This window comes from Tannerella forsythia (assembly GCF_001006485.1).
Classification (GTDB): Bacteria; Bacteroidota; Bacteroidia; order Bacteroidales; family Tannerellaceae; genus Tannerella; species Tannerella forsythia.
Genome location: NZ_JUET01000058.1, coordinates 1 through 115,343, shown reverse-complemented (window position 1 = coordinate 115,343; position 115,343 = coordinate 1). Strand labels below are relative to the sequence as shown.

At 48.5% G+C, this 115,343-nt stretch carries 94 protein-coding genes, 1 tRNA gene and 2 pseudogenes (1 of these 97 running past the window's edge); 30 read left to right on the top strand and 67 right to left on the bottom strand.

Going from position 1 to position 115,343, the window contains the following annotated elements; genetic code table 11:
- The 3 genes in view from Tanf_RS03540 to Tanf_RS03530 are tightly spaced (at most 21 nt apart) and all read left to right on the top strand, a layout consistent with a single transcriptional unit that may run on beyond the window.
- A protein-coding gene (locus Tanf_RS03540) for a gamma-glutamyl-gamma-aminobutyrate hydrolase family protein (protein WP_046824935.1) crosses the window boundary here: on the top strand, positions 1-761 show its end. Its footprint begins 1,021 nt before the window's first position; 761 of the gene's 1,782 nt are visible here — the last part of the coding sequence; its start codon lies off the left edge, out of view; its stop codon occupies positions 759-761.
- Positions 762-782: 21 nt separating this feature from the next.
- Entirely contained in the window at positions 783-1,775 is a 993-nt protein-coding gene (locus tag Tanf_RS03535) for a M20 family metallopeptidase (RefSeq protein ID WP_046824934.1), read from the top strand.
- A gap of 12 nt (positions 1,776-1,787) precedes the next feature.
- Positions 1,788-2,216, top strand: coding sequence for a SufE family protein (locus Tanf_RS03530; RefSeq protein WP_046824933.1), 429 nt, complete (start codon positions 1,788-1,790; stop codon positions 2,214-2,216).
- A gap of 2 nt (positions 2,217-2,218) precedes the next feature.
- On the opposite strand, the gene rnhB is transcribed toward Tanf_RS03530, so the two are convergent.
- The 4 genes from rnhB to Tanf_RS03515 all read right to left on the bottom strand — a co-directional run bounded on the left by rnhB (position 2,219) and on the right by Tanf_RS03515 (position 6,208).
- Entirely contained in the window at positions 2,219-2,821 is a 603-nt protein-coding gene (gene rnhB, locus Tanf_RS03525) for a ribonuclease HII (protein ID WP_014225035.1), read from the bottom strand.
- A gap of 1 nt (position 2,822) precedes the next feature.
- Entirely contained in the window at positions 2,823-2,996 is a 174-nt protein-coding gene (locus Tanf_RS14130) for a heavy metal-binding domain-containing protein (protein WP_014225034.1), read from the bottom strand.
- 195 nt (positions 2,997-3,191) lie between these two features.
- On the bottom strand, positions 3,192-4,889 hold the full coding sequence (locus tag Tanf_RS03520; RefSeq protein ID WP_014225032.1) for an alpha/beta hydrolase-fold protein: 1,698 nt from the start codon (positions 4,887-4,889) through the stop codon (positions 3,192-3,194).
- Positions 4,890-5,005: 116 nt separating this feature from the next.
- Complete coding sequence (locus Tanf_RS03515) at positions 5,006-6,208, bottom strand: aminotransferase class V-fold PLP-dependent enzyme (RefSeq protein ID WP_046824932.1); 1,203 nt, start codon at positions 6,206-6,208, stop codon at positions 5,006-5,008.
- A 161-nt stretch (positions 6,209-6,369) separates the two neighbouring features.
- Between Tanf_RS03515 and Tanf_RS03510 the strand changes: the two genes are divergently transcribed.
- The 8 genes from Tanf_RS03510 to Tanf_RS03475 all read left to right on the top strand — a co-directional run bounded on the left by Tanf_RS03510 (position 6,370) and on the right by Tanf_RS03475 (position 13,600).
- Entirely contained in the window at positions 6,370-6,576 is a 207-nt protein-coding gene (locus Tanf_RS03510) for a hypothetical protein (RefSeq protein ID WP_014225030.1), read from the top strand.
- Between the two features lie 376 nt (positions 6,577-6,952).
- Complete coding sequence (locus tag Tanf_RS03505) at positions 6,953-7,387, top strand: Hsp20/alpha crystallin family protein (protein WP_014225029.1); 435 nt, start codon at positions 6,953-6,955, stop codon at positions 7,385-7,387.
- A 170-nt stretch (positions 7,388-7,557) separates the two neighbouring features.
- Positions 7,558-8,313 (top strand): SDR family NAD(P)-dependent oxidoreductase, encoded by a 756-nt coding sequence (locus Tanf_RS03500; protein WP_046825091.1) that lies wholly within the window; start codon positions 7,558-7,560, stop codon positions 8,311-8,313.
- A 291-nt stretch (positions 8,314-8,604) separates the two neighbouring features.
- Positions 8,605-9,447: a prephenate dehydratase gene (locus tag Tanf_RS03495; RefSeq protein ID WP_046824931.1), complete on the top strand. Its 843-nt coding sequence runs from the start codon at positions 8,605-8,607 to the stop codon at positions 9,445-9,447.
- Complete coding sequence (locus Tanf_RS03490; protein ID WP_046824930.1) at positions 9,422-10,630, top strand: pyridoxal phosphate-dependent aminotransferase; 1,209 nt, start codon at positions 9,422-9,424, stop codon at positions 10,628-10,630. Before Tanf_RS03495 ends, Tanf_RS03490 begins: the two co-directional genes overlap by 26 nt.
- 34 nt (positions 10,631-10,664) lie before the next feature.
- Positions 10,665-11,735, top strand: a complete 1,071-nt coding sequence (locus Tanf_RS03485) for a bifunctional 3-deoxy-7-phosphoheptulonate synthase/chorismate mutase type II (RefSeq protein WP_014225024.1) — start codon at positions 10,665-10,667, stop codon at positions 11,733-11,735.
- A 12-nt stretch (positions 11,736-11,747) separates the two neighbouring features.
- A complete protein-coding gene (locus Tanf_RS03480; protein WP_046824929.1) occupies positions 11,748-12,521 on the top strand; it encodes a prephenate dehydrogenase in 774 nt (257 codons plus the stop codon).
- A gap of 59 nt (positions 12,522-12,580) precedes the next feature.
- Entirely contained in the window at positions 12,581-13,600 is a 1,020-nt protein-coding gene (locus tag Tanf_RS03475) for an AI-2E family transporter (RefSeq protein ID WP_041590768.1), read from the top strand.
- Between the two features lie 6 nt (positions 13,601-13,606).
- Here the strand turns inward: Tanf_RS03475 and Tanf_RS03470 are convergent, their stop codons facing one another.
- The 8 genes from Tanf_RS03470 to rimP form a co-directional block, all read right to left on the bottom strand.
- Complete coding sequence (locus Tanf_RS03470; RefSeq protein WP_014225021.1) at positions 13,607-14,080, bottom strand: hypothetical protein; 474 nt, start codon at positions 14,078-14,080, stop codon at positions 13,607-13,609.
- Positions 14,081-14,176: 96 nt separating this feature from the next.
- A complete protein-coding gene (sufD, locus tag Tanf_RS03465; protein WP_041590766.1) occupies positions 14,177-15,520 on the bottom strand; it encodes a Fe-S cluster assembly protein SufD in 1,344 nt (447 codons plus the stop codon).
- Positions 15,521-15,562: 42 nt separating this feature from the next.
- The gene (gene sufC, locus Tanf_RS03460) at positions 15,563-16,309 is read right to left on the bottom strand and encodes a Fe-S cluster assembly ATPase SufC (protein WP_041591198.1); all 747 of its coding nucleotides are present in this window, start codon (positions 16,307-16,309) and stop codon (positions 15,563-15,565) included.
- Between the two features lie 104 nt (positions 16,310-16,413).
- Entirely contained in the window at positions 16,414-17,871 is a 1,458-nt protein-coding gene (sufB, locus tag Tanf_RS03455) for a Fe-S cluster assembly protein SufB (RefSeq protein ID WP_046824928.1), read from the bottom strand.
- 1 nt (position 17,872) lies between these two features.
- Entirely contained in the window at positions 17,873-18,373 is a 501-nt protein-coding gene (locus Tanf_RS03450) for a CvpA family protein (protein ID WP_046824927.1), read from the bottom strand.
- Between the two features lie 12 nt (positions 18,374-18,385).
- Positions 18,386-21,343 (bottom strand): translation initiation factor IF-2, encoded by a 2,958-nt coding sequence (gene infB / locus Tanf_RS03445; protein WP_014225016.1) that lies wholly within the window; start codon positions 21,341-21,343, stop codon positions 18,386-18,388.
- 28 nt (positions 21,344-21,371) lie between these two features.
- A complete protein-coding gene (nusA, locus tag Tanf_RS03440; RefSeq protein WP_041590765.1) occupies positions 21,372-22,757 on the bottom strand; it encodes a transcription termination factor NusA in 1,386 nt (461 codons plus the stop codon).
- A gap of 8 nt (positions 22,758-22,765) precedes the next feature.
- Positions 22,766-23,233, bottom strand: a complete 468-nt coding sequence (gene rimP, locus Tanf_RS03435) for a ribosome assembly cofactor RimP (protein WP_041590764.1) — start codon at positions 23,231-23,233, stop codon at positions 22,766-22,768.
- 255 nt (positions 23,234-23,488) lie between these two features.
- On the opposite strand from rimP, the gene Tanf_RS03430 reads away from it, so the two are divergent.
- The 8 genes from Tanf_RS03430 to Tanf_RS03400 all read left to right on the top strand — a co-directional run bounded on the left by Tanf_RS03430 (position 23,489) and on the right by Tanf_RS03400 (position 30,893).
- Positions 23,489-23,872 (top strand): START-like domain-containing protein, encoded by a 384-nt coding sequence (locus tag Tanf_RS03430; RefSeq protein ID WP_014225013.1) that lies wholly within the window; start codon positions 23,489-23,491, stop codon positions 23,870-23,872.
- A gap of 72 nt (positions 23,873-23,944) precedes the next feature.
- Complete coding sequence (locus tag Tanf_RS03425; protein ID WP_201774579.1) at positions 23,945-25,843, top strand: LptF/LptG family permease; 1,899 nt, start codon at positions 23,945-23,947, stop codon at positions 25,841-25,843.
- Positions 25,821-27,032 carry a bifunctional 3,4-dihydroxy-2-butanone-4-phosphate synthase/GTP cyclohydrolase II gene (locus Tanf_RS03420; protein WP_014225010.1) on the top strand — a complete coding sequence of 404 codons (1,212 nt, stop codon included), beginning with the start codon at positions 25,821-25,823 and terminating at the stop codon, positions 27,030-27,032. The genes Tanf_RS03425 and Tanf_RS03420 overlap by 23 nt, the downstream gene beginning before the upstream one ends.
- A gap of 33 nt (positions 27,033-27,065) precedes the next feature.
- Complete coding sequence (locus Tanf_RS03415) at positions 27,066-28,259, top strand: pyridoxal phosphate-dependent aminotransferase (protein WP_046824926.1); 1,194 nt, start codon at positions 27,066-27,068, stop codon at positions 28,257-28,259.
- Between the two features lie 81 nt (positions 28,260-28,340).
- Positions 28,341-29,423, top strand: a complete 1,083-nt coding sequence (locus Tanf_RS03410; protein WP_046824925.1) for a PCMD domain-containing protein — start codon at positions 28,341-28,343, stop codon at positions 29,421-29,423.
- A 37-nt stretch (positions 29,424-29,460) separates the two neighbouring features.
- Entirely contained in the window at positions 29,461-30,099 is a 639-nt protein-coding gene (locus Tanf_RS15360; protein WP_046824924.1) for a DUF3825 domain-containing protein, read from the top strand.
- Positions 30,059-30,205 (top strand): DUF3825 domain-containing protein, encoded by a 147-nt coding sequence (locus Tanf_RS16660; protein ID WP_172794526.1) that lies wholly within the window; start codon positions 30,059-30,061, stop codon positions 30,203-30,205. Before Tanf_RS15360 ends, Tanf_RS16660 begins: the two co-directional genes overlap by 41 nt.
- Before the next feature lie 193 nt (positions 30,206-30,398).
- On the top strand, positions 30,399-30,893 hold the full coding sequence (locus tag Tanf_RS03400; RefSeq protein ID WP_046824923.1) for a metallophosphoesterase family protein: 495 nt from the start codon (positions 30,399-30,401) through the stop codon (positions 30,891-30,893).
- Here Tanf_RS03400 and Tanf_RS03395 read toward each other — a convergent pair.
- The 5 genes from Tanf_RS03395 to mnmL all read right to left on the bottom strand — a co-directional run bounded on the left by Tanf_RS03395 (position 30,871) and on the right by mnmL (position 38,539).
- The gene (locus Tanf_RS03395; protein ID WP_052448989.1) at positions 30,871-32,079 is read right to left on the bottom strand and encodes a hypothetical protein; all 1,209 of its coding nucleotides are present in this window, start codon (positions 32,077-32,079) and stop codon (positions 30,871-30,873) included. The two genes, Tanf_RS03400 and Tanf_RS03395, sit on opposite strands and share 23 nt — an antisense overlap.
- A 49-nt stretch (positions 32,080-32,128) precedes the next feature.
- Positions 32,129-32,980, bottom strand: a complete 852-nt coding sequence (gene lipA, locus Tanf_RS03390) for a lipoyl synthase (protein WP_046824922.1) — start codon at positions 32,978-32,980, stop codon at positions 32,129-32,131.
- Complete coding sequence (locus Tanf_RS03385; protein WP_046824921.1) at positions 32,980-35,148, bottom strand: S9 family peptidase; 2,169 nt, start codon at positions 35,146-35,148, stop codon at positions 32,980-32,982. Before Tanf_RS03385 ends, lipA begins: the two co-directional genes overlap by 1 nt.
- Positions 35,149-35,987: 839 nt before the next feature.
- Positions 35,988-37,526 carry a Fic family protein gene (locus Tanf_RS03380; RefSeq protein WP_046824920.1) on the bottom strand — a complete coding sequence of 513 codons (1,539 nt, stop codon included), beginning with the start codon at positions 37,524-37,526 and terminating at the stop codon, positions 35,988-35,990.
- Positions 37,527-37,675: 149 nt separating this feature from the next.
- Complete coding sequence (gene mnmL, locus Tanf_RS03375; protein WP_046825088.1) at positions 37,676-38,539, bottom strand: tRNA modification radical SAM protein MnmL/YtqA; 864 nt, start codon at positions 38,537-38,539, stop codon at positions 37,676-37,678.
- A gap of 1,197 nt (positions 38,540-39,736) precedes the next feature.
- Between mnmL and Tanf_RS15760 the strand changes: the two genes are divergently transcribed.
- Positions 39,737-39,871 (top strand): hypothetical protein, encoded by a 135-nt coding sequence (locus tag Tanf_RS15760; RefSeq protein ID WP_262509270.1) that lies wholly within the window; start codon positions 39,737-39,739, stop codon positions 39,869-39,871.
- 186 nt (positions 39,872-40,057) lie between these two features.
- On the opposite strand, the gene tfsB is transcribed toward Tanf_RS15760, so the two are convergent.
- From tfsB to Tanf_RS03340, 6 genes are all read right to left on the bottom strand, one after another.
- Positions 40,058-44,140 carry an S-layer glycoprotein subunit TfsB gene (gene tfsB / locus Tanf_RS03365; RefSeq protein ID WP_140230688.1) on the bottom strand — a complete coding sequence of 1,361 codons (4,083 nt, stop codon included), beginning with the start codon at positions 44,138-44,140 and terminating at the stop codon, positions 40,058-40,060.
- A 109-nt stretch (positions 44,141-44,249) separates the two neighbouring features.
- Positions 44,250-47,750: an S-layer glycoprotein subunit TfsA gene (gene tfsA / locus Tanf_RS03360; protein ID WP_046824918.1), complete on the bottom strand. Its 3,501-nt coding sequence runs from the start codon at positions 47,748-47,750 to the stop codon at positions 44,250-44,252.
- A 428-nt stretch (positions 47,751-48,178) separates the two neighbouring features.
- A tRNA-Thr gene (locus tag Tanf_RS03355) sits at positions 48,179-48,251 on the bottom strand.
- Positions 48,252-48,326: 75 nt separating this feature from the next.
- Positions 48,327-48,779: a hypothetical protein gene (locus Tanf_RS03350; RefSeq protein ID WP_041590755.1), complete on the bottom strand. Its 453-nt coding sequence runs from the start codon at positions 48,777-48,779 to the stop codon at positions 48,327-48,329.
- A gap of 403 nt (positions 48,780-49,182) precedes the next feature.
- Positions 49,183-50,244, bottom strand: a complete 1,062-nt coding sequence (locus tag Tanf_RS03345) for a DUF6340 family protein (RefSeq protein ID WP_046824917.1) — start codon at positions 50,242-50,244, stop codon at positions 49,183-49,185.
- The gene (locus tag Tanf_RS03340; RefSeq protein WP_046824916.1) at positions 50,234-52,903 is read right to left on the bottom strand and encodes a valine--tRNA ligase; all 2,670 of its coding nucleotides are present in this window, start codon (positions 52,901-52,903) and stop codon (positions 50,234-50,236) included. Before Tanf_RS03340 ends, Tanf_RS03345 begins: the two co-directional genes overlap by 11 nt.
- A 192-nt stretch (positions 52,904-53,095) precedes the next feature.
- On the opposite strand from Tanf_RS03340, the gene topA reads away from it, so the two are divergent.
- Positions 53,096-55,438: a type I DNA topoisomerase gene (topA, locus tag Tanf_RS03335; protein WP_046825087.1), complete on the top strand. Its 2,343-nt coding sequence runs from the start codon at positions 53,096-53,098 to the stop codon at positions 55,436-55,438.
- A 57-nt stretch (positions 55,439-55,495) separates the two neighbouring features.
- On the opposite strand, the gene argS is transcribed toward topA, so the two are convergent.
- The 4 genes from argS to Tanf_RS03315 form a co-directional block, all read right to left on the bottom strand.
- The gene (gene argS / locus Tanf_RS03330; protein ID WP_046824915.1) at positions 55,496-57,286 is read right to left on the bottom strand and encodes an arginine--tRNA ligase; all 1,791 of its coding nucleotides are present in this window, start codon (positions 57,284-57,286) and stop codon (positions 55,496-55,498) included.
- Between the two features lie 1,391 nt (positions 57,287-58,677).
- Positions 58,678-59,433 (bottom strand): succinate dehydrogenase/fumarate reductase iron-sulfur subunit, encoded by a 756-nt coding sequence (locus Tanf_RS03325; RefSeq protein ID WP_014224986.1) that lies wholly within the window; start codon positions 59,431-59,433, stop codon positions 58,678-58,680.
- Between the two features lie 31 nt (positions 59,434-59,464).
- Positions 59,465-61,405, bottom strand: coding sequence for a fumarate reductase/succinate dehydrogenase flavoprotein subunit (locus tag Tanf_RS03320; RefSeq protein WP_046824914.1), 1,941 nt, complete (start codon positions 61,403-61,405; stop codon positions 59,465-59,467).
- Positions 61,406-61,446: 41 nt separating this feature from the next.
- A complete protein-coding gene (locus tag Tanf_RS03315; RefSeq protein WP_046824913.1) occupies positions 61,447-62,136 on the bottom strand; it encodes a succinate dehydrogenase cytochrome b subunit in 690 nt (229 codons plus the stop codon).
- 242 nt (positions 62,137-62,378) lie between these two features.
- Between Tanf_RS03315 and Tanf_RS03310 the strand changes: the two genes are divergently transcribed.
- Positions 62,379-63,614, top strand: a complete 1,236-nt coding sequence (locus Tanf_RS03310; RefSeq protein ID WP_046824912.1) for an anaerobic sulfatase-maturation protein — start codon at positions 62,379-62,381, stop codon at positions 63,612-63,614.
- A 172-nt stretch (positions 63,615-63,786) separates the two neighbouring features.
- Here Tanf_RS03310 and Tanf_RS13760 read toward each other — a convergent pair whose 3' ends face one another.
- The gene (locus tag Tanf_RS13760) at positions 63,787-65,409 is read right to left on the bottom strand and encodes an Ig-like domain-containing protein (protein WP_014224982.1); all 1,623 of its coding nucleotides are present in this window, start codon (positions 65,407-65,409) and stop codon (positions 63,787-63,789) included.
- A 68-nt stretch (positions 65,410-65,477) separates the two neighbouring features.
- Complete coding sequence (locus Tanf_RS03300; RefSeq protein ID WP_140230687.1) at positions 65,478-66,590, bottom strand: Ig-like domain-containing protein; 1,113 nt, start codon at positions 66,588-66,590, stop codon at positions 65,478-65,480.
- Positions 66,591-66,707: 117 nt separating this feature from the next.
- Here Tanf_RS03300 and Tanf_RS03295 point away from each other — a divergent pair, with 117 nt between their 5' ends.
- A complete protein-coding gene (locus Tanf_RS03295) occupies positions 66,708-67,352 on the top strand; it encodes a thiamine diphosphokinase (RefSeq protein WP_046472584.1) in 645 nt (214 codons plus the stop codon).
- Between the two features lie 60 nt (positions 67,353-67,412).
- Here Tanf_RS03295 and Tanf_RS03290 read toward each other — a convergent pair whose 3' ends face one another.
- The 7 genes from Tanf_RS03290 to Tanf_RS03260 form a co-directional block, all read right to left on the bottom strand.
- The gene (locus tag Tanf_RS03290; protein WP_046824910.1) at positions 67,413-68,663 is read right to left on the bottom strand and encodes a lipopolysaccharide biosynthesis protein; all 1,251 of its coding nucleotides are present in this window, start codon (positions 68,661-68,663) and stop codon (positions 67,413-67,415) included.
- Positions 68,657-69,730: a M20 family metallo-hydrolase gene (locus tag Tanf_RS03285; protein WP_046824909.1), complete on the bottom strand. Its 1,074-nt coding sequence runs from the start codon at positions 69,728-69,730 to the stop codon at positions 68,657-68,659. Before Tanf_RS03285 ends, Tanf_RS03290 begins: the two co-directional genes overlap by 7 nt.
- Before the next feature lie 21 nt (positions 69,731-69,751).
- Positions 69,752-70,687 (bottom strand): riboflavin biosynthesis protein RibF, encoded by a 936-nt coding sequence (gene ribF, locus Tanf_RS03280; protein ID WP_046824908.1) that lies wholly within the window; start codon positions 70,685-70,687, stop codon positions 69,752-69,754.
- A 298-nt stretch (positions 70,688-70,985) separates the two neighbouring features.
- Complete coding sequence (locus Tanf_RS03275) at positions 70,986-71,966, bottom strand: cation diffusion facilitator family transporter (protein ID WP_197556426.1); 981 nt, start codon at positions 71,964-71,966, stop codon at positions 70,986-70,988.
- A gap of 115 nt (positions 71,967-72,081) precedes the next feature.
- Complete coding sequence (locus tag Tanf_RS13755) at positions 72,082-72,816, bottom strand: hypothetical protein (protein WP_052448988.1); 735 nt, start codon at positions 72,814-72,816, stop codon at positions 72,082-72,084.
- Positions 72,817-72,937: 121 nt separating this feature from the next.
- The gene (locus tag Tanf_RS03265) at positions 72,938-73,852 is read right to left on the bottom strand and encodes a glutaminase (protein WP_046825085.1); all 915 of its coding nucleotides are present in this window, start codon (positions 73,850-73,852) and stop codon (positions 72,938-72,940) included.
- A gap of 83 nt (positions 73,853-73,935) precedes the next feature.
- Entirely contained in the window at positions 73,936-75,666 is a 1,731-nt protein-coding gene (locus Tanf_RS03260; RefSeq protein WP_046824907.1) for an ABC transporter ATP-binding protein, read from the bottom strand.
- 87 nt (positions 75,667-75,753) lie between these two features.
- Here Tanf_RS03260 and Tanf_RS03255 point away from each other — a divergent pair, with 87 nt between their 5' ends.
- On the top strand, positions 75,754-76,119 hold the full coding sequence (locus tag Tanf_RS03255) for a four helix bundle protein (protein ID WP_014224971.1): 366 nt from the start codon (positions 75,754-75,756) through the stop codon (positions 76,117-76,119).
- 76 nt (positions 76,120-76,195) lie between these two features.
- Here Tanf_RS03255 and Tanf_RS03250 read toward each other — a convergent pair whose 3' ends face one another.
- From Tanf_RS03250 to Tanf_RS03125, 26 genes and pseudogenes are all read right to left on the bottom strand, one after another.
- Positions 76,196-77,947, bottom strand: a complete 1,752-nt coding sequence (locus Tanf_RS03250) for an ABC transporter ATP-binding protein (protein WP_046824906.1) — start codon at positions 77,945-77,947, stop codon at positions 76,196-76,198.
- 5 nt (positions 77,948-77,952) lie between these two features.
- Positions 77,953-78,081, bottom strand: coding sequence for a hypothetical protein (locus tag Tanf_RS15755; RefSeq protein WP_262509269.1), 129 nt, complete (start codon positions 78,079-78,081; stop codon positions 77,953-77,955).
- Between the two features lie 187 nt (positions 78,082-78,268).
- Positions 78,269-78,664, bottom strand: a complete 396-nt coding sequence (locus tag Tanf_RS03240; RefSeq protein WP_046824904.1) for a VOC family protein — start codon at positions 78,662-78,664, stop codon at positions 78,269-78,271.
- Positions 78,661-79,236, bottom strand: coding sequence for a hypothetical protein (locus Tanf_RS03235; RefSeq protein WP_201774578.1), 576 nt, complete (start codon positions 79,234-79,236; stop codon positions 78,661-78,663). The genes Tanf_RS03240 and Tanf_RS03235 overlap by 4 nt, the downstream gene beginning before the upstream one ends.
- A 46-nt stretch (positions 79,237-79,282) precedes the next feature.
- Positions 79,283-80,050: a class I SAM-dependent methyltransferase gene (locus Tanf_RS03230; RefSeq protein ID WP_197556425.1), complete on the bottom strand. Its 768-nt coding sequence runs from the start codon at positions 80,048-80,050 to the stop codon at positions 79,283-79,285.
- Between the two features lie 96 nt (positions 80,051-80,146).
- Positions 80,147-80,962, bottom strand: a pseudogene (locus Tanf_RS03225) (KilA-N domain-containing protein).
- A 78-nt stretch (positions 80,963-81,040) separates the two neighbouring features.
- Positions 81,041-81,694, bottom strand: a complete 654-nt coding sequence (locus tag Tanf_RS03220; RefSeq protein WP_046824903.1) for a class I SAM-dependent methyltransferase — start codon at positions 81,692-81,694, stop codon at positions 81,041-81,043.
- Between the two features lie 78 nt (positions 81,695-81,772).
- The gene (locus Tanf_RS03215; protein ID WP_046824902.1) at positions 81,773-82,393 is read right to left on the bottom strand and encodes a class I SAM-dependent methyltransferase; all 621 of its coding nucleotides are present in this window, start codon (positions 82,391-82,393) and stop codon (positions 81,773-81,775) included.
- Positions 82,394-82,408: 15 nt separating this feature from the next.
- Positions 82,409-83,200 (bottom strand): class I SAM-dependent methyltransferase, encoded by a 792-nt coding sequence (locus Tanf_RS03210; RefSeq protein ID WP_046824901.1) that lies wholly within the window; start codon positions 83,198-83,200, stop codon positions 82,409-82,411.
- 29 nt (positions 83,201-83,229) lie between these two features.
- The gene (locus tag Tanf_RS03205) at positions 83,230-83,742 is read right to left on the bottom strand and encodes an SRPBCC family protein (protein ID WP_236684376.1); all 513 of its coding nucleotides are present in this window, start codon (positions 83,740-83,742) and stop codon (positions 83,230-83,232) included.
- A 44-nt stretch (positions 83,743-83,786) separates the two neighbouring features.
- Positions 83,787-84,077 (bottom strand): annotated as a pseudogene (locus tag Tanf_RS03200) (ubiquinone biosynthesis methyltransferase UbiE); the annotation flags it as partial.
- A gap of 34 nt (positions 84,078-84,111) precedes the next feature.
- Positions 84,112-84,945, bottom strand: a complete 834-nt coding sequence (locus tag Tanf_RS03195; RefSeq protein WP_046825083.1) for a class I SAM-dependent methyltransferase — start codon at positions 84,943-84,945, stop codon at positions 84,112-84,114.
- A 43-nt stretch (positions 84,946-84,988) separates the two neighbouring features.
- On the bottom strand, positions 84,989-85,810 hold the full coding sequence (zupT, locus tag Tanf_RS03190; RefSeq protein WP_046824898.1) for a zinc transporter ZupT: 822 nt from the start codon (positions 85,808-85,810) through the stop codon (positions 84,989-84,991).
- Positions 85,811-86,131: 321 nt separating this feature from the next.
- Positions 86,132-86,527, bottom strand: coding sequence for an HU family DNA-binding protein (locus tag Tanf_RS03185; RefSeq protein ID WP_046824897.1), 396 nt, complete (start codon positions 86,525-86,527; stop codon positions 86,132-86,134).
- 141 nt (positions 86,528-86,668) lie between these two features.
- Complete coding sequence (locus Tanf_RS15240; RefSeq protein WP_140230686.1) at positions 86,669-86,851, bottom strand: hypothetical protein; 183 nt, start codon at positions 86,849-86,851, stop codon at positions 86,669-86,671.
- Between the two features lie 250 nt (positions 86,852-87,101).
- Entirely contained in the window at positions 87,102-87,665 is a 564-nt protein-coding gene (locus tag Tanf_RS03175) for a methyltransferase family protein (protein ID WP_046824895.1), read from the bottom strand.
- Positions 87,666-87,864: 199 nt separating this feature from the next.
- Complete coding sequence (locus Tanf_RS03170) at positions 87,865-89,130, bottom strand: DUF1302 family protein (protein WP_046824894.1); 1,266 nt, start codon at positions 89,128-89,130, stop codon at positions 87,865-87,867.
- The gene (locus Tanf_RS16315; RefSeq protein ID WP_172794525.1) at positions 89,099-89,263 is read right to left on the bottom strand and encodes a hypothetical protein; all 165 of its coding nucleotides are present in this window, start codon (positions 89,261-89,263) and stop codon (positions 89,099-89,101) included. The genes Tanf_RS03170 and Tanf_RS16315 overlap by 32 nt, the downstream gene beginning before the upstream one ends.
- 516 nt (positions 89,264-89,779) lie before the next feature.
- Complete coding sequence (locus Tanf_RS03160; protein ID WP_046824892.1) at positions 89,780-90,568, bottom strand: outer membrane lipoprotein-sorting protein; 789 nt, start codon at positions 90,566-90,568, stop codon at positions 89,780-89,782.
- 39 nt (positions 90,569-90,607) lie between these two features.
- Positions 90,608-91,336, bottom strand: coding sequence for a nitroreductase family protein (locus tag Tanf_RS03155; protein ID WP_046824891.1), 729 nt, complete (start codon positions 91,334-91,336; stop codon positions 90,608-90,610).
- 248 nt (positions 91,337-91,584) lie between these two features.
- Positions 91,585-93,030, bottom strand: coding sequence for a C69 family dipeptidase (locus Tanf_RS03150; protein ID WP_046824890.1), 1,446 nt, complete (start codon positions 93,028-93,030; stop codon positions 91,585-91,587).
- A gap of 174 nt (positions 93,031-93,204) precedes the next feature.
- On the bottom strand, positions 93,205-93,936 hold the full coding sequence (locus tag Tanf_RS03145) for an L-2-amino-thiazoline-4-carboxylic acid hydrolase (protein WP_046824889.1): 732 nt from the start codon (positions 93,934-93,936) through the stop codon (positions 93,205-93,207).
- Between the two features lie 361 nt (positions 93,937-94,297).
- Positions 94,298-95,500 (bottom strand): DUF4374 domain-containing protein, encoded by a 1,203-nt coding sequence (locus Tanf_RS03140; RefSeq protein ID WP_236684375.1) that lies wholly within the window; start codon positions 95,498-95,500, stop codon positions 94,298-94,300.
- Between the two features lie 75 nt (positions 95,501-95,575).
- A complete protein-coding gene (locus Tanf_RS03135) occupies positions 95,576-97,918 on the bottom strand; it encodes a TonB-dependent receptor (protein ID WP_046824887.1) in 2,343 nt (780 codons plus the stop codon).
- A 99-nt stretch (positions 97,919-98,017) separates the two neighbouring features.
- Positions 98,018-100,366: an efflux RND transporter permease subunit gene (locus Tanf_RS03130; protein ID WP_046824886.1), complete on the bottom strand. Its 2,349-nt coding sequence runs from the start codon at positions 100,364-100,366 to the stop codon at positions 98,018-98,020.
- A 211-nt stretch (positions 100,367-100,577) separates the two neighbouring features.
- Positions 100,578-101,195, bottom strand: coding sequence for a TetR/AcrR family transcriptional regulator (locus Tanf_RS03125; protein WP_014224945.1), 618 nt, complete (start codon positions 101,193-101,195; stop codon positions 100,578-100,580).
- Positions 101,196-101,625: 430 nt separating this feature from the next.
- Here Tanf_RS03125 and mnmA point away from each other — a divergent pair, with 430 nt between their 5' ends.
- On the top strand, positions 101,626-102,690 hold the full coding sequence (mnmA, locus tag Tanf_RS03120; protein ID WP_041591187.1) for a tRNA 2-thiouridine(34) synthase MnmA: 1,065 nt from the start codon (positions 101,626-101,628) through the stop codon (positions 102,688-102,690).
- Positions 102,691-102,710: 20 nt separating this feature from the next.
- Here mnmA and Tanf_RS03115 read toward each other — a convergent pair whose 3' ends face one another.
- The 4 genes from Tanf_RS03115 to Tanf_RS03100 all read right to left on the bottom strand — a co-directional run bounded on the left by Tanf_RS03115 (position 102,711) and on the right by Tanf_RS03100 (position 106,735).
- Complete coding sequence (locus tag Tanf_RS03115) at positions 102,711-103,052, bottom strand: cupin domain-containing protein (protein ID WP_014224943.1); 342 nt, start codon at positions 103,050-103,052, stop codon at positions 102,711-102,713.
- Positions 103,053-103,140: 88 nt separating this feature from the next.
- Positions 103,141-104,085, bottom strand: a complete 945-nt coding sequence (locus Tanf_RS03110) for a ribose-phosphate pyrophosphokinase (protein WP_014224942.1) — start codon at positions 104,083-104,085, stop codon at positions 103,141-103,143.
- A 101-nt stretch (positions 104,086-104,186) separates the two neighbouring features.
- Positions 104,187-105,890, bottom strand: coding sequence for an alpha-amylase family glycosyl hydrolase (locus Tanf_RS03105; RefSeq protein WP_046824885.1), 1,704 nt, complete (start codon positions 105,888-105,890; stop codon positions 104,187-104,189).
- 8 nt (positions 105,891-105,898) lie between these two features.
- Entirely contained in the window at positions 105,899-106,735 is an 837-nt protein-coding gene (locus Tanf_RS03100) for a patatin-like phospholipase family protein (protein ID WP_046825082.1), read from the bottom strand.
- Positions 106,736-107,005: 270 nt separating this feature from the next.
- On the opposite strand from Tanf_RS03100, the gene Tanf_RS03095 reads away from it, so the two are divergent.
- Genes Tanf_RS03095 through Tanf_RS03075 form a run of 5 tightly spaced genes read left to right on the top strand, consistent with a single transcriptional unit; the run spans position 107,006 to position 114,897 of the window.
- Positions 107,006-109,864 (top strand): TonB-dependent receptor, encoded by a 2,859-nt coding sequence (locus tag Tanf_RS03095; RefSeq protein WP_046824884.1) that lies wholly within the window; start codon positions 107,006-107,008, stop codon positions 109,862-109,864.
- Positions 109,865-109,877: 13 nt separating this feature from the next.
- Positions 109,878-111,113: a DUF4876 domain-containing protein gene (locus Tanf_RS03090; protein WP_046824883.1), complete on the top strand. Its 1,236-nt coding sequence runs from the start codon at positions 109,878-109,880 to the stop codon at positions 111,111-111,113.
- 25 nt (positions 111,114-111,138) lie between these two features.
- Positions 111,139-112,695, top strand: a complete 1,557-nt coding sequence (locus Tanf_RS03085) for a DUF6850 family outer membrane beta-barrel protein (protein WP_046824882.1) — start codon at positions 111,139-111,141, stop codon at positions 112,693-112,695.
- A gap of 35 nt (positions 112,696-112,730) precedes the next feature.
- Positions 112,731-113,603 (top strand): hypothetical protein, encoded by an 873-nt coding sequence (locus Tanf_RS03080; RefSeq protein ID WP_236684373.1) that lies wholly within the window; start codon positions 112,731-112,733, stop codon positions 113,601-113,603.
- A gap of 10 nt (positions 113,604-113,613) precedes the next feature.
- Positions 113,614-114,897, top strand: a complete 1,284-nt coding sequence (locus Tanf_RS03075) for an APC family permease (RefSeq protein WP_046824881.1) — start codon at positions 113,614-113,616, stop codon at positions 114,895-114,897.
- A 148-nt stretch (positions 114,898-115,045) separates the two neighbouring features.
- Here Tanf_RS03075 and Tanf_RS03070 read toward each other — a convergent pair.
- A partial coding sequence (locus Tanf_RS03070; RefSeq protein WP_046824880.1) for a T9SS type A sorting domain-containing protein occupies positions 115,046-115,343 on the bottom strand: 298 nt, incomplete at its 5' end.

Here is a 115,343-nt window from a genome sequence, read left to right as displayed (position 1 = left end):
GGCTTACACAAGTTATCGAACAGGCCAAACGTTACCCGCATCAGATGGGCATTGCACAGAGTCCGGATGAGCTGCGACGGCTAAAAGACGAAGGCAAGAAAGCCATTCTTTTAGGGATTGAAAACGGCTATGCGCTCGGCAAAGACCTGACGAACCTGCATCGTTTCCGACAGATGGGCGTATCGTATATTACACTCTGTCATAACGGCGACAACGACCTCTGCGACTCCGCCGCAGGACAAGCGGAATGGGGTGGTCTCAGTCCGTTCGGGAAGGAGGTCGTGGCCGAGATGAATCGCCTCGGCATGATGATCGATGTGTCGCATGCTGCCGATCGTACTTTTTACGATGTTCTGGAGTACAGCACCCGCCCGATCATCGCCTCACATTCGTCATGCCGCGCTTTATGCAATCATCGCCGTAACCTCGACGATGATCAGATCAAAGCTTTAGCACAACAAGGAGGCGTGATGCAAATCTGCCTCTATAAAGGATTTATCAACGAATCACCGGATAAAGCCTCGTTGAGCGATGCTATCAGGCATATCCTGCATGTGATTGATCTGGTCGGGATCGATTACGCAGGCATCGGGTCCGACTTCGATGGCGACGGCGAGCTGACAGGCTGTCGTGCCGCCAACGAACTGATGCAAATCACAATGCGTCTGATTGCCGAGGGATTGGACGACGAAAGCATTGCCAAAATATGGGGAGGTAACCTGATGAGAGTTATGAGTGAAGTACAAAACGGGATAAAATAATCGACCATCATCATGGATAGAATGATCAATAAATATGCAGGAGTATTATTTGGCAGTCTGATGCTGTCATGTTGCGGTCAGAAAAATACGACGAAAGAGGAAACTACGGATCCAGCCGACACGGATAAGCGTATAGAAGCGCCGACGTTCAATGCAGACAGTGCCTATGCCTATATCGAACGACAAGTAGCATTCGGTCCGCGTGTGCCGAACACGGAAGCACACCAACGATGCGCCGATTATCTGGCGGGAGAGCTGGATCGTCACGGAGCGAAAGTTTATGTGCAGGAAGCCGTACTAACGGCATACAACGGCGAGAAACTAAAGGCCCAAAACATCGTCGGAGCATTCCAGCCCGAAAAGTCACGTCGCGTACTCCTTTTCGCCCATTGGGATTCCCGTCCTTATGCCGATCACGACACCGACGAAGCTAATCACCGTAAACCGATAGACGGCGCTGACGATGGGGGTAGCGGCGTTGGCGTTCTGCTCGAAATCGCTCGTCAGATTCAGGCAAAGGCGCCTGCTATCGGAATCGATATCGTGTTTTTTGATGCGGAAGACTACGGTACACCGGAATTTGTTGACGAATACAAGCCCGACACGTGGTGTCTCGGATCACAGTTTTGGGCTAAGAACCCGCATGTACCGAACTACAAGGCCGAATTCGGCATTCTGCTCGACATGGTCGGCTCGCGCGGCGCTACCTTTTATAAGGAAAGCACTTCCGTACAATATGCCGCAAGATATGTGGAAAAAGTCTGGACTGCCGCACGCGAGCTGGGCTACGGAAAATATTTCATCAACGCGCAGGGCGGAGCGATCGTCGACGACCATCAATATGTAATACAAGGACTTCGCACTCCCTGTCTGGACATCATCAATTACGATCCGGATACCCAATCGGGCTTCGGTCCTTACTGGCATACGCAGAATGATACGATGGAGAACATCGACCGTGAAACATTAAAGGCCGTCGGCGAGACGATCTTGAATGTGATTTATAATCATTAAGAATTGACTGAGATGACGATCAATGAGATACAGGACGAAGTGATCGAAGAATTTTCCGTGTTCGACGACTGGATGGATAAGTACGCCTTACTGATCGACATGGGCAATGCGCTGCCAACGCTTGACGGTCGATACAAAACAAGTAGCAACCTGATTGAAGGATGCCAAAGTCGCGTATGGTTGCAGGCCGATTACACCGATGGCCAAGTGATCTTTCAGGGTGAGAGCGACGCGGTGATTGTGAAGGGTATTGTCTCGTTACTCATACGGGTACTGTCTCATCACACGCCGCAGGAAATCCTCGATGCCGATCTGTACTTTATCGAGCGCATCGGACTGAAGGAACATCTCTCCCCTACCCGCTCCAACGGCCTCGTCGCGATGCTGAAACAAATGAAAATGTACGCTTTGGCATTCAGTGCTCAAGCGAATCAGGCCTGATTTTACAATTCCAGACGGAGCTGTGCAGGCGGCAGGAGCATAAAGCTCTTGCGATGGTAAGGTGTCGTTCCTGCGCAACGGATGGCTTCACGATGCGCTTCGGTGGGATAGCCTTTGTTCTTCTCCCAATGATATGCCGGATATTTCCCGGCGAGTGCGTTCATATAGTCGTCGCGATACGTTTTAGCCAAGATCGAAGCCGCGGCGATGCTCATCATCTTTCCATCGCCTTTGACAACCGTTTCATACGGAATGCCGGGGTACGGATGAAAACGATTTCCGTCGATCAGCAGGTATTCCGGCTTTACTTTCAGCCCGTCGATGGCGCGATGCATCGCTAAAATCGAAGCACGCAGAATATTCATCCGGTCGATCTCCTCGGGTGTTACGATACCGATCGCCCAAGCCGTCGCCGCTTCCTCAATGATCGGTCGCAAGGCATAACGCTTCTTTTCCGTCAGTTGCTTGCTGTCGTTCAACAGCTCATTGCGGAAATCAGGCGGCAGGATCACGGCAGCCGCATAGACAGCCCCGGCCAGACACCCTCGGCCAGCCTCGTCGCATCCGGCCTCAAGGCGTCCTTCTTTGAGGTATGGTTGAAGCATCTTACGCTTTTCTTAAAACCTTTTCGTACGCATTCGACCGCCCTCCGACAAGGTCGGTAATGCAGGCAGAGAAATCGCGGAAAATATGGGCACCGATAATCGCTTCATCGCTCACAATGCCCCGATACGGGGTAATTGTTTGTCCTCCGACAGAAGGGGTTGTTGTCAGTATCATAACATCCTTATATAAATAGATTTAACAGCAAATCATGTTTTAAACGGTTTCGATTGAATATCCGTATATCCATCCAAAAACAATCTTGTTCTATTGGCAAGAGATAATAATATGACCAATCCAACAACATATTATCAACTTGTTTTAATTCAGCAATTTTCATCACTTCTATTCTTACAAATTCATTCAGATAAACTAATGACGGTTTATGAACACATCTATCTGATTCACCCAGACTTGACTTCTGTCCCGGTTGGCTTTAAAACTACATAACATAAAATCCCGATCATATCCAACCTGTTTGCTGAAACGCAATTTTCCATTTACATAAATCTGTACCTTCTTTTTCATATCCACCATTTCAGGGGAGATATTTACCGAGAAAGAAGTTATACAAGAAGTTTCTATTCGAAAGACGTTATTACCGTACTCAGCCTTGATCTTACCTGATTTACGAGGAAAGTCAAAGGCTTTTCTATCTACATTATAAACAATTATGCTATCGTTTTTGTCATACTTCAACCATTTATCAATCTTGAAATTCAACTCCTTATGCCAGCTCTTCCGTTCCACCAATGTATCTAATTTTATATTGGAAAGCCAGTCGATCGTTCCATAACAATCATCATCAAACTCCCAAGAAATCTCCTTTGGAAAAGGATTTCTTTCCCGTTTTACCAAGTCTGAGAATAAAATTCGATACGCAGGTTCCGAGTCATCAAATTGGGGGAACCAATGGGGAAAACCGTCATATCGATATTCCTTATAATCAAGATTCATGCTCTTCATCAGTTGTGTGAATTGATCATTCGCATAGGGAGGGTAGTAATAGTCCTTGTCTGTCGAGAAATTTATAAACGAGCGATTTTTTATATTCTCTATAAAAGTCCCCCCAGTAAAGACTTTCGGATAGGTGTTGAATCCATAACATCCGGCAAATGAAGAGGGGTGCTTCATCAAGTACGAGAATGAACCCGTTGCCCCATTGGAGTGTCCCGAGATAAATACTTTATTGTCATCTACATTAATTGCCTTTTTAATCTGATGCAAGATCGCCGGAACCATAAAAAAACCATCATCGGGTACCATCCAGTTAAACTCCTTACTACCTCGAGGAAAAACCAAAATAACATCGTTCAAGGCCGCGTATTTTGTGTAATACCTGTTCCAATCAAATAATACCCATGATGCAAGTTGAAAATCTGCCAAACGATTTCCCCGTACGGCACCATGAAGAAAAAATAAAAGAGGGTATTTTTTCTCTGGATTATAATTCTGCGGCAAATGGATAAAAAAAGAGGTTCTTGCAGAATCATTTATTTGAAATGTAAGCGAATAATCTTGCTTCTGTTTTAATTTATACGGATGATAATTCCGTATATTATCATATAAAACCATCGGGTCTGTTATTCGCTCCAAATCAATCTTACACATTTCGTAGAATTCTTCCTCTTCCCCTCTCAATTTGTCATAAAACAAGGCCTTATCTTTGAGTGCTATATTTTTCACCGTGATCCATCGGGGATCATCAAGTAAATTCTTATAATCAACTTCAGAATCATTCCCTACTACATACTTCCAACTGGGATATCCATTTTTAGCTGTCTTCATGGTAACGAAAGCATTCAGGTATTTGAAAGCCTTATCATGATCATTCAACCATGCAGCCAGAATTGATGCATCGTTCAATTCAGATGTATCGATGCTATCAGGAAACAGTTCAAAAGCATCTTCATACATCCTAAGGGCTTTTTTATGACCATCCATGTCCTTTTCTTTCCACATCACATTATATGCTTTATGTATCAGAACAGAATAACTCTCTTGCCCATACAACGGGATACTGAACAAACCTAAAATCACAACAACAGACTTTGCCACTTGAAGTTTCATATCATATAAGATTTATTTAAGTTTATCGTCTTTTTCCTCTCTGTTTTTTATATCATTTTCCCTATATGCATTTCCTGAATCCTCTTATAAAACAGAACGTTTACTATTGCTGGGGCTCAAAACATTTTTCGGATGCGTTGGATTCCTTCGACGAGTACATCCACTTCCTCTTTTGTATTATAGAGTGCGAACGACGCCCTGACGGTCCCTTCGATGCCGAGTGCGTGCATAAGCGGTTGTGCACAGTGGTGCCCCGTACGAACGGCAATACCAAGACGGTCGAGCAGCATACCCATATCGTAATGATGTATGTTGCCTACCAGAAAAGAAACAACACTGTTCTTATGTTCGGTACGTCCGAAGATACGCATGCCTTCTATTTCATCGAGCCGCTCCGTCGCATAGCGAAGCAGTTCATATTCATGCGCCGCGATCTCGGTAAGTCCGATGGTCTGTATATACCTCAACGCCTCGGCCAGCGCCGTGCTGCCGATGTAATCCGGAGTGCCGGCCTCAAACTTATACGGAAGTTCATTGAACGTCGTGTGCTCGAACGTCACATTTTGAATCATCTCCCCACCTCCCTGATAAGGCGGCAGGCGGTCTAACCATTCCGCCTTTCCGTAGAGTATGCCGATGCCTGTAGGCCCATAGACTTTATGCCCGGAAAAAGCATAAAAATCCGCATCGAGCGCTTGCACGTCGATCGGTTGATGGGCAACCGCCTGCGCGCCGTCTATAAGGACAGGTATCCCGTGCTGATGGGCTATCCGCACAACCTCCTCCACCGGGTTGATCACCCCGAGTACGTTCGACATCTGGGTGACAGCTACGAGCTTCGTCCTGTCGGAAAACAACCGGGAAAATGCTTCCAGATCGAGTTCACCGCACTCATTAAACGGTATCACTTTTATTTTCAATCCGTTTAATTGCCAGGGAACAATATTGGCATGATGCTCCATGACGGAGACGATCACCTCGTCACCGGGCTTTACAAAAGCACGTGAAAAGCTTGATGCAACAAGGTTAATTGCTTCGGTTGTACCTCGCGTAAAAAGAATTTCGGCCGAAGAACGGGCATTCAAGAATGCCCGTACGGTTTCGCGAGCCGCCTCATGCGCTTCGGTAGCCTGCTGACTGAGAAAATGAACACCGCGATGGATATTCGCATTCACGGAATAATATTCTTCCGTAATTCTATCAACGACACAACGAGGCTTTTGGGTCGTGGCCGCATTGTCGAGATAGACGAGCGGCTTGCCGTATACTTCGCGCTGCAGAATCGGAAAATCGTTTCGGATGGATGCTGTCTCTAACATGACGCAAAGATAGCATTCCCTGCTGAAAGCAGTATCTCTCCAACCTTGAAAAATGTGTGTATATGAAATAAAGATATTTAATTTTTAAGCGCTTGAGGTAGGACGAAGCATAAAATCTTTTTTCTTTGCACCCGGTATTAATCTTTTAAAATAACAGAACGATGAAGAAAATGATTTTGAGCGCAGCCATTGTTGCTGCCATGGCATTGGGTGTTTCTGTCAATGCACAGGACACGAAAGAAAAGAAAGAGTGCACAAAGACAGAGCAGAAGTGCTGCAAGAAGGAAGGCAAGGAAGCCTGCAAGAAAGATAAAGCTTGCGACAAGAAGAAAGATGAATGCTGCTCCAAGAAAAAAGAAGCAAAGTGATGATCTTCTCATAGATCAAAAGAGTTGTCTCATACTGAGACAACTCTTTTTTTTATTTCTTCGTGTCTGGCCCCCTTGATATTCTTTCCCTTGAAAGAATGGCAAGAGGTCGCTCTGCGATGCGGATGCAAGTATGTTGACACGCGTTACGGGCAGCCAATCAAAGCGCCATTTTGTCATATATCTATTACTTATTTAGCGCAGAATACGCCATTTTGACACAAAGCATACGATGGTATGCGTTTTGTGTCTTATCTGATGAAGTCGATTCAGCAGATACGGTGACAACGATCTCCAAAAAGGTCGGGAATCATAAGTAAGAATGATGAGCCGGACTTCAAAAAAAAAGAACATTAAATTATAGGAGGATTGAATAATGACAACTTTGATTAGACGAAATCAGAACGATTGGTTACCGTCCATTTTCAATGACTTTTTTGAACATGAGTGGATGGGACGTACGAACGCAACGGCACCTGCCATCAACGTAAAGGAAATGAAAGACCGTTATACGGTCGAAGTAGCAGCCCCGGGCATGACGAAGGAAGACTTTCACATCAATATTGATGCAGACAACCATTTGGTGATCTCGATGGAGAAAAAGAGCGAAAAGAGTGAAGAGAATAAGGACGCACGCTATCTGCGTCGCGAATTTTCGTACTCGAAGTTCCAGCAGGCGATGATTCTGCCGGACGATGTGGACAAAGACAAAATCTGTGCAAAAGTAGAAAATGGTGTGCTGAATATCGATCTGCCCAAACTCTCGCACGAAGAGACTCACAAGGTAGAGCGGACAATCGAAATCGGTTGATTGCAACCCCGTCGAATAACGGAGCATGATATTAGTTAATAAAAGTCAATGTGCGCAAAATCGCACATTGGCTTTTTTATGTTATGCTGAAGGTTCACTAACTTAGCCGCATGAAATGAATCGCAGCCCGACAGGGCGGATTCATGGAAATGATTTATTATTTATCAAAAGTGAAACGAGCGGTTGTGATAGGCGCCACTTCCGGCATGGGACTGGAGGTGGCAAAACTCTTGCTCGCTCGCGGTTGGTCACTTGGCGTGGCCGGCCGTCGCGAGGCCGAGCTGGCGCATTTGCAAGCGCTGAATCCGGAACGGGTGACAATACAGATACTCGATATCACACGCGACGACGCACCGGAGCGTTTACATCGGCTGATCGAAGCAATGAGCGGAATGGATTTGTTCTTTCTCTCGTCGGGCGTCGGGCGACAGAACATGACCCTGCAAGAAGATATCGAGTTATGGACGGCGGTGACGAACGTCTCCGGATTTATCCGTATGGTTACAGCGGCCTATCGTTATTTTCGCAACAACGGCGGTGGGCATATCGCTGTCATCAGCTCGATTGCGGGAACGAAAGGATTGGGGAGCGCACCGGCTTATTCGGCCTCCAAACGTTTTCAAAACACCTATATTGACGCTTTGGCACAGTTAACGCATTTACAAAAGGATAACATTATCTTCACGGATATAAGACCCGGATTTGTAGATACGGCCATACTCGACGACCCAAAGAAATACCCGATGCTCATGCGACCGGAAGCTGTGGCCCGACATATCGTCCATACGCTGGAAAAGCGTAAACGCGTCGCCGTCATCGACTGGCGCTACCGTCTTTTGGTCTTCTTCTGGCGACTTGTTCCGCAACGCATCTGGGAACGGTTAAGAATCAGCAACCGTTCGTCAACCGATCAAAGACATACGTAGGCCTCTTCTCTATTTTGATATCCGAGCAAAAAAAAAGCATTTTTTTCTTGCATGTTAAAAAAGACGCCGTATCTTTGCACATGATATGATTATGTGAACAAAAAAATGAAACGATTTTACACTCACAAGTATTATTACTTTTATCTTGGTAGAGATAAAGGCAGGACTTGATGTGTGTAAGAAACGAAAAAAGTACCTTAGGGTATTGCCATTTAGAAAAAGGTCCTGCCATGTGAGTGGCGGGATTTTTTTTTGATGTTGCGAACATGAAGAAAAAAATAAACATAAAGAATGAGAAAAATTGCCATACAGGGAATAGCCGGTTCGTATCATGATGTAGCGGCACATCGATATTTCGAAGACGAGCCGATCGAGTTAGTACCGTGCGAGACCTTTAAGAAGCTTGTGCGAAAAGTCACGTCCGATGAACGGACGGTCGGAATCATGGCGATCGAGAACACGATTGCCGGAAGTCTGTTGCAGAATCACGATCTGATTCGACAGAGCGGGTGCGTGGTGACGGGAGAGTATAAATTACGTATTATGCACTCACTGGCCGCACTTCCGGGGACGAACATGTCCGACCTTACCGAAATCAATTCGCATCCGATCGCCCTGATGCAATGCGATGATTTTCTGGCGACGCTTCCGCATGTCAAGCTCGTCGAGACGGATGATACGGCGGGCAGTGCACGACGGATCGCCGCGGAGCAGATGCACGGTCATGCCGCTATCTGTGCGCGTCGGGCAGCCGATATGTACGGTCTGGAGGTGCTGGCCGAAGGCATCGAGACGAACAAACGCAACTATACGCGCTTTCTGGCCGTGGCCACCCCGCCGATGGCTTCCGAACTCCTTGAAGGAGTGACGAAGAACAAGGCTTCGCTCGTTTTCTCTTTGCCACATACGGCCGGCAGCCTCTCGAAAGTCCTGACGATTCTCTCGTTCTATGATATGAATCTGTCGAAAATACAGTCGTTGCCGATTATCGGGCGCGAATGGGAATATTTGTTTTACGTCAATCTGACGTTCTCGGATTATCCACGCTACAAACAGGCGCTGGATGCGATTATGCCGCTGACGAAGGATTTGAAAATTTTAGGAGAATATGCAGAAGGAAAACAAGGTATATGATGTTATGCCTGCCACGCGTGTGGACAGCGTGCAGGAATATTATTTCTCAAAGAAACTGAAAGAGGTCGCCGCGATGAATGCCGCAGGTATGCGTGTGATCAGCCTCGGCGTGGGAAGCCCCGACCTGCCACCGTCGGACGGGGCGATCGCCACGCTCTGTCGCGAAGCATGCCGCCCGGACGTACACGGTTACCAGCCCTATACAGGCATTCCCGAACTGCGGCACAGCTATGCCGGATGGTATCGGCGATGGTTCGACGTGGAGGCAGATCCGGAAACGGAAATCCTGCCGCTTATCGGCTCGAAGGAAGGGATTCTGCATATCTCTATGGCTTTCCTCAATCCGGGCGACGGTGTGCTCGTGCCTGACCCCGGCTATCCGACATACCGTTCGGTGAGCCGGCTTGTCGGAGCTGATCTGATCCCTTACGAATTACAAGTGTCGAACGGCTGGCAGCCCGACTTCGACACGCTGGAGCAGATCGTGGCCGAGCGGCAAGCCAGCGGCCTCACCCGCATTAAATTGATGTGGACAAACTACCCGAATATGCCGACCGGTGCCGACGGAGACGAGGCTCTGTTCAAACAGCTGATCGCTTTTGGCCGTCGCCACGGAATCGTTATCTGCCATGATAATCCATATAGCTTCATCCTCAACGATCATCCGCGCAGCATCCTGCGCGTAAAAGGAGCCAAAGAAATCGCTATCGAGCTCAACTCGATGAGTAAAGCGCACAACATGCCCGGATGGCGTATGGCCATGCTGGTGTCGAATGCGCAGTTTGTACAATGGATTCTGAAAGTGAAGAGCAACGTCGATTCAGGCCAGTTCCGCCCGATGCAATCGGCCGTAGTCGAAGCGTTGAACGCACCGCCGGCATGGTACGCTGAGATGAACCGCATCTATCGTGGTCGTCGCAAACTGGCCGGACAGATCATGCAGGCGCTGGATTGCACATACGACGAGCAACAGGTTGGTATGTTCCTCTGGGGACGGATAGCCGATAGGGAAATGAGCGGCGAAGCATTGGCGGATCGTGTGCTCCGTGAAGCCAACGTATTTATCACGCCCGGATTTATTTTCGGCAATGCAGGCAAACGCTATGTCCGGCTCTCGCTCTGCTGTAAAGAGGAACAACTGACTGAGGCGCTGGAACGAATCAACAACAGATGGAAACAATAACATAACACACAGATAAACAAAAAAAATAAACTATATGGAAGAATTAAATTTACAATCTATTTTATTACCGGGGATCGAAGACAAGCGTCCGCTCGTGATTTCCGGGCCGTGCAGCGCCGAGACCGAAGAACAGGTCTTGACTACGGCTAAAGGATTAGCTGCGATCGGTATTCGCATCTTTCGCGCAGGCATCTGGAAACCCCGCACCAAACCGGGAGGCTTTGAAGGAGTGGGTACCATTGGACTGCCATGGTTGAAGAGAGTAAAGGAGGAGACAGGCATGTATGTGGCTACCGAGGTGGCCACGAGAGACCATGTTTTTGAAGCCTTAAAGGCTGGAGTCGATGTTTTATGGGTCGGCGCACGGACGGCAGTCAATCCGTTTGCCATGCAGGATGTGGCCGATGCGCTGCGAGGCGTTGACATCCCCGTGCTGGTTAAAAACCCGGTCAATCCCGATCTGGAGCTCTGGATCGGCGCCATCGAACGCCTTTACGGAGCAGGTATCCACCGTATCGGAGCGGTACATCGCGGGTTCAGTTCGTTCGACAAGAAGATGTATCGTAACCTCCCGCTCTGGCATATTGCTATCGAGTTGCGTCGCCGTATGCCAAACCTGCCCATCATTTGCGACCCCAGCCATATCGGCGGTAAACGCGAACTGATTGCATCGCTCTGTCAGCAGGCGATGGACCTGAACTTCGACGGACTGATCATCGAAACGCACTGCAACCCGGACCATGCATGGAGCGATGCGGCACAACAGATTACCCCCGAAGTGCTGGATTATGTGCTGAACCTGCTCGTCATCCGCGAGTCAAACCAAACGACCGAAAACCTGTACGAACTGCGCCGACAAATCGACGGGATCGACGAGAATCTGCTCGAACTGTTGGCCAAACGGATGCGTATCTCCCGGGAGATTGGAGTATATAAGAAAGAACATCGTATGCCGATACTGCAAACACCGCGCTACGGAGAGATTCTGGAGAATCGCACCAAGGCCGGGGTAGCAATGGATCTGAATCCTGATTTCGTGCAGGCTGTCCTGAAAGAAATTCATGAGGAATCGGTACGTCAGCAAATGATTGTCATGAACGAATAGACTGAACAGACAATGAAAATATTGATCTTAGGCGCGGGAAAGATGGGGTCTTTCTTTACCGACCTGCTGAGTTTCGACCATGAGGTGGCCGTACTCGAACAAGACCCGAAGCGGATGCGTTTTATCTACAATGCCCTGCGTATGCAATCGGTCGACGAGATCGACGCGTTTGCCCCCGAGATGGTCATCAACTGCGTCACCCTGACCCACACGCTCGACGCATTCAGAAGCGTATTGCCGCATCTCCGACCCTATTGTATCATCTCCGACATCGCATCGGTGAAAACCAACCTGCTGGAGTTCTACAAAGACTGCGGTTTTCCGTACGTCTCTACCCACCCGATGTTCGGGCCGACCTTTGCGAACCTTGGTAACCTGATGCAGGAGAATGCCATCATCATCTCCGAAGGCGACCATCTTGGCAAAATTTTCTTCAAAGACTTATATGAGAAACTGAAACTGAATATCTTTGAATACACGTTTGAGGAACATGATAAAGTCGTTGCTTACTCGTTGGGGATTCCTTTTGCTTCGACGTTTGTTTTTGTCGCAACGATGGTACATCAGGATGCGCCGGGAACGACTTTCAGACGCCACATGAAGATTGCTCGAGGCGTGCTGTCCGAAGATGATTATCTGCTGACTGAAATCCTGTTTAACCCGCGAACACCCGGACAGATCGACCGTATCCGGCGCGAACTGGACGAATTACAGAAAATCATTGCCGAACGCGATACGGAAGCGATGCGAGGCTATTTGGCGCGTCTCCGCAAAAAAATCGACTAGAGAAAGTCTGCAACCGGAAAAACTTTCTATCTTTATGCGGCTTAACATTATAAAAAAAGATGGCTTCGACAGGAAAAGAAAAATATTGGAAATATTCGCTTGGTATCCTGATCCTGTTATTGGGATGGGTAATTATTAAGGAACTGTGGATGTTTGTAAACGGACTGTTGGGAGCTTTTACCATCTTTGTGATGGTGCGCCGGCAAATGATTTACCTGACGGAAAAGAAAAAGATGAATCATGTGCTGGCCACGATCCTTATTCTGTTCGAAGTGGCAGCTGTCATTACGGTTCCGCTTTATTTTATGATCCGGGCACTGTTGGGAAAGGTACAAAACATCGACATGGATATTTCATCCCTGCAAAAGATGATTGAAAACCTCGAGATTCAACTCCGGCAACGATTCGGCTACGATTTGTTCTCGTCCGAAAACCTGACAACAGCCACGGGCTATATCAGCACCGTTATTCAATACCTTATCAGCCAGATGAGCAGTATGGTTGTGACGGTTGTCGTACTGATCTTCCTCTTGTATTTTATCCTGCTTAATTTCCGGACGATCGAACAGTATTTTTACGAACTGCTGCCATTTAGCCCTGAAAACAGGAAGAATATTACCAGCGAAGTATATGTTATGGTGCGGTCGAATGCTATCGGCATTCCTCTACTCGCTATCATACAAGGTCTCATCGCCTATATCGGATATCTGATATTCGGTGTGCCGAGTGCTTTACTTTTCGGTTTTCTGACATGCTTTTCAACCATCATTCCTATCGTCGGCACCGGCATCGTATGGGTGCCGATCGTGGTATATCTGATGATGGTCGGCGACTGGACGAACGCTATCGGACTGGGAGCTTTCTGCGCCATCATCCTCACGAACATCGACAATGTCATCCGTTTTATCCTTCAGAAAAAACTGGCCGATACACACCCCCTCATCACGGTTTTCGGAGTGATTTTCGGCCTGTCGGTTTTCGGATTCTGGGGAATCATTTTCGGCCCGTTGCTGCTCTCTATCTTTTTCCTGCTTGTCAAAATGTTTAAAACCGAGTATCTGGACAAAGGCAATATGTAATAGCCGCTATTCTTTTACTTGGTTGCTGATAAACTCATTCGTATATTTCAGCAGCTCCGTAAAATGACGGGAAAAGGTCATCGTTTCGGTATGACGGATCGAAATAAATTTTTCGCGTCCGTCCGCCTGACAGGCAATTTGGTAAATCATATCGGCAACAGGCTGATCCGGCTCTTTCTCGAATCCGTATGAGTCATTCATATCAAAAAGTTTACTTTTAGCCAGTAACGATTTAAATCGCGCATATTCCCCGTCGGTCAGTGTCCCTTCCGCATGGTAAGGCTCGTACTGTTCAAAACGGATGTTCTGCTTCTCTACAACGTAATGCCTCTCGCTGTCTATCGATAGTGACAGCCGGTACGTTCGGGTGCTCTCCAGCACATAAGTATAAGAAAAATGCTTCGGCTCGCTTCCTCCGCAACGGATCAACAATACCAGAGTGAGCAGAAGCAAAAAGGTAGTTTTAAAAAATGTTTTCATCTGTTCGTTGTGTTTTGTAATCCTCCCCCCCCTATACAGAACGTCATTATCCGGACAAAGGGGGAAGAAGTAAAAATAGTAAAGAATATAAATGCTTCAGTTTCCGTATCTGCATCCGGCACATCGGGCCAGTTCGCCGCGGAAGCGTTTTTCGACAAGCAGGTGCAGACGGTCTTTTAAGGCGTCGAGACGCACATGATCGATCACATCCGACATAAAAGCGACGCTGAGCATCATCCGCGCCTCTTCGTAAGGAAGACCACGGCTTTGCATGTAGAAGAGCGCCTGTTCATCAAGTTGACCGGTCGTCATGCCATGCGAACATTTCACATCGTCGGCATAAATCTCGAGCTGCGGCTTGCTGTACATACGGGCATCGGAGGTGAGACACATGTTACGGTTCGTCTGGTAAGCCTCTGTTTTCTGCGCGCCTTCATTCACAAATATCCGCCCGCTGAAAACACCTACTGCGCGCTCGTCAAGGACGTTCTTAAACAACTCGTTGCTGGTGCAATGCGGTACAACATGCGTGATATGGGTGTACGTATCCACCTGTTGATCACGATCTTCAATGGCCATTCCGCAAAGCGTCGCTTCCGCTCCTTCGCCGTTCAGACGAATCCGGTAATTATTACGGGTCAGTCCGTTATTCAGCGTGATACCGTTAACCAAGACATTAGACGAAGCAGCCTGTTCGACATAGAGCGACGAAAAACGCGTAGTCGAAGCCGAGCTTTCTTCCAAGTCATAGTAATCGAAGAATGCCCCTTCTTCAGCAAAGATTTCAACCACTTGAGTAGCAAGGAATTTAACATCATCCATGCTATGGTCACAGACGAGCAATCTGGCCGATGCATGCGGCTCTATAATGATCAGCACGCGACGGTTCGCCATCAGGTCGACCGTACTACGGAAGATATTAATCAACTGTACGGGGCGTTCGACGTGGACGCCCCGAGGTACATAAAGCACAAACCCGTCTTGTGCCAGCATCGTATTGAGGGCGCTGACAGCATCGGCCGAAGTATCGGCAGCCTTGCCGTAGTAGCGTGATGCGATCTCGGGGTGAAGCTCGGCAAACGCGTGCATCCCTCCCGCATATACCTCTTCGGACAAGGAAGTCTTCGGTAACGTATCGGTATAAAGCGAATCATTCACTACGAAGTAGAGCGAGGTGCTCATGTTCGGCACATCACAGCGGAACACGTCCGAAGGGTTGGTCGGCACATGCAGACGGGTCAAGTTCAACCCATAGTCAGGCGCAAACGCCTTGGCAACATCGGTATAACGATAGTCTTCATGCAGGGGGGAGGGGAAGCCTGTCCGCTCGAAATCGGCCAAAGCCTGTGTCCGCAAGGCGTTCATAAACGCCGGCGCATAGCGGTGGAGCACATCTTCGTGCTGCGTAAAAAAATCCATGTATTGTTTTTCCGGATGCATCGCATCCTTGTCCGATATATGCAAACTATTCATCTTTCGCCGTTAATCGTTCGTTTTCAACCAATCGTAGCCTTTCTTCTCCAAATCAAGAGCCAGTTCGGCACCGGCAGTTTTCACCATACGTCCTTCGTAGAGGACATGCACGACATCGGGCTTGATATAATCGAGCAGACGCTGATAGTGAGTAATGATTATCGACGCATTATCGGGCGATTTGAGTTTGTTTACCCCGTTAGCCACAACGCGCAATGCATCGATATCGAGGCCGCTATCCGTCTCGTCCAGAATAGCCAATGTCGGATTGAGCATGGCCATCTGAAAAATCTCGTTGCGTTTCTTCTCTCCCCCGGAAAAGCCTTCATTGACACTACGGCTCATCAACTTATTATTGAGCTCCACAATCTCGCGTTTCTCACGCATCATCTTCAGAAAATCCGAGGCCGAAACCGGCTCTTCATTTCGATATTCACGCTGTGCATTGACCGCAGCCCGCATGAAATTGACCATGCTGACCCCCGGAATCTCTACCGGATACTGGAAGCTGAGGAATATCCCCTCGCAGCTCCGCTCTTCGGGCGAGAGCTCCAACAGGTCTTTGCCCTTATACCTCACCGTTCCTTTTGTCACCGTAAACACCGGATTACCGACGAGCACACTGCTGAGCGTGCTTTTACCGGAACCGTTCGGCCCCATAATCGCATGTATTTCACCTTTCCTGACGGTCAGGTTAAGTCCCCTGAGAATCTCTTTACCGTCAACCTCTGCATGTAAATCTTTTATCTCTAACAAGATTTCTCCCATAATTCAATCTTAATCCCAGAATAACATGTCTAATAATAATATAACAAACTTTCCCCGTCCCGTTCCGAAAAACGGAACGGAAGATATACGTATCATCCCACACTTCCTTCCAACGAGATCGCCAACAACTTCTGCGCTTCTACCGCAAACTCCATCGGCAGCTTGTTCATCACCTCACGAGCATATCCGCCGACAATTAAGCTTACGGCTTTCTCGGTATCGATACCACGCTGGTTACAATAGAACAGCTGTTCTTCATTGACTTTCGAAGTCGTTGCTTCATGCTCTACAACAGCCGTTTCATTTTGGATATCGACATAAGGATACGTATGCGCGCCACAGGTAGAGCTGAGTAACAAGCTGTCGCACTGACTGTGATTACGTGCTCCCTCGGCACGAGCGGCGACTTTCACCATACCCCGGTAACTGTTCTGACTGTGACCGGCCGAGATTCCTTTCGATACGATCGTGCTGCGGGTGTTTCGCCCCAAGTGGATCATCTTCGTACCCGTGTCGGCCTGTTGGTGATTATTCGTCACCGCAACGGAATAAAACTCTCCCACCGAGTAATCGCCGGCCAGAATACACGACGGATATTTCCACGTAATGGCCGAACCCGTTTCTACCTGCGTCCACGAGATTTTACTGCCTTCACCTTTGCAGATGCCCCGCTTAGTCACGAAATTATAAATCCCACCGTTGCCGTTCTTATCGCCCGGATACCAGTTCTGCACCGTCGAATATTTTACTTCGGCACGTCTGTGAGCAACGATCTCCACAATGGCTGCATGCAGCTGGTTCTCGTCACGCATCGGTGCGGTACATCCTTCAAGGTAACTGACATACGACTCGTCATCGGCTACGATCAGGGTTCGTTCAAACTGCCCCGTGTTAGCGGCATTGATTCGAAAATACGTGCTCAACTCCATCGGGCAGCGCACGCCTTTGGGGATATACACGAACGATCCGTCGGAAAAGACGGCGGAGTTCAGTGCCGCAAAGAAGTTGTCGCGATAACCCACGACACTTCCCATATATTGCTTGACCAAATCCGGATGATGCTTTACCGCTTCGCTGAATGAACAGAAGATGATGCCTTTCTCAGCCAACGTTTCTTTAAACGTCGTTTTCACCGAGACGCTGTCCATCACGGCATCGACCGCCATCCCACTCAGGACCTTCTGCTCATGAAGGGGGATGCCGAGTTTGTCGAACGTCTTTAACAGCTCAGGATCAACCTCATCGAGGCTCTTCGGCCCTACTTTGGCCTTCGGCGCTGCATAATAAATAATATCCTGATAGTCGATCGGCGGAATCTTCAGATGAGCCCATGCAGGCATCTCTAAGGTCTGCCAGTGACGTAACGCCTTGAGGCGGAAATCAAGCAGCCATTCCGGCTCTTCTTTTTTGGCGGAAATCATGCGCACCACTTCCTCGTTTAATCCGCGATGCAACATATCGGTCTCGATCTCTGTCGTAAAACCGTATTTATATTCGCTACCGGTTATTTCATCTAAGATCGGGGCTGTATTTTTTTTTGTTGTATCCATGTTAATTTTTCCTCCTTACAAATAAATCGGCCGGACAGATTGCCGGCACAACTTCTTTTACATAATCATATAAACGGGATTCTACCTTCGTTTGTGGTGTGAGAATCACGGAACGACGATCTATGCCTTCCAACAGATTCAGTGTCAGACTAGCGATAAACAAAGCGACAACAGCCCCAAAGACAGCGCCAGCCAAATGATTGACCAAGCTCAGGGGCGTCGCATCCATGACCTTATGTACCCAGCCTCCGACCAGTGTAACCACCATAAGAATGCACACGAATGCGATCACATAGCTAACGACAGCCACCGTATTTTCCGGGAACCAACCGGTCTGTAAAATATATTCGCGGATGAACACGGCGACCTTTGCACACAAGTAGATCGCAGCAAGCAACGCAAGTAATGCTACCATCTGACGGATAAATCCGTCAATCCACCCTTTCAAAAAACCGGTTCCGACAAGGCAGATAATGACAATATCCAACCAGTTCCAGTTCATCCGCCAAAAACACTATAATGTTTTCTTTATCTCAATCTCATCGAACGGTTCAATCATATCGCCCACCTGAACATCGTTGTAATTATTGACAAAAATACCGCATTCCTGTCCGGTCACGACCTCCTTCACCTCGTCTTTGAAACGTTTCAGCGAGCTAAGTTCGCCCGTATGAATCACAATACCGTCACGAATGACACGTACTTTGTTCGTACGTTTGATCTTGCCTTCTTTCACGATACAGCCGGCCACCGTACCCACCTTTGAGATATTGAAGACCTGCTGTACTTCCACATTCCCACAGATTTCTTCCTTGATCTCCGGCGAAAGCATACCTTCCATCGCAGATTTCACTTCTTCGATCGCATCGTAGATAATCGAGTACAAACGAATCTCCACGCCTTCTTTGTCGGCCAGTTTACGTGCCGATGCCGCCGGACGCACCTGGAAACCGATGATGATGGCATCTGACGAAACCGACAATTCCACATCCGATTCCGAAATCTGACCAACGGCTTTATGAATCACATTGACCCGAATTTCTTCCGTCGAAAGATTGATCAAAGAGTCAGACAAGGCTTCGACCGAACCGTCCACATCGCCCTTGACAATGAGGTTGAGCTCATGGAAGTCGCCAAGTGCGCGACGGCGTCCCAACTCTTCGAGCCCGAAACGTTTCTGCGTACGCAGCCCCAACTCGCGCTGCAATTGTTCGCGACGACCGGCAATCTCACGTGCTTCCTGTTCCGTTTCAAGAACATTCAGGGTATCGCCGGCCTGAGGCGCACCGTCCAATCCGAGAATCAACACCGGCTCCGACGGCCCTGCGCTTTCGACACGCTGATTGCGTTCGTTAAACATCGCCTTAAGACGCCCGTAGTGCGTACCGGCCAATATGACATCCCCCTGCCGTAACGTTCCGTTGCTCACTAACACCGTCGCCATATAACCACGTCCCTTATCAAGCGACGATTCGATGACGGAAGCCGTTGCACGCTTCTTTGGGTTGGCTTTCAGTTCGAGCAAGTCGGCTTCGAGCAATACTTTTTCAAGCAATTCCGGTACACCTATCCCCTTTTTGGCCGAGATTTCCTGACTTTGATACTTCCCGCCCCAGTCTTCCACCAGATAATTCATCTGTGAAAGTTCTTCTTTGATTTTGTCCGGATTTGCTCCGGGCTTATCAATCTTGTTAATGGCAAAAACGATCGGCACTCCTGCCGCAGAAGCGTGATGGATCGCCTCGACCGTCTGTGGCATGACGCTATCGTCTGCCGCCACAATGATGATCGCAATATCCGTCACCTTGGCACCGCGAGCACGCATGGCCGTAAAGGCTTCGTGACCGGGAGTATCTAAGAATGTGATATGTCGGCCATCGGACAACGTCACATTGTATGCACCGATATGCTGTGTAATTCCGCCTGCTTCACCGGCAATCACATTGGCATTCCGGATATTGTCAAGCAAAGATGTTTTTCCGTGATCCACGTGCCCCATCACTGTCACAATCGGCGGACGTGCCCCCCAATCTTCCGGATTATCTTCCTCTTCTTTAATCGCTTCGGACACTTCGGCACTTACATATTCCGTCTTGAAACCGAACTCCTCTGCCACGATGTTAATCGTCTCGGCGTCGAGACGCTGATTAATCGACACCATCATGCCAATGCTCATACAAGTGGAGATCACTTCCGCGACAGAGATATCCATCATGTTTGCCAGATCATTAGCCGTCACAAACTCGGTCAGTTTTAAAACACGGCTCTCCTTGGCTTCCTCAAGCTGCAATTCCTGTTCACGGTGTGCTACGGCATCGCGTTTCTCACGACGATATTTGGCCCCTTTGCTCTTTCCGCCTTTGCTTGTGAGGCGGGCCAGCGTTTCCTTCACCTGCTTCTGTACGTCTTCCTCACTGATCTCGGTACGAACCGGCTTCTTCAAACGTTTTCCTCCGTGATCATGACTGCGCCCGCGATCATCGCGACGACTGTTCGTACCCACCGTCGCATTGATATCGATCTTATCTTTCTTGATCCGTTTACGCTTCTTTTTTCCGCCCTCACCGGTCGATGCCACAGGGGCTGTCGAACTTACATTGCCGGCTCCGGATTTCTGCTTATGGTCCGCCGGCGTCTGCTGTTTGCGTTTCTCTTCGCGCTCTTTTCTACGCTCTTCTTTGCTCTTTTTCTTAGGACGCATCGACTGGTTGATGGACGACAAATCTATTTTGCCCGTTACTTTAATCGCCGACTCCAATTTCGGCTGTCCCAAGCGGAAGATTTCCTCCTCCGGCCTCGGAACCGACTTGCTTTCCGGTGATTGCTCCGACAACGTTTCGACCGTTTTCTCTTCAGCTTCAGTCATTCCTGCCGGCTCTTCCTTTTTGTTTGCCACAGATCCTCCTGCGACAGGACGTTCCGACGTCTGCACCTCTTGCGCTTCGACAGGCGGTGCGGGCGGTGGTATGACTTTCGACTCCGGAGCTTGTGTCGATTCCGGTTGCTGTACTTTTTCGATCTTGTTCGCCTCTTCTACTTCTTCTGCAGGAGTAGCAAAAGACACGTTTTTTTCCTTTTTCGCCTCTTTTTTTGTCCGCTTCGTACCCTCTTTCTTCGGTTTACCGACACCCGCAAGGTCAATCTTACCCTTCGTAACAAACTTAGGTTTGATCTCGTCAGGAACCTCCGTTTTAATCACCTCCGGCGTTTTTTTCGGTTTTTCTTCCTTTTCTTTACCCTTTGGGAGAGCTTCCTTTACCGACGCTTTCGGAGCCGTTTTTTCAAGCAGACGGCGACGTTCGGCCTCCGACAGGTTCTTTCCGAATTCTTTAACCAGCAATGCATACTGATCATCCTGAATCCGAACATTGGGATTGTTATCAATTTCACATCCTTTTCCGTGCAGGAAATCGACCACCGTCTGAAGACCGACATTCAAGTCTTTGAGTACTTTGTTTAATTTAACAGGCATATATTTCTTCTTGTATGGATCTCGTATGTTATTCCTTCTCTTCTTGTTCTTCTTCACTTTCCGTGTCCTGCTCCTTCGGCAGGAACTCCGGTACGTCTTCCGGAGCATACGGCTCCTCCTCTTCGAAAGGCTCAAAATCCGGCTCGAACGGTTCCTCTTCTTCGTCTTCAAATTCGGCTGACAGAATACTCAATACTTCATCGACCGTTTGCTCTTCCAAATCGGCACGTTCCATAATCTCTTCACGCGACAGTGCGAGTACGGCCTTAGCCGTATTACAACCGATATTCTTCAGCGTATCAATCACCCACATATCGACCTCATCAGCAAATTCGTCCAGATAAATATCTTCTTCGTCAGCGGCATCGATATCGCGGAACACGTCGATCGTATAGTCCGTCAACATACTGGCTAACTTGATATTCAATCCGTTTTTACCGATGGCGAGGGAAACTTCTTCGGGACGCAAAAAAACTTCCGCCTTATGCTCTTCCTCATCCACACGGATCGACGATATCTTGGCCGGGCTCAAAGCGCGCTGAATAAACAACGACGTGTTACTCGTATAGTTGATCACATCGATATTCTCGTTTCGAAGTTCCCGCACGATTCCGCGGATGCGCGATCCTTTCATCCCGACGCACGCTCCGACAGGGTCTATCCGTTCGTCATACGATTCAACGGCAATTTTGGCCCGCTCGCCCGGAATACGTGCAATGGCTTTGATGGTGATAAGACCATCGTTGATTTCAGGCACTTCAAGCTCAAAGAGACGTTGTAAGAAGACTTTATCCGTTCGTGAGAGATAAATCTTCGTATTGTTATTATCATTCTCTACCCGCTGCACAATGGCGCGCACCGATTCTCCCTTGCGATAAAAATCGCTTGGAATCTGCTCTGCCTTAGCCAACAACAATTCATTCCCTTCGTCATCCAACAGCAAAACTTCTTTTTTCCAGACCTGATAAACATCGGCCGTTACGATCGAGCCGATCAAATCTCTATATTTGGCGTACAAATTATCTTTTTGCAACTCCAAGATTTTCGAAGAAAGCGTCTGGCGTAAATTCAAAATGGCACGACGTCCGAAGTCCGCAAAATGTACTTCGTCCGTCACTTCTTCGCCCACTTCACAGTCGGCATCGATCTTTTGCGCTTCACTTAATGCAACTTCCAGATTCGGGTCTTCCACATGACCGTCTTCCACGACCATCCGGTTTCGCCAGATTTCAAAATCACCTTTTTCCGGATTGATGATCACATCGTAGTTTTCATCCGTCCCGAACATCTTGGCGATCACATTGCGGAATGATTCTTCCAGCACGTTGATCATCGTATCTTTATCTATGCTCTTCAACTCCTTAAATTCCTGCAACGTATCAATCATACTGACTGTTTCTTGTCTTCTCGCCATAAAATTTCCTATTTGAATCTGATTATATTTTTCGTATATTTTATCTCGTCATAAAGGTAGCTCTCATCCGTACAAACCGTTACTTTGCGTTTGGCGCCCTCCGGTTTCACCGGCCGGCCGACCGTAACGACAAACCCTGTGTCATCAGCCGACTTCAAGCACCCGGACAGCTTTTCACCGCTCTTCAACAACACCTCAACCTCATTCCCTATATTTTTCAAATACTGACGAAGTGTCTTAAAAGGTGACGTCAGTCCGGTCGAGGTCACTTCCAACTCATAATCTTCAACATCTCTGTCCAGACCCGCTTCAATATAACGGCTTAGCGCCACACAATCCTCTATACCGACAGCCTGATCGTGATCGATTTCCACCACGATAAGATTATCCGGAGCAACGGTTACATCAACCAGATAACACTCCGAATCTGCCAAATACGCCTCGGCCAAACCGGCCACCATTTTCGCTTCAATCATCTCTATAATAGAAAGATGGGGACTACTCGCCCCCATCCCCTTTTTACTTTAGCCGGGTGCAAATATACAATAAATCAGCCTTTTTACCAAGAAAAAAAGCACAAATTTATTGCTTTACTTTTCAAAACAACTAAAACAAACTAATAATCAATAAAATAAAATATCGACTCGTTTTTTCATCGCTTCTTTTTTGTAATGTCTTATCCTTTTTGTATCTTGCGCAGCACAAAAAAACCGAACAGTAACAAAGACAGGATGAAAAAGGAAAAATTTCATATCGAATACATTTTCGACAAAGTTTCGAATCGTAGCCTGTGGAACCATCTAACAACAGCCCTCGGACTATCTTCCTGGTTTGCCGATACGGTAGATATCAGAGGGAACATCTACACATTCACATGGAAAAAAATGCAGGAACAAGCCGAAATCATCGAAATCAAACCCGAAGTCAGCGTTCGCTATCGATGGCTTGAAGAGGAAGATGAGAATGCCTACTTCGAATTTATCATCCATACGATCGAGCTTACCGGATCTACGGCGCTTGAGATTACCGATTTTGCAGAGCCGAACGAAAAGACGGATGCCATCGATCTGTGGGATTCGCAGGTGGAAGTACTCAAACGGACGTTAGGAATTTAATGTTGTTTCACATCAAGAGGTGATATATTATCTCTTTTTACACTACTTTTGCAGTTGATTTGAAAGGACATTATGGGGATTAAACGATTGTATCTCTTTTTGTTAAAAAAATTCATGCCGATATTCTTGATGACTTTCGGCATTTGCATGTTTATTGTCCTGATGCAGTTTCTCTGGAAATACGTAGATGAGATGGTAGGCAAAGGTCTTGAGATCAGTGTTCTTCTCGAGATGTTTTTCTACGCAGCCCTTTCCCTTGTACCGATGGCATTGCCTTTGGCCATTTTGCTGGCTTCCCTGATGACATTCGGGAACTTAGGAGAACAGCTTGAACTGTTGGCCATGAAGTCAGCCGGAATTTCTTTGCCTCGCATCATGCGCCCGTTTATCATACTCCTATCGTTCGTTGCCGTGGGCGCCTTCTTTTTCCAGAACAACATCATCCCTCTCTCACAAGTAAAAATGTGGACCCTCCTGGGCTCCATCAGGGCCAAATCGCCCGAATTGCAAATCCCCGAAAGCACCTTCTCCAATCAAATCGAAGGTTACAACCTCTATGTCAAGAGAAAAGACAAAGACGGGCGACTGAACCACCTGATGATCTATGATTATTCCGAAGGTTTTAACAATGCCCAGGTGATTGTGGCCGATTCGGGACGGATGAAGATTTCGGCCGACAAGCAGTTTCTGGTGCTTTATCTGTTCGAGGGCAAGATGTTCAAGAACTTCAACAAAGACGGCATTGGAAGCAGTGAAGCAATACCCTATATGAAGGAGTCGTTCAAGGTGCGGGAGATGCTGATCCGATTCGATTCGGATTTTCATCGTGCCGACGAATCGATCCTGCAAGACCGATACATCGGTAAAAACCTGGCTGATCTGCAATCCTCCATCGATTCGATGACAGCTCACTTGGACAGTATCAAGCAAATGAATGCGAGAGCAATCTATCAGCAGTCATACCGGAAAGAGTTGGAAGGAGCAAAAGAGGAAGACACCGTGCACACGGAAGAAATTCCGGACTTCGACCGTCTGTGCCGGGAATTACCGCCGGGCAGACAAGTCATGTTGCTTAGACAAGCCAAAAATGCGATCGAAACGACAAAGTCAGACTATGACTTCAAAGCGGCCGTATTATCCGGCGACGAGAAAGAGATGCGTCGCCATCATACCGAGATGCACCAGAAATTCACGCTTTCGTTTGCCTGCCTGATCTTCTTCTTTATCGGTGCACCGTTAGGTGCTATCATCCGCAAGGGCGGATTAGGCATGCCGGTCGTGATTTCCGTCTTCCTGTTTATTTTTTACTATGTCATCAATAACATCGGCCTGAAGATGGCCAGCAACGGCATGTGGCAGCCATGGCAAGGCATGTGGCTAAGCTCGGCCGTACTGCTTCCGCTCGGGGTGTTCCTTACCTACAAAGCCTCGAACGACTCGGTTATCCTCAATGCCGACACGTATGTCGAAGGGCTGAAAAAACTGATCGGCAAACGCGCAACACGTAAGATCGAAAAGAAAGAAGTCATCATGTTTCATGTCGACAATGCAATATGGGGAGCACAAATTGAGCGCTTGAAAGAACAATGCGAAACCTACCTGAAAACGTCCGGACAATGGATGCCTTATTTTCGTTTCTGGGAGCAGGGAGGCAGAGACCCGGAAGCCGAACGGATCTCCGTACAGCTGGAAGAACTGGTAACCGAAGGAAGTAATTCCGATCGCCATCTGGTGCTGAACAAACTGATGGATTACCCGATTCTCAACGGATACTATCCTATTCATTTCCGGATAAGCCGGACGGTGGGGAAAATATTGGGTTGGCTTTTTCCCATCGGCCTGCCAATATATCTGCTGGCCACTTATCGTCGCAAACTGCTGTTGCACGACATACGAACGATGACCCAGGTAAGTAATGAACTGTTGAATATTCTAAAAAACGAGACATATGAACCGAATGAACACGATTGAAGAAGCAATTGAAGATTTTCGTGAGGGAAAATTTCTGATCGTCGTCGATGACGAAGATCGCGAAAACGAAGGAGATTTCATTATCGCCGCAGAAAAGATCACTCCGGAAAAGGTCAATTTTATGCTGACGAACGGTCGGGGCGTACTCTGTGCACCGATTACGGAAGAACGGTGCGAAGAATTGGAGCTGAACATGCAGGTGATTCATAATACCTCCATGCTTGAGACGCCGTTTACCGTGACCGTAGACAAGCTGGGAGGCGGATGTACGACGGGCGTCTCGATCTATGACCGGGCGCAGACGATTTTAGCGCTTGCCGACCCGGCCACGAAGCCGTCCGACCTGGGACGACCGGGACACATCAATCCGTTGCGCGCCCGCTCGCGCGGCGTACTGCGCCGCGCAGGACATACCGAGGCCACGGTCGATATGGCACGACTGGCCGGGCTGTATCCGGCCGGGGCGCTGATCGAAATCCTGAACGAAGACGGAACGATGGCGCGCATGCCGCAACTGATCGAAGTCTCGAAAAAATTCGGCATCAAGATCATCACCATACGCGACCTGATTGCCTACCGCCTCAGAACAGAATCGCTCGTAGAGAAGGGGGTCGAGGCCGACCTGCCAACCGAGCACGGACGTTTCCGCATCATTCCTTTCCGCCAGAAAAGCAACGGGGCGGAACATGTGGTACTGATCAAAGGCGAACTGAACGCAGACGAGGCGGTGCTCGTCCGCGTCCACTCGTCGTGCATGACAGGCGATATCTTCGGTTCGATGCGATGCGATTGCGGCGAACAACTGCACAAGGCTATGCGCCTCATCGAGCAGGAAGGTAAAGGCGTGGTGCTCTACCTTAATCAGGAAGGGCGCGGTATCGGACTGATGGACAAGATTCACGCATATAAGCTGCAGGAAGAGGGCATGGACACGGTCGAAGCCAACTTGAAGCTCTGCCATCAGGCCGACGAGCGCGACTATGGTGTGGGAGCACAGATACTGCGTCAGATCGGCGTGACGAAGATGCGCCTGATGACGAACAACCCCGTCAAACGCGTCGGGTTGGAAGCTTACGGACTGGAAGTCGTCGAGAACATCCCGATCGAAGTGCCGCCCAACGAGCATAACGAGTTTTACATGCGCACCAAAAAAGAGCGCATGGGACACCAGTTGCAAAACATCAAATAACACAATCACTCTATTGAAAAACATCTAAATAATATGGAACAGGTATCAGCACGTTTGGCCAGCCTTTCAACATCGGCAACGCTGGCCATGTCACAAAAAAGTAGCGAACTGAAAGCGCAGGGCGTAGACATCATTAACCTGAGCGTGGGCGAACCGGACTTTTTTACGCCCGATCATATCAAGGCGGCGGCCAAGAAAGCCATCGACGAGAATTTTTCGTTCTATTCACCCGTACCCGGTTACATGGATTTACGGAAAGCGATTGTCGACAAACTGAAAAACGAAAACGGTCTCGATTATACGGTCGATCAGATCATTGTATCGAACGGAGCCAAACAGTCGGTCTGCAATACGCTGCTAAGTATCATCAATCCGGGCGATGAAGTGATCGTACCCGCTCCCTACTGGGTGAGCTACGTAGAGATGGTAAAACTTGCCGAAGGCACGAATGTGATCATCCCGGCCGGTATCGATCAGAATTTCAAAATCACGGCGGCACAGCTCGAAGCGGCGATCACGCCCCGCACGCGGGCGTTAATGCTTTGTTCGCCGTCGAACCCGACCGGCAGTGTGTACAGCCGCGAAGAACTTCAGTCGCTTGCCGGGGTGTTAGTCAAACATCCGAACATCATCGTACTGTCTGACGAAATCTACGAACATATCAACTATGTAGGGAAACATGCAAGCATCGCACAGTTCCCCGAGATAAAAGAGCGGATTGTAATCATCAACGGCGTATCGAAAGCATACGCCATGACGGGCTGGCGTATCGGATTCATTGCCGCGCCGCTGTGGATTGCCAAGGCAACGAACAAATTGCAGGGACAATACACGTCGGGCGCCAGCTCCATCGCACAGAAAGCCGCCAAAGAAGCCTTTGCCGGCGATCAGCGTTGCGTAGAGGAGATGCGACAAGCCTTTATGCGCCGGCGTGATCTGATCTGCCGCCTCTGCCGTGAGATTCCCGGTGTTCAGCTCTCCGTACCCGAAGGGGCTTTTTATATCTTCCCCGATGTGAGCAGCTACTTCGGCAAAAGCGCCGGCGAACGAACCGTAAAGAACGCGGCCGATCTGGCGATGTACCTGCTCGAAGTAGCCCATGTGGCTACGGTAGGCGGCGACTCGTTCGGTGCACCCGAATGTATCCGTCTCTCATACGCTACCTCGGACGAGAACCTGACCGAAGCGATGCGTCGCATCACCGAAGCATTGGCACAACTGAAATAAGTTGGAGCCGAATATAAAACAAGGGACAGCGATGTTGCGTCAGAACGAAATGTTTTGACGCAACATCCTTCACAGAAGTATATGAAACGACTCTTTTTCCTGCTGATCCTCCCACTCTTATCGACCGGTTGCCTGCGCGACGAGCTGCCGAACGCGGAAGCCGACATCCTGACATGTACCCTTGCCGAGGCGTCTCTCCTCAAGCGCGAACCGATCATTGAAAACGATAAAATCACGCTCTTCGTAGAAGCCAATGCAGACCTGACACGTCAAACGCTCTCATTCACCTTGTCCGACGGCGCCGTCATCGAACCGGCCGGAGGTACGACCCGCAACTTCTCTACGCCTCAAACATACACCGTCACATCGCAAGACGGGCAGTGGAAAAAAACGTATACCGTCGCATTCGTGACCGACGAACTGCCGACAAGGTATCATTTCGAAGATACGGTAGCCGAAAAGAACGGCCGCTTCTGCATCTTTGCCGAGAAGCAAAACGGACGCGTCTCAATGGAGTGGGCCAGCGGAAACCTCGGGTTTGCCATGACAGGCAACGCGCAAACACCCGACGACTATCCCACCGCTCAGTCGGCCAATGGATACACCGGACAATGCGCCCGCCTGACGACACGCAGCACCGGCAGCTTCGGCGCTCTTGCCGGTATGCCGATCGCCGCAGGAAACCTGTTTATCGGTACGTTCGATCTCCTGAGCGCACTCAGCACTCCGTTGAAAGCAACGCGCTTCGGATTGCCCTTCTACCGTCGGCCGCTTTATCTTTCAGGCTATTACAAATACAAAGCAGGGACAACGTATTATCAGAACGGCCAACCCACACAAACAGCAATCACCGACCGCTGTCATTTCTATGCCGTACTGTATGAAACGGACAAGACACTTAAAACCCTCGACGGCACGAATATTCTGACGCATCCGAACGTGATCTGCACCGCCGTCGTCGAAAATCAAAAAGAGACGGACGAGTGGATGCACTTCAGACTCCCCTTCATCACGCGCGAAGGCAAAACCATCGATGCGGCGAAGCTGCGCAACGGCATCTACAATCTGGCTGTCGTCTTTACATCGAGCATAGCAGGAGCAACTTTCAGCGGCGCTCCCGGCAGCACCCTCTATATCGATGAAGTAGAAATTGTTTGTGAGTGAAGATAAAATTCTTTACCTTTGCTGAAAAAGATCGTATATGAAACTGTTTGACTACGGATGGTTCAAGGATTTTCATGGATGTATCGAAGAGTTAAAGTCGATGGCCATGAAAGAAGACTGGGATTATAAAAAGAATCCCATCGGTAAGAATCCTATTTTGGAAAATTACATCAGACATACCTTTGTCAAGGTCTATGAAGAAGGCAAAGTGCTGGAACAACATGGATATGCCATCTTCAATACCGGCTTGGTTACAGACTATCAAGAAGAAATATACGGTTTATTCCAGAAGAACAGAAGACCGGGTACAATTCAATGGTTCTTTATCGGGTGGAGAAAAGCCAGTGACAGAGAATTAATGAAATTTTCATGCTTGCCGGACAATGCCAACTATTTTGAAAATTCATCCGATCTGATTTATGATACCAGATTAGAATTAAGACCTAATGTAAATCATATTATTGACGATAATATCGCAAGATTTCCCACCGCCCTGCAAACCATGGATAAGTACCAATTGGGAATCTTACTGGAAGGGACAATTAAAGATTGCCATAAGAAGGATACGCAGAAATTACAAAACAGCTGTCCCTCAATACTACGACGGACACCTCCAATTACTCCTACCTTTATGCTTGACCTCAAAAGCCTCCGCAGATCTGGCATTAGTTATTGAAAAAGAACATGGTGTTTACAGAGCTTCTACATGCCTGACATTAGACATGGCCATAAACAATGCACGTTTGATTGCCAAACCGGATGATGAATGGTTAAAAGTATAAAAAACATTTGCAGGTTAAATCGATTATAGTAATTTTGCAACAAATATCTTTATTATAAGATCATACAATTCTGTAAAGAAGATACATTTTACTGTAAACACAAAGAAGATACACTTTAAGAGAAGATTTAAAGCAAGATTATAGGAAAGCATCTTTATGAAAGATGCTTTCTTTTTTATACTTTCGCCTCTTGATGCAAACGATCGGATTACTTTCGGATACTCACGGATGGTGGGATGAGAAATACGCCACCTACTTCGCTTCGTGCGACGAGATTTGGCATGCAGGAGATATCGGCTCGGCCGACGTGGCGTTGCGACTCTCGGCGATACGTCCACTACGGGCTGTCTGCGGCAACATCGACGGCTACCCCGTGCGACAGATGTACCCGAAGACCCTTCACTTCACGGTCGAAGACGTGTCCGTCATGATGACCCATATCGGCGGCTATCCGGGACGTTATGAGCCGGCCATACGCGCCGAGCTCTACGAAACGAAGCCGCAACTGTTCGTCTGCGGACATTCGCATATCCTCAAAGTAATGTTCGACAAACGTTTGAATTGTCTATGCCTGAACCCCGGAGCAGCGGGAAAAAGCGGCTTTCATACGGTGCGCACGCTGATGCGTTTCGTCATCGACGGGGCAGATATCCGCGATATGGAAATTATCGAGTTGGCGAAACGGTAACCGGCTCCGTCTCGGCCGATACCTCGACCGGCTGTTCGCGCTTCGCCGTGTATTGCTCGGCCAGCAATACGGTATGTTGCAGATAGGCATACTCCTTCTCGAAGTATTCGCTGAACAGTCCCTGCTGCAGATTCTCTTCGATCTGACGGGGTGTCCACAGCTTCCCTTCGGCCGTTTTTACATAGTTCACGAAGGCTTCTTCGGAATGCAGCGTCAGCACGTACAACGAAACGAGTTGCGTCACCCGCTCGTTCTCGAACGGATAGCGAACGAGCAAATGAGGCTTGGCTTCGCCCTTGGTCAGCGAGTTGCCCAATAACTCACGCACCGTCTGCTCGAACGTCTGCTTGAAAAGCACATACCCGTAAAACGGATGATCGAGCGCCTCGGGCGAGACAGGCTGAACAGAGCCGCGTTTGACGAGGTAGAGCATCCCGTCATACACCACGGCAATACGCACCACCGGATGACAATAATGCCGCGCCTGCGAAGTGAGGCTGACCGAATAAGCAATCCGTCCGATCACTTTGCCTTTCTTATCGAGCACGGGCAACCATTTCTCTTCCGCCAAACCGTGCTTCATCATCGATACCCGGATCTGCTCGTAGACGATAATCCCCAGACCGATAAACAAGGGAGCCTCACGGTAGAGCAGCCGTTCGACCCAGATATGCTGGTAGTTCTCGGGCAGAATCATATAGAACAGAAGGATAAACAGATGCAACGTATAAATATTCTGGGCAATCTGCGCCACAAAAAAGAACTCGTTCAAGGCTGTACGCAACGGAGCGCGCTTCAACGCCGGACGATTCGATTTACGTACTCGGCCGATGATCGGGCGCTTCGAAAAGCCGATCATCGACAAGACGGCAACTAACAGCCATTCGGCAATAAGCGGGGAATGGAGATACAAGACCGGCTCGAGACGTAAGAACAGGAAGAGCGAATAGAGTATCAGCGTAAGGGCCGTAGGCAAAAGCATAAACTGATACTTCCTGCCGCGAAACAGTCCCCAGAACGTAAAACAGCTAACCACACAGAACACCCCTGCGATAACGAACGAGACAAGGTACGTATAGAAATTGTTCAGAAACATCAGCAACAGCAACGGCAACAACCCGACGGCTTGATTATTCAAGCCCTTACGGATATCCATGCTGTTCTTTATACGGGTAATTTGTTCCATGCTGCATATATAACAATGTATAGGGGTGCTTTGTTGCGAATAAGAAATTTCATTCTTCAAGCACTCGCTCGGCATGATACGACGAACGCACCAACGGTGCGCTCTCGACCGAACGAAAACCTTTCGAGAGAGCCGTTTCACGATAAGCTTCGAATTGCGCAGGAGTGACGTATTCCGTCACCGGCAGGTTCTTGCGCGAGGGTTGCAGGTACTGCCCGATCGTCAGTGCCGATACCCCCACAGCGCAGGCATCGTCCATCAGCTCCTCCACCTCGGCCGTCGTCTCACCCAGCCCGACCATGATGCCCGTCTTGGCACACCGTCCGCGCTCGGCAATGCGTTTCAGCACCGACAGGCTCACCTCGTAACGTGCCGCGCTGCGCACCTGCGGTGTGAGACGGCGCACCGTTTCGAGGTTATGCGAGATAACTTCGGGCGCCGCATCGATCACCTGATCGACCAGCTCCGTCCGCCCCTGAAAGTCGGGGATCAGTACTTCGAGCGTCGTCTGCGGATTCAGCTCTTTGATACGCCGGATCGTCTGCACCCAGTGCCGGGCACCGAGATCGGGCAGATCGTCCCGATCGACCGACGTAACGACGGCATGCCGCAACTTCATCAGGCGAATACTCTCGGCCACCTGCGCCGGCTCGTCCGGATTGAGCGGCCGGGGCTTACCTGTCAACGTGTTGCAGAAACGGCACGAGCGCGTGCAGATATCGCCACCGATCATAAACGTAGCCGTGCCACGGCTCCAGCATTCGCCCTGATTGGGGCATTTGCCGCTCGTACAGATCGTATGGAGACAGTGCGACTCGACGATTTCTTTCGTTCGGCGGAACTGTTCGTTCCCCTGCAAACGTATTTTCAGCCAGTCGGGCTTCCGAAGATAGATGCTCATTAGAGATTTTCCAGTACAAAATTCGTCATCTTCGTGTATAGATGGTAGCGCGTATTGCCGCCGTAGATGCCATGGTCGCGATCCCGGTAAATATGCATGTCGAACTGTTTACCGGCCTGCACGAGCGCCTCGGCATAGTCCATCGTCTGCTTGAAGTGTACGTTATCGTCGGCTGTGCCGTGGATCAGCAGCAGCTTACCCTGCAAATCTTTGGCCAGCAAGATGGGCGACGTGGCATTGTAACCGTTCGCATTTTCTTTCGGTGTACGCATGAATCGCTCGGTATAGACCGTGTCGTAGTAGCGCCAGTCGGTAGGCGGCGCAACGGCAATACCGGCTTTGAACGTGCCGTTGCCGGTGCTCAGCGCCATCAGCGTATTGTATCCGCCGAAGCTCCAGCCCCAGATCGCCATCCGGCTGCCGTCCACATAAGGTAACTTGGCCAGCGCCCGAGCGGCTTCGATCTGGTCTCTCGACTCCAGCTCGCCGAGCTTGAGGTAAGTGCATTTGCGGAACGTCTCGCCACGTGCTCCGGTGCCTCGTCCGTCGACACAGACGCAGATCACGCCGTTTGCCGCCAGATACTGCTCCCATCCGAACTCGTAGCGGTCTAATACCGACTGCGAATTGGGGCCGCTGTATTGAAACATCATCACCGGATACTTCTTCGACGGATCGAAGCCGGCCGGCTTTACGATCCACGCGTTCAGCTCATAGCCCGACGCGGTCTGTACGGTGATAAACTCTTTCGGCGAATAAGCCGTGGCTTGCAGCGTTTCTTTCAACGACGCATTATCTTCGAGCGTCCGCAACGTCTTGCCCGTTTTTGTCTCGTTCACGGTGATGACAGTGGGTGTGCGGGCGCTGGAGTACCGGTTCACATAATAGGCGAAGTTGGCGCTGAACGACGCACTGTTCGTTCCTTCCTGATTCGTCAGGCGCGTCTTCACGCCCTTGGCATCTACCTTATATACCGCGCGGCGCAACGGACTTTCTTCGGCCGACTCGTAATAGACCGTGTTCGTTGCTTCGTCGATACCGATAAGCCGTGTCACGTCCCAGTTCCCCTTCGTCACCTGACGCTGCTCTACGCCCGTTGCCGCATACTGATAAATATGCGCATAACCGTCCTTCTCGCTCACGTACAAGAACCCGTTGTTCGTAAACATCAGCTCATTGAGCCAGTTGGAATCAATATACGTGTCGCTTTCTTCCTTGAGAATCTGTTTGCAGACGCCGCTCTTCGGATTCGCATAATACATGCTGAAAATGTTCTGATGACGGTTGAGCGTCATCACGGCCAACTGGTCGGGGGCTGCAGTAAAAGCGATGCGCGGGATGTAGCCGTCGGCATCGACCGGCACCGGAATCGTTTTGATATCTTTCGTTTCGATGCTGTAGGAATGAAGCGTGACGCGGGAATTTTTTTCGCCGGCGTTCGGATATTTATAGATATATTCGCCCGGATAATAGCCGTCGCCATAGATATGCATGGCGTATTGCGGCACCTCCGACTCGTCGGAACGGATGTACGCCAGATATTGGCTGTCGGACGACCAGCTCATCAGGTTCGTCACCGTGAATTCTTCTTCATACACCCAATCCGTAGCGCCGTTGATGATCCTGTTCGGCGCGCCGTCTTTCGTGACCTGCACCTCCGTATCGTAATCGAATTTTCTCACCCATATATTGTTATCGACCACGTAAGCACACATTCGTCCGTCGGGCGAGAAGGTCGGAATCATCACTTTGGCGCCCGAGTCGTTCAGCGGTTTCACCATGTTGCGACGCACGTCGTAAGCAAAAGTCTGCGCCTTGAACGAGCGACGATATATCGGTTCCGTCTCGCGCCAGATCAGAATCCGGTGGCCGGTCGGACTCACTTCATATCCCTGGAAATCATCGAACGTACATTCACGCGCCGTCTTGGTATGAAAAAGCGTATCGACCGGTTTACCCGTGCGATAGTCGTATTTGACAATCATGGTCCGCTCCCTGTTCATCGCGGTATAATGTACTCCGTCGGTCATGGTACGCAACCCTCCGTCGGTCGTCGATTGCCGGTATTTTCCGTCCGTAATTCCTCGTAGTTCCACCCGCTGCTGAGCGCTGACAACTCCTGCCGTGAGTAGCAAGAGCAAAAGAGCTATTCCTGTTTTCTTCCCCATTGTTTTTTGTTTTTTTCTTCGGGCAAACTTAAATAAAAAAACCGATATTTCTAAACAAGTCCGCTAAAAAAAGCAGGAACCGGACTGCGATTCCGGACGTTCCTTATTCATCTAATCCGAATATTTTTGATATAGCCACTTTGGCAATTTCGGGAATCTTCCCATTCTTTTCCAAACTTTTTATCAAGTCTGCAGAAGATCTGAACCCTGATGCTTTTAGTGCTATGATCTCATTGGAATCTTGGTTATTGGTTGCTTAAACCCGGACTCCGCAATAGAAGAAAGTTGTTGAGGGGTTTAGTTGTTGAATTGTTTAGGTGTTTAGTCGTTGAGATGTTGAATTGTTTAGGTGTTCAGCTGTTGAATTGTTTAGTTGTTGAGGCGTTTACTGACGGCTGTAAAAGCCCTGAAAGGGCGCATTAATTCAGCCCAATGCGCAGCGTTGGGGAAAAAGCAATACCCACTCCTGTGGAGGGCTGTAAGCCTGACATAATTCAATGGTTAATTGTCAATGGTTAATTGTTATGCCGGGTACACGGTATCCGAACGCAAACTTCGCAAACGGGCGCGAATGGACGCAAATAACCCCCTTTGTCATTCCGAACACAGTGAGGAATCTCGCGGGGAAAAGGAGGAGATTCATCGCTTCGCTCTGAATGACAAAAGACCGAACGCAGAGGAACATCCCCCCCCTTCAAAGGGGGAAGAGCGGAAGCGCAGCGTTGGGGAAAAAGGCATCGCATCTCGGCGGAGGGCTGTAAGCCTGACATAACCATTGTTGTACATTCGCATGTCCATTACTAACGGTAAACGCTGAACAGTGTATCGCGTAATTTGGGTTAAACAAATCTCATTTGTTGATTTTGTTGATGTAGGATAGAAGATACGAACTTTGCAAAGGTGGAAATATCATTTTTCACGCTGGCTTCTTCTAATCCTTTTATGTATTCATTCCTTTTGTTAACGGGAATAATAATCCAATCATGACCTCCTGTCGTTAACATAGAATTCATTAGAAAGCGGGCCATTCTCCCATTTCCGTCTATATGTGGATGGATGTATGTCAGAAAGAAATGACCGAGAACAGCTCTTACAGCCGGATTGTTTTCTTGCTCGATTAGAGAGAAAAAGGTCGGCATAACGTCTCTTACTACATCCGGGCTTAATGGGGTGTGTAGTGATCCTTTGATGTAAACCTGATTTGTCCTGTACCCGATAAGATCATAGTTTTTCAATATCCCTGCTTCTACAGATGGAATGAATAGAGCTTTGTACCAATTTTCGTAATCCCTCGCAATCGTTTGACCGGGATTTTCTCCATGTAAGATTTTTTCAATACTTGATTTTACTTCTAAGAAAGCTAAGTAATAACCCCTTGCAGCCAGTGCATCCCGGGTATTATGATCTTCTTTGTTTCGCTCAATATCCCATTGCCCTGAACGAACACGTTCAATAAGTTCATTGGAGACCTTATAACCCTCAATCGATAGAGAATGATATGCGTCTAATTTATAGTTTTCTTCTATGCTTTTTAGAATCTGGTCCGGCATTTTTTTCTTTGGTGAATTAGCTTTTGGAAATTCTTTTACTACAGTCTCGCGCATCTGTTCCCACATCAATTTGATTCGGCTTACATAAGGAGACCTCTCTATTGTATGTATTGGTTCAATAGGGGTGTTGAAGGGGTTCTCGACTTTGATCCTATATCCGGAATCTTTCATTGTCTGTACAATTTCTTTAGCGCAATCTTCTTTTCCGACCCCCAGTAATGCCCCCGCGACTTTTCCGGCTCTTGAAGAATAGCCGTTAGACAAAAGAACCTTTATAAGGTCTCTGCTGTTGTTGATCATAGATAGACATACTTTTGCCTCAATGGGGCTGCTTTGAAAAAAAGACGGACTGCACATGACAAGTGCTTCAGGAATTGAGTAAATGTTCAATCTGTGTTCTTTTTCTTTGTAGATCATCATAGGTAATGATGTTCTTAGAACAAATATACTTTTCTCATAGATAAGATTTTGTTTATTGTTCCCTCCCAAAGGTGAGCGAACAATAAGTTGATCCGGTATTGTCTTATTTCCGGAATGGAAGAACAAAGATTGTTCCGCAGACAACGACCAGTTCTCTCCGAATCGAGAATAAAGATATTTATAGATAAAATCCCAGTATGAAACATAGAATGAGGAGGTATCTCCTCTGTCCTCCGGTCTTGATATAACATACCAGCCTTTCATAATTTCTTGGAGGAATCCGTTAGCTACCAATCGTTCCTGATGTGTCCTTGTTAACTCACCCGAATTGACTACTAAGATATGATTTTCTTGAAGCCTTTTGAGTTGGATTAATGATTCTGCTAATTTTTCGTTCAGTGATGCCATTTTTTTTATTGGATTATGTGTATGCAAAGTTATTGAATAATGTTGTAAGTTCAATTTTTTATTTAGCAAATTATTAATCCACAACTCCTTTAAGCCTAAAATATTTATATCGAGTAGCACGTGATACTTCTACAATACCTCGACTTCTTTCACCCGTTCATGCGCTTTCGAAGCTTGGCCTCGAACTGATAATTTTTCAGTCCCCAGTCGGGGGCAAGCAGCCATTCCTTGGGCGCCTGCGATACGTACCGTTCGATAAGGATGTCGTGACGCAGACGCCGGCGAAACGCAACGACCAAATCGATGTATTCGTCTACGGTAAACAGACGAAACCGTTCGGGGTATGCCTCGTACTCACGTCCCATCGCCGTATGACGGATAATCTGCAACTGATGCAGTTTAAGAGAAGTAATGGGTAAGGCCGAAAGCACATCGGCATGATGCAGCATCTCGTCGCGGCTCTCGCCGGGAAGGCCGAGAATCAAGTGTACGCCAACGGGAAGGCCTCGCGCATGAGTGCGACGGATCGCATCTTCCGACTCGGCATGCGTATGCCCGCGATTGATCCGCTGCAGCGTACGGTCGAGCGTGCTTTCCAGACCATATTCGATCATCACGTACGTTCGCCCGGCAAGAGCGGTCAGATAGTCGAGCAACTCGTCCGGCATGCAATCCGGACGCGTGCCGATCACTAGCCCCACCACTCCCGGACAGGCCAAGGCCTCTTCGTACTTGCGTTGCAGCTCGTTCATCTCTCCGTAGGTATTCGTGTACGCCTGAAAGTAAGCCAGATATTTCATCTCCGAATATTTGCGGGAAAAGAAACGCATCCCTTCGTTCATCTGTTCGGTGATACTCTTTTCCGCACGACAATAATCGGGATTGAACGTCCGGTTATTGCAGTACGTGCACCCGCCCGTCCCCTTGCTCCCATCGCGATTGGGGCATGTGAAACCCGCATTCAACGAAATTTTCTGTATTTTGAAAGGAAAAGAGTGCATCTTCGATTTCATCCCGCAAAGGTAATTATCCGAACGCAAATAACGCAAATGGACGCGAATAACCGCCTCTGTCATTCCGAACATCGTGAGGAATCCCGCGGGGAAAAGGAGAGAGATTCTTCGCTTCGCTCTGAATGACAAATTAATTGTTAATTGTCAATGGTTAATTGTTATGCGTAGTACACGCCGAATCATGTATTTAGAAAATAACCATTGAGAATTAACCATTGACAATTAATTTCGTCCTTGGGCCTCGGGCGGTGAGCCGACGGAGCTGCGAGCAGGGCGAAAGAAAATCAGGCTGTCCGAGCCAAGCGAGTCACCTGATTTTCTGACCTGCAAGCCTCGCGAAGGTGTGTGAAGCGCACGAAGCCTTGACTTTTGGGTTACTTTTGGGTCAAGCCAAAAGTGACAGAAAAGAGATTATGTCAGGCTTTCAGCCCTCCAAACAAGGTGCGGACATGGATACCCCACCCTTGCGGGATAGGGCTGAAATATATCGGAAACGTACCGGGTACACGGTATCCGAACGCAAATAACTGTATTTGTCATTCCGAACATCGTGAGGAATCTCGCGGGGAAAAGGAAAGAGATTCTTCGCTTCGCTCTGAATGACAAATTAATTGTTAATTGTCAATGGTTAATTGTTATGCGTGGTACACGCCGAATCATGTATTTAGAAAATAACAATTGACAATTAACCATTGACAATTAATTTCGTCCTTGGGCCTCGGGCGGTGAGCCGACGGAGCTGCGAGCAGGGCGAAAGAAAATCAGGCTGTCCAAGCCAAGCGAGTCACCTGATTTTCTGACCTGCAAGCCTCGCGAAGGTGTGTGAAGCGCACGAAGCCTTGACTTTTGGGTTACTTTTGGGTCAAGCCAAAAGTGACAGAAAAGAGATTATGTCAGGCTTTCAGCCCTCCAAACAAGGTGCGGACATGGATACCCCACCCTTGCGGGATAGGGCTGAAATATATCGGGCTTGCAGCCCTTGTGCCCCGTGCGGGCAAACGTACCGGGTACACGGTATCCGAACGCAAATAACTGTATTTGTCATTCCGAACATCGTGAGGAATCTCGTGGAGAAAAGGAAAGAGATTCTTCGCTTCGCTCTGAATGACAAATTAATTGTTAATTGTCAATGGTTAAGTATTATGCGTGGTACACGCCGAATCATGTATTTAGAAAATAACCATTGACAATTAACCATTGACAATTAATTTCGTCCTTCGGCCTCGGGCGGTGAGCCGACGGAGCAGCGAGCAGGGCGAAAGAAAATCAGGCTGTCTGAAGCGAAGCGAGTTTCCTGATTTTCCGGCCTGCAAGCGTCGCGACGACGTGTGAAGCGCACGAAGCCTTGACCTTTTGGTTACTTTTGGGTCAAGCCAAAAGTAACAGAAAAGATTCTTCGCTTCGCTCTGAAAGACAGGGAAGGTGAGATGAGTAGTAAAGTAATCTAAAAAAAAGAGGGTTACCCTCATGGGGCAACCCTCCTCATCTTAATATTGAATCAAATGATTATTTCAACATTTACTTCACCATCGCTTTTACAGCCGGTTGTCCTTCAACAACTACTACGACAACACCTTGCGGAGCTGCAACCGTAGCACGGTCGGAAGTCAATACAGTGTTCACAAGCGTCTGGCCCAATACGTTGCTTACAACGACCTTCTTGCCTGCGGCATTCAGGATCGTGACAGCGCCGTTTTCAGCTACGACCTTCACTTCGGTTATCGCCGGAGTAATTTCATTCGCTACCGGATCTTCCTTCGTCTTCTCCACATTGAAGATTTCGGCATCTGCAATTGCTTGCAGCACATCCGAACGAGAGATCACCGGCACACCGTTCTGAATCTTGATCCAGCCGCCATCGCACGGAGCAATTACCGGATACTGACCGCGATCTTGCGTTTCAGACTCGATCAGGAAGTCACCGCCTTCTTTATCGCACGATTTTCTTTCGATCAGACGGAACGAGAACACACAGTCTTTATGGAAATTGTTATTCAATGCAATCTTGCGAATCTTACCGTTCTTCGGAGCGGCAGGAGACGAATCCGATGCAGCATCCAATTTCTTCAGGTCAAGCATCTTCTCACCTTTCAGATTAATTTTCGTATAAAGACCTTTCAGATCGGCATGACCTAAGATATACAAGGCATCATTTGCATGGATTGCATCCGTGAACACCAAGCGGTTCCAAGCCGTACCCCAGAGGTAATCGTTTTCGTTCGGCGTACCTGCATCCGCTTTGGCAGAATCGGTAGCATTGATCAAGTACATCCCTCTACGATACCCCGGCAACGGAATCGTCAAATCGCCGTTATCGTCACAACCCAACGTATCTTCTACGATTGTCGGACGAATCATCAGCATATACTGCGGTTTGATATGGCCCGTACCACGGTTCACATAAGCCGTATCCACATAGATAGCCGTCTTTACATTCGGGTTCGAATTGATACTTACCAAGCCCAAATAGTTCTTTTTCGCTCTGTAATAAGCCTGCTGATCTTTCAGCGCATTCGTATTTTCAAACAGATAGTTCTTTCCTGTCGGAGCACTTCTCGTTGTATAGAACTTCACCGTCTCCGGCGTATCGCCCGGTTTGTCACCTTCCAGTTCCGTATTGAAACGACGGTAGATCGGATCGGCGTCTCTCTTCAAGCGGAATGTCGAAACGCGTGTCTGCACATCTCCCCGATAGGTATACTTCAACTTCATTGGAGCCTGTTCCTCTACGGCAGCTACAAACACACCCGGATTGAACTCGCCGGCCTTTTTCAAATTGCCCATGATCAAAGCGGTCAACTGCGCACCCAGATGCTCTTTGAGATATTTCTCAAGTTGAGCACTCGGAGTCAAGCCTCCACCGGTACTTTGAATTGAGAACGTATCGATAATCTGCACTAATGCAAAGTCCTTCACTCCGTCTTCTTCCATATATACATCACGCAGGAAGAACAGCGGCGTCCCGATGACTTCATTATACCGCAATCTCGAGCTCAACGAATACCGATATTGCTCACCATTGCTCAGTTTCAACGCACCCAGACAATATTTGAACGGATTTTCGTATTTGATACGATAAGCCTGTCTCTTCAACTGTACCAAATCAGCCACCTGATTCTTCTTCCACACACTCGGACTTTCTGCACCGGCTTTCACACCATACCCGTACGGTTTGTAATGACCGGCGTCCACGTTTACAGTGTCGATACGGAAATAAGCAATATCAAAGCAGTTCGTACCTTGCACATAGATAAGGGAATCCCGGCCCGTACCGTCAAAGATCGACGCCTTCACCGAGAGGTACTTCGTATTGTCAATGCCCGATCTGTAGTTGAATGCATACAGATTTACGGTAGCCGTATCTCTGTTGATCCATTGGTAACCCAGGTTCGGATTGTTCTTGTACTGTTTCGGCAGACGGATAAACGTAGGTGCTTTCTTCGCACTCATATTATTCTTCGTCTTTTCGAAATCAATCACCTCGGAGTTTACAATTTGCTTGTTCCAACCCCATGTTTTCGTACGACCCTTAAACGGTGCATGCTGATCTTTCATCAACTGGATATCCATAAAGGCTAAACCGTAATTTCCTGCATACATACCGCCTTTGTTGATCTGACCGAACTCACGGTTGATGATGTTGATCGGAGAAGCTTCGGCATTTTTGAAGCGTTTCTCTACAATCCATTGGAATGAAGGCAACTCTTCGGGATGTACATTCTTATCCAGGAATACCCAGACAGCCGAGTCATGTGCCGAATACAACGGAACGTGCAGATACTGTCCTCTTTCGTTACGGATCAGGTACAGATCCGGGTCAATCGATACCCGATCGGAAGTAGCCATTTTACACGGCTCATAGCAACCGAAGTTGATCTGCGTATTAATTTTACCATTCTCTTTTGTATTATGCAAGGTCACTCTGGTACCCGGCTTACCGTCTACCGTGAGGTTCTGAAGAGACACATACAGTCTGTGATAATAGCTGTAATCAATCGGAGCACCGGCACCCGGAGTAACCGCACCGATTTTCCTTTTCGGATTTACACCCCATTTCAGACGGGCTGTCATACGTTCATCCACAGGAACTTGTAATGCCGGATGAAAAACTCCATTTTGATTATATCTCGGTAAAGTATCCACCATCAATTTCGGGGTCGGATAAGCCGTAAAGGTGTACCATGAACGTACGACACTGTCCGTAGCGAAACGGGTCGAATCGGTAATCGCCTTCGGATCATACGTCGGCAGATACGTTGCACTGAAGGGATTGATATAGATGCTGTCGCCCGAAGGATAATATACCATACGCCAAACGAACTGACCGATCATCGGACTGCCATCTGACGGGAAAGTTGCGTTCTGATTGAATTTCAGGAATTGCGAATTTCCGGAATTGTAATAGACCGTATCTACATATAAATATTTTCCGGCATTTTTTAACCGTACATACCCCATTTGTCCCATATGACGGACATCTACGCTAAACCAGGGATTTCCAGCAGTTCCAACTTGCGAGATCGGAGCTACATCCCATGCCCGGTAGTTCGTTTCCCACGGGTTAGTCCAAGCCGAACTGTCAATCAACATCGCAGTCACAGGACTAATACCGTCCAGATATTCTACTTCCCATTTCTGATCCGTAAACGGATTGGGCGTTCCGTTCGGAGAGAATTTCAACGAACGAGCTTCCTGGGATGCCTGTGTACCCAATACGGTTTCAAAGCTCTTTTTATCCAGGGCGAACGGCATCGCTTCTTTCAACGTAAAGAGCAACATACCATTGATCTTACCGGCTTTCACATCAGTAGCCGGAGCAATTTTTACTTGTACATACCCTAACTTGTTGAGAGTATCTCCCACCAAAACAGCCACGGTATCCATCGTTTCATCGAGATAAGAAACCAGCGGACGGCCGCCTTTCACGCCTGTTTTATACGTTTCGGAGAATTCCCATGCAGAGATGCTACCCGGTGTTTGAGCATTCGGATTGGAGGAACTCTTATAGTTCGACTTTCTCCAGCCGTCGACATCCTTCGGCCAGCTTTCATGACCATACACATTGACTTCGAGCATCATTCTCTGAAGCTTGTTTGTGAAATCGAATGTCGGATTCTGTCCCTGATAATACTTTTGAATCGTGACACACCACAGACCGGCTGCACTTTCCAGAGCTATGCTGGCGGTATTTGGATATGCGCTCGGAACCCGAGGTCCGGGAGTGGTTCCACTCAAACGTCCCATGACATCAATCCACAAGGCATTTTGTCCGGCACTGTCCGGTCCCATATAAAGGGTCACCCCTCTTCGTATTGTCCCAAAGCTGTCGAGCGGGATAACTCCGGGCCACGGTGTTTTCTTAGGGGTAAAGCCAATCATCTTTTGCCGTTTCGTAACCTTGTCATAGGCCACCATGGAGTCTACCTGAAGGTAATAGTACCCGTCATTGGCTCCTTCCTTAAACTTCAGCGTGGGCTTTGCATTGTCATAAGGCTTAACGCGCAGCTGCTGTTGCTCCAGTGCTATTTGTGCAGTCACTGAAGACACCGCTGCGAAGCCCATAAAAGCACCCGCTAATAGCGTGAAAATTTTCTTGTTCATAATCATTATCATTTTTAATATTAATATTCAATTCGTATGGGTTGGAAAGTTCGGAGTGGCAGGCAAGAGATCGCCTGCCATCCTTCCTTTCCATTTAATGAATACCTTATTATTTTACTACAGCTTTCACTGCATTCTCACCTTCAATCGCTACGACTACCACTCCCTGCGGAGCTGCAATCGTTTGATTATCCGACGTCAAGACTACCTTCGCAATCGTTTGACCCAAGATATTGCTTACCGTCACTTTCTTGCCCGAAGCATTGCGGATCATCACTTCTCCGGCACCGGCTACCACCTTCACATCCGTTACAGACGCTTCGGCATTGGCCAGCGGAGACTTCTTCGTCATCTTTACGTTCCATGTTTCAGCTTCTGCAATCCAGTCGGTATACGCACCGCGGCTAATTACCGGCACACCGTTCTGAATCTTCACCCAGCCGCCGTTCATCGGAGCGATCATACGGCCTTTTGTAACATCGCGCCTCGTCGTTTCAGATTCGATCATAAAGTCTTTGTTCGAGCCACCGCCCACTTCCGTGAAACGGAACGAGAAGACCTCATCCTTATGCTTGTTATTGCCTAAGAAGACAATCTTAACCTTTGAATCATTGCGCAACTTCTTGTAGTTCACATATTCGGTTTCGGTTCCGTCAGCTTCCTTTTTCTTCTGTATAAAGGCTTCGATCGGACGGCCGTTCAGGATATACAACGTATCTCCTGCATGGATCGCCGGTACAAACGACAAGCGCTCCCATTTAGCATCCCAAATATAATCCTTATCCACAATGGTACCGTCCGGATGTCCGGCCAAGCGAGCCGAATCGGTCTGGTTACGCAGATAACGGGCATATACGAACGGACGATTCAATTGATCTTCACCGCAAACCGGGCAGCCCAGATAACCGAATTTCGGATCTACCGCCAAGAGATACTGCGGTTTGATATGTCCCGTACCACGGTTTACATAAGCCGTATCTACGTATATAGCCCAATCAGTATCCAAATGACGTTTGAAGACTTGATCCTTATCCTTATTGGCAATGGCGTCATCTTCATTCTGAACGCCCAAGAAGTTAACACTGCTATGATTCTTTCCCGGAAGTCGCTTTATGTCATAGGAATAGATACTGTGTGCATCTTCATACAAATATTCTCTTTCTTTTCCTACAGCCGTACGATGGAATTTCAACGTATCCGGATTATCGGAACCTATGGCGCTTTCGTCCGTCGTATTGAAACGACGATAAAGCGGTTCCGTCTCACACGAGATGGCAAAGGTCGAAACACGTTGCCCACCGACCGTTTTGGGTTGACTTCTTACGTAGTTGTTCAAGTCATCAACAGAAGCATGAACGACTCCAAACGAATTATTCTTTATGGATCCATGACTGGTATCATGTACTCTTACCGTATCGGTGATAGGCAATCCGGTAATATCCGTATAGTAATGGAAGTTAGAAAGATCGATACGATCGAGCAAGGCGTAATAGTTCTTGCCGTCTACCTGATACGTAAAACGCAGATAGAATTTGGCTTTATTCAGTTTACGAGCATTGGCGACTACCTCTGGCGTATATCCGTAACGACCGTTATCGTCTAACACCAAATAGTATTCATTCCGTTTAAACTTCCAATAGTCGTTGATTTGCAGATGATAGTACCATCTTTCCAACGGTGCGATATAGTCATCCGTACCTTTTTTGGTAAATTTGCTCTTCAGCGGACTGTTGCTTGTCCATCCAATACCATATCGTTCGGTACCATATGCTTCCTTACGCAAGGAGTCGGGTATTACCAACTGGAAGTACGTCTTTTCTCCCTTCAAAACATAGAGAATGGTGTCTTTATTCGAAGCTTTTTCGTCGAAGCCCATATAATGATTTCCGCTCAAACCGCTTAAGTACTGGAATGTATAAGCGAACCAGTTGAGTGAATCGGTTGCTTCGGCAATACCGCCATCTTCCTTACCAAACTGGCTCGGTTTGCGGCTAAAGAAACGATATCCCAAATACGGGTCGTTACGATACGGTCTTGGAACACGAATAAAGCTTTCTTTGTTTACGAAATTTCTGCCCATCACCGGCGAATAATCTTTCTTCTTATTCTTCGGGTCCAAACGCCACCAAACTCCTTTGAAAAGCTCATAATCATTGTATATCTGCACATATTCGATACGGATATCATCAAACTCACGATTTATCAGATGAATCTTCGAGATGCTGGAACCTTCGTTCACCTGTTCAACATACCATTGATACGAAGGAGTCATATTCGCTACTTCATTTTCGTCAAGGCGCAACCATTGCGGAGTAAAGTTACCGGCATACATCGGCACGACCAAATAGCGTCCATCCTTATCTTTAATGGTATACAAGTCACCCTCCACCGTTGTACGGTTTTTATCGTACAATACACAACTGTTGATATTGAAGAATCCACGCACATTGGCCGGTTTGTTTCTTACCGTAACCACGCGTTCGCCGGCCGACAGATCCTGCATACGTACCGTCAGGAAGTTCCAAATCGTTTGATTAAACAAACCATCATATTCACCGTCCAAATAGGTCATATTATCTTCATTATCACCCTCCACCATATGATTCAGTCTGCGTACATTGATAACCAGACTGTCCTCGGAAGGATAGTATACCAAACGCCAGTCGCTATGCTGGGAAGTTGATTTCCCTCCGGTCACAATCTTCGGATAACGATACCCCAGATCATTCACATAGTTTTCTTCAGTATTACCTGCCAAAGCAGTAACATATTTACCGTCCTTATTCTTCAAGTTCAGATACTGCTTATCACCGGTGGTACCGGTCACATCTTCCGCCATCAACGGCTGCTCAAACGGGTTTACCTGTCCGGCAGAAACTTTCTGCGAGAACTCAAGCTGACGGTATTCCTCTTTCGAATATTCATACATCATCGTATTGAAGTCCTTGGCGGTAAGCACTCTCGGACGAGCATTAACCAAGGTGAATTTCAACAAGTCTTTCTTGTAGAAATCGGCATTCACATCGAATTCATCCTTATGAGCTACAACCAAACGAACAGAGTCGGAAGCGCCACAAGTTTTGTTAATGGCGAACGTCATATAATAGTCCGGCTTCACCTCTATGGCAAGATACTGTTCCTGCTCCAGCGGCACGGTATTATAGGTACGGGAGAACTTCCATATGCCAAGATTACCTCCCACTAACGGGAGATCACGCTGAGAATGAACGTCCATACCCGCACACATTTTCTTAAACATACTGCTTTCATACTCAAATTCCAGCCCTGCACCATACTCCTTATTCGTAAAAGCAAAACCGGGCACCTTGCCATAAAGCTCAGGCTTGGTCACATTCACACACCACATTGCAGCGCGCAGTCTGCAATACGAAGAATCGGCCGGTACACTCGCCCCATAAATAAAAGCGGAATCCACCAGGGTAATATAACCAAACTCATCCATTGCCAAGAACTTATCGACCGGTCCGGTAGCGGTTTGCAGCGTTACCTTTAAGTGATAAGCTCCTTTGCCCATTCCCTCCGGAAGATACTTAACCGCATCCCCGTAAAAGGGTCGCGCATCCGCCATAAACGCCGTCATAAACAGCATCAGCGAAGCCGCTAACAAAGTAAATACTTTTTTTGTTCATAATCAAATAATTAAATATTAATACTACGTAAATTAATTTATTTTCTTCCTCTTATAAACCGCATCCGCCAAGGCATACCACCCTCCCGGACATACTGTTCAATGCAACAAAAATACATATTTGTTTTATTCCTGCAATCATAAACCTGTTTTTTTTTTCATGCTTGATTTGTTTCTTATCAAAAAGGGGCGTTTTCAGGTACAAAATATAAAGTTCCGGCAACAGCAGCCAGGCCTCTAGCCCGCTTCATCGTCAGAACTCTTTCAATACGAATGTATTCTATTATCCGAGGCATTTTATTGCTTTATCTCCTATGTTTTTTCATCCTGTACCCTTGCAGGCACATCAAAAAAAACTCTATTATATAATATTGTTTTTCTTTAGCTTGAGCCGAAACCCGGACTCGAACCGGGGACCTATTCATTACGAATGAATTGCTCTACCAACTGAGCTATTTCGGCGTAATTCGTTTCCTCTCGCGCCCATGAATCGCTTCCCAACAGAAACATTCGTTATCCGGGCGCAAAGATAATAACTTATTCCACATCCGAAAAGAGTTTCCTGTAAAAATCTTTCAATTCCCGATCCAAACTTTTCAGCAAATCGCCTTCTCCGGGCGTATCTTCCACGGAATAAAGCGCTTCTATTGTACTAAAATCTTCGTTTGTGAGACGAATCACAAACGGTTTCATGAAATTCGAATGTTCAAAAGCCCCTTCGCCGGCTACTTTATTGATCGCCGAACGAATCATGGCTATCTTTTGAGGAGTAAACGCTTCGTCCTTATTCTTGGAATCGGCCCAATCGAAAATCACTTTTTTCCTCAACAGACGCTCTTGCTCATCAAAAATCTGAATCTCGCCGGCCTCGAGGTCCAATTGCACCCCCAAGCTGTTAATCACGCGCAACGCATGATCTTTTGTCAAACGTTCTACGACCGACAAAAACAACGATTCTATCACAGACTGGACCTTCACATTTTGCTTCATCTTCTTCTATCCCTTTATTCCTTTCTATCCGATATGTGCGGACAATTTCAGCTTTCAAAAGAACAAAGATAAGCATTGTTTTGTTTTTCGAAGAAGAATTATCGCAAATTCCGCAATAGAAAAAAGTACCCGGCAGAGGGCAGAATTCAATTCATTGTGTCTCTATCATCCGAGGCCGAATCGGTTGTTATGGTGGGCGAACACAGAGGCTCGCCCCTACACGATGTACCGACCGCTGATGGCTGAACGCTGGCAACTGTTTACTGACAGCCCCCCTCTCATCAATCATTCTGATGCCCTGCTTCTTATTTGTTAATCGTGGAACATAAAAAAATGTTCCACAAGGAGGCAAAAAATGACACGAACGAAGCCCCCCCTCAACAGCCAACGCAAAAAAACTCTGTTAAAACTGCTTTCTCAAAGCTTCATCCGAGTGTACCCGATGTTCCAAGACCGAGATATAACAGGCCTGATTCCTCGTAGCTTCGGCCGACGCTCCCAAGTACTTGCGACAAAGCTCATGCGACCGCCCCGCCCACTCCAGCGCTTTTGACAGATCTCCCTTCAACTCCTCGCTCAAAGCAAGATTGGCAGCCAAACGCGCTTGAGCTTTCCCTTCGGGCGTTCGGTCGTAAAGACGCTGCCAGATAGCAGCAGCCTCCTCCCAATGATCTGTCGCAGCATAAGCTGCCGCTTCTTTCCACAGTGATCCCGAAGCCGTATAATACCAGCGAGTATCGGAGCTCCAGTGTGGAACAAAATTCAGATGGGTCTTATCGGCCAAATAGCTCGACACGCCATGCAACACTTCTTCCAGCGGAAGTTCTTCGATCTTCTCCGTTGCGGCCAAGTCCCACTCGAGATTAACCGGTATCGTGTCGGACAGCAGGACGGTTCCCAAAGCACGCTTCCCGTCGGGAATAGTCGCGCGCACCGTGCCGAGCACCTCGACATCGACCGACTCCACCGGCAGATAGTCCCCCTGCCGAAGTACTCCTTTCATCTTAAAGAGCAAACGGTCTAACGAGATCACGGCATCAACTCCCTCCTCTTCACATAATCGCCGCACCGTTTCATCGGTCAGACGCTGCTCCGAAGCAAAAAAGGAATCGGTCCGTAAAGCGCCCTGATAAAGACGTACATCCTCGAAACGCGGAGACTGAGCCATCCGTTCGCCTAACCTTCGGCAAAAATCGAATGTCGTACTGTCGGCTCTTACACCCATCGTATCAGCCGAATTCATCGGCCGTAAGGCTTCATAGCGCACCTTCGGCTGCGCCACGGCATTATTTACGATCAGGATTTTACGCACCTTCTTCGGAAAGACAATCTCGGAAGGGTTGTATGTCTCTATCTCTACATAACGTAACGAGCTGCATGAAGCGAGGAGCAACAGGCAAAGCCCTGTCACCGAGAATAAAAACCGAGACGAACGTCCTTCTCTTGCCGAACCCTTATCGCACATCGGCATCTCTTCCTTTCAACTTCTCAACGTTTTCACGCAGCGTTTTCAGCTTGCTTTCGGCATCGGCCTGCTTTTTGCGCTCATTAGCCACGACTTCAGGCTTCGCATGAGCGACAAACTTTTCGTTACCGAGCTTTTTCATGACTGAAGCCAGAAACCCTTCAAGGTAATCAATCTCCTCCTGCATCTTCTTCACCTCCCCGGCAACGTCGATCGTACTTCCGAGCGACACGGCATATTCCGTCGTACCGACCAGAAACGATGCCGACGTCTCATCTTTCGGAGCACGCACAATCTGCTCCAGATGACACATCTTCGTAATCACCGTATTGTAAGCATCGTCATAATCGCCCGATACGATTTGGAGCGTCAGAGGCTCCCTGTTCGGGATGTTCCGCTCAAGACGTATCGAACGGACGGCGGCTACGATATTCTTTACGTTCTCGAAATCCGCGACGAGCCGGTCATGTTTATTGCCCACATCGGGCATTTGCGCTACCATGATGCTTTCGCCGGGCCGGCGCTCGACAAGCGCTTGCCACACTTCTTCGGTGATAAACGGCATAAACGGATGAAGCAGCAACGTCAACTGTTCAAAAAACCGGAGTGTGGCTGCGTATGAAGTCGCATCGATCGGCTGACCGTATGCCGGTTTGACCATTTCGAGATACCATGAGGAGAATTCATCGCGGAAAAGTTTGTACACGACCATCAACGCTTCTGAGATGCGATATTTTGAGAAATCGTCGTTCAACTCCTCGATGGCTGCGGCGACACGCGCCTCAAACCACTTGACGGCAATTCCGGCAGATTCGGGCTGCGGAAGATCGGCTACCGTCCAGCCTTTTACGAGACGCAGCGCATTCCATATTTTATTATTGAAGTTACGTCCCTGCTCACAAAGAGATTCATCGAACAGAATATCATTGCCGGCCGGTGCGGAGAGCATCATTCCCATACGCACGCCATCGGCGCCATACTTCTCGATCAATTCGAGGGGATCGGGCGAATTACCCAGCGATTTCGACATCTTCCGGCCGAGCTTATCACGCACGATACCGGTAAAATAGACGTTTTTAAACGGCATCTTCCCCTCGTATTCATAGCCGGCCATAATCATACGCGCCACCCAGAAGAAAATAATATCCGGAGCGGTGACCAAGTCGGACGTCGGATAGTAATACGCCATTTCCTCGTTACCGGGGCGGTTCATCCCGTCGAAGAGAGCGATCGGCCACAGCCATGAAGAGAACCACGTATCGAGGCAATCTTCATCCTGACGCAACGTATACGTTCTTCCCGCGCCACCCAAAGCAGGATGCTGCCCGGCTATCGCGCGTGCTTCGTCTTCGGTCTCGGCTACAATCGTAACCGTAGACGGCGTCTCACCCTGAGGGAGATTCGTCGGGACAGCATAATAGGCCGGTATCCGGTGTCCCCACCACAACTGACGACTGATACACCAGTCTTTGATGTTCTCCATCCAGTGGCGATACGTATTTTTAAACTTCGACGGATGAAAGACGATCTCATCGTTCATCACCGCATCGAGAGCGGGACGCGCCAGCTTTTCCATCTTCAGGAACCACTGCATCGAAAGTTTCGGTTCAATGGCTACCTGTGTACGCTCCGAGAAGCCTACCTTATTTATATAGTCTTCCGTTTTCTCGAGTAATCCGGCCGCCTCAAGGTCTTGCACGATCCGTTTGCGCACTTCAAACCGATCCATACCCACGTAGAGTTGACCTGCCGGAGCAATGGTGCCGTCGTCATGGAATATATCGATCGAAGGAAGGTTATATTTTTCACCGAGCAGATAGTCGTTCACATCGTGAGCGGGCGTCACTTTCAGACAGCCCGTACCAAAGGAGACATCGACATAATCGTCTTCAATCACGGGAATAACGCGGTTGACAAGCGGCACAATCACCTGTTTGCCGTGCAAATGTCTGTTTTTCGGATCATCCGGATGGATGCACATGGCCGTATCGCCCATGATGGTTTCGGGGCGTGTGGTAGCGACCACGGCATACCCTTCTTCACCGACGATCTTATACCTTAAATAATAAAGTTTCCCCTGTTGCTCTTTATAGATCACCTCTTCGTCGCTCAAAGCCGTCAAGGCTGCGGGATCCCAGTTAACCATACGCACGCCACGATATATCAGCCCCTTATTATACAGATCGCAAAAGGTCTTGATCACACTTGCCGAGCGGGTCTCATCCATGGTGAATGCTGTACGCTCCCAATCGCACGAGGCGCCGAGTTTACGGAGCTGCCGCAGGATAATCCCGCCGTGCTCTTCCGTCCATTGCCAGGCATGTTTTAAAAACTCCTCCCGCGTGAGGTCCGATTTGCGTATTCCTTTTTCGGCCAGACGCGCTACGACCTTGGCCTCCGTAGCGATGGAAGCATGATCGGTGCCCGGCACCCAACAGGCGTTTTTCCCCGTCATGCGCGCACGACGGATCAGAATATCCTGAATCGTATTGTTGAGCATGTGCCCCATGTGCAATACTCCGGTCACGTTAGGTGGCGGTATCACGATGGTGTACGGTTCGCGCCCATCGGGCTTCGAGGCAAACAGCCTGTTATCTAACCAATATTGATACCACTTGCTTTCGACCGACGAGGGGTCGTATTTCGTTGCTAATTCCATTTGCTCTTGTTATTGATGCTTTATCAACAGTCGGCGCAAAAATAATAAATATAATCGAGAATGTAGTTTTTTTGTATCTTTGCACCCCGAAAAGCAAAGATAAGCACGACTTTGAGAGAGAAAAACGAACAGTTTCTCCCTTTCCGTGCCACAATCTCTGCCCCGGATTTAAAAAAAGAACAACGAGAAAAGATGCAAAAAAAACTGGTTATCGTAGAGTCTCCTGCAAAAGCAAAAACCATCGAGAAATTTTTGGGTAAAGACTATCGGGTCATGTCGAGTTACGGACACATCCGCGACTTGAAAACGAAAGAGTTCAGTATTGATATTGAGAACGATTACGCACCGCAATACGTCATTCCGGCGGAAAAGAAAAAGCTGGTTGCAGACTTGAAAAAAGCGTCGCAAGAGGCGACGGAGGTGCTGCTCGCGTCTGATGAAGACCGCGAAGGAGAAGCCATTGCCTGGCATTTAGCCGAAGTGCTGGATCTGAACCCCCAAAATACGCAGCGCATCGTTTTTCACGAGATCACGAAGAACGCGATCCTGCACGCGCTGGATACGCCTCGCAGCCTCGATATCCATCTGGTCAATGCTCAGCAGGCACGCCGCGTATTAGATCGGATCGTAGGTTTTGAGGTGTCACCGATTTTATGGCGCAAAGTCAAGCCGGCGCTTTCGGCCGGACGGGTGCAGTCGGTAGCTGTGCGCCTGATCGTAGAGCGTGAACGCGAAGTGAACGACTTCGTGGCCGAAGCCTCGTACCGGGTCATCGCCACTTTCATCCTGTCCGACGGAAAAACGCTCCTGAAAGCGGAACTGAACAGACGCCTGAAAGACAAAGATGAGGTCGAGCGGTTTCTGAAAGCATGCCGGGAAGCAAGTTCGGAATTTATCATCGACGATATCAGTAAAAAGCCGCTGAAAAAATCGCCGGCTCCACCCTTCACGACTTCTACGTTGCAACAGGAAGCGGCGCGCAAGCTCGGCTTCTCCGTTTCGCAGACGATGATGGTTGCTCAACGACTTTACGAATCGGGATTCATCACATATATGCGTACAGACTCGGTGAACCTGAGCAGCCTTGCCCTGAATACGGCCAAGGAAGCGATTCTCCGTGAATACGGGGAAAAGTATCATCAGCTACGCAAGTATCACACGAAGAGCAAAGGCGCACAGGAAGCGCACGAAGCCATTCGTCCGACGTATATGGATCACCCGGCAATCAACGGAAACGCACAGGAGAAAAAACTGTACGACCTGATCTACAAACGTACAATCGCCAGTCAAATGGCCGATGCCGAACTGGAGCGCACGACGATCTCGATCGGTATCGGAAAGATGAAAGATAAATTCCTCGCTACGGGCGAGGTGGTGAAGTTCGACGGTTTTCTGCATGTCTACCGCGAGAGCGCGGACGACGAGGGAGAAGGCGAGCAGGAAAACGGACTGCTCCCGGCCGTGCAGGTGAAAGATGTGCTCGGCGTGCAGGAGATTACCGCTACGGAACGCTTCACGCAGCGTCCGCCGAGATATACGGAAGCCAGTTTGGTGCGCCGCATGGAAGAGCTGGGTATCGGACGTCCGTCTACGTACGCACCGACGATCCAGACGATTCAAAACCGCGAATACGTCGTTCGGGGAGATAAACCGGGCGAAGAACGTTCCTTCCACGCGGTCACCCTGAAGAACGGGACGATCACGGAGGCAGAAAAGAAAGAGATCGTCGGAGCCGATCGCAACAAGTTGCTCCCGACCGACATCGGCACGGTAGTCAACGATTTCCTGATGGAGTACTTTCCGGATATTATGGATTACAACTTCACCGCCAGCGTGGAGAAAGAATTCGATGCCATTGCCGAGGGTGAGCTGGTCTGGACGAAAGCGCTCGATAAATTCTACCGGTTCTTCCATCCGATTGTAGAAAAAACAGCCGCGGTGAAAACAGAACATAAGGTCGGGGAGCGTCAGCTCGGTATCGACCCGAAGAGCGGGGAGCCGGTTTTCGTCAAAATCGGCCGTTACGGTCCGATTGTTCAGATCGGGCAGGCGAATCCGAACGACAAGCAAGCGCCCAAGCCGCGTTTCGCGTCGCTGATGAAAGGTCAGTCTATCGAAACGATCTCGCTCGAAGAAGCGCTGGAGCTTTTTAATCTGCCGCGTGTCATCGGCACGTTTGAAGACAAGGAGATGACGGCAGCGATCGGCCGATTCGGGCCGTTCGTGCGTCACGACAACCAATTTGTATCCATCCCCAAGACGCTAAGCCCCTACTCCATCACGGCCGAAGAGGCGATCGCGCTGATTGAGGAAAAACGGAACAAGGAGGCGCAGCGTTACATCAAAAAGTTCGAGGAAGAGCCGGGACTGGAAATTCTGAACGGACGTTACGGGCCGTACATCACATTCGACAAAGCCAACTACCGTATCCCGAAAGGGGTTGAGGCCGCGTCGTTGACACTCGAAGAGTGTAAACAAATCATCGCCGAGGCCGACGAAAAACCGGCCAAAAGAAGAGGCGCAAAGAAGAAATAAAAAAAGCTGCTCAACGCAGCTTTTTTTATTTCGTTCCGTTCGGAAGGAAGTCCTCCGCTACATCCGCTCCGGCATTTCGATACCCAGCAGCGACATGGCCGAGCGCACGATCTTGGCCGTTTCGGCCGAGAGCGTCAGACGCAACTGCCTGATCCGTTCATCGCTCTCGCCGAGGATCGTATAGTCGTGATAGAACTGATTGAACTCGCGCACCAGATCATAGACGTAGTTGGCAATGCAGGCCGGGCTATACGTCTCGCCGGCTTCTTTAACCGTCGAGGCGAAGTCGGCCAGCGAACCGATCAATGTCTGCTCTTTCGCATTGACGGGCGTATCGGTCGGCAGCTGTTCGGGGATGACAAGCCCCTGTTCTTCGGCCTTGCGAAGCACCGAGCGGATACGTGCATACGTATATTGAATAAACGAACCGGTGTTTCCGTTGAAGTCGATCGACTCTTTCGGATTAAACGTCATATTCTTACGCGGATCGACTTTCAAGATGAAATACTTGAGCGATCCTAACCCGATGACGCGGATGATATCGTCGGCTTCCGAAGGGCTCAAGCCGTCCAGCTTGCCCAGCTCGTTCGAGATATCGCGCGCCGTGGCAATCATCTCGTCCATCAGATCGTCGGCATCGACGACCGTCCCTTCGCGGCTCTTCATCTTCCCTTCGGGCAGTTCCACCATACCATACGAGAAATGAATCAACCCTTTGCCGAAAGCGAAGCCCAATTTATCGAGCAGAATCGAGAGCACTTGGAAATGATAATTCTGCTCGTTCCCTACGACGTAAATCATCCGGTCGATCGGATAATCGTCGAAACGAAGTTTGGCCGTGCCGATGTCCTGCGTCATATACACCGATGTGCCGTCGGAGCGCAGCAAGATTTTCTCGTCCAACCCTTCCGGCCGCAGGTCTGCCCATACCGACCCGTCGTCGCGGCGATAAAACAGTCCTTTCTTCAATCCTTCCAGCACTTTCTCGCGCCCTTCGAGATACGTCTCCGATTCATAATAAATCTTATCGAAATCGACTCCGAGCCGCTTATACGTCCGATCAAAGCCATCGTACACCCAACCGTTCATCCGGTTCCACAACTCGCGCACCTCGGCATCGCCGGCTTCCCAGCGTCGGAGCATCTCACGCGCCTCGGCCATCAGCGGCGACCGGGCTTCGGCCTCTTCCTTACTCAGACCCGATGCCACGAGCTGACCGACTTCCTCACGGTAATGCTTGTCGAACATGACATAAAAATCACCGACCAGATGATCGCCTTTCTTCCCCGACGATTCGGGCGTCACGCCCTCGCCCCATTTCTGCCAGGCCAGCATCGACTTGCAGATGTGGATTCCCCGATCGTTGACGATATTCGTTTTAATCACCCGGTTACCGTTGGCTTTCAGAATTTCCGACAGACTGTATCCCAACAGATTGTTACGCACATGTCCGAGATGGAGCGGCTTATTCGTGTTGGGCGACGAGTATTCGATCATCACCAGCGGAGCCTCTTCGGCCGGATGCGTAATGCCGTAGGTCTCCTGCGCGTGCATCGCGTTCAGCATCTCGATCCAGTTCGATCCGGCGATTGTCAAGTTCAAAAAGCCTTTAATCACATTGAATGAGGCGACAGATGGCTCATGTTCCAGCAGATATTCACCGATCTCCTGCGCCGTCTGCTCGGGCGTTTTTTTGGAGATGCGCAAGAACGGAAACACGACGAGCGTAAGATGTCCTTCAAATTCTTTTTTTGTCTTCTGCAAAACGGCCTGTTCGGGTGCAATTGCCACCCCGTAAAGGATCTGTATGGCGGAACGTATGGCCGCCGAAAATTGTTGTTCAATCATTGTGCAACCTAAATTTTAACGGGACAAAAGTAATATTTTTTCGGGAAACCCGCGGCCACTTCCGCCCTTGTAACGGGCTGCTTATGGAGTATGCCTTACCCCCGCGACGATACGATTCCGTTATTTTTTGCATCATCTCGAACAGCTCTTAAACGGTTGCCGCATCTTGTTTGAGCGATTTAAGTGTTGTGAAAAGGCTCCCGCATTTTGTTTTAACATTTTAAGCGTTGTGAAAAGGCTCGCACAAATTGTTTTAACATTCCAAGCGTTCTAAAAAGGCCGCCACACTTTGTTTTAACATTTTAAGTGTTGTGAAAAGGCTCCCGCAAACTGTTTAAGGTTTCGGGCGATTACCCGAAAGCTCCCGCACTTTGCTTTAACCTTCAGGCAGTTACCCGAAGGTCTACCGTTTTTAATTCCTTTAACTCAAATTGCGGGATACACGGTTCGGCGTGTACCATGAACAATTGATTTTTAATATTATGTCAGCAAACAGCGTTCGGTATGCCGCGTAGGGGCGAACCTTGTGTTCGCCCCTACATTAACGGCCTTTCCCCTGCCCTGTCATTCAGAGTGAAGCGAAGAATCTCTTCCCTTTTTCGGGGCGAGATTCCTCTCTATGTTCGGAATGACAAAGGGTGGCGTTCGTAATTCGTAATTTGTCATTCGTAATTCTCCATGCCCTGTCATTCAGAGCGAAGCGAAGAATCTCTTTTCTTTTTCGGGGCGAGATTCCTCACTACGTTCGGAATGACAAAGGGGGCATTCGGAATGACAAACACAGTTATTTGCGCCCATTTGCGCCCATTTGCGAAATTTGCGTTCGGTCTTTTGTCATTCAGAGCAAAGCGAAGAATCTCTTTCCGTTACTTTTGGCTTGACCCAAAAGTAACCAAAAAGTCAAGGCTTCGTGCGCTTCGCACGCCTTCGCGACGCTTGCAGGTCGGAAAATCAGGTAACTCGCTTCCGCTCTTCCCCCCTTTGAAGGGGGGGGCTGGGGGGATGTCCCTCTGCGTTCGGATACCGTGTATCCGGCATAACATAATTCAATTGTTAATGGTCAATTGTTAATTGTTATGCGTGGTACACGCCGAATCATGTACCTGAAAAATAACCATTGACAATTAACAATTGAAAAAGAGCCCTGAAAGAGCGTAATAATTCAGCCCAATGTGTAGCGAAGCGAAGCGTTGGGGAAAAAGGCCACACCCCGATAAGAGGGCTGAAAGCCTGATATAATCGTCAGCGGAATACCCCCAACAAATCAACAACCAAACAAATCAACAAATCAACAACCAGTCATAGTCTGCAATTCATTTAAAAAAAAGCCACCTCGCGCAAGGCGAGATGGCTTTTTACCATACACGGTTTACTCCTTTGCGAGTATACGATCAATCCTTGAACTTGGCCGAGAGGTACTCGCGATTCATGCGAGCGATATTCGTCACCGAAATTTGTTTCGGACATTCCACCTCGCATGCTCTGGTGTTCGTACAGTTTCCGAACCCAAGCTCATCCATCTTGGCCACCATGGCTTTGGCACGGCGGGCTGCCTCTACCTTACCCTGCGGGAGCAAGGCCAGCTGACTTACCTTGGCCGACACGAACAGCATGGCCGACCCGTTCTTGCAGGCGGCCGCACAAGCGCCGCAACCGATACAGGCGGCCGCATCCATAGCCAGATCGGCATCTTTCTTCGGAATCGGAATAGCATTGGCATCGGGCACTCCACCGGTGTTGACGGACACGAACCCTCCGGCCTGCATGATTTTGTCGTATGCCTGACGGTCGACCGTCAGGTCACGGATCACGGGGAAACCGGCCGAGCGCCACGGTTCGACGGTAATCGTCTCGCCGTCGTTGAACTTGCGCATGTGCAACTGGCACGTGGTAATAGCCGAATCCGGGCCGTGCGGATGGCCGTTGATGTATAACGAGCACATGCCGCAGATGCCTTCGCGGCAGTCATGATCGAAGAAGACCGGTTCTTTGCCTTCGTTGACCAACTGTTCGTTGAGCACATCCAGCATTTCGAGGAACGAACTGCCCTGGGAGATTCCTTTAAGCGGATATGTTTCAAAAGCGCCTTTTTCTTTCGGACCTCGCTGGCGCCATACTTTTACAGTTATATCGATATTTTTATCCATTGTCTTGTTCTTTTAAGCTGTGTGAAACTCCTTAATTCTTATAGTTCCGCTGCTGACGAACGACAAACTCGTAATCGAGCGGTTCTTTCAACATCACCGGATCTTTATCTTCACCCTGATATTCCCAGCACGATACATACGAGAATTCTTCGTCGTGGCGCATCGCTTCACCTTCCGACGTCTGGTGCTCTTCGCGGAAATGTCCGCCGCACGATTCGGCACGGTCGTACGAGTCGTGCGCCATCAGTTCGCCGATCTCGATAAAGTCGGCCAGACGCAACGCCTTTTCAAGTTCTACGTTCAGGTCGTCGCCCTTGCCGGGAATACGTACATTGCTCCAGAATTCTTTTTTCAGTTTCTTCAACATCTCAATGGCTTCTTTCAGCCCTTCGGCATTACGCGCCATCCCGACGTGATCCCACATAATGTGTCCCAGCTCTTTATGCAGACTGTCGACCGAACGCTTTCCTTTGATGTTCATCAACCGGTTGATACGATCCTGAACCTGCTTCTCGGCTTCCGCAAACTCCGGCGCGTCGGTCTTGAAACGGGGCACCTGAATCTGGTCAGCCAGATAATTCTGAATCGTATACGGCAGCACGAAATAACCGTCGGCCAATCCTTGCATCAGGGCCGATGCTCCCAGACGGTTCGCTCCGTGGTCGGAGAAGTTGGCTTCGCCGATGGCAAACAGACCGGGGATGTTGGTCATCAGTTCATAGTCTACCCACAGCCCACCCATCGAATAGTGGAGCGCCGGATAAATCATCATCGGGGTTTCGTATGGATTATCGTCTACAATTTTTTCATACATCTGGAAGAGATTTCCGTAGCGTGCTTCTACCACATCGCGTCCCAGACGGTTGATGGCGTCGGCAAAGTCGAGGTAAACGGCCTGACCGGCTCCTACGCCGAACCCGGCGTCGCAACGTTCTTTGGCAGCACGCGAAGCCACGTCGCGCGGCACGAGGTTACCGAACGCCGGATAACGACGTTCCAGATAATAATCGCGGTCTTCTTCCTTGATTTGTGTGGGTCTCAGTTTGCCGGCACGAATCGCTTCGGCATCTTCTTTCTTCTTGGGCACCCAGATACGTCCGTCGTTACGTAACGACTCCGACATCAGCGTCAGTTTCGACTGAAATTCGCCGTGCACCGGAATACACGTCGGGTGAATCTGTACCATACACGGGTTGGCGAAGTAGGCACCCTTCTTGTAGCACTGCCATGCCGCCGATCCGTTCGAGGCCATCGCGTTCGTCGACAAGAAAAATGTGTTCACATATCCGCCTGTGGCTACGACTACGGCGTGAGCCGCAAAACGTTCGATCTTACCGGTCACTAAATTGCGTGCCAGAATACCGCGGGCGCGTCCGTCGATCTTTACGACATCGAGCATCTCATGACGCGTGTACATCTTTACTTTACCCAGCCCGATCTGACGGCTCAGCGCCGAATATGCGCCCAGCAGTAACTGCTGTCCCGTCTGTCCGCGGGCATAGAACGTACGCGATACCTGCGCCCCGCCAAACGAACGGTTGTCGAGCAATCCGCCGTATTCGCGGGCAAAAGGTACACCCTGTGCCACGCACTGGTCGATAATGGCATTCGATACTTCGGCCAAACGGTACACGTTGGCTTCACGGGCACGATAGTCGCCCCCTTTAATCGTGTCATAGAACAGACGGTATACCGAATCGCCGTCGTTCTGATAATTCTTGGCCGCATTGATCCCTCCCTGCGCAGCAATAGAGTGTGCACGACGCGGCGAATCTTGAATACAGAAGTTAAATACGTTAAACCCCATCTCGGCCAGCGAGGCGGCAGCTGAGGCGCCGGCCAGACCGGTACCTACGACAATAATATCCAAACGACGTTTGTTGGCCGGGTTTACCAACTTCTGGTGTGCTTTATAATTGGTCCACTTCTCGGCTAACGGCCCCTGTGGTATTTTTGAATTTATTTGACTCATAACGATTGCTTTTAAAAGAAATTACATCTTGTTTGTTCCCATTAGCCGCACAGGCTTTTCACATAAAAGAAGAGCGTAACAAAAGCATATCCCAAAAAGATAAGCGTAGCCACCACATTGCTGATCACTTTCAGACGGTTCATCCACACGTGATTGTTCCAGCCGATGGTATGGATCGCACTCCACACACCGTGTGTGAGGTGAAACCACAACGCCACATACCAAATCAAATAGGCTATCACCACCCACAACTGGCTAAAATAATACTGAATAAAGTCGGCCCCGTCCTGCGGAGATACAACACGGCTACCCAGCTCTACTTCGTGATGTCCCAGTAATTCCGCAAACATCATCTTGTACCAAAACTGGCTAAAATGAAGAATCATAAAGCCAATGACCACCACACCGATCACGAACATATTCTGCGAGGCCCAGCTCACCCCTTGGGGACGCGTATTGACCGCATAACGGTCGTTCCCGCGCGCCTTCCGGTTTTGCAGCGTCAGCATCACCGCATACACAAAGTGAATGGTAATAATCACTCCCAAGCCGATGGTCGCCACTACCGCATACCAGTTTGCCCCCAGCAATCCACAAATCATGTTGTAGGCGTCAGTCGAGAAGACTGCCGTCACATTCATCGACAGGTGGAACAGTAAAAACAGAATCAGGAAAATTCCGGATATACTCATCACCAGTTTTTTCCCGATAGAAGATTTTAGTAACCACATAAGCAAATTATTTTTAAATGTTTATTTATTCGGTTTAACGTTTCTTTTAATGTCGCAAAAGTACGATATAGAAAGTGGATAAACAAATATATTGCAGAAATTTTTCCGTAATCACTACAGGATATCTCTAAACACTAATAAAAAGTGATTTACACCCATTCATCCACTTACAAATCCTCTATCTATAGAGGCATAAGTAAGGACACTCTTTACCATTGGCAAAAATTCCGTATCTTTGCTCTATGAATATGAAACCGACGCTGTATTTCACTCCGCTCTCGTTTCCGATTTACGTGATGGCCAAACCGGCAGGTGCACTCTGCAATATGGACTGCGAATATTGTTATTATCTCGAAAAAAGCGGACTGTATCAGGAACGCAAGCAGAAGAGAATGTCTGACGAGACCCTCGAACGATTTACCCAAGCGTATATTGAATGCCAGACAAGTCCGTTCGTACAGTTCACATGGCACGGAGGCGAGTCGCTGTTACGAGGCCTCGACTTCTACCGCAAAGCGCTGAAATTCCAGCGGCAATACGGACAGGGACGGGAGATACAAAATTGCATCCAGACGAACGGGCTGCTGCTTAACGACGAATGGTGCCGTTTCTTCAAAGACAACGATTTTCTGGTCGGCATCTCCATCGATGGGCCGGAAGCCATGCACGACCGCTATCGTAAGGATTGTGGAGGACGGGGTACGTTTACCCGGGTCATGCGGGGCATCGAGCGGTTGCATCACCACGAGGTCGAGTTTAATACGCTTTCGGTACTGCACGACTATAACGTGCGTTTCCCGCTTGAGATGTATCACTTCTTCAAAGACATCGGCAGCCGATACATGCAATTCTCTCCCATTGTCGAACGCCTCGGTACGCGTGCGGACGGGCTGGAACTGCTGACGGCGACCGACCATCCGAAAGACTGTGAGCCGGCGCCCTGGTCGGTCGATCCGATTGCTTACGGCGACTTCTACGTTGCCGTGTTCGACGAATGGGTACGCCACGATGTGGGACAATATTATATACAACTTTTCGACGCCACGCTCGCAGGTGTCCTCGGCCAACCGCCTGGCGTCTGTATCTATGCGAAGACCTGCGGACATGCGCTGGCCATGGAATATAACGGCGACGTCTATGCCTGCGACCATTTCGTCTATCCCGAATACCGACGGGGCAACCTGTATGAGAAAACACTTGTGGAGATGACCCTCTCGGACGAACAGCGCCGCTTCGGGAATGACAAACGGGACGGTCTACCGGCAGAATGTCGCTCCTGCCACTTCCTGGAATGGTGCAACGGCGAATGCCCGAAAAATAGAATCGCCGTCTCAAGCGACGGTGAATACGGATTGAACTACCTCTGTGCCGGATTAAAGCGCTATTTCGCACACGTCGAGCCGGCTATGGCCTTCATGGCCGAAGAATTGCGTAACGGTCGGCCGCCGGCCAATATCATGCACGAAATAAGACGATAAAAATAACGCTGTTCCATCGGACATTACACCTCATCTCGCAAGATACGACCTTGTGAATGTGAATAGGAGCGTTTTGAAAATTCAGACACGAAGACGCCCACCCCCAAAAAAACAAGAGCCTGCTCGGCTATGGCGTCCGGCAGGCTCTTTCGGAAATAACCTATGTACAACCTTATTGCACAAAGATTTTTTTGCGCACATCGCCCAATACGACAATGTAGACGCCCTTAGGCAGCGTGATAATACGCTCGCCGACTACATCCTCTTTGCGGTAGAGCGTACCTGAAATCGTATAAATGGCCAATGGCCGCAATTGATCGGTACGGATGCGTAAGCTGTTGTCAAAACTCCAGATATCAACATTTTCAACGATATCTTCGCTTGCATTCGTTTTACGAACCGTCACTTTGCAGGAGTCCCTGAAGCCGCCGTCGACCGTCCGGACATACACCCAGGTCTCACCCGAAGCCACTCCGGTCACGTGGCATGAATCGACCGTCACAACAGCTGGGTTTCCACTCGTCCATACCACTTTCTTATTCGTGGCATTGACCGGCTTAATCGTTGCTTGAAGCGTCGTTTTCTTTCCGACGGAAAGTTCAATGGAGGTACTGTCTATATCTATTCCCTTCACCGGTATCGTTTCCAGCACACTCACATAACAAGTGTCTTTAAAACTTCCATCCAACGATTCGGCAATAATCAGGGCGATCCCACGTTTCTTAGCCGATACGACAGCCGTTGTATCCGTTTCGGATGTCACCGTGGCATAAGTGGTATTCGTCGATGACCATTTTACTTTCTTTTTGAAAGCATCGTGAGGTGTAATCTTAGCCGTCAGCGTATCACGTTCTCCGATGGCCATGTAAAGCGTATCCTTATCGAGTGATAACCCCGTTACCGCTACGGGGGGGAGCACCTTAAAGACGCACGTGGCAAACTTTCCGTTCTTTGCCATCGCCGTCACCTTCGAGATACCGGGTGCTACGGATTCAATGCGTGCGACTTTCGTATCGTCGACCATGGGGGTAGCCGTTACCGACCCGCCTTCTACCGACCAAGCCAGATCGGTGTTATCTGCATTCGCCGGCTTTACCATGGCACGCAACAACATTTTATGACGCATATGCATCACGACCGTGTCTTTTTTAACCTCCGGAAAAGAAACTTCCGTCACCGGATTGGTAATATGCACCAGACACGTGTCGGTTTTCAAGTTGCCTTCATGTCCGGCAATAACGACAATCTTCACTTTTCCTGTCTGTCCCTTTGCTGTGATCACGCCCAAGGTATCGAAGGTATTGACGGTCACAAGCCCCGAAAGACTGAAAAACCGCACTTTCTTATTCGCCCCCGACGGATTGACCTTTGCATAAAGCGTGTCTTTACTGCCGACCGTCATATAGAGTTCTTCAATATCAGCGCCTTTTTTATCCTTCAGTTCCACACTCGTCACCGGCTGGTAAACAATGACGACACAAGAATCTTTCACCTTACTTTGCGAGGTCACCACAATTTCCGTCTCTCCCGGATTTATTCCGGTAATCTTACCATACGTGCTGTCGGATACGGCATATTTTACCGTTGCTATCAGCGGATTTTTCGATTTCCACGCCACAGTGTCCGTTTTGGGCGTGACATTCACTTTGACCGAGTCAGACTGCCCCACATCGATGCGGATCGTGTCTTTAGTCAGAACACATCCGGGTTGGGGAGACTGCCCCCATACTTCACTTGGAAGCAGAGCCATCACCCAGATAAGGGTGGCTCCAAAATAAAGCGTACATCTTTTCATGTCTTTTATTATTTAATTTGATTCGTAATAAAGTAACAAACAAAGCGAATAAAAGGTTGCGTTTTTTCTTACCGCACCATTATTTTTTTAGCGGTATGATTCAGAACGACGATATAAAGGCCACGCGGCAAAGCAATGACATGGTCGCCGACAAGCCTTTCTTCGTGCCGGTACAGCGCCCCCAAAATCGTGTAAATGCGCAACGAAACAGGTTTACCGGAACGGATATGCACATACCCTTCGGAGGCATATATACTCTGATCATTCACTTCAACAGTAGCGTCATCGCCGGGTTTACGGGTGATGACGACACAGGTATCACGACAGTCACTGCTGTCTTTGGCCTCCACGATGACATACGCCGTGTCGGGAGTCAGAGCCGCTGCGATCAGCGCCACCGTATCCGTCTCGGACGATGCAGTAAGCTCGGCCTTTCCTTTGACCGTCCAGTTCAGTGAACGGTTCGTGGCTTGGCTCGGATACACCATTGCCCGAAGTGTATCTTTGCTCCCGATATCCACACGCAGGGTGTCTTTGTTCAGACGGATACTGTCAAGCGGGACATGCGTAATAACCACACACGTATCGCGACATTTACTCCCGTCCTTTGCTTCGGCAATGATGAGGGTTGTGTCTGTCACGACAGCGGCGGTTACCAACGCTTCGGTACGATTCGTCGCCGACGGGGTAACCGTAGCTTTCCCCATATTCATCCAATTCAGCGTTGGGTCGGTAGCATTCTGCGGAGTTATACCGGCTTGAAGCATTTGAGTCCGGCCGGCCTTCAGACGAACGGTGTCTTTATTCAAACGCACCTCTTTCACGAGAATCCTGGGAGAAACATAGACCCAGCACGTATCCTTAGCCGCACCGACCTGAACGATCACCTTCGTCTTACCTACTTTTCTGCCTTTGACCAGATACACCTTTCCATAACGACCTGAATTAGCAGGAGGAGCAATAGAAGCAATGACAGGTATGGCAGCAGGTGCCTCCCAAAGAATCGGGGCGTCAGGAACGGCTGTTGCTCTCAGAGAATCTTCCTGTCCCACCACCAGACGCAATGTGTCCTGATGAAAATAGACTGTCTGTTGCACCGGCTTCGCTTGTCCGGCAGCCTCAAAAGAAAGCCCTGCATCCGCAAATACGGCTGCCAGAAAATAAAGAATCATTCTTTTCATAGTTATTTTGAAATGCATGTATAATTACGGCAATGAAATAGAACTGCAAAAGTCAGAACTTTACCCTTACTATCCAAATAATATCTTACATTTGCACCGTTTTTAACACTCATTTTCATGAATTTCACACATAAACATCCTATGACACCGGTTCCCGACGCAGTCATTGTGGCAGCCGGAGATTTTCCTTCCCATCCGGCTGCGTATGGGGCGATAGAACGGTTTCGCGACCGCATCATCTGCTGTGACGGAGCTGCCGATGCTCTCCTTCGCGCCGGCTTTATGCCGCTGGCCGTGGCAGGCGATGGCGACTCCATCTCCGAGACGGCGCGCGACAAGGTGGCAGACAGGCTACATCTCGAATCGGAACAGGAAACGAATGACCTGACGAAAGCGGTACGTTATGCCCTCAAGCAGGGACATCGCCGACTGCTTATTGTCGGCGCCACGGGGAAACGTGAAGACCACACGCTCGGCAACATCAGCCTGCTGGCCGATTATATGGACAAGGCAACCGTCGAGATGCGCACAGATTACGGCATCTTCACACCTGCCACGGGACATACCTCTTTTGCTTCGTATACCGGACAACAGATTTCCGTTTTTTGTGTAGACAGCGAACCGTTAACCCTCCGCAACGTACGCTGGCCCCTAACCCGACAACGCATCACCCGTTGGTGGCAAGGCACACTGAACGAGGCGCTGAGCGATCAGTTCGAAGTGGAAACGGAAGGTAAAGTCATTGTGTTCCGTGCCTATTGATTCTATCGGTGCGAAACATCATTCAAGAAGTTTTTCCCTTGAAACCCCCTGCGTAAAGAATTACTTTTTGATGCGGGGCATGCGCGGCAATAACTCGACAGGGCGAGTTGGAGTAAGACGGAGAAACACAACGATGGAAAAAAGCAGCATGGCCGAAAATGCGATACTCGAAGAGAGCGCCGCTCCGGTTACCCCGTAAGCAGGAATCAGGAAGCCACCCGCTATAAGCAGTATAAGCAATCCGATACACGAACATATGGCGCTGACACGCACGCGCCCTGTCCCAATGAAGTAATGACTCAGGATACGATTACTGCCGAAGGCAACAATCCCGACAGCCAAGGCCACAATCACCTTTCGGATTCCCGTAAATTCGGGCGTAAACAGATAATCCGTATAGACCCACTCCGGCAGACAGAGGACAAGTGCCATAGCAACGATCAGCGTACAGTAAGTTAACTTAAACAGTCTCAACGTCAGGCTGCGCTGCCGTTCGGCCTCCGATGTCCGGGCGATCTGACTGTAAGCGATAAAGCTCACCCCGTGACTGATATGCCAGATACTTTCGGATATTTTCGTACCCGAATCCAATAACCCGACTTGTCCGTATCCGCCAAACCGTTGCAGCAGAAAGTAATTCAGGCGCGTAGTCAGTCCTTCGGCCAAATTGTCGGCACTGCTCCAGAGGCCATACACAAACATCGCTTTCACACCTTTTATCCACGATCCGGAAACCCGAGCTTCGTGCGGCACGCGAAAGAACGGCTTTATCATCAATCCCAGACTAACCATCCACGCGATGAGATTCGTCAGAAAAAGACCCCACAGATACCCTGACACATCGCGCTTGTTCAGTCCGAAGTAGAAGCCGACGAGGATAAAAAACAATAATCCGCCCTGAATGATAAAAACCGCATTAAACGCCTTGATCAGGTCTTTACCCAGCAGGAAACGAGCATTCGCCGCTACGAGCGAAAGCAGGACGGACAGCCCGTAAACAATAAACCCATAACCTTCGGGGAGCATCCCCAGCAGGGACATGCAGACACAAGCTATCGCCGACCCGACAAAAGCCCATACATACGTCGGCCAGAAAACGGTACGGAAAGGCTGCCGATGCATAAAATAGACGATCGTATTGCCACAGAGGACACTGTTAAAGATAACCGCCAGATTGACCGAAGCATATATCACCCCGACGACCCCCATCCCGTCCCTACCCAGCACCCGGCTGTGAATCAGGATAAGCAACAGGTTGAGCAACGCGATCGCATAGCGCGTTCCGACGGTCGCAAGGATTTTTTTTAACACGGGAAGGAGGTGATATTTAGCTGATCCAACAAACGGACATAAAGAGTGATCGCTTCACGTATTTCCGGCAGTTCGATGTACTCGTCGGCGCTGTGAGAACGCGCCGAATCACCCGGCCCGATCTTTACCGTAGGAAACGGCATCAAGGCCTGATCACTCATTGTGGGAGACCCGAACGGTTCTTTCCCCAGCATCACGGCACGTTGCACAAACGGATGCCCGGCATCAAGGCGCGACGAGTTGAGGCGCAGGCTGCGGGGCGTCACATCGCAAGAGACATGCGCCCGTATTTCGTTCAGCGCTTCCCGGTTGGAATAAAATTCATTGGTACGCACATCGACGGTAAACCGGCATCGGTCCGGCACTACATTGTGTTGTGTACCGGCTTCGATCATCGTCACACTCATCTTTACGCTCCCCAACAGGTCGCTGCGGCAAGGGAAAGTATACGAATGAAACCACGCGATGTCTTTCATAGCTTCGGAGATCGCGTTAACACCTTCGTTTCGGGCAGCATGACCGGCTCTTCCATGGCTGACACAGTCGAGCACAAGCAGTCCTTTTTCGGCAATCGCCGGATGCATCGCGGTTGGTTCGCCCACGACACCGAACGCGATCGGAGGCAACTCGGGCAGGACACTTTCAACCCCTCCCTGCCCGGACACCTCTTCTTCGGCCGACGCCAGAAAAATCAGATTATAGGGTTGGTCCTTCACCGATAACTCATTGAATGCCGCATAAAGAGCGACAACACCCGCACCGGCATCGTTGCTGCCCAAACCATAGAGGCGTTCGGTTTCGTCGTCTTCACAAGGAGCGAACGGGTCTTTCGTCCAGCCCTGTACGGGTCTGACCGTATCGATATGCGAATTGAGCAGTACGGTAGGCTTGGAGAGATCAATGCTTCCGGAGGTCATCCAGAGGTTATTCCCCTTGCGATGCACGACGCGCCCCGCAGTCTTCCATTCGGACTGTAAGAAATCGGCGACCTCCTTTTCTTCACGACTAAAGGAGGGGCGTCTGATCATCCCTTTCAGCAAATCTATGGCCTGATAATATATTTCCATTTCAATACGCGATTCGTTATGTCATGGTTCATAATGCAGCAGACGATCTACCTCTTCACGGTCGATCTCAAGCTGTTCTTTCAAGGCTTCCAAGTCTTTGAATCTCCTGTTCCGACGTATGAAATGAATAAACTCCACCTCGATTGCTTCGCCATAGACCGTATCGGAGAAATGCAACAGATGGACTTCGACCGTCAGCGACTGACCATCGACCGTCGGGCGGTTGCCGACGGAGAGCATCCCCTTGTAGCGAGTACCGCGCAGGTGTACCCACACGGCATAGACTCCGTTACCCGGCCAGACCTTGAACGGTTCGTCGACCTCGATGTTGGCCGTCGGGAAACCCATCATACGACCAATCTGACGCCCGCCGACGATATGTCCTTTCAGAAGATACGGATACGTCAACATCTGCGCGGCTTCTTCTACGCGGCACTCGGCAAGAAACTGCCTGATCCGCGATGAACTGACGGCGTCTTCACCTTCCGACGGGAGATATGGAGTGGCCTTCCGCACTTCCATGCCGCATGCTTCGCCGTATGCGGCGTATGCTTCAAAACCTTCTTCGCGATTGTGCCCGAAACGATGGTCGTACCCCACTAACAGTGTACGGACACCCCATTGTTGCCATAAAACCTGTTCGATAAACTCACGCGCCGAGAGAGTGGCCAATTCGCGTGTGAAGTCAAGTACTGCGCAGCAGTCGGCCTCCGTCGTTGCCAGACGTTTCAATTTTTCATCGAACGAATTCAACAGCTTCGGCTGATAATCGGCCTGCAACACGATACGGGGATGCACCGGAAATGTAAAAACGGCAGCCGTCTGCCCGTGTTCATCGGCCAGACGGCGCAGTTCATGAATCAGGAAACGATGTCCTTGATGAACACCATCGAAAAATCCGACCGTTGCCGCCCACGCGTTGCCTCGCCTCTCTTCTGCATTGCGTATGATGATCATGGCACAAACATAGATAAAAAAGCCGAGAATAGTATACACGATTCGAAAAAATGTTTAGTTGTTGAATTGTTTACTGACCGCTGTAAAAGCCCTGAAAGGGCGCATTAATTCAGCCCAATGCGAAGCGTTGGGGAAAAAAGCATCGCATTTCAGCGGAGGGCTGAAAGCCTGACGTAATTCAGTTGTTAATTGTCAATGGTCAATGGTTATGCCGGGTACACGGTATCCGAGCGCAGAGGAACATCCCCCCTCCCCCCCTTCAAGGGGGGGGGAAGAGCGCAGCGGATTCCCTCCTTCTCTATGTATGTGCAGAACATGCAGGTGTTCTTTGATGAATCAATCCGTCTTCTCCATGGCATCCTTTATATTCGAACTGAAGGGTTACATGACCAATTCCGAATTCTTCGGACAGCATCGCTTCGAGATGTCTTCTGATTTGCTGTACATCGGATAGCATACGATCTTCGCAAAGATTTATGTGTGCCTCCAGATGGATATGCTCATCATCCATCCGCCAGATATGGAGATGGTGCATGTTTTCCACTTCGGGAAATTCTTCAACCTTCCGTTTCAGCATATTGACATCTATTCCGTCGGGAGTAGCCTGCATCAGAATATTGACTGTCTGCCGCACAATCGACCATGTATGACGAATAATGTATACGCCTACTAATACGGTGATGAGCGGGTCGAGCCAATACAGCTCCCATATCCAGATGGCCACTCCTCCGACAATGACGGCCACGGACGACAGCGTATCACCCAGCAGATGCAAGTATGCGGCACGTACGTTCAGATTGTGTGATTTGTCTTTATGCAGTACAACAACCGAGATCAGGTTTGCCAGCAGACCGAAAACAGCGACGAAGAGCATCACTTTCCCTTGAATCGGCTCCGGTGTCACAAATCGCTGATAAGCTTCGAAGAACAAATAGATACAAATGGCGATCAACACGACGGCATTGAAAAGCGCCGCGAGAATTTCAACACGTTTATAACCGAATGTCTTCCGTTCGTCAGGTTGTTTTTCAGCATGCTTACCGGCCAGAAAAGCGATAAAGATGGCTGACGAATCACCCAAATTGTGTACAGCATCGGAAATCAACGAAAGACTGTTAGAAAGAATTCCTCCGACCACCTGCACAATCGTGATCGAAAAATTCAGCAGTGTCACCCACAACAGCTTACGCCCTCTTACAGGGTGTGCATGATGATGGTGATGGTCATCATGTGCGTGATGCCCGTGCATCTTGTTTTTTATTTCATGTTCGTGTGTCATTTTCTCCAAATCAGTTCATGATTATTCGTTATCCCCTCCTCCTGTTCATACATATAATATATTGCTCACAATCGGCAGCTCTGGTGCATCTTTAATTTACTGTCCGGGCAAAGTCTTACAAACTGAAAAAATAGCACATGTTCACGTAATCGGAACGATGTTCGGGCTGCACTTTCTCCGCATCGTTACCGACGGGGATGTTTTCGCTCCATTCGTATAAATACTTTGCAGAGAAGATCAGTTCCGTGCTAGCCTTACCCGATTCTTTGCCACTCCGCAGGCTCTTTCGCCATCCGTTGTTCGCCGTAAGCGTAAAACGTTGTGAGACGACCGGAGCTCTGTTTCTAAGAAGTGCAACCTCCGCCGATGTATTCAATTCAAAAGGTGTCTGTGGAGGAAGGATCAGTTTCCCGTCACTGAAAGGCGACGGTACGTCCGGTAATCCTGTCGGGCTACCCACTTTGACCCACGAGAGTGCCTGATACGTAATACGCATTCCTTGATACAAGTCTTTTACGAGATGTTCAAGATAAACAAGATACCACCCTTCGGACTCGGGAGTAAACGAAGCCGTGTAACAGTTCTCTTCCCGAACTTTCGACAACGTCCTTCGCGCTCCGTCGGGAGTAAGAAGCATCAACTCGCAATCGGCAATATCCGAAAACCATTTTTGCGCAGGCGTAATCATATCGATCGAAAACTCGCCGAAAAAGATTTTAACCTGCTGTTCCTGACCGATATGCCCCTGATAGGACGATTCGATCCACATCGTATGCGCCTTCGACACATGCGTAATGATCAGCATCAAAAAGCAGACGCAGCATCTGATTGTTATTTTCTGCAGATTCATCTTTGAAATAAATAAATAATTTGTTCGTACAAAGGAAGCCCTTTTCCGGCATTTAAAAAATCCCTATTTGTAGGGATTTTTCCGAATAACCGCTCTACGAAACTGAATTTCCGGACGAGAATCAGAAAATAGAAAGTTTGGTTTTGGTCGTAAACTCTTCCAAAAACAATATACCTCTCTGGGAATTCCCTTTAGGGTTCAGTCGCGGACTCCACACGGCGATACAGTATCTTTGCGGATGTACGGCGACAATGCCACCGCCCACACCGCTCTTGCCGGGAAGTCCGACCTTAAACGCAAACTGTCCGGCCTCATCATAAAACCCGCAAGTCTGCATCAATGCATTCGTGCGTTTGGTCCGACTGGGAGAAAGGATGGGCTTGCCCGAATAAGGCACAACACCGTTATTGGCAAGAAAAAGAAATGACTCGGACAGCTCTCTGCATGTCATTTCAATGGAACATATTTTAAAGTACAGGTCCATGACTTTCTCAATGTCGTTTTTGATATTTCCGAACGATTTCATCAAGTTGACTAATGCGTAATTACGATATGCCATCGATCGCTCCGAATACGCAACCTTGAGATTGAAATCTATCTTGTCATTCCCCGACAGGCTTCGTACAAACTTCAGCACCTCGACCGAAGGATTTTCAAACCGACTCACAAGAATATCGCATACAACTATCGCACCGGCATTTACAAAAGGATTACGCGGTATTCCTCTGTCGTATTCCAATTGTACGAGCGAATTAAAAGGCGTTCCCGCAGGTTCCAAATCCATCCGTTTCCAAATGTTGCTTTTCAGATGTGAATAAGCAAGCACAAATGACAACACCTTGGCGATGCTCTGTACGGAAAAACGCGTCTCGGAGTCGCCGAAAGCATAATGCACACCATCGACCGTAGTCAGATGGACACCGAAAGAATCGGGATTGACACGAGCCAGCTCCGGAATATAATCCGCCACCTTTCCTTCATCGGGGGCTTTCTTCAGTTTCTCGAAAATATCTTCGAATATTTTTTCGTAGTTCATTTTGCCAAACATCGCTATAATTCGGATACAAAACTATAAAAAAGAGAGCTTCGGCCGATCCTGCAAACAAAATAATTCCTGTCTCATCCTTCCCTTTGCCGCTCTACCATACGGGCAAATTCGCCGCCACGAGCCATCAGTTCGGCGGGAGTGCCCTGTTCGGCAACCGTACCGTCTTTGAGCACCACTATCTTGTGGGCATTGGCGACGGTTCGCATACGGTGGGCGATGATAAGCACGGTCTTGTTGCGTATCAACTCCGAGATGCCTGCCTGTATCTTGGTCTCGTTCTCCACGTCGAGGCTGGCAGTAGCTTCGTCGAGCAGCACGATGGGAGCGTCTTTGAGCAGGGCTCGGGCGATGGAGATGCGTTGACGTTCGCCTCCCGAAAGTGCGGCGCCGTTCTCGCCGATGAGAGTGTCGTAGCCCTCGGGCATACGGCTGACGAACTCATCGCAACGAGCGAGCTCTGCCACTCGGCGTATCTCCTCGTCGGTGGCGTCGGGCTTGCCGATACGGATATTGTCGGCGACGCTCGAGTTGAACAGCAGCACGTCTTGGAATACCACCGCATAGTTTTTGAGCAATGCCTCGGGGTCTATCTTCGAGATGTCTTGCCCTCCGAGGGTGATTGTGCCCTTATCGATATCCCAGAAACGTGCGGCGAGCTTGGCGGATGTGCTCTTGCCACCGCCCGAGGGACCTACCAACGCCGTCACCTCGCCCTGCCGAGCGGTAAACGACACGTTGCGGAGCACCTGTTTGCCTGTCTCGTAAGAGAAGTCGACACCGTCGAACGCTATATCGTAGTTATCGACCGAATAATCGGTTGTTCCCTGCTGTACGGGCATCGACTCCATCTCTTTTATTCGGTTGATATGCACGTCGAGAATAGTCAGTACCGCAATGTGATTGAATACCTCACCAATGGGGTTGTAGATGCTTGCCGATATCATCAGGAAGATGAGGTAGGTAAATATATCGACCGTACCGACCGACAAGAGGTAAGCCCCGACGATGATGACCGTCGCCATACCAAGTTTGAGTATCGCATTGGCAGAATTAATCAGGACACCTCCGACAAATTCGCCTTTGGTAAGACTCTTTTCGTAACGACGGAGACTATGGTCTAAGTCTTCGAGATATTTTGCCTCTCCGTTGTAGGCTTTGATTTCCTGCACGCATTCGAGCCCCGACTGAATCTGTTCGGCGACGTCGAGCTTGTCGTGATGAAATTCGGCATTGAGCCTGTCCATCCTCTTCTTCGAAAGCAACACAACGGCAAGAGCCACCGGTACCACCCAGAACAGTGCCAACGCCAATTGCCACTGGTAGAAGAAGAGACCAATGCCGATAAGCGACGTCGTGATGATGGAGGCGAAAAGCTGCGGCATAGCGTGCGAAAAGAGTTGCTCCATCATACTATTATCATTCATAATATTGGATGTAAGGTCGGAGAGATTCCTCTCACCGAAGAACGCCAGCGGCAGCTTACGCAGCTTTTCGGCGAGCGAGATACGTCGGTTGCCGCTCTCGGTATAGATATTGGAAAAGGTGCTCTTGTATTGCAACAATGACACGACGTAAGCAACCGCAAAGAATGCTACGGCTATAACCGTATAGTACCAGATACCGTGCATCACGGTATTCTGCGGGTCGATGACGGGCTGCAGATAGTCCGTCAGAAACATAAACAGAAATATCACCGGTAACATCAGGGCGATATTGAGCAGGGCAGAAAAAACTATACCTCCTGCAAGCGAGCGTGCACCTTTTTCCGAAAGTGCGAAACGGTTCTCAAAGTAGTGTATCATTATAAAATGAAGAATGAAAAGTTAAAAGTTAAGTGTTTTTTTGTACTTTTGGCTATTACTAAACACATAAGTTTGTCATAAATTATTATGAGTGAAAATATTGTTTATGAAAAATCATATTCATTGGCATTGCGTATCATTAAGCTATACTTGTTTCTCTCGAAAGAAAAGCGAGAATTTGTGCTGTCGAAGCAGATATTGCGAAGCGGTACTGCTATTGGTGCATTAATTAGCGAGGCTAAATTTGCACAGAGCAAAGCCGATTTTATAAATAAAATGCACGTCGCTCTAAAAGAAGCCAACGAAACATTGTATTGGTTATCGTTGCTCAAAGATAGCAACCATATTACTATGGAAATATATAATTCTATCTTTCCCGAAGCTAACGCAATCGTATATCTGCTTATTGCCATACTTAAGAACGCTAAAGGATTGAAGGATAATAAAGAATGAACATTTTATACATACCCGGAATGCGTATAACTTGCATCACGAATCTTCATTCTTAATCCTTCATATTTCATTTAATTCATACCGTCCACGCTACCGATTTTTGATATTCGTCCCACATCGTTTTATAGATGCCGCCGCGGGCAAGCAGTTCGTCGTGCGTACCCTGCTCGGCTATCTTGCCGTGTTCGATGACGAGTATACGGTCTACCGTCTGTACGCTCGAGAGCCGGTGGGCTATCATCAGCGATGTCTTGCCCTTCATCAGTTCGTGGAGAGCCTGCTGTATGAGATGTTCGTTCTCGGGGTCGGCAAAGGCTGTCGCCTCGTCAAGCACCACAATCGGAGCATCCTTGAGGATGGCACGTGCCAGTGCAATACGTTGCTGTTCGCCACCGGAGAGGTAGGTACCTTCGGTTCCGATTTTGGTCTCCAACCCGTCGGGCAGACGGTCGATAATCTCACGGCTCTGCGAGAGCTCTACGGCACGGTCGACAGCTTCTGCCGAGGCATCGGGGCAACCGTAGGTGATATTCTCCCGCAGTGTGGTCTTGAACAGTTTCGTATTCTGAAACACGAACGAGATACGACTCATCAGCTCCTCTTTGTCAATCTGCCGAACGTCTACACCTCCGATACGGACGCTGCCTTCGGTAACGTCCCAGAAACGCGGTATCAGGCGGGCGATGGTGGTCTTGCCTCCGCCCGAAGCTCCGACGAGTGCATACGTCTTACCCTCGGGGATAGAGAACGTTATGCCGTCGACGGCGTTCTGCACTGCCCCGTCGTAACGGAACACGACACCGTCGAAGTCGATACCGTATCCTTGCGGCAGCTGTGGCTGTGCCGACGGCTCGAGCTGCGGATAATCGGTCAGCTTCTCGACACGCGTAATAGCCTCGTTTGCCAAGAACATATTCTGATTGAGGAACATAATCTTCATAATATTCGAAGATATCAGAGGCGTTATCAGAATGTAGAAAAACATATCGGTGATGACGGCGGCGTAGTTGCCCGTCCTGCCGATAATCAGTATGGCGGCAGGTACGAGGAAGTAAGTAAACCCATTGATGATAATCGTGTAGAACGAATAGGGTTTCTGCCAGCTGAGCGTGTATTTGGTTACCAAATCGCGGTAGGTGATGATACTGTCGTAAAAGCGTTTGAACGAGAATACAGTCTGCTGGAACACCTTTACGACGGGTATTCCCCGCACGTATTCCACCGCCTCGCTGCTCATACGCTCTTGTGCGTCGAGGTACTTTTTCTGGAAGTTGTTCATACGCGGATTCATCAGATAGCCCATCGTAGCGAAGGCTGCCACGAGCGGTATGAGGCAGGCTACGCCCAGTCGCCAGTCGAAAACGAAGAGCAACACCACAACGGTAAGCGGCGACAGTATACTGCCTACCAGGTCGGGCATAATGTGAGCAATGAACGAGTGCGTACTCGACGAGTCTTCGTCGATGATTTTACGCATCCGCCCGCCGTCGTTGACTCCGAAGAAGCCGAGCGGCATATCCATTATCTTACGCATCGCCGAGCGACGCATATTGGTCTCGACACGGAACGCCGCCAAGTGCGACATCATCAGTGCAGCAAAATAAATCAGCAAGCCGGCTACGGCTGTGCCCACCGCCCACCAGGCATACGTGCCGATAGGCGTAGAGGCGACCGTGCCGCCGACACCGAGCAATGTGCGGACAATGAGCCACACAAATACGAAGGGCACGAGCGACATCAGTCCGCTAAGCCCCGAAGCAATGAGCGCCAACGGGAACAATATCCGTCGCTCGCCCATATAGATCTGAAATTTTTTTAATGTGTTCATATTATTTATTGTTTAAATTTATCAATATAAAGATTATCGTCCTGCCAACGGGTAGGATTCGTAATGATGTATTTCGCAATATTTCCATACGATTCGGCATTGCGGATGATATGTTCGTAATATCCAACCAACATTTTTCCACCATTCGTCCCACAGCGTTCAATATCATTTCGCCGTCGACGATTTTGCCGAATAAACACGCCTTGTTCCGACAACAAACGGTAACAAAATACAATCCGTTGCACGAATAATCGTATCCGCACAACCGTATCGAACGGCGGTGATGTTTTTCGGGACTATATTTCGTATTTACAGTCATATTCAGGTGTTGGGGGTTGGGTATTGGGTTTTAGGTTTTGGGGGGTGGGGTTCGAAAAATTCCAGCCAATGTCCGTCGGGGTCTTCGAAGGTCAGCAGTTTGCCGTAAGGCTCTTTCCTGATGCTTCCAATCCGCTTGACTCCGAGAGAAATCAAATGTTCCTGCATTTCTTCGATACGAGCTACTTCAAACATAATTCGTGTTTTTCGGGGTTGCACCTTACCTTTTTCTTCCGGTCGTTGCAGAAGGGCAAACGATGTTTCGCCCAAATCGAATTCCACCCAAGCACCGTCTTTCTCAACGAATTTGACGGTAAAGCCTATATCCTGATAAAAACGAACGGATTGTGCCATATCGCTCACATAAACCCAACAGGCATATATTTTACGTATTTTCATCTGTTGTTTTTAGGTTTTAGGTATTGGGGATTAGGTTGTTTTGCCTGATACCCGACACCTGATGAACATTTCTTTCGTATGGCTGTTACGATTGCTACAACCGTCCAATGACCATCGGAGTCTGAATATTCCTTTCGCCATCTGAACGTATCGGCGGTTATTTCCGAAAAGACGTACCGCATTCTCCCCTCGCCGTTTTCGGTCAGCACCACTTCATCGCCTGCTTTCACCGCCGTCAGACGAAAGGCGCTGCCCGTACATCCGTAGAATATATCCCACGCCATCGTTTGAGGATTATAAATCCGCAGGGTAGTGCCGTATTCGGCATCGGCTTGCGGGTTGTCCAGCCTCTCCGTACGCGAGGGTACGATAAACAAATCCTGAATGGCTGTCCCTTCCAAGACCCGCGAGAATATCCATTCGCCTTTCACGCGTCGGGGGACGGTTTCGTCCAAACGGTCGTTCCATTCGATAGCCCATTCGCCTATCAGTCCTCCGAAATAATCGTATGTTTCGGGTATCCTATCGTTTTTCTCGTTGCTGCAAAGAGCTTCTGCAAATGATTTCATCATATTACTATAATTTCAATTGGTTTAATATCTAATGCCTGACATTCTTTTATTTGACGCACCTTGTCGCCACATACGACGCTACATTATGTTCGTGCAGGTTGCCAAAACCATTCGTATCGTCATAAAGGTTCGTCAGTGCAAAACCTGCCTCCAACTGACCGTTAATCTGCTCCTCTATGGTATGCGAGAACTGCACGCCACCGTTGCTGTCCTGCATCTGACGCAGGTGCTCCTCGTTCTTCAGCGGGTTGAACGGTAGGGTATTGGTCAGCACCCTTTCCTCCAAATCGAAGATGTAGTTGATACCTATGTCCAAGCCGGACACCAGTACTCCTCCCTTACGCAGCACTCTGTAACACTCGTGCCAGATTGGTTTCACTTCCTCGACATAACAGTTCGATACAGGGTGAAAAATGATGTCGAAAAAGCTATCATCGAAAGGCAAGGGGTTGCTCATATCCGCACGTATGATGTTTATCCGATAACCTTCACGCTCGGCAACCATACGCTCTGCTTCCAGCTGTTTCCCCGAATAATCGAGCACCGTACATTCCGCTCCCAATGCGGTAAATACCGGCATTTGTTGACCGCCTCCGCTTGCAAGTCCCAAGACCTTCTTGCCGTTCAAATCGCCCAGCCAATCTTTCGGAACATTCTTCGTCGGGGTCAGTTTTACGGCATAATCGCCGCCTTTTGCTCTTACAAATTCCTCGTGTGAGATAGGTTTCCCCCACATCCAACCGTCCTCAATCCAAGAATCGATTGTCTGTGCATTTATCTTCGTATAGTCCATTTTCGCTTTCTTCTGTGTCATCGTTATTCTATTTTCATTTGCTGTCCTCGTTCATTTATTCATACATTCTGTTGTCGTTTCCGAAATGTATTCGATAAGGGCATAATCAATACGACCCTATAACCTTTTTATTGCCCTGTTTTCTACCAGCGACCTCATTTGTGAGATTGCTACCCTGTTGAGCTGAATGAGTCGTTCGCTTTGCGACAATCCCTATTTGATAAGCAAAGCATTGATGCTTTCCAGGTTGCTGAGCACTACCAACTGTTCCAACTCGGCATAGTCGCGGATATTACCGTTCAGGGCGGGGTTACGCTCTCGCCACTCTTTGGCGGTAAGTCCGAACAATGCCGTATTGAGTAAGTCCGCCTCGTCGGCATAGATAAGAGCCGCCTGCCGCTTGCTTACCTCTTTCGGGATAAGAGTCTCTTTTATGACATCGGTATGGATATGATAATTGATTTTGGCAAGGGTGCGCTGTAAATTCCACTCCAGTTTGAGACGGTTGTTTTCTTCTTCCTTAAGCCGCTGAAATTCGTTTACAAGATATATCTGAAATTCGGGACTCAACCACATTGCAAAATGAAAAGCAATGTCTTTGTAGGCGAAAGTCCCGCCATAACGCCCCGTTTTTACCTCTAATCCAATTGCTTTTGTTCTCTCAATCCATTGACCCACAGACATTATGAATCTGTTGCTTCCTGCTTCCCGCTCAATTACCCCGAATTCGGGGTAATTGAAATCGGGATTGTTGATTTTTTCCCAGATGCCTATATACTCCAATGTATTTTTGTTGGTAATCCATTTTCCGATAAGACTGCTTCCTTCACGGAAAGCCTTTGTCATATCCGTCAGGCTGATATAATCGCTATTGTCTGTTTTATACAATATTATATCAACTCCTTGTACGTTTATTTTCCTGTTCTTTGCCATTCGTTCCGCTCTTCTCTTTAAATCCTAATTATTTTTCAGTAAAAAATCGTTCCGTATATTTTTTCTCCGCAAGTGACACTATGGTTTTCTTGCTTTAAAAATCAGTATCGAGCGTTCGTTACGCACGGTTACCTTATCGCCATAAAGGGAGCGAAGCAGGTCTTCGGCTTCGGTTCGAGTAAGGTGGGGCGGGACAAACAGCCCTTTACGGTCGAGTACATAATGTGCGAAGCAGTCGGCACACGGACGCTGCCCCGTGATGTAGAAACATCCGCAGAAAAGCCCGCCCGACTTCAATACGCGGAAAGTTTCGGCAAACGCTTTCGGTTTGTCGGGGAAGACGTGGAAACCGTTCATCGACAAGACACAGTCGAAGCTATCGTCGGGGTAAGGCAGCTTGCCCACGTCGCCCTGTTCGAGACGGAGGTTGCGGAGCTGCATCTGAGCAGCACGTTCGCCGGCAATGGCAAGCATCTCTTGCGAATAATCCAGCCCTACGATTTCGGCATCGGGCATCCGACGGTATTTCTCGGCAGTAAAAACAGCCGTACCGACGGGCACATCCAGTATTTTCCACTGAAAATCGTCGGGAATCATCGCCAGCACCTCGCGAGCAATGGCGTTATCGTCCGTCCGCCAGAGGTATTTCATATAAATATGCGACCACCAGCGACGTCCCGTCAGTACGTCGTCGTAGTGTTTCATTCGTTTCTTATAGGCATTCCTTTGCATTGTTTGTCATTTTTTTGAGGAAGATATAACCCATACAGATTTGTATTTTACTTTGAGTGTGTGCAATATTATTCCGTATTATGATTTTTTAGTTCCAATAACTGCAATATGCGGCAATTTGTGGCGGCGAAAGCTCTCTACCGTACCGAACCCGTTGGCAAGCATCAGCTGTTCTATCTCCTCGACGGTGTAGATAGGCATATTAAGCGACCTCATCCACAATTCGTTCCCCTTTGGAGATGCCAATTCGTTGCAAACGACGAACCGTCCTCCCTTCCTCAACACTCTGCTTACCTGACGGAAAGCAACGTCGATATTATTCCAAAAATAGATGGTCTCGAAAGCGGTAACAATATCAAACATTCCGTCATCGAAAGGTATTGCCGATACATTTGCTTCGTATATTTCCGCCCGCTTCTGTGCTATCGCATGGCGATTTACTTCTATCGATTTCTTTACACTCTCGGGCGAGTAATCGATACCGTAAACCCTGCCCTCGGTACGTTTCAGGAAATGGGCAATATTCCGCCCACCACCGCAACCGACATCGAGAATATCTTCGTTGCCCTGCGGTTTTATACATTTATCGATACACCACACAGCCATCGCGTTATGCCCCCAATTCATTCCCCGAAGCATCATTCGTCCCCAGAAGTTACTCTCGGGCTTTCGTGTGTTTCCGATTATTCTATTAAACATACTGTTATTTCAATTTTATTTTTTCCCATAGATAAGTCCCACTCCGTACATCATCCAAGGCGTACGTAGAAACGCAGGCATAAACGGTTGCTTTTCTACGTTGGCAATGTAATGAATCTCGGAGATACCTTCCTTTCTGAGTTGTGCCACAAAAGCCGTCATATCGCCATAGAGCTGCTTCTGCCCGAAGAGGTCTAAAAACGCAAACGATCCGCCACTGCGTACCACACGCAATGCTTCACGTACAACCAGATGCTTATCGGGCTGTGTGCGTACTTCGTGAAAAACAAAATTGCTCACTGCGGCATCGAACGTACCATCGGCAAAATCAAGTTTCGCCGCATCGCCTTTCCGAAAGACTGTCTGCTCGCCAACGCCTTCTATCGCCGCATTTCGTTCGCACTGCTCTTTGGCGTAATTCCACCCGATCCCCCAATAGTCGATGCCGGTTATCTGTGCCTGAGGATATGTATGAGCACACCTGATGGTGAGTGCCGCCGCCCCGCAACCGATGTCGAGCATTTGTCCGTGTCCGTCCCAATCGAGATGTGCCAACAGGTATTCGTGGAACTTACCCATCACCCCTCTGCCCGTAAACGAGAAAAGCCAACGACACACCTGCATATAGAGCGTAAACAACAACGCTAAAAGTAATACAACGCCCGTCAGCCACAACACCACCGTACCGACAGAGGCGAAGAACAAACCGAGCCCTATCGCCAGAAGCAGAGCAACTGCCGAATAACACAACGTCATAAACGTTCGCGGTATCCAATTCCCATAATTCGTTTTCTCTGTTTCAATCATAACTATCGAATAAATTTATTAAAAACAAGCTAAAAATCAGACTTTTCGAGTATTCGTTTCAGGTTTCGGTCGTCTTCCTGCATATCCTGCTTTATCAGTTCCCAGTTTGCCTGTTTCGGGAAAAGTGCCTTAAAAAACAACCAGTTAACGAAGTTTCCGAAGAACGACCTTCGGGCTCCGAAGCTCTCGATATGCGTAAAGAGCACCGAGCCGTCGGGCTGCTTCTCTGCCCTAAAAGTAATGACACCCAAGCCTGTTGTCGATTTCACGGTAAGGTTGAACAAGTTGTCGTCCATCTGTTTCTCGGTGATGACGGCTTTTACTTTGTACCAAACACCTTCAACGCATTGCGCGAAATATACTTTGTCGCCTACCTCCTTGCCGCCAGTAAGGTACTTAAATTCTTTGTGGCGGACATTCCAGCGGACAAAATTGGTGTCGAGGTTCTCGAACCAGTCCGAGACAGCAGCAATCGTCGTGTTTATCGTTATCGAATCGCGAAGTTCCATCATACGGTTATTGTTTTGTGAGTTTGCTTTCATACAGATTGTTCCTAAAAATATGAGCAATATGCCTGTTATACGTTTCATTTTTCCGACGTTGGTTTAATACACTTGAATAAAAGCACTGAGCTGTAAATTTTTATCGTTACCTTATCTCCGTAAAGGGAGCGAAGCGGGTCTTCGGCTTCGGTACGGGTGAGGTGAGGCGGTACGAACAGTCCTTTGCGGTCGAGAACGTGACGCACAAAACGGTCGGCACACGGACGCTGCCCCGTGATGTAGAAACATCCGCAGAAAAGCCCGCCCGACTTCAACACGCGGAAGGTTTCGGCAAACGCTTTCGGCTTGTCGGGGAAGACGTGGAAGCCGTTCATCCGTTTTTCATAGGCATTTTTTTTGCATGACTTGTTATTTTTTGGGGTTAGTAATATGCAATACGACCACCCGCTGATTGAAGCGGCGGAAGAAATAGGGTATTTTATAGAGCATCCGGGCAATGAAAGGGTAACGCCCTCTATGGTGATTGCTCATATAATGTTCTCTTTCGAGACGGATCCGGTTGTTCCACGTCTCCATATCTTTGGTTTCGAGCAGCGACCATTTGAACTCTACCTTGTCGCTCATGCTGCGGAGCGAATCGTGTTGACGGGAATGCCCTACGGCTGCAAAAACAAGCATGTCGAAGACGATGGTCGCTTCGTCGAAGCGACTGCAAACTTTGTCGAAGAAAGCGCGTACCTGCTCGGGTTCGAAATACATCAGCACCCCTTCGATAAGTATCAGCACAGGCTTACGGTGCGACTGCACCTGCTCCATCCACTCCTCGTCGAAGAGCGAAGAGGCGATGAAGGTGTTCCGTTCCGTTTCGGGCAGGAACTTTCGTCGCAGGTCGATGGCTTCGGGCAGGTCGAGGTCGTACCAGTGGGTTACGGCAGGATAGTTAAGACGCTCGTAGCGGGCATCGATGCCGGCACCCAACTGTACGACGACGGCATCGGGATGGCGGCTGAGAAAGTCCCGCGCTTCGCGGTCGATAAGGGCGGCGCGTATGCAGCATCCCACCTGCGAGAATTTGGCTTTGCGGAACTTGGTGAAATCGTAATCGATCCGGCGGAGTATCTCGACCGCTTTTTCGTCGTGCAACAAGGCATCGGGACGGCCTGTCTCGATTGCCTTTGCCCAAAGCGTGATAAGCATCGTTTCGGGCAGTTCGGTCAGTTTGTTTTCTATTTTTTGATTCATATATTCGCTTGTTTGCATTTTCATTGTGTAAAAAACATTCGCCTTATGCCAACAATATCAGGCTGGCAGCCATAACGGTCATTCCCGCTATCAGTCCGTAGACAGCGTGGTGATGCTTGCCGTATTCTTCGGCTGCGGGCAGCAGTTCGTCGAGCGAGATAAAGACCATGATGCCGGCAATCACCCCGAAAATCAGTCCGAAAATTTGATCGTTGAGGTAGGGTGCTAACAGCAGATAGCCGATAAACGCTCCTACGGGTTCGGCCAGACCGGAGAGAAACGAGAGACAGAAAGCGTACTTGCGATTGCCGGTGGCATAATAGATCGGCACCGAAACCGAGATGCCTTCGGGGATATTATGAATGGCAATAGCGATCGAAATCGGTATGGCGATGTTTATATCCTTCAGTCCGGCAAGGAAAGTAACCATCCCTTCGGGAAAGTTGTGGATACCCAGCACCAGTGCCGTAATCAGTCCCGTGCGGAGCAGGTTCGGGCGTCGGCGTGTATCTTTTCCGATCCGGCCGATGTGTTCCATCGCTTCGACCCGCCGCATCTCGTGCGGATTTTCCCTGTCGGGTACCAGTCTGTCGATAAGCAGGATGAGCAGTACGCCGGCAAAGAATGAGAGTGTAGCATAAAGAGTACCTTTCTGTGTACCGTGAATTTCCGAGAGCCAAGTGACGGCATTGGGCATCAAGTCCATGAACGAGACGTAAATCATTACGCCCGCCGAGAAACCCAGCGAGACAGATAGAAACGAGGTATGCGTGCGTTTGGCAAAAAACGCGATGGCGCTGCCTATGCCGGTGGAGATACCGGCAAGAAGCGTCAGCAGAAACGCGAAAAAAAGTTGTTTATCCATTGTCTTTCACCTTTAATCATCTGTGTTCTTGGCGTATTCCTTGCGACCTTGGCGACTAAACCGTCCCGACACAAGAGGCGCGAAGAACCGTTTTGCCGAGTCCGCCGTCTCGCAACATTGAGACGGCGGACTCGTTTTGCTGAGACGGCGGTGCCGTTTCCTCGAGACGGCCGTCTCAAATAAACAAGTCGGGCATTGGGATGTATTGGGTTCGGGGTGTTGGATGTCGGGTATCGGGTGCATTTCCTGTTGTTATCATTTTTGTCGGGGCGAACACAGGGGTTTGCCCCGACATGTCCATAAACCAACGCCTAAACTACCTTACTTGCTCAGCGAAGAAGCCTCTATAAACTGTGCTTTATTGATGGCTTCCTGCAACTCCTTTCCTGCCTGAAAACGGATGTTGACTTTCTTCACTTGAGCAGGCGATACTTCGGCTTCGGTTGCTACTCCTTCGCTACTGAGCGTCAGATGAAACGTACCCCAGTCGCCCAACTGTACGCTTTGTCCGTTGAGCAGAGCAGCAATCAGCACCTTCTTCAACTGCGAAATAGCCATTTCGGCCTCTTTCGGGTTGAGGGTCGTCTCGTCGGAGATATGGCGTGCTACGTCTTTCTCCTTCATCATTTCCACCCGGCGCAATATCGGATACCATTTGGCGGGTTCCGCCGGCTTCGACGGATTCTTCCGCTGCATCTTGTTATAAAATACTGCCATAATATAAATTGTTTTATGCCCCCGAAAGGGACGGTTATACTTTTTTGAGATTTCCCATTATCATTCATATTTTATTTAGATATTGGGTTGCTTTTGCCTAATGCCCAATACCCGGCCCCAACACCCAAGAGACCCAACACCCTATGTTTTCTTCTCTGCTTCATCCTGTTCTATCGCCTGCCCCCCGGGCTGCGAGGCCGGTTCGCAACGTTCTGCTCCTTTTCTCGTTTTTTCGGTCATCCACGATTCCCGACACAGGCGTATACCGTTCACACCCTGCACAATGGTACTTGCCTCACTGTTGATAAAATTCGTAATGCTCATAATGCTTATTATTTTTATTGATTGATTTCTTATTTTGGGGTTTTGGGTGTTAGGTTTTAGCATTTTGCCACCCCATCGTAGAGACGCAATTAATTGCGTCTCTACAGCTACATTGCAACATTCGTCATTTCCCATTATTATCATATTTATTGCATTTCATCGGGGCGGACATTTCATATTATCGGGCAAACACAAGGGTTCGCCCCTACAACCTAATACCTAATACCTAACACCCAACACTCATAATACCTTATACAATTAAAAAATAGCGGGGCGTGCCGGCCTTGTATTTCCGGTAGCCTTCGCCGTAAGTGGCTTCGCAATAACGTTCTTCGCCAAGGATAATACCATGCGTAAAAACAGCAAACGGTAGCATGACAATCAACAGCCACAACGAAGCCGTAGCGATACACACGCCCAGCATGCCGAGCATGAAGAAGAAATACATCGGATTACGTGAGTAACGGTAGATGCCTCCCTGAATCGTCTCACCCGGTTTCCCTGCCTTATACGAAAAGAAAGACCAGATAAACAATGTAAAGGCGATCAGATAAACGACCGTACCGACAGTAAACCAAGCCGTCCCGAACTTAAACGGCGCAAAAACGGATATGATCAGCACTGCTGCCTGAGCCGCCGAACTCAGAAGTGCGTACCGGCGATCCCGGGGAGTGTACCACGATGTATCGACCGCCCGCTTACTCCCTTTGGGGAAGAGTATCATAAAAAGAAATTGTACCAACAACAGGGCGAATGACGGTATCCACGCATTCAGCCAACCTATCTCGAATGTTGTAAAAAAAGAGAGCTCCATACGATAATATGTTTTTTAGTTACAAAACTATAATAAATAAACAGCGTCTACAATCCCTAAAAGTAAGTATTTTTACCTATAATACTACCTATTTATGAGGAGAAAAATGTTAAAATTACAAAGGATACTTTCCCTCTCTTTGCGGTCTATGTCTTTTTAACCGCAAAGAACGCAAGGGCAGACACACCCAACAACTCTCCTAAAAACTGTACTTCGCCTTTATCCATACTTCGGAGTTGTTTCGGTAGGTGCCGAAGATGCCTTTGTCGCCACCGAACCAGTCGAAGCCTGCCAGCAGATGTATCTGATCGCTCAGAGCATAGTCGGCAGCAAAACGGCTGAACCAGCCCTTGTTGTCGATGTCGAAATAGGTGAAGTCGGAGAGTTGCAGCGTGCTGTTGAACAACTTCTTCGATACGTTGAGCGTCGCCAGCGTGCCGTTGGGCTGCTGTGAGATAATGTCTTCGTACCCGAAGATATGCTCCGAAGAGCACTGCACCGACAACGTCCACTCATGTGGAGCATACCAATCGACGCCCATCAGCCAGTTGAGCGAGTTGAAGCCTCGTTGCGGAACACCGGCTGCCTCCATCGTGTAGCTGAAATGCTTGTCGATGTTGTACGCCGCTTCGCCCCGCAGCACGAACTGCCCGAGCGGCTTCGACACATCGCCGCCGACAAAACCCATACGGTAGTATTGCGGCGAGACGGTGATTTCGGTCATCGATGGTTTATATTGTAATACAGGCATCTTGTTCCACGTATACAGCCCTGCCAGAGCGAAGTCGATACCCGGCAGAGTGAAGCTCAAACGACCGCCGTATTCGAAGTTCGAGAGGCGGAATGCAGGACGACTGCCCTTGTCGTCCCACAAGACCGGCAGCGGTGAGTCTGTCGGCAACACACTCCACGGATTGGAGGCGTCTACAGGCAACACATATCCCTCGAAGGTGGGCACGGCTACGGCTTCGAGCTTTATCTTGTCGTTGAAGACGAAGAATCGCAAGGCATTGACAGGCATACGGATGTCGTCGTAGTCTTGTGCCAGAAACTCTGTCATATCCATCGGCGAGACGAGGTCGGTGATACGTACGCCGTCGGCTGCTCCCCAGATGACGAGTTGCCGTCCGGCACGCAGTCCCCAGTGGTCGCCACGGTGGTCGAGGTACGCCTCACGCAGCTCGAAGCCGGTACGGGCTTTCAGCAGAGCATTGTACGTTGCGTTGAACGAGACGAAGAGCGACGACCGCCCGAAGTCGCGTCCTATCTCGCCGCGTACACGAGTGCGTGAGCTCATCAGGTTGTTAGGTTCGTCGGTACGCATAGCATGATACGTATCTACAAAACCTTTGATACGCCAGATACTTTCTTCGTCGGTCTGTGCGTGTGTCGATATTGCCGCATATAATAGGGCAAACAGTATTATTACTGTATTACGTTTTATTTTTTTCGGTATATAATTCATCTTTGTACCAGTTTAAAGGGTTATTAATAATATATTGTTTTATCCTGTAATATTCCTTTTCGTTACGGATGACACGGTCGAAATAATCCGACTGCCAGTTTTTGTATCCCTGGGTATGACGGATTTCGTTCATCTTTTTGGAGGTTCTCATTTTAAATTTTCCGATAATTTTGGGTATCAACATCTGTCTGCGTTTTATATGATATTGTTTATCATATTGTTGTCGTCGTTGTAGAGACAATTCATGAATTGTCTCTACATGGGGAATCGCCCACACCCCAACATCATATATCGTTATTATCAGATGCAAATGGTTCGGCATAATAACCCATTTGTCGACATCGACGTTATCAAAATACGTCTGTATTGCCAAAATCTCGGATTTCACGATTTCGCCGTATGGGGATAATATCATTTTACCATTGTCTACCGTACCCAATATCTTATCCCTTTTGTTTACACAAATGGTAACAAAATATTGTCCCGCATCGGAATAATCCCAATTTTGCCATCGGATTGTTTCTACACGATACCTGTTTTTATATTTGGTCATCAATTATCCACAAATATTTTCGGATTCAATTTGTCGGTAGAGACAATTCATGAATTGTCTCTACCGATAACAACAATAACAATAACGAAAACGCCATCACATCGACCCTTTCTCCAGTGTCGTTACGTTGAATTTCGCCTCCTCGAGGGGGACGTTGTATTTCGGGTTGTTGATTTCCAGAATGGTCTGGTGCTCGGTCTGCACGTTGGTCATCTGCATCTTGGCAGCTGTCCAGAAACCGTCGACCTGCCGTATATCCGATATCTCGAGCCTGCGGTGCAACTTGTTCATCTTGTCGTAATACTCCACTTTGACGGGTATAAGGCAGTCTTGACGTATCCACGCTATCTTCTTGGAATAGATGTCGCGACTGTCTTTCGGCGTCGACTCGAGCTTCCAGCACTTGTATCCGTCGACGGTCTCTTCGCCGAGCAGCTTGTGCGTGTCTTCGTCCACGTTGCGGCTGCCCATATCGTCGTAGGTGAAGTCGCTACCCATAAAATAGTCGGTCTTTGCCGACGAGCCGCTGATGCGTCGTGTCTTCTTCATCGCCGGCAGATAGAGCCATTTGTCGTCGTCCTTACCCACCTGGTCGTAGTCCCACGTAAGGAAGCCCGTGCCTTTGACATCGCCCGGATAGCTGAAAAACATCATCGATTTACGGTCTTTTTTGTTCTTACCCACATCGATAGAGTAAGAGACGAGTTTACGCTCGCGTACGCTGCCTCGCTTGTTGACGAGTTTCATTACCATTTCCGACCGACGTGTGTCGCCGTCGGGACGGTCTTTTACCTTCTGGGCGATGTCTCGCCCCGTCTGTGCCTGTGCAGCGGTTGCCAATGTGATGAGTACCGCCGAGGCAATTGTTCTGATTGTTGTGTTCATATTATTTTTATGTATTAAATTATAAATGCTATTGAATTGTTATATATTTCGTTTATATACCGTCTCGAACGGTTGTCTGAAACGTTCGCCCCATACGCCGCCTGCCGTACGGATACCGCACGAGACAATCATATTGATTTCAGCCGAACAGGGAAGTCGCAAGATACGTTTCACCCGAAGGCTGTCGAACCCTTCCAGCGGACAGGTATCGTAGCCCTCCTCCGACATCGCCAACATAAAGGTTTGAGCTACTAAGGCACAACTCTTATGGGCGACGACACGTATATCTCCTTCGGAAACCTGACGTATGATGGGACGGAAAAGCCCTGTGACCGATACCAACAGTTTTCGGAGCAGTCCCAACAGACCGAAGCAGCGGGCATAAAGAAAAGGTATCAGCTTTTTATAGTAAGAATCCCACTGACGAATACGTTTAGCCTGTTTTTCGGTAGGGCTGTTGCGACCGACATTTCCTTTTTCGAAAGCAAAGGCGGTATTTGCCCGCTGCCGATACAGGTCGCGGCGTACCACGAAGACAACCATCTCCTGAGCGGTGGTTGCCGACTGCTGGTCGAGCGAGGCAACGGCTAACCTCTTCAGGAGTTCTCCGTCGGTAATGTGATACATCTCGAGAAGCTGCATATTCGAGCTTGTCGGGGCAAGCAGAGCCAGCTCCAGACATCGACGAACCTTTTCGGTGTCGATAAGCTCCGTTGTGCTATATTTACGCACAGCACGGCGATGATTCAATATTTCTTCAAGGTTCATAATTATTCTTCTTTTTTTATGTAATCTAATTTAAAGTATTGGGTTGTAGATACGCCCATTGGGGCGTATCTACGGAATCCCCGTTAGTGTTTTTATTTTTTTTCTCCTATCGCAAGTAATGCAGAGGGTTTCGCAGTGGTTGCAAGATTTTTCTATTTTCATTATATCAATATTACTGCGTACTTTGTATATTCCTTCGCTTACTTTGCGATTAAAACCTTTCACCGTAAGAGGTGGTCGCTATGAAATCATGCTCCGGCAAAGCGGTATTCTGCCTGAATATCTTCGGCAAGGCAGGTAAACAACTTCTCTGTCAGCTTGTCCGTTACGTCGAGAGCCGCTTCGAGCATCTTGTCGGAGAACGATTGCAGCAACTCACGTGCACGTATAGGCTGTGTCTTGTATATCTGCAAATACTGCTCTTCCATCTCGCATTGCCGCTGTGCCGTCTCGGCTTCGAAACGCGAGTATGTGCTCTGAATGAGCGGAGCATAGCGATTAAAATCGACCATTCCCAATGTCTGCACCTTACGGAACTTCCAATAGGCAGAGTCTGCACTCGAACGGTTGGTACCCTTCGTGTACGCCTCGGGATACGACGTTATCCCCTGATACAGTGGCAAGAATACCCCCAGCACAGCCATTCCCATAGCCATATAATCGACACGCCCGATAGCCTGCGGCAGCTCTGGACGTACGTGTAGGATATGTGTCTGCGTGGTACGGAAGATAGATACAGGGCGGTACTTCTCCTTCGGGTTGCGGTGCAGATAGGGGTCGTGCTCGGTACCTTGGTAATGGAAACGGAATGCACGTCGTATGTCGTCGAGGTTCAGCGGCTTGGAGGCTTCGGCAAATACAGGGAATGTGTTGCGTGCCACGTCGTTCTTTATCTGCGGGCTAAACATCGCCTGCAATCCCCATACGCGGGGATAGTTGTAGGTGGTGTCGAGCTCTATGTCGCGGGCATAAGCTTCGTGGAAGTCGAACTCTCCTTTGGCGGGGTCGTACAATCCGTGCTCGCGGGCAAACTCTATCAAGTCGGCAGACGCCATATAGTGCTCCGTATCATTGGGGTCGTACTTTCGGAAACGACTCTGATTGCCTGTCACGAAGTACTTGTCTTCGGGCATACGGCAAGCCAGCCAGCGATGTCCGCAAGCGGTCTCGAGATACCATATCTCGCTATCGTCCACGAAGCCGATACCGAATCCTTCGGCTACTCCGTGGCGTTCGATAAGTTCTCCCAGACGCCGCACCCCTTCGCGTGCCGTACGTACATACGGCAGCACGATATTGAATACCGAGTTTTCGGCAACGCCGTCCTCGACAAGCGGGTCGGCTTGCAGAGCCTTCTCGTTGCTGAAGATACTCTCAGTGGCACTCATACCTACGCCCACCGTGTTGAAGCCCGCACTGCCCCAGTGTCCCGGCAGATGATACGGAGCTAACGCCGTATAGCCGAGTGCCTCACGTGGCAGCTCGCAGCGGAAGGCACTGTCTCGGGCAACGAATGTCTCAGGACCTTCGGCAGTGTCTTCGTAAATCTCCAAGTTTTTGGCAAACATAGTATTCCAGTCCTCAGACCGTGCCACAATCATCGAACCGTCGTCTGTCATCTTATTGCCGACTATCACGGTCGTGCATTCCGACGGGTAAATGCTTCCTTTTCCGTTAATCTTTTTACTATTCATATCTATAAAATTTTATTTGTTATTTATTTTAATGTTTTATGTAACTGTGTGGAAATGATTCGGTATTACGATATCTTCGTGTAAAATCACATTGCGATAACGGTTCGGTATTGTCAACCAACATTTTTCCATCATTCGTTTCCACAGCGCTCAATATCATTTCGCACAGCTATCTCAGTTTTCTCTACTTCCCTGCCATTCAGCCAGATTCTCGGGAGGCCAGCCGCTTTCGGTTTTCCCCTTTTTGAAACGAAAATCGCATACGGCATCTCCGTGCCCTATCGTTTTGGTTCTGAAAAATCCGATATTCAGTCTGCGAAACATCGGATAATCGCCCAAACAAAGATATGGCACATATTTCCGAGCATCGTGCTTTACGTAGAATTTGTGAATGGCACATTCCGACACATCCTGTCCGAAAACGAAACTACCGTCGACACAGGGCACAAAACTGGAAACGAAGCCTTCCGTATATGGCAAGGCAGCAACACGTTCCATCGTCTTTTTACGCTTTTTTACATACCACGGCACGAACATCAGTTTTCCCGCAAGGGTGCCGAATACGGCTGGAATTCGAGCAAAAAAAGCGTCGAAACTTTTATAAACGATTTCTCCGATGACTCGCTCCGAGAGTCCTTCTTTTTCGAACGCTCTGATGTATGCAAGCAGTATGACACTGCCTACCAGATTGCGTGTACCGGCTACTTTCTTACCGCCGATATAAGGTATTTCGGGGATAAGCGTCTCGTATTCTTTCAAAGCGATTTCGTGTACCCTCTCCGACTGCTCGGACGTTATGTATGGAGCGGCACTTTTTCGTACACACCGAAACCATTGCTCGAACTGCTTTATCATATTCGCGTGTTGCTTCGTGTAATAATCCGTAAAATCATTCGTTTTTATCATAGTATTCTCCTTCTTTTAATTTTATGTTTAATAATCTCGTGTGTTCGTCAGAGCGTATCGATACTCCTACGATTTTGGGGTTGTTTTGGGGCAGGGGAAACGTTTTTTCGTCCAGACAATCCAACCGCTCCGTTCGTAAGAACTCACGCATAAAATGCTTTGTAGGCAAAGCCAACTATCCGCACAACCGTATCGAACGGTGACGGAGAACATCGGTATTATATTTTTGTTTCGTGTACATATATCTAACCTTTTATTATTCAGAAACTAATGCAACTTTCGGCATAGAGGTATTGGGTTGTATATACGCCCATATTGGGCGTATATACGGTATATCAATACCCAAACACCCAATAACCTTTTATTTGAAAATATAGAGATCGATAGGATTACCCGTTGTGGTGCATACGTGTTTTGCCTCGCTGTCTGCGGGGTTGTATGTGAAGAAGCCTGCTTGCTTGTCGCCGTAAGCTCCAAAGAAAACCTGACCGTTATGGAATTCCACTACCACGCTATGGCTATCGCTCAACGGGACACCTTTCACTCTGGTAATCGTCTTAGCTTTCATATCTATAATTACAGCCATACTGTTTTTCGAGGTATACGGATTTTTACCGTTCAATTCCATGATATTGACATAGGCGGCTACCTTACCGTTGCCTATATATTTGCAGTTGAATATCGAGGCGGGTTTGTAGTTTTCGTCGGTGCCGATTATCACATTATCCTTTATATCCCACGATTTCGATACGTCGAATTCGGTACTTCCCGCAGGGATACAGACGAAACCGTTATTGAGATACGTCGGGTTAAGTCCGAAATTGCCCGGGCAAGCAATATAGATATCGTTGTGTTCGTCGGTGAAAATCATATTCCTCAACATAGGTCTTGTCGGGAAAGAGAGCTTCGATGTTTTTTCGGATATAATCTTCTGTACCTTATCTGTTTTCGTATCGATTACAGCTACATCTACCTGACGATAATCTTCGTAAGGCATAAAGTTTTCGTTAATCTGGTCGAGCGGTAGGTAATAGAGTCCGTCGCGTACGATACCGAAAGCAGGCTCGGGACTTGAATCTTTGTGCGAGTAAGGCTTAAGGTCTATTTCGCCCGTCTTCTGCATCGTCTCGATATCGACAATCCACACCACACCCAAAGTGTAGAACGGCACATAGGCTTTCCGATTGGTTACTTTAATAATATTAATAGGCATTGTGTTTGCCGGTACGTCCATTTTTACCATACCGGTGAGCTTCTGTGCCGATAGGTCATAGGTATAGCGTTTTATGTTATTGTCGGCATCTTTGCCCATAGTGGGGAAAATAAACACACTGTTGTCTACGACCGCTACCGGACTCGAGAAACCCAACGGAATGGCGTTGGAATTATCGATACTCCCCGATATATCGGGAACAAGCTGTAAGAACGACGAACCGCTCATCCCATCAGGATTCTTAACGGTGGTCTCAATTAAAAATTTACCTTTGCCTCCATCGGGTACATTCGGAGTGTCTTTTTTGCAACCCGTCATCACTACTGCGGCAATACAAGCCGCTAAAAACATTTTTTTACACATATTACTTGATTAAAAATTTATTTATAAAAATGATTTATTATCATCTAATTGTCTGAAAACATATTATTTAAGCACGTATCTTATTTTTATGCCGAAGCTACGTCCCGGTAGCGGACGGTTGAATTCGGACAACACGCGTGCATCGGTCAGGTTTTTTATTTTTCCGGAAATAAAAAACCTGTTGTTGAAAAAGCTGTGTTCGAAGCCGAAGTCTATCGTCGTACTGCGTGGGATACGCCGCTGTCCGGCAGCCATCTCGAAATCGTAAAAATACTCCTCCACAAACGATATGTCGGCAAAAATACGGGTATTTTGCCCCTTGCCTCCAAAGATATTCTCTGTATGAAACTCCAACCCTGCATTGGCAAGCAGGTATGGGATATTGGGCATACGCAACCCCTTCGTCGGATTTGGGACAGAGCTGTTCTCTTCGTATCGTCGTGCATCACGGAGGTCTTGAAACGTAGCATTGGCATATCCGTATAGCCAATGGGTAATATCGGCTTTCACTTCGGCTTCTACTCCTATCGTACGCATCTCTCCGAAATTCTGATACTGTGCCCCTATAATACCTTTCGTATAACGTATCATATTCTGCAGATACATAAAGAATCCGTTTATCTCTATTTGCAGATTGCTCGGCTTTTTGCCCGTCAGGTCGTACAGCATACCGATGTTGATGCTCGTATTGCGTTCGGGCAACAGCGCCTCCGACGGCGATATGGTATATCCGTCGCCCAGCAACTCGGTCTCGGACGGTATCCGCACGTCGTAACCCGCCGACAGTTTCCCCATCAGGTCGGGCATAAAACGATAACGCAAAGCGTCGTTGATACCGAAGTCGCTCTTGTTCAGATTCACGTCCTTATCGTCCAACCCGAATATGCTGGCGCTGCGTGTATTCATCGTATAAAGATAATAACGAGCGGTCAGCGAGTTGAGGAAACGGTCGTCTCCGCTACGAAAATCGTAAGTAAGCCCTCCTGTCCAACTTCGCATTTTGGAGTCGAACACCGCCTTTTTGCCTATGCTGAGCTCCCGCATATTGTCTTTGGGATATCCGTCGGCAAAAGCAAAGTACGAGTTGAAGTTGATGGTATGTTGCTTGCCTATGAGATATTCCAGATTCAGCTTGTTTAATATCGTAAACTTTTTGTTTCGTGCGTCGGAGGCGTACCTGTTGCCCAACTCTCCCCCATACGGAGATACGGACGGATAAGCATTGCCGTTCCAGTCATACCATTGCTTTGCCGTATCGACAAGATTATAGTCGGTGTAAGCCACAGAAGTAGACATATCGAGGTCGAGCCCCTCGATTAGGAAATTATCTTTTTTCAGAGTATTGGCAAGAATGTACGCACGCGACTTTATGAATGCCTCGCGTATGTCGGTCTCTATGCCCTGAATATCTCTGTATGTACCGACAAATACAGGCTCGAACTCTACCTCGTCGAACCACCATTTTTTAGCTTTCAACGACCCGCCCAACAACAGCTTTTTATACTTGTCGTGATTGCGTTTCACCTTTATATTATTCAGGTGCGACAGCTCCATAACGTAGTCGTTGTCGGAATATGTATATCCTCCTCCTACACCGAATACGATACCTTTTTCCTTAATGTTTCTTTTGACAACGGTCTGTATCTTATGAGTATTGAACGATTCGACAGCATAACTTGCATCGGCATAACGGTCAGGGTACTCTTTGAGGACTATATTGACGGCACCACCCATTGCCGAGCCGCCGAATTTGGCAGGTACTACGCCTTTGTACACCTCGATACGGTCTATCATATCGATAGGTATATCGTTGATGTCGATAAAATCGGTATTGTCGTTCAAAGGCGTTTCCTCGATGAAGAATCCTATGCGTTTGCCCTCCAGCCCGCGAACCGAGAGGCGTGTAGCTCCACCTACTCCGCCCGACGAACGCAGGGTAACACCTACCGTTTTGTTTAGCACATCGACAATACTATTGACCGTTCCGCTAAGCTGATTCATCGATATGACCGAGATAGGCATAGCCTGTTCGCGTAGTATTCGGGCTTCGCCCTTTGCCGTTACGACGACCTCTCCGAGCGACTTCGACTCGGCTTGGAGACGTATCTTTATCTGTCGTATCTCGCCCTCGCGCAGTGTAATCTTCTCCGTCCGTGTACGATAGCCCATATACGATACGATGGCAGTATACGTGTCTGCTGCAAGTCCCGAGAAGGCGAATTCGCCGTTACTCCCTGCCGCATCGCCCTGCCGAAGTTGTTCGATGTATATGTTTGCACCTATCAGCGGCTCTTCGTTCGTATCGTCGACGACAACACCTCTGATACCTGCCGTCTGTGCCTGTGCGGCGGTCGTCAATATGATGAAAGCAGCCACTGCGGCAATTGTTCTGATTGTTGCGTTCATATTCTATATATACATATTATTACGCTGTTTATTTTTAAGAGATATTAGGTGTTGGGTATTAGGCAAGAACAACCCCATACCCAATCCCTAACACCTACCTCAATTCTTTTCTTTACCGAATATTCTGAAACGGCGGAATAATAGCGGCGTAATGCACAAGTCGGCTAACAAAGCCGTCAATACACCTGCCACCGACAGTATACCCATATGTATTATGGTAAGTCCGTTCGATGTCATATACATCGCAAAATTGGCAGATATGACCAGACTTGTAAGCAAGATGGGAGTACCCACTATGCGGAATGTCCTGAGAGTGGCTTTTCGATAGTTACGTTGCCGCTGAAACTCGAGATGTCCGTGGTTGATGAAGTGAATGGTATCGTCGACAGCCAGACCGAGTATCATCGGCATAATGGTAGCTGTCATCATATCGAGCGGATATCCGAGCCAACCCATCAGACCGCCTACCGTGATGGCAGGCATAATATTAGGAATAAGCCCTATAAGCCCAAGACGAATGCTTCCGAATACCAACATCATCAGCACTCCGATAATCAATAGCGACACGGCAAAGGAGGTAATCTGTCCGCGTACCACATAGTTCATCATTGCGGTAAACTGCGGCATAGAGCCTACGGGAGTGATTTTGGCATCGGGGAACAACTTTTCGGCTACCTCCGCCACGTCTTTCAACTCTCTTTCGGCTTCACCCGAATTATACGCATTCATCTCCACCTGCAGCCTCAGCCGTCGGTAATCGTAATCTATCCACGTCTCTGCTTCGCTGCCTCCGGCATTCTCGTAGAGCAACAGTTGTTGGGCTATCTCGTCGGAGTTTGCAGGTATGGCATAGTAGGCGGCATTGCCGTTGTTGAGCGTCTGATTGAGGTCTTTGAGTATGTTCAATATCGAAGAGCTGCGTTTGGTCAACGGATATTTATCGACATATCTCTGCAATGAGTCGAGGGCTACCAGCGTTTCGCGCGACTTGGCGGCTCCGTCTTCGGGCAGATCTATCATAACATCGTACGAGTAAATAGAGCCGAGCTCCGTCTCACTCGCTTCGAGTATTTCTTTTACATAAGGAACTTTACGTCCCATCGAACTCTCCACATCGAATGCCGTCTCTATCTTGGTAAACTGATAAATCATAAAGACGGTAAAGACAATGAATATGCCCCATATCACTTTCTCGCGATTCAATACCACATTACCGAATGCTTCGAGACGGTGGTCGAGCCATCCGCCTCCGGCTGCCTGTATCTTGGGGTCGGGTTGGCGGTCTTTGCCGAAGCTGAGGACGGCAGGCATCACGGTTACGGCAATCAGGAAGGTAAGCATCACGCTCGTAGAAGTAGCAATACCGATAAAGTGCATCGGTGTGGCAGGAATGGTAAGGAACGACAGCAGTGCGGCAAACGTAGTCAGGGCACTGAATAGTACAGGCCAGCCCATCTCGCCTACCGTATCGACGACCGCCTGCCGACGATTGCCGTACATCTGGAATCGTCGCCTGAAAAACGAGTGTACGTGTATGTTGTAAGCTATCGCCACGGCAAAAGCCAGCAACATAGGTATCAACATCATACCGCTGTCTATCGAGAAACGAAGATATCCGAGCATACCGTAGGACATCACGATAGACCCTATTGCCGTAACGACAGGCACTACGACTCCCCTCAACGATCTGGTGGCAAATATCAGCACTACGATTGCCAGCAATATAGCCAGCCCCATAATACGAGGTAACTCCTTGCCTATCCATTTCATCTTCTGGTCGGTAAGATAGGGAAGTCCCATACCTTTCGGGTTGAGGGGCTTGTACTTGTCTTTTCTTATGATGTGTTCCAATTCTCTACCTGTCAGGTTCTCGGGAGGCACCGAACCTTTGCCCTTGTACCATACCGAATCGTCGGGGAAGGGACGCAGTTTGAGCAATACCCAAGTGTTTCTGCCGTCTTGCGATACGAGTCGGTTGGCGATATACGGTTTGAGGAATGCCTTACGGCGTATCTCTGCAAGCCCTGCCTCGTCGGAAGGTATCTCTTCGGGCACAATCTGTTCGATAGACATACCCTCTTCGTTGCCTATCATAAATTCGATGTCGGTGATAGAGGTCATCTTGTCGGCATACGACATACTGTCGAGCATCTCGTTCGACAACTCGCGTATGAGTTCCAGATTTTCCTTGGTAAAAGTGTTGTCGCAATCGGTCAATACGGCAGCATAATTGTCGTTGCCGAATACGGCTTTGAACTCTTCCGTTTTGAGCAGTACGGGGTCGTCTTCGAGGAAGTAGCTCTCCCACGAGTCGTTGATTTTCATAAACCGAAGTCCATAGAACCCTGCGGCAAACAGAGCAATGAATCCGATTATTACCACCCATCGTCTTTTTACAATCCATTCGCCTCTACGGGCAAACCATCTGTTGATCTTTTCTATTTTCATCTGTATTGTCTATTAATTAATAATTCAATTATATTTATGTTTGGTATTGGGTTTTGGGGGTTAGGTGTTGGGGTGTAAAAAACACAATTTTACCCTAACCATTTGCTCTTGCTCGGCAATTACGTCTCTACAACACACCCCAAACCGAATACCAAACACCCAATACCTATTAAAGAACATTGTTCTAATTCGTTCAAAAAAAATATTTTGTTCATATCTTCATCAAAGCTTTCCATCCGGCAGTACCGAAAGTGATGTATTCCGTAATAAACTGTTTGATATCGGCATCGGTCAATTCGTCGTGCGTTACGATTTCGCCCATCACCGTCAGCCAAAGTGAGCACATCGAATGCAAGAAAAAATCAGAGAAGTCGGCTTTGATATGAGGGTATCGTTCTTTCATTAATTTCATATACCGCAGGCTCTCCTGCGTGTACCGATCGACAAAGGTGTCTCTGAAATTTTCGAGCGACGAACCCGCGGAATTGAAAAGCAATATTTTCAGCTCCGTCCTGTAATTCGTCGGGATAACCATAAAATCATCGATCAACTTTTTCTGGTGCGAGTCCATTGAGAAAAATTCCTTACTCATGTAATCATCGCTGTTGTGTTCGGCGAACAACTGCTCGAAAGCATTGAGCAACGGGGTGAGTACCGCACGGAAAATCTCGTCCTTGTCTCTGAAATAGTTGTAAATATTGCTAAGCGTTACCCCCGACAATCTCGAGATAGTACGCATAGAAGTATCTTTGAATCCCTTTTGCAGAAACTCTCCCCGTGCCGCTTGCAGAATGATACGGCGTATATCCTCTTTCTGTACTTGTGCCATTTATCTACTTAAACAGTAAAATTACAATTGCAAAATTATGCCAAATGAACAGTGTTCACAATCCCTAAAAAGGGGGATTTTTGAGGACTATATCCCCTTTGTTAGGGAGGGAGAAAAACATCAGGAGGGAGACGAAATCTTCGTTTTAGCATGAATAATGCGGCAAGAGCCGCTTAAACTCCTTCAGTTCGAATCCATGGCGGGCAGCCAAAGCAATAAGAGCTTCGGTGAGGTACATCATCTCCCCACGGGCATAGTGGGTATGGTCGTTGATTGCGCTTGTTCATCCGGCTTCAAAGGTACGACGAACGAAGGAACGCCGCAATCCCCCAAAGAGGGGATTCTCTATGCCAATAAGCAGGAACGAAGCGGTTTCGTTGTCCGAAAGATGTCTTTTTTGTACTTTTGCGGAAAAGTTATCGGTAAGAGTATGGAAATAGTCGCATTGGTTTCCGGAGGGGTAGACAGTTCGGTCGTCGTACATCTGCTGAAAGAGGCGGGCTACGACCCGACGATTTTCTACATCCGTATCGGGATGGAGGATAAGGACGGATACATCGACTGTCCGGCGGAAGAAGATATCGAAATGACCACATATATAGCAAAGAAATACGGCTGCCGGATGGAGGTGGTTTCGCTTCACGACGAATATTGGGACAAAGTGGTCAGCTATACGATCGAGTCCGTAAAACGTGGCCTGACTCCCAATCCCGATATGATGTGCAATCGCTACATCAAATTCGGATGCTTTGAAGACCGGTGGGGAAAAGATTTCGACAAAATCGCTACGGGACATTACGCGACAACAACGGAGATCAACGGTCGGACGTGGCTGTCGACAGCGAAAGACCCCGTGAAAGATCAGACGGATTTCCTCGGTCAGATCACGAATCTGCAAATTTCCAAGCTGATGTTTCCGATCGGCCACCTGATGAAGAGTGAAGTGCGTGCCATTGCTTCGGCACAGAACCTGCCGAGCGCACAGCGCAGAGACAGTCAGGGCATCTGCTTTCTCGGTAAAATTGATTACAACGATTTTATCGAGCGTTATCTCGGCCGTCGTGAAGGGAAAATCATCGAACTGGAAACCGGTAAGGTGATCGGTAAACATCAAGGCTACTGGTTTCACACCATCGGTCAGCGCAAAGGGTTAGGATTGAGCGGAGGACCGTGGTTCGTGATCCGGAAAGATGTGGACGATAATATTATTTATGTCTCGAACGGCTACGATCCGGAAACACAATACGGCAAAACGATTCGTATGGAAGGTTTCCATTTTATCACCGAAGATATCTGGGGGACGTTCGACGATGAGAAAGAAATCACATTCAAGATTCGTCACACACCCGAGTTCACGCATGGCTATATTCGTCGCTTCGGCGACTTATATACGATCCGTAGCGACGACAAGATACAGGGCATTGCGCCCGGGCAGTTCGCTGTCGTATACGACAAGGAGCATCATCTCTGCATTGGGAGCGGAATGATTATCTGATAAAAGTGACAGCAGGAGGCTTAGCCTACGCTTTCATGTTGAGGGATAACGGCAAAAAAGATCAGATCGGCATCACTGTCGTTCACAAGACTGTGCGCATGACCTTTCGGGCAGTAATGACACTGCCCTGCGCTCACGTTCTCTTCCCCGTCGTCGATCAACACCTTACCGCTTCCTTGCAGGACATAAATAGTTTCGCTACTCGTATCGTGCATATGCATGCCGATAGATGCGCCGGATTCAAGCCGGCCGTACATGATACGGTTATGCTCATCGACAAACATACGTGCGATATATTCCTTTTCACCGCCTTTAAAACGCGGTAACCGTTCTTCTTTAATGTTCGGAAAATCCAAAATCATGGCATTGTTTGATCATTGTTTTTCAGTTGTCAGTATTCAGTCGTCAGCTGTCAGCATACTTAACTCATAATCATCTGTTCCCCGCCCGTTACTTGATAGCATAAAGCGAACTGATCGATTCGTCGTGGCACACACGCCGGATGGCTTCGGCAAACATGTCGGCCACCGACAGTACCGTAATCTTTTCGCTTTTCTTCGTATAGGGAATCGAATCGGTGAAAATCATTTCTTTTAACGACGACTGATCAATACGCATCGTAGCAGGGTCAGACATTACGGCATGGCTTGCCATTGCCCGCACGGATTTCGCTCCATTTTGCATCATCAGATCGGCGGCTTTCGTAATCGTTCCGGCGGTATCGACAATATCATCGACTAACAGCACATCTCTGCCATCTACATCACCGATGATCCTCATGTCGGCAATCTCATTGGCTTTAAGTCGTTTCTTATAACAGATGACCATCGGTATTTCAAGAAATTTCGAATAGCTGCTGGCACGTTTCGTGCCGCCTACATCAGGGGTGGCCATCACGAGGTTATCGAGCGGGAGCTGCGCTTTGATGTAGTCAAGAAATACGGATGAGGCGTACAGATGGTCGACTGGCACATTGAAGAAACCTTGAATCTGATCCGCATGCAAATCCATCGTGATGAGCCGATCCAGACCGGACACACTCAACAAATCCGCAATCATTTTCGCCCCAATGGAGACGCGCGGTTTATCTTTCCGGTCTTGACGCGCCCATCCGAAATACGGAATGACGGCAATGACCGAATGTGCTGAAGCACGTTTGGCTGCATCCATCATCAGCAGGAGTTCCATCAGGTTGTCCGCATTGGGGAATGTAGATTGTACTAAAAACACGTCTTTGCCACGGATACTTTCTTCGTATGAGACGGAAAACTCACCGTCGGAGAAATGTTCAATATTCATCTGTCCCATCGAACAACCCAGACTATTACAGATTTTCTCTGCAAGATAACGGGAGTTTGTTCCCGAAAAGACAGCAAAAGGAGTATGTGCACTCATCAGATCGAATTTTATTTAAAAGTAATATCGTACAAAAGTAGGAACTTATTCCGAAATAACGGGTCTGTTTATGAAAAAAACCCTTCACTCGCTTAAAATATTCACCCCTGAGTATTGTAATGGAATTTCAAGATTTTTCCGGAGCATGCGGGCAAAGCCATCTCGTAAGGGCAGGCGGCCGTCAATGTGCCGACAGTCTTCGTTCCTGAAAACAGGTCCGTCAGCTCGGCCGCTTGATTATCCGGAATCGGCAGGCTTCGGAAAGCTTCGTCGGGGATGTTGACGCGTACCGTCCGGGGCGTCCGGTCGAAATTCGCGACAATAAGCAAGACTTCACGGCCCGACTTGCGCAAGAATGCATACTGCCGGTGCGGATCGAAATACGGGTTGTTCCGATTCACGTACATCAGATCGAAAAATTTCCCTTGACAAATTGCCTTCTCTGCGGCAGCGATGCGGAGAATGGCGGCATATTGGCGACGCAACGTTTTCTGTTCGTCGGTTAGCTGTCCTTCATCGAACCGTCCGTCGTTGTTCCATTTACGCAAGCACTCAAGGCTCCAGTAATCGAATATCGTTGTGCGTCCGTCACGTCCGCTGAAGCCTTCTTCGTCCATACCCCGTTCGCCCAGTTCCTGTCCGCAATAGATCATCACCGGGTTAGTACCCATCGTAGCTGCCGTAAGGAAAGCGGGTATCCCGGCTTGTGCTTCCCCGGCGAAGAAGTCGGAGGCGATCCGCTGTTCGTCGTGATTTTCGAGAAAAGCCAACATGTGAGGGCGGATATCGTCGACAGCCTGCCAGCATTCGGTCAGCCGGCCGGCCGGAGCTCGTCCGCACATGACCTCCCGAAGCGTATCATACAGACCAACCTTGTCATACAGATAATCGAATTGACCGCGTTTCAAGAAATCGCGATAAAGCGACGGATGATATACTTCAGCAATGAAAATCACATTCTTCCAGCTACGTACACGCGGAATAACCCATTCCCAAAATTCGATCGGCACCATCTCCGCCATGTCACAACGAAAGCCGTCTACTCCTTTTCCAAGCCAGAACCTCAGGATATCGAGCATCTTCTTCCATGTGTCAGGCACCGGATAGAAATGTCCGAGTTTCCCATTTTGGAAATCAACGCCATAATTCAGCTTAACCGTTTCGTACCAGTCATTTTGGCCGGGATGCGCAGAAAAGCAATCGTTACCGGTCACTTTGGCTGGAAATTCACTGTATTCAAAATCTTCCTGCTGTGCACCGAAATGCAGTTGGAGAGTCTGTCCCGGCAGATAGTAAAAGTTATTGTTCGGATCGAAAGCAAGATGAGTCTGATCATTTTGTCCCAGATCCTGCATAAGCGGATTTTTGGCATCGGAATGGTACTGCCGGGCGACGTGGTTAGGCACAAAGTCAATGATAACTTTCAAGCCAGCCTCATGCGTACGATCGACAAGCGCCTCAAATTCGGCCATACGATTAGGGACCTCTCGGGCAAGATCGGGCGTCACATCGTAATAGTCTTTAATGGCATACGGTGATCCGGCCTTCCCTTTTACTACGGCATCATGGTCTTTAGGTATGCCGAACACGGTATAGTCGGTTTTCGTGGCATGTTCGATGACACCGGTATACCACACATGCGTGATACCGAAATCTTTGATCTCCTTTAAAGCGGTCGATGTGAAGTCGTCAAATTTACCTGACCCGTTTTGCTGCAAACTTCCATGCTTCACACAAGGGTGCGTCCTGTTTCCGAAAATCCTCGGAAACACCTGATAGATAAATACTTTTTCATCTCTTTCCATAACATTTATTAAGTAATAGTCGCATTTCTGTCCAAAAAGGCATGAATGAGTAACTCTTTCTTGTCCGAAGCCTTCACGAACTTGTGGAATGTCTTGAGAGCTGTACGATACCCGACATCCACGATAAGGTCGACATTCTTCAGATCGAACATTCTATATTTTCCGAACTCTGCCGTCTCAATCAACAAATCGCAATTGGTGCGGTCTTTTGCTGTGTTCGCCTCAAAGAGATAGTGAAACGATCGTTCGGCAATGCTGTAAATGTTTTGGCTGTATTTGGGTGACGTATACGGGTTCACATTCACCCCAATCACCACATCGCAGAGATCACGGATCACCGACACGGGAAAATTATGAAAAAGTCCACCATCCACATAATGGATTCCGTCGATTATCACTGGATTAAAAATGATCGGAATACTGCATGATGCACGAATCGGTTCAGCAATAGGACCGGATGAGAAGTGATGGCTGCACCCGTGATCGAGATCCGTGGCGACAACAATCATCGGAGTTTGAAGTTCCTCGAATGTCTTCACCCGCAGATGACGTTCGACAAACCGGCTAAAACGGTTACTGTCAAATAAACCGGCCTTCGGGATTTGCAGTTGTGCAAACTCCGAAAATTCCCGCCCCGTAAACATCCGTTTGATTTCATCTGCCGCATGACCGGCAGCAAATAAAGTCCCCATCAGTGCTCCGGCACTCGTTCCGACGATCACATCCGGACGAATACCACACTCTTCCAATAGCTTGAACACGCCAATATGTGCAAAGCCTCTTGCTCCGCCTCCACTTAGCGCCAATCCCAATCGATATCGTTTTCTTGTGCCTTTTTTCATCACCCTCAAACTTTGTCTGGCAAAGGTATAGTTTTTTTTTCGGATGAACAACCGGTACAGGATCTGTTTTTTATCACGAATCTTTGATCCATCCTTATCTTTCTCATGGCTCCTAATCGAAAAACCCACTTTTCAATATCCCCAAAAATAGGGATTGATTTGTAACCTGTGATTTTTTATCTTTGCGCCTCAAAAAAAAAAACACAGACAAAAGAAAGATGGTTGGGTACAAAAAAGAAAATGAATGTCTGACCAATATATGCACTAAGAACTATGATAACAACAAAACGAAAAATCCTGCTTATCCTCTTCGGAATAGCAGGTCTGTCTTTTAACGCGGTTCCTCTGTTGAGCCAAAAGAAGTTTTCTCTGCGGGGAACCGTATATGAAATGTCAACAAGGCATCAAAAACAGCCTCTTCCCGGTGCTTCACTTATCATTGAAGCTTCCGGCATCGGCACAACAAGCGATGTAAACGGAGATTACACTCTTACTCCCATTTTCGAAGGTGAAATCAGGTTAAAAGTATCTTTCATTGGGAAAGTCACCGTAGACACACTCTTGAAAATACATACCGATACGAGTGTTGACTTTATCTTAAAAGAAGACAATTTCCGGTTAAAAGAGGTCGTTGTAACCGTAGAACCCGGACAGAGCGGACAATCGACTTCCTCAACAATCTCTCATAAAGCGATCGAACACCTTCAATCGGTCAGTTTAAATAATGTACTAGCCTTACTGCCGGGAGGAATCACCGCTAATCCCAATCTGAACTATGCTTCTCAGATCAATATCCGCACCGTAGGCAATCCAAACGGCTGGGGCGAATCGGCGATGAATGCCCTTGGTGCCACCATTATACAAGACGGATCACCGCTCTCGAACAATGCAAACCTGCAAGCTATGCACCCTGCCGTGTTAGGAAATTTAGGTGCGTTGGGAGGAACGGCTTCGCCGGGAGGAGGGCTTGACACAAGAAACATCTCGCTCGAGAATATCGAATCGGTCGAAGTGATACGGGGTATCCCCTCGGCAGAATATGGCGATTTAACGTCGGGGGCCGTCTTAGTCAAATCGAAAGCCGGTAAGACCCCATTAACCGTTAAGGCGCGGACGAACCCGAATATCTACCATTTCTTTGCACAGAGAGGTACCAACCTCGGGAAGAACCGCGGCGATTTAAACCTGAGTGCCGACTATACTTATAATGTAAATACGCCGGTTCAGTCGTATCGATATTATCGGCGCTTCTCATCCAAGGCCATCTACTCCAATGTGTATTTAAACAATCGATGGAAGAGTAATACCATCGTCGATTTTATGTACGGACAGGCTAAACGAGACCGTAATCCGGACGATAAAATCACGGAGACAGTATCAAGCGGTAAAGATGCCAAGTTATCTTTAAACACGAACGGGACCATCTATTTTAAAAATAAAAGCTGGCTGAAGAATATTAGGTACGCATTATCCGGAAGCTATACGGATAAAAAAAGTCATTACGAAGAATTGTATACAGCGGCGAATGCTCCCTATTCCATGACGACGGTCGACGGAGCAGTCATCACCAACAAGCCCGGCCTTGATTTATATGACGTGGACGGGAAAAAGATTACCGACTATACGCACGTAAATCCTTCGGATCGGGCCGTATTCCTGCCTTCCACCTATAAAGGGAAATATGATATTTACGGAAAAGAGATCAACGCCTTTGCCAAATTATCGGCCACGTTGTTTAAACGATGGGGTAAAACGGATCATCGGATACTGCTCGGAGGAGAATACCGCTTGGAGGGTAATGTCGGGAAAGGGAAAGTCTTTGACCGGATGGCTCCGCCTTACCGTAATTTACAAGCGCTCAACGCCACGTTCAGACCGCGTGCTTACAAAGACATACCCTTTATCCGGCACGGTTCGTTCTTTGTGGAAGAGAACTTGACCGCACACCTTACCCCTAACAACCAATTACGTGTTCAGGCGGGATTACGATACGATATGATGAAAGACGTAGAGAACGTCTTATCCCCCCGTATTAACGCCTCATTCGAAGTGATTCCTCAAAAGGTTTTCCTGAAAGCGGGATACGGCGTGACAGCGAAGATGCCTACTCTGGTTTATTTGTATCCGGAGAAAGCGTACTTCGAATATATCAACATCAACGAGATGCCGAACGATAAGATTCCCGAAGATCAGCGTATCTTTATGACAACGACACGGGTCTTCGACACCCGAAATCATGACCTGAAAGCGGCGACCAACACGAAAGCGGAGCTCGGAGCAGATTTCCTGTTCGATGACTTCCAACTGTATGTCACCGCATTTAAAGAACACTTGAAGAATGGCTATTCCATGTCTCCCAGGTTCAATCCGGTTACTTTTAAACAATATAAACGCGCGGGAGGCAAGAATCAACCGGTTTACAAATTATCGGCCGCTCATCCCGTGTTGGCGAAATATTATGTTCCCTCCAACCATTTGGTCATGAACAGCCAAGGCGTTGAGTTCGATTTACGCATCAACCGGATTGACGCCATTCGCACCGCCTTTTCTTTTTCGGGCGCCTACATGGAGAACGAGAATTATCAGGACACCTATACCTATTATGACAACAGCGGTGAAGGAGGCGCTTCGCGCACCCACGTCGGACTGTACGGCCCAGCGATGTCCAAACATAAAACCGACCGGTTCTCGACAGCTCTACGGGCAACACATAACATCCCCGAAATAGGATTTGTGGTTACCCTCACAATGGAAACCGTTTGGAGCCAGCGAGACCGTTATACTTTCGGCAATGATACCGTCCCGGTAGCTTATATCTCCAAGAACGACGGAAAACAATACGACTTCGACCCTTCGAAGAAGGATGAACCAGAGTTTAAATCCATCCTTCGTCGACGCAACGATGCCTTGTACATTGTTGAATCCATCCCGCCGTTATTCAATTTCAATATCAATATAACAAAAGAAATACGCAATTTTATGCGTGTCTCCTTCTTTGCGAACAATATGTTCAGATATTATCCGGTTGTGGAATCCAAGCGCAGCCCCGGCTCGTATCATCAAGGGGGCGAAGGATTTCTCCCTGTAAAAGACTTCTTCTTCGGATTAGAAGTAAATTTATTAATCCATTAATATACGTTGGACTATGCACAAAAAAATATATCTTGCACTCATCGGGCTGGTGTCTTTTCTGGCATCATGCGACTCGTTTTCCGATGCACTCGGAACAAAAGAAATAACGCCGATATCCGTCACTATTCGGCCCGAAATCACAGTGCCCGGTTTTGACGGCACAAGCGGACTGAAACTTATTTTGAACAACTATACCGAAGGGATCCGCGTGGAAAAAGAACTCACTTCCTCGACCGTAGAGATTGGCGATCTGATTCCCGGAATGTACAGCATCGTCGTCTCGGGAAAATTAAAAAACAAGGAAGGCGTATGGTATTATTTAAACGGCAGTTTAGTGAACCATCCCGTATTGAATCATCGTTCGACGATTGATTTGCCTATTTCCGGTCAGAAAATAAGCCCCCTTGTGTTCAAAGAAATCTTTTATTCGGGAACGGCCAACTTCTATTTCCGAAATCAGTTTTACGAAATTTATAACAATTCGGAAGAAACGCTTTACTTAGATGACATTTATTTTGCGAATCTGTATCCGACGAAAGCCACTCCCATCCTTCCCGTGTGGCCTCAGGAGGACGGCGACAAATATGTCTACACCGATCGGATATGGAAATTCCCCGGAAATGGAACGACTTACCCTCTGAAACCCGGCGAAAGCTGTGTGATTTCACAGTTCGCAGCTAATCATAAGCTCGAGATTTATAATCCGAATTCACCGGTCGACTGTTCCAGCTCCGAGTTCGAGTTCAATATGAACAATCCGAAGTTCCCGGATCAACCGGCTTTCGATATGGAACATGTCTACTTTGACGGGAAGGCCGACAAAGGAAGGTCACCCCAATATTTAACTTCTATTTTCGGTGGCGCCTACGTTATTTTCAAAGTACCCGAAGGAGAAACGTATGATCCGGTAAACAATCCGGCATTACAAGCAAAGGATCAGAGCAGTTCATCCAAGAAACTCTATGCAAAGATTCCGATTGAGTATGTGTTGGACGGTGTAGAAGCCGTAGACGATGAAACGAAAGTCAATGCCAAGCGCATGCCGGGCGTACTGGATGCCGGAATCACGACCGTCGGTGCGACCTATAATTCACTCGGGGTCGCCCGTAAAAAGATCGGAGAGAACCCTGATGGGACTCCTTTTTTGCAAGATACCAACAATAGCACGGAAGATTTTGAAAGAGGGGTCGTTCCCATGTTCAGACGCTACAACGCCAAAATGCCGAGCTGGAATCACACCCTAAAATAAGTATCATTTTTAAGTAAAAAACGCTATGCAACGAACAACATATAAGAAGCAATTTCTCTTCTGGCTTTTCCTTTCGTCGGTCGCCGTTATGTCAGCACAGGAAGCCGGCCTCTCGCCGGCAGCAACCGAAAAGATGAAAATGACTTGGATCTGGAATCAATCGTCGAACGCAGCCGGTCTGAAACTCGATCCATCGAAAAGCTACGCGACACTCTCCGGAGGATATACGCTGGAGAACGGCAATTATCATCGGGTGATGGAAGGAGACAAGAATAAGAGCCTTACGCTAAATACCGAAGGCGGGGTAAACATTCGTGACTTCTATTTCTGGGGACGATTCGATTACACACGAAACGCAGTCAAGGATGCCCGATTTAACGCTTCGCTGATTAATCCCTACCGCGGCATGCCTTACTTCGTGGCCGATACGCTCTCGAGCGACTGGAACAACCAGTATTACGAACTGGAATATAAGATCAATTTTCCGGCTATCGGAGAGAAATGGTTATTCGGTGTCGGAGGGGAATATTACGCTTATCTGGCAGCCAAGCAACGCGATATCCGCACGGAGAATTATGCGATGAAACTTTCCGTCCGTCCCGGAGTGGTTTATTCCGTCAATAGTGGCAATCACATCGGCTTGAATCTCGAATACGGGGTATTCAAGGAAGAATCGAATATGTCTAATGTAAACGTCTATATCGATCAGCCGTTCTACGAACTGCGCGGTTTGGGCAATGCCATCATCGGTATCGGCAGCGGAAGAACGACGAATTACATCCGTAAAAGCCTTGGAGCAGGCTTGCAGTATCACTACTCGGGAAGCATCGATCTGATGCTGACGGGTAACTATCTCACGAGTGTAGAAGACGCCGAAGTTTCGTTTACGAACCCGCGGAAAGAAGGTACGGTCATCGATCGTGTGTGGCATCAAAAAGCATCGCTCAAAACGAAAGGGGAGGATCATACGCATTACCTTGATCTCGAATATATGCAACGCATGGTGAAGGGCATCGAATATGTTACGAAGTTCGACGATACCGAGACATTCAAAGGATACGTCACACTGTATAAGAGCATCCGTTCGACCTATGCGAGCAAATTCCTGAGTGTCGGATATTCGTGGACAAAGAATCAGGGCGACGAGTACACCTATCTGCTTGGCGGTAAAGTAAACTATACTGATCTGGATGACAATTATCTTTTGCCCAAAAGCAGAAAACACGCACGAAATATCATATTCGAAGGTTTCGGGAAGCGTAATTTTACCTTGTCGGACAAGTTGTCGAAAAAGCTGCTGGTGGGCACCCGGCTGATCTACGGAAAAAACATTGACGGAAGCTATCTGTACGGTGGGGCTTATAAAGAATACCCGATTCATTCGCAGTTAGAGAAGAGAGATAACGAGTATGATACATCGGGATTTTTTGCCGTGCATCTTTCGGGCGTTTATTCGCAGAAAATAAACCGCTCCGCCGACGTGAACGTATATGTACGTGCGGATGCCTCTTACGCCAAAGCGCAAAACAAGAGTTTCGGCAACAGAAATATGCTATCATTCAGCATAGGATGCAATTTTTAACGACAAAATCGAAACATAAAAAATAAGAAACAAGTATGGTAATGAAATATTGCTGGGGTATGTTCTTGCTCGTTTTTTTACTGCTCGGTTGCAGAAGCAGCCAGCATACCCTTCCAAGAACGGTAGCGGAACAAACTCCCCCCGATGAAAGCGCTTTATTAATCGATTCCATCTTACAGACAGGGTTAGACCGCGAAGCAGTCTACACCCTTATGGGACGCATCAAGCCGATGAGTTCGTTAAAGCTGTACAGGATGCCTTTGGCCAATACCGATTCTGCCAAACGGAGCAGTCCCAATATTGTGGACAGAACCCAAAAAGGCCGGTACTTAGACCGCCTGTCGCGTGTACAGAAAGCCGTCAACGAAATCCGCCTGCCCGATCTGGCTTTTGTCCTTATTCCTTATCGGGCACATCAGGACAGCATCCGCACGATACAGTTAAGCGTTGTGCGTGTCAGTCTTTTAGACAGTCTACTCAAGGCAAAGGAGAGTTTCTTCGGACAATATGGTCTTGTGCCCGGTACGGACCCGGCCACCGTCGTCTCGACCATCGAGAACGCAGGAATCTACGAACGGTACCGGGGGTATGGGTATCTGTTCGGTTATCCGGATTATGCCGTCGACTTTTTCGTTGAGGCTAGCCATACGCATCGTGACATACAGCAACCGACGCCTCGTAATTTTTTCAATATTCCCACACATCAATCCAAAGAAGGTTATTTCGTCTATGCGTATCCCAAAGACTACGAACCTTCGCGCGAAGTGGATTCCTTGCTCTATCACCGCTCGACGAAGGTGTTGGAGACGTATGAAAAATTAAGAGACCGTTACCTGAATGCCGACAGTACGATACGGGCATATCGGTTGTTGCTCGATGCTGCGACAGCAGAAGGACGTTTAAAATAGACCGGCTCCGGTGTCGAAAAACAAGATTAACATACTTACCGGCACATCGATCGTGGTAGCCAACATGATCGGTGCCGGAGTGTTTACCAGCTTAGGCTTTCAGCTCGTTTCGCTACATAACACCGCTACGATTCTGACGCTATGGTTATGCGGAGGCGTTATCGCGTTAAGCGGTGCCTTCAGTTATGCCGAAATCGGCACACTCATTAAGAAATCGGGAGGAGAATTTACATTTCTCTCCCGCATCTATCACCCCGTCGTCGGATATTTATCCGGCTGGATTTCGCTGACCGTCGGATTCGCTGCCCCAATCGCACTCTCGGCTTTCGCTTTCGCCGATTATCTACCCATAAGACTGATGCCGCCTGTATGGACAGCCGTCGCCGTCATCCTGCTGATTACATCAATCCATACGTTCAACCTGCGTTACAGCGCACGTTTCCAGAATATAAGCACCGTCTTTAAAGTACTCTTAATACTGGCTATCATCATTGTCGGCCTGTATCTCCCTGCGAATAAAGATAATGCTCTCCTCTTCAACACCGACTACCTGTGGGAATGCAGTTCATCGGCCTTTGCCGTCAGCCTGATCTACGTCAGCTATTCCTATTCGGGATGGAATGCGGCGACATACATTACAGAAGAGTTTAAGCATCCGAGAAAGGCTATTCCCCGATCGCTGATTTACGGGACATGTATCGTAACAACGCTGTATACACTGCTGCAATTCGTCTTTCTGAAACACACCCCTTTGCACGAACTGGTCGGGCAATTGGACATTGCCACTCCCGGTATCCGTTTGATGCTCGGCGAACAAGCAGCAACATGTTTTGGATGGGGATTCTCGGTGCTGCTCATCTCAGGCATCAGCGCCATGATCTGGATCGGTCCAAGAGTAACGGCAGGCATCGCCCGTGAATATCCGCTTTGGCGCTTCTTCAAGGCGCGCGACAATGATGTACCGCGGAGAGCCTTATGGCTGCAGTTTGCCATCAGCACGACCCTGCTGCTGAGCGGTACCTTCGAACAAATCATGATCTATTGCGGGGTGTTGTTGAGCATCTCAACCCTGCTCGTCGTACTCGGTGTCATTCTTGTCCGATACAAGAAGAAAGCACATCCTGACAACACGGAGAATTTCAAAAGTCCGGCCTTTCCTCTTTTTCAGATCATCTTTATCGCCGCTTCATTATGGATGATTGCCTTCGCTTTTCTCAATCATACAAAAGAATGCATGCTCGGACTGATCAACTTGCTGATCGGCTACCTGACATACAGGAGAAATCTTAAATAATTACAAATTACGATTACCGTAGGGTAAGGGCCGAGGTGAAGGATTATTTCACACGTTCTTACACCGAAAGAGGGTGCACCCGCAACATTGCGTTTGAGCACACCCTCTTTGCATCTTTATTGTATTTTTCTTTTCCTCTCCCGGCTTTTTACCGTATCACCACCTTCTGTCTGATTTGTCCGTCGAGGGTAACGATGTATACGCCTTTCGCTAACGGAATCGAGGTTTCTCCCCGGGCGATCTGCGTCCGATGAACGAGCTGTCCGGTGACCGAGTAAATCTGTGCGTCCGTTGCTTTTGCGGTACGGATATGAAGCGTACCCTCTTCCGTACGGAGGGCGTAACCGCGATCGATCGAGACGTTCGAGACGGGACTCACACCCGTGAGTTGAATCGTCAGCGGCTCGACCACTTTGGGAAAGACGAGCGTTACCGTTCCGTCTTCG

Excerpts from the sequence above, each read along its gene's own strand:
- sufD (WP_041590766.1), bottom strand. The coding sequence starts at position 15,520 with ATGCATCCGGAAAAACAATACATGGATTTTTTTACGCAGCACGAAGAT.
- Tanf_RS03495 (WP_046824931.1), top strand. The coding sequence starts at position 8,605 with ATGAGAAAAATTGCCATACAGGGAATAGCCGGTTCGTATCATGATGTA.
- Tanf_RS03255 (WP_014224971.1), top strand. The coding sequence starts at position 75,754 with ATGAGTGAAAATATTGTTTATGAAAAATCATATTCATTGGCATTGCGT.
- mnmL (WP_046825088.1), bottom strand. The coding sequence starts at position 38,539 with ATGAAATCGAAGATGCACTCTTTTCCTTTCAAAATACAGAAAATTTCG.
- topA (WP_046825087.1), top strand. The coding sequence starts at position 53,096 with ATGCAAAAAAAACTGGTTATCGTAGAGTCTCCTGCAAAAGCAAAAACC.
- Tanf_RS03275 (WP_197556426.1), bottom strand. The coding sequence starts at position 71,966 with ATGACACACGAACATGAAATAAAAAACAAGATGCACGGGCATCACGCA.
- Tanf_RS03345 (WP_046824917.1), bottom strand. The coding sequence starts at position 50,244 with ATGTGCGATAAGGGTTCGGCAAGAGAAGGACGTTCGTCTCGGTTTTTA.
- Tanf_RS03130 (WP_046824886.1), bottom strand. The coding sequence starts at position 100,366 with ATGAAAATAGAAAAGATCAACAGATGGTTTGCCCGTAGAGGCGAATGG.
- Tanf_RS15755 (WP_262509269.1), bottom strand. The coding sequence starts at position 78,081 with ATGTTGGTTGGATATTACGAACATATCATCCGCAATGCCGAATCGTAT.
- Tanf_RS03325 (WP_014224986.1), bottom strand. The coding sequence starts at position 59,433 with ATGGATAAAAATATCGATATAACTGTAAAAGTATGGCGCCAGCGAGGT.
- Tanf_RS03470 (WP_014225021.1), bottom strand. The coding sequence starts at position 14,080 with ATGAAAACATTTTTTAAAACTACCTTTTTGCTTCTGCTCACTCTGGTA.
- Tanf_RS03215 (WP_046824902.1), bottom strand. The coding sequence starts at position 82,393 with ATGTTTAATAGAATAATCGGAAACACACGAAAGCCCGAGAGTAACTTC.
- Tanf_RS03170 (WP_046824894.1), bottom strand. The coding sequence starts at position 89,130 with ATGAATTATATACCGAAAAAAATAAAACGTAATACAGTAATAATACTG.
- Tanf_RS03195 (WP_046825083.1), bottom strand. The coding sequence starts at position 84,945 with ATGAATCAAAAAATAGAAAACAAACTGACCGAACTGCCCGAAACGATG.
- Tanf_RS03430 (WP_014225013.1), top strand. The coding sequence starts at position 23,489 with ATGAAAAAGGAAAAATTTCATATCGAATACATTTTCGACAAAGTTTCG.
- Tanf_RS03085 (WP_046824882.1), top strand. The coding sequence starts at position 111,139 with ATGCAACGAACAACATATAAGAAGCAATTTCTCTTCTGGCTTTTCCTT.
- Tanf_RS03250 (WP_046824906.1), bottom strand. The coding sequence starts at position 77,947 with ATGAACACATTAAAAAAATTTCAGATCTATATGGGCGAGCGACGGATA.
- Tanf_RS14130 (WP_014225034.1), bottom strand. The coding sequence starts at position 2,996 with ATGATACTGACAACAACCCCTTCTGTCGGAGGACAAACAATTACCCCG.
- sufB (WP_046824928.1), bottom strand. The coding sequence starts at position 17,871 with ATGGATACAACAAAAAAAAATACAGCCCCGATCTTAGATGAAATAACC.
- Tanf_RS03340 (WP_046824916.1), bottom strand. The coding sequence starts at position 52,903 with ATGGAATTAGCAACGAAATACGACCCCTCGTCGGTCGAAAGCAAGTGG.
- Tanf_RS03185 (WP_046824897.1), bottom strand. The coding sequence starts at position 86,527 with ATGGCAGTATTTTATAACAAGATGCAGCGGAAGAATCCGTCGAAGCCG.
- Tanf_RS16315 (WP_172794525.1), bottom strand. The coding sequence starts at position 89,263 with ATGAACGAAATCCGTCATACCCAGGGATACAAAAACTGGCAGTCGGAT.
- Tanf_RS03320 (WP_046824914.1), bottom strand. The coding sequence starts at position 61,405 with ATGAGTCAAATAAATTCAAAAATACCACAGGGGCCGTTAGCCGAGAAG.
- Tanf_RS03535 (WP_046824934.1), top strand. The coding sequence starts at position 783 with ATGATCAATAAATATGCAGGAGTATTATTTGGCAGTCTGATGCTGTCA.
- Tanf_RS03080 (WP_236684373.1), top strand. The coding sequence starts at position 112,731 with ATGGTAATGAAATATTGCTGGGGTATGTTCTTGCTCGTTTTTTTACTG.
- Tanf_RS03220 (WP_046824903.1), bottom strand. The coding sequence starts at position 81,694 with ATGCAAAGGAATGCCTATAAGAAACGAATGAAACACTACGACGACGTA.
- Tanf_RS03480 (WP_046824929.1), top strand. The coding sequence starts at position 11,748 with ATGAAAATATTGATCTTAGGCGCGGGAAAGATGGGGTCTTTCTTTACC.
- Tanf_RS03300 (WP_140230687.1), bottom strand. The coding sequence starts at position 66,590 with ATGAAAAGAATGATTCTTTATTTTCTGGCAGCCGTATTTGCGGATGCA.
- Tanf_RS03140 (WP_236684375.1), bottom strand. The coding sequence starts at position 95,500 with ATGTTTTTAGCGGCTTGTATTGCCGCAGTAGTGATGACGGGTTGCAAA.
- Tanf_RS03425 (WP_201774579.1), top strand. The coding sequence starts at position 23,945 with ATGGGGATTAAACGATTGTATCTCTTTTTGTTAAAAAAATTCATGCCG.
- ribF (WP_046824908.1), bottom strand. The coding sequence starts at position 70,687 with ATGATCATCATACGCAATGCAGAAGAGAGGCGAGGCAACGCGTGGGCG.
- Tanf_RS03150 (WP_046824890.1), bottom strand. The coding sequence starts at position 93,030 with ATGAATAGTAAAAAGATTAACGGAAAAGGAAGCATTTACCCGTCGGAA.
- Tanf_RS03230 (WP_197556425.1), bottom strand. The coding sequence starts at position 80,050 with ATGACACAGAAGAAAGCGAAAATGGACTATACGAAGATAAATGCACAG.
- Tanf_RS03145 (WP_046824889.1), bottom strand. The coding sequence starts at position 93,936 with ATGATAAAAACGAATGATTTTACGGATTATTACACGAAGCAACACGCG.
- Tanf_RS03420 (WP_014225010.1), top strand. The coding sequence starts at position 25,821 with ATGAACCGAATGAACACGATTGAAGAAGCAATTGAAGATTTTCGTGAG.
- Tanf_RS03310 (WP_046824912.1), top strand. The coding sequence starts at position 62,379 with ATGAATATGAAACCGACGCTGTATTTCACTCCGCTCTCGTTTCCGATT.
- Tanf_RS03520 (WP_014225032.1), bottom strand. The coding sequence starts at position 4,889 with ATGAAACTTCAAGTGGCAAAGTCTGTTGTTGTGATTTTAGGTTTGTTC.
- Tanf_RS03095 (WP_046824884.1), top strand. The coding sequence starts at position 107,006 with ATGATAACAACAAAACGAAAAATCCTGCTTATCCTCTTCGGAATAGCA.
- Tanf_RS03155 (WP_046824891.1), bottom strand. The coding sequence starts at position 91,336 with ATGAACCTTGAAGAAATATTGAATCATCGCCGTGCTGTGCGTAAATAT.
- tfsB (WP_140230688.1), bottom strand. The coding sequence starts at position 44,140 with ATGAACAAGAAAATTTTCACGCTATTAGCGGGTGCTTTTATGGGCTTC.
- Tanf_RS03105 (WP_046824885.1), bottom strand. The coding sequence starts at position 105,890 with ATGGAAAGAGATGAAAAAGTATTTATCTATCAGGTGTTTCCGAGGATT.
- Tanf_RS03530 (WP_046824933.1), top strand. The coding sequence starts at position 1,788 with ATGACGATCAATGAGATACAGGACGAAGTGATCGAAGAATTTTCCGTG.
- Tanf_RS15360 (WP_046824924.1), top strand. The coding sequence starts at position 29,461 with ATGAAACTGTTTGACTACGGATGGTTCAAGGATTTTCATGGATGTATC.
- Tanf_RS03115 (WP_014224943.1), bottom strand. The coding sequence starts at position 103,052 with ATGATTTTGGATTTTCCGAACATTAAAGAAGAACGGTTACCGCGTTTT.
- Tanf_RS13760 (WP_014224982.1), bottom strand. The coding sequence starts at position 65,409 with ATGAAAAGATGTACGCTTTATTTTGGAGCCACCCTTATCTGGGTGATG.
- Tanf_RS03510 (WP_014225030.1), top strand. The coding sequence starts at position 6,370 with ATGAAGAAAATGATTTTGAGCGCAGCCATTGTTGCTGCCATGGCATTG.
- tfsA (WP_046824918.1), bottom strand. The coding sequence starts at position 47,750 with ATGCTGTTTATGACGGCGTTTATGGCGGATGCGCGACCCTTTTACGGG.
- Tanf_RS03175 (WP_046824895.1), bottom strand. The coding sequence starts at position 87,665 with ATGGAGCTCTCTTTTTTTACAACATTCGAGATAGGTTGGCTGAATGCG.
- nusA (WP_041590765.1), bottom strand. The coding sequence starts at position 22,757 with ATGGCGAGAAGACAAGAAACAGTCAGTATGATTGATACGTTGCAGGAA.
- Tanf_RS03090 (WP_046824883.1), top strand. The coding sequence starts at position 109,878 with ATGCACAAAAAAATATATCTTGCACTCATCGGGCTGGTGTCTTTTCTG.
- Tanf_RS03395 (WP_052448989.1), bottom strand. The coding sequence starts at position 32,079 with ATGGAACAAATTACCCGTATAAAGAACAGCATGGATATCCGTAAGGGC.
- rimP (WP_041590764.1), bottom strand. The coding sequence starts at position 23,233 with ATGATTGAAGCGAAAATGGTGGCCGGTTTGGCCGAGGCGTATTTGGCA.
- Tanf_RS03485 (WP_014225024.1), top strand. The coding sequence starts at position 10,665 with ATGGAAGAATTAAATTTACAATCTATTTTATTACCGGGGATCGAAGAC.
- Tanf_RS03210 (WP_046824901.1), bottom strand. The coding sequence starts at position 83,200 with ATGATTGAAACAGAGAAAACGAATTATGGGAATTGGATACCGCGAACG.
- Tanf_RS03285 (WP_046824909.1), bottom strand. The coding sequence starts at position 69,730 with ATGGAAATATATTATCAGGCCATAGATTTGCTGAAAGGGATGATCAGA.
- Tanf_RS03295 (WP_046472584.1), top strand. The coding sequence starts at position 66,708 with ATGAATTTCACACATAAACATCCTATGACACCGGTTCCCGACGCAGTC.
- Tanf_RS03315 (WP_046824913.1), bottom strand. The coding sequence starts at position 62,136 with ATGTGGTTACTAAAATCTTCTATCGGGAAAAAACTGGTGATGAGTATA.
- Tanf_RS03135 (WP_046824887.1), bottom strand. The coding sequence starts at position 97,918 with ATGAACGCAACAATCAGAACAATTGCCGCAGTGGCTGCTTTCATCATA.
- Tanf_RS03475 (WP_041590768.1), top strand. The coding sequence starts at position 12,581 with ATGGCTTCGACAGGAAAAGAAAAATATTGGAAATATTCGCTTGGTATC.
- Tanf_RS03385 (WP_046824921.1), bottom strand. The coding sequence starts at position 35,148 with ATGGGGAAGAAAACAGGAATAGCTCTTTTGCTCTTGCTACTCACGGCA.
- Tanf_RS03350 (WP_041590755.1), bottom strand. The coding sequence starts at position 48,779 with ATGAAGCAAAATGTGAAGGTCCAGTCTGTGATAGAATCGTTGTTTTTG.
- Tanf_RS03400 (WP_046824923.1), top strand. The coding sequence starts at position 30,399 with ATGCAAACGATCGGATTACTTTCGGATACTCACGGATGGTGGGATGAG.
- Tanf_RS03515 (WP_046824932.1), bottom strand. The coding sequence starts at position 6,208 with ATGTTAGAGACAGCATCCATCCGAAACGATTTTCCGATTCTGCAGCGC.
- lipA (WP_046824922.1), bottom strand. The coding sequence starts at position 32,980 with ATGAGCATCTATCTTCGGAAGCCCGACTGGCTGAAAATACGTTTGCAG.
- Tanf_RS03235 (WP_201774578.1), bottom strand. The coding sequence starts at position 79,236 with ATGATGAAATCATTTGCAGAAGCTCTTTGCAGCAACGAGAAAAACGAT.
- argS (WP_046824915.1), bottom strand. The coding sequence starts at position 57,286 with ATGATTGAACAACAATTTTCGGCGGCCATACGTTCCGCCATACAGATC.
- Tanf_RS03450 (WP_046824927.1), bottom strand. The coding sequence starts at position 18,373 with ATGAACTGGAACTGGTTGGATATTGTCATTATCTGCCTTGTCGGAACC.
- Tanf_RS13755 (WP_052448988.1), bottom strand. The coding sequence starts at position 72,816 with ATGAATCTGCAGAAAATAACAATCAGATGCTGCGTCTGCTTTTTGATG.
- zupT (WP_046824898.1), bottom strand. The coding sequence starts at position 85,810 with ATGGATAAACAACTTTTTTTCGCGTTTCTGCTGACGCTTCTTGCCGGT.
- Tanf_RS03505 (WP_014225029.1), top strand. The coding sequence starts at position 6,953 with ATGACAACTTTGATTAGACGAAATCAGAACGATTGGTTACCGTCCATT.
- Tanf_RS03160 (WP_046824892.1), bottom strand. The coding sequence starts at position 90,568 with ATGAACACAACAATCAGAACAATTGCCTCGGCGGTACTCATCACATTG.
- Tanf_RS03380 (WP_046824920.1), bottom strand. The coding sequence starts at position 37,526 with ATGGCATCACTGAACGAAAAATTAGCAGAATCATTAATCCAACTCAAA.
- rnhB (WP_014225035.1), bottom strand. The coding sequence starts at position 2,821 with ATGCTTCAACCATACCTCAAAGAAGGACGCCTTGAGGCCGGATGCGAC.
- infB (WP_014225016.1), bottom strand. The coding sequence starts at position 21,343 with ATGCCTGTTAAATTAAACAAAGTACTCAAAGACTTGAATGTCGGTCTT.
- Tanf_RS03415 (WP_046824926.1), top strand. The coding sequence starts at position 27,066 with ATGGAACAGGTATCAGCACGTTTGGCCAGCCTTTCAACATCGGCAACG.
- Tanf_RS03205 (WP_236684376.1), bottom strand. The coding sequence starts at position 83,742 with ATGAAAGCAAACTCACAAAACAATAACCGTATGATGGAACTTCGCGAT.
- Tanf_RS03265 (WP_046825085.1), bottom strand. The coding sequence starts at position 73,852 with ATGAACTACGAAAAAATATTCGAAGATATTTTCGAGAAACTGAAGAAA.
- Tanf_RS03410 (WP_046824925.1), top strand. The coding sequence starts at position 28,341 with ATGAAACGACTCTTTTTCCTGCTGATCCTCCCACTCTTATCGACCGGT.
- Tanf_RS03125 (WP_014224945.1), bottom strand. The coding sequence starts at position 101,195 with ATGGCACAAGTACAGAAAGAGGATATACGCCGTATCATTCTGCAAGCG.
- Tanf_RS03260 (WP_046824907.1), bottom strand. The coding sequence starts at position 75,666 with ATGATACACTACTTTGAGAACCGTTTCGCACTTTCGGAAAAAGGTGCA.
- mnmA (WP_041591187.1), top strand. The coding sequence starts at position 101,626 with ATGGAAATAGTCGCATTGGTTTCCGGAGGGGTAGACAGTTCGGTCGTC.
- Tanf_RS03490 (WP_046824930.1), top strand. The coding sequence starts at position 9,422 with ATGCAGAAGGAAAACAAGGTATATGATGTTATGCCTGCCACGCGTGTG.
- Tanf_RS03110 (WP_014224942.1), bottom strand. The coding sequence starts at position 104,085 with ATGAGTGCACATACTCCTTTTGCTGTCTTTTCGGGAACAAACTCCCGT.
- Tanf_RS15240 (WP_140230686.1), bottom strand. The coding sequence starts at position 86,851 with ATGAGCATTACGAATTTTATCAACAGTGAGGCAAGTACCATTGTGCAG.
- Tanf_RS03240 (WP_046824904.1), bottom strand. The coding sequence starts at position 78,664 with ATGAAAATACGTAAAATATATGCCTGTTGGGTTTATGTGAGCGATATG.